97 protein-coding genes, 5 tRNA genes and 2 pseudogenes (1 of these 104 cut by a window edge) are annotated in these 93,793 nt (G+C 62.4%); 55 read left to right on the forward strand and 49 right to left on the reverse strand.

The annotated features are described in order from the left end of the window. Both AC1DVW_RS23655 and AC1DVW_RS23660 read left to right on the forward strand, forming a co-directional pair. A protein-coding gene (locus AC1DVW_RS23655; protein ID WP_477326344.1) for an alpha/beta fold hydrolase crosses the window boundary here: on the forward strand, positions 1-346 show its 3' portion. Its footprint begins 668 nt before the window's first position; only the last 346 of its 1,014 coding nucleotides appear in the window; its start codon lies off the left edge, out of view; it ends in the stop codon at positions 344-346. 53 nt (positions 347-399) lie between these two features. Then, entirely contained in the window at positions 400-675 is a 276-nt protein-coding gene (locus AC1DVW_RS23660; protein WP_477277337.1) for a hypothetical protein, read from the forward strand. 78 nt (positions 676-753) lie between these two features. On the opposite strand, the gene AC1DVW_RS23665 is transcribed toward AC1DVW_RS23660, so the two are convergent. The 4 genes from AC1DVW_RS23665 to AC1DVW_RS23680 form a co-directional block, all read right to left on the reverse strand. Further along, complete coding sequence (locus tag AC1DVW_RS23665; RefSeq protein WP_477247246.1) at positions 754-993, reverse strand: DUF2188 domain-containing protein; 240 nt, start codon at positions 991-993, stop codon at positions 754-756. A 29-nt stretch (positions 994-1,022) separates the two neighbouring features. After that, positions 1,023-1,301 (reverse strand): DUF982 domain-containing protein, encoded by a 279-nt coding sequence (locus AC1DVW_RS23670; RefSeq protein WP_477247244.1) that lies wholly within the window; start codon positions 1,299-1,301, stop codon positions 1,023-1,025. Positions 1,302-1,432: 131 nt separating this feature from the next. Beyond that, a complete protein-coding gene (locus AC1DVW_RS23675) occupies positions 1,433-1,750 on the reverse strand; it encodes an SH3 domain-containing protein (RefSeq protein WP_477326346.1) in 318 nt (105 codons plus the stop codon). Between the two features lie 132 nt (positions 1,751-1,882). Further along, a complete protein-coding gene (locus tag AC1DVW_RS23680; RefSeq protein ID WP_477326348.1) occupies positions 1,883-2,986 on the reverse strand; it encodes an NADH:flavin oxidoreductase/NADH oxidase in 1,104 nt (367 codons plus the stop codon). 154 nt (positions 2,987-3,140) lie between these two features. On the opposite strand from AC1DVW_RS23680, the gene AC1DVW_RS23685 reads away from it, so the two are divergent. Both AC1DVW_RS23685 and AC1DVW_RS23690 read left to right on the forward strand, forming a co-directional pair. After that, positions 3,141-3,728, forward strand: a complete 588-nt coding sequence (locus AC1DVW_RS23685) for an NUDIX domain-containing protein (RefSeq protein ID WP_477247239.1) — start codon at positions 3,141-3,143, stop codon at positions 3,726-3,728. Positions 3,729-3,853: 125 nt separating this feature from the next. Further along, a complete protein-coding gene (locus tag AC1DVW_RS23690) occupies positions 3,854-4,096 on the forward strand; it encodes a hypothetical protein (protein WP_477247237.1) in 243 nt (80 codons plus the stop codon). 363 nt (positions 4,097-4,459) lie between these two features. Here the strand turns inward: AC1DVW_RS23690 and AC1DVW_RS23695 are convergent, their stop codons facing one another. Beyond that, a complete protein-coding gene (locus tag AC1DVW_RS23695; RefSeq protein WP_477326350.1) occupies positions 4,460-5,965 on the reverse strand; it encodes an HAL/PAL/TAL family ammonia-lyase in 1,506 nt (501 codons plus the stop codon). Positions 5,966-6,218: 253 nt separating this feature from the next. On the opposite strand from AC1DVW_RS23695, the gene AC1DVW_RS23700 reads away from it, so the two are divergent. After that, a tRNA-Leu gene (locus tag AC1DVW_RS23700) sits at positions 6,219-6,303 on the forward strand. A gap of 498 nt (positions 6,304-6,801) precedes the next feature. Here the strand turns inward: AC1DVW_RS23700 and AC1DVW_RS23705 are convergent. Together AC1DVW_RS23705 and AC1DVW_RS23710 are read right to left on the reverse strand one after the other, a co-directional pair. Continuing rightward, positions 6,802-7,080, reverse strand: coding sequence for a hypothetical protein (locus AC1DVW_RS23705; protein ID WP_477277347.1), 279 nt, complete (start codon positions 7,078-7,080; stop codon positions 6,802-6,804). Positions 7,081-7,467: 387 nt separating this feature from the next. Further along, positions 7,468-8,133: an outer membrane protein gene (locus AC1DVW_RS23710; RefSeq protein ID WP_477326352.1), complete on the reverse strand. Its 666-nt coding sequence runs from the start codon at positions 8,131-8,133 to the stop codon at positions 7,468-7,470. Between the two features lie 191 nt (positions 8,134-8,324). On the opposite strand from AC1DVW_RS23710, the gene AC1DVW_RS23715 reads away from it, so the two are divergent. Together AC1DVW_RS23715 and ade are read left to right on the forward strand one after the other, a co-directional pair. Further along, complete coding sequence (locus tag AC1DVW_RS23715) at positions 8,325-8,702, forward strand: SecDF P1 head subdomain-containing protein (protein WP_477326354.1); 378 nt, start codon at positions 8,325-8,327, stop codon at positions 8,700-8,702. An 83-nt stretch (positions 8,703-8,785) separates the two neighbouring features. Then, positions 8,786-10,597, forward strand: a complete 1,812-nt coding sequence (ade, locus tag AC1DVW_RS23720) for an adenine deaminase (protein WP_477326356.1) — start codon at positions 8,786-8,788, stop codon at positions 10,595-10,597. A gap of 27 nt (positions 10,598-10,624) precedes the next feature. Here ade and AC1DVW_RS23725 read toward each other — a convergent pair whose 3' ends face one another. From AC1DVW_RS23725 to AC1DVW_RS23735, 3 genes are all read right to left on the reverse strand, one after another. Then, a complete protein-coding gene (locus tag AC1DVW_RS23725; RefSeq protein WP_477326358.1) occupies positions 10,625-11,782 on the reverse strand; it encodes an alpha/beta hydrolase in 1,158 nt (385 codons plus the stop codon). 128 nt (positions 11,783-11,910) lie between these two features. Further along, on the reverse strand, positions 11,911-12,978 hold the full coding sequence (locus AC1DVW_RS23730) for an alpha/beta hydrolase (RefSeq protein ID WP_477249107.1): 1,068 nt from the start codon (positions 12,976-12,978) through the stop codon (positions 11,911-11,913). 135 nt (positions 12,979-13,113) lie between these two features. Continuing rightward, on the reverse strand, positions 13,114-14,517 hold the full coding sequence (locus tag AC1DVW_RS23735) for an aminopeptidase P family N-terminal domain-containing protein (protein WP_477326360.1): 1,404 nt from the start codon (positions 14,515-14,517) through the stop codon (positions 13,114-13,116). Between the two features lie 142 nt (positions 14,518-14,659). Here AC1DVW_RS23735 and ilvA point away from each other — a divergent pair, with 142 nt between their 5' ends. Together ilvA and AC1DVW_RS23745 are read left to right on the forward strand one after the other, a co-directional pair. Then, a complete protein-coding gene (gene ilvA, locus AC1DVW_RS23740) occupies positions 14,660-15,916 on the forward strand; it encodes a threonine ammonia-lyase IlvA (protein WP_477249054.1) in 1,257 nt (418 codons plus the stop codon). Continuing rightward, positions 15,913-16,470 (forward strand): DUF1697 domain-containing protein, encoded by a 558-nt coding sequence (locus AC1DVW_RS23745; protein WP_477249052.1) that lies wholly within the window; start codon positions 15,913-15,915, stop codon positions 16,468-16,470. The genes ilvA and AC1DVW_RS23745 overlap by 4 nt, the downstream gene beginning before the upstream one ends. 7 nt (positions 16,471-16,477) lie before the next feature. On the opposite strand, the gene AC1DVW_RS23750 is transcribed toward AC1DVW_RS23745, so the two are convergent. Both AC1DVW_RS23750 and AC1DVW_RS23755 read right to left on the reverse strand, forming a co-directional pair. Next, the gene (locus AC1DVW_RS23750; protein ID WP_477326362.1) at positions 16,478-16,774 is read right to left on the reverse strand and encodes a DUF2218 domain-containing protein; all 297 of its coding nucleotides are present in this window, start codon (positions 16,772-16,774) and stop codon (positions 16,478-16,480) included. Positions 16,775-16,904: 130 nt separating this feature from the next. Then, the gene (locus tag AC1DVW_RS23755) at positions 16,905-17,345 is read right to left on the reverse strand and encodes a VOC family protein (RefSeq protein ID WP_352439918.1); all 441 of its coding nucleotides are present in this window, start codon (positions 17,343-17,345) and stop codon (positions 16,905-16,907) included. Positions 17,346-17,652: 307 nt separating this feature from the next. On the opposite strand from AC1DVW_RS23755, the gene AC1DVW_RS23760 reads away from it, so the two are divergent. The 3 genes from AC1DVW_RS23760 to AC1DVW_RS23770 are packed head-to-tail and all read left to right on the forward strand — an operon-like array spanning position 17,653 to position 19,618. Continuing rightward, positions 17,653-18,249: a cold-shock protein gene (locus tag AC1DVW_RS23760; protein WP_477249047.1), complete on the forward strand. Its 597-nt coding sequence runs from the start codon at positions 17,653-17,655 to the stop codon at positions 18,247-18,249. Positions 18,250-18,274: 25 nt separating this feature from the next. Beyond that, positions 18,275-18,835: a DUF192 domain-containing protein gene (locus tag AC1DVW_RS23765; RefSeq protein ID WP_477249045.1), complete on the forward strand. Its 561-nt coding sequence runs from the start codon at positions 18,275-18,277 to the stop codon at positions 18,833-18,835. Positions 18,836-18,850: 15 nt separating this feature from the next. Next, positions 18,851-19,618, forward strand: coding sequence for an alpha/beta fold hydrolase (locus AC1DVW_RS23770; protein WP_477326364.1), 768 nt, complete (start codon positions 18,851-18,853; stop codon positions 19,616-19,618). A 241-nt stretch (positions 19,619-19,859) separates the two neighbouring features. Here the strand turns inward: AC1DVW_RS23770 and AC1DVW_RS23775 are convergent, their stop codons facing one another. Next, entirely contained in the window at positions 19,860-20,459 is a 600-nt protein-coding gene (locus AC1DVW_RS23775; RefSeq protein WP_477326366.1) for an HD domain-containing protein, read from the reverse strand. Between the two features lie 133 nt (positions 20,460-20,592). On the opposite strand from AC1DVW_RS23775, the gene cysE reads away from it, so the two are divergent. Further along, entirely contained in the window at positions 20,593-21,441 is an 849-nt protein-coding gene (gene cysE, locus AC1DVW_RS23780; protein WP_477249039.1) for a serine O-acetyltransferase, read from the forward strand. Between the two features lie 151 nt (positions 21,442-21,592). Continuing rightward, on the forward strand, positions 21,593-21,796 hold the full coding sequence (locus tag AC1DVW_RS23785; RefSeq protein WP_013531334.1) for a DUF3126 family protein: 204 nt from the start codon (positions 21,593-21,595) through the stop codon (positions 21,794-21,796). A gap of 248 nt (positions 21,797-22,044) precedes the next feature. Here AC1DVW_RS23785 and AC1DVW_RS23790 read toward each other — a convergent pair whose 3' ends face one another. Continuing rightward, a complete protein-coding gene (locus tag AC1DVW_RS23790) occupies positions 22,045-22,776 on the reverse strand; it encodes a hypothetical protein (RefSeq protein WP_477249034.1) in 732 nt (243 codons plus the stop codon). A gap of 140 nt (positions 22,777-22,916) precedes the next feature. Here AC1DVW_RS23790 and AC1DVW_RS23795 point away from each other — a divergent pair, with 140 nt between their 5' ends. Together AC1DVW_RS23795 and AC1DVW_RS23800 are read left to right on the forward strand one after the other, a co-directional pair. Further along, positions 22,917-23,261 carry a DUF6949 family protein gene (locus AC1DVW_RS23795; protein WP_477326368.1) on the forward strand — a complete coding sequence of 115 codons (345 nt, stop codon included), beginning with the start codon at positions 22,917-22,919 and terminating at the stop codon, positions 23,259-23,261. 19 nt (positions 23,262-23,280) lie between these two features. After that, a complete protein-coding gene (locus tag AC1DVW_RS23800) occupies positions 23,281-23,808 on the forward strand; it encodes a gamma carbonic anhydrase family protein (RefSeq protein WP_477326370.1) in 528 nt (175 codons plus the stop codon). A gap of 43 nt (positions 23,809-23,851) precedes the next feature. On the opposite strand, the gene AC1DVW_RS23805 is transcribed toward AC1DVW_RS23800, so the two are convergent. The 9 genes and pseudogenes from AC1DVW_RS23805 to AC1DVW_RS23845 form a co-directional block, all read right to left on the reverse strand. Beyond that, on the reverse strand, positions 23,852-24,412 hold the full coding sequence (locus tag AC1DVW_RS23805; protein ID WP_477326372.1) for an ankyrin repeat domain-containing protein: 561 nt from the start codon (positions 24,410-24,412) through the stop codon (positions 23,852-23,854). A 63-nt stretch (positions 24,413-24,475) separates the two neighbouring features. Beyond that, a complete protein-coding gene (locus tag AC1DVW_RS23810) occupies positions 24,476-24,841 on the reverse strand; it encodes an HNH endonuclease (RefSeq protein ID WP_477326374.1) in 366 nt (121 codons plus the stop codon). 452 nt (positions 24,842-25,293) lie between these two features. Then, positions 25,294-25,902, reverse strand: a complete 609-nt coding sequence (locus tag AC1DVW_RS23815) for a transglutaminase-like cysteine peptidase (protein WP_477249026.1) — start codon at positions 25,900-25,902, stop codon at positions 25,294-25,296. A gap of 283 nt (positions 25,903-26,185) precedes the next feature. Then, positions 26,186-26,803, reverse strand: coding sequence for a PilZ domain-containing protein (locus AC1DVW_RS23820; protein WP_477249105.1), 618 nt, complete (start codon positions 26,801-26,803; stop codon positions 26,186-26,188). A gap of 117 nt (positions 26,804-26,920) precedes the next feature. Next, positions 26,921-27,559 (reverse strand): PAS domain-containing protein, encoded by a 639-nt coding sequence (locus AC1DVW_RS23825; protein ID WP_477249024.1) that lies wholly within the window; start codon positions 27,557-27,559, stop codon positions 26,921-26,923. Between the two features lie 524 nt (positions 27,560-28,083). After that, complete coding sequence (locus AC1DVW_RS23830) at positions 28,084-28,377, reverse strand: MoaD/ThiS family protein (RefSeq protein ID WP_477326376.1); 294 nt, start codon at positions 28,375-28,377, stop codon at positions 28,084-28,086. 5 nt (positions 28,378-28,382) lie between these two features. Continuing rightward, positions 28,383-29,465: a WD40/YVTN/BNR-like repeat-containing protein gene (locus AC1DVW_RS23835; protein ID WP_477326378.1), complete on the reverse strand. Its 1,083-nt coding sequence runs from the start codon at positions 29,463-29,465 to the stop codon at positions 28,383-28,385. Between the two features lie 203 nt (positions 29,466-29,668). Further along, a complete protein-coding gene (locus AC1DVW_RS23840) occupies positions 29,669-30,682 on the reverse strand; it encodes an ABC transporter permease (RefSeq protein WP_477326380.1) in 1,014 nt (337 codons plus the stop codon). Then, positions 30,679-32,186: pseudogene (locus tag AC1DVW_RS23845) on the reverse strand (sugar ABC transporter ATP-binding protein). The gene AC1DVW_RS23840 and the pseudogene AC1DVW_RS23845 overlap by 4 nt, the downstream one beginning before the upstream one ends. A gap of 403 nt (positions 32,187-32,589) precedes the next feature. Between AC1DVW_RS23845 and AC1DVW_RS23850 the strand changes: the two are divergent. From AC1DVW_RS23850 to AC1DVW_RS23870, 5 genes are all read left to right on the forward strand, one after another. Further along, positions 32,590-33,333 carry a rhomboid family intramembrane serine protease gene (locus tag AC1DVW_RS23850; protein ID WP_477326382.1) on the forward strand — a complete coding sequence of 248 codons (744 nt, stop codon included), beginning with the start codon at positions 32,590-32,592 and terminating at the stop codon, positions 33,331-33,333. Positions 33,334-33,435: 102 nt separating this feature from the next. Then, positions 33,436-33,867 (forward strand): CBS domain-containing protein, encoded by a 432-nt coding sequence (locus AC1DVW_RS23855; RefSeq protein WP_477249016.1) that lies wholly within the window; start codon positions 33,436-33,438, stop codon positions 33,865-33,867. A 159-nt stretch (positions 33,868-34,026) separates the two neighbouring features. Beyond that, positions 34,027-35,526 (forward strand): Asp-tRNA(Asn)/Glu-tRNA(Gln) amidotransferase subunit GatB, encoded by a 1,500-nt coding sequence (gene gatB / locus AC1DVW_RS23860; protein WP_477326384.1) that lies wholly within the window; start codon positions 34,027-34,029, stop codon positions 35,524-35,526. Positions 35,527-35,530: 4 nt separating this feature from the next. Further along, on the forward strand, positions 35,531-36,019 hold the full coding sequence (locus AC1DVW_RS23865) for an N-acetyltransferase family protein (RefSeq protein WP_477326386.1): 489 nt from the start codon (positions 35,531-35,533) through the stop codon (positions 36,017-36,019). Between the two features lie 124 nt (positions 36,020-36,143). Beyond that, positions 36,144-36,842 (forward strand): AIM24 family protein, encoded by a 699-nt coding sequence (locus AC1DVW_RS23870; protein ID WP_477326388.1) that lies wholly within the window; start codon positions 36,144-36,146, stop codon positions 36,840-36,842. 90 nt (positions 36,843-36,932) lie between these two features. Here the strand turns inward: AC1DVW_RS23870 and AC1DVW_RS23875 are convergent, their stop codons facing one another. The 3 genes from AC1DVW_RS23875 to panB all read right to left on the reverse strand — a co-directional run bounded on the left by AC1DVW_RS23875 (position 36,933) and on the right by panB (position 39,993). Further along, positions 36,933-38,093: a helix-turn-helix transcriptional regulator gene (locus AC1DVW_RS23875; protein WP_477326390.1), complete on the reverse strand. Its 1,161-nt coding sequence runs from the start codon at positions 38,091-38,093 to the stop codon at positions 36,933-36,935. 215 nt (positions 38,094-38,308) lie between these two features. Further along, complete coding sequence (gene panC, locus AC1DVW_RS23880; RefSeq protein WP_477326392.1) at positions 38,309-39,160, reverse strand: pantoate--beta-alanine ligase; 852 nt, start codon at positions 39,158-39,160, stop codon at positions 38,309-38,311. Further along, positions 39,157-39,993, reverse strand: coding sequence for a 3-methyl-2-oxobutanoate hydroxymethyltransferase (gene panB, locus AC1DVW_RS23885; RefSeq protein ID WP_477326394.1), 837 nt, complete (start codon positions 39,991-39,993; stop codon positions 39,157-39,159). The genes panC and panB overlap by 4 nt, the downstream gene beginning before the upstream one ends. A gap of 205 nt (positions 39,994-40,198) precedes the next feature. Here panB and AC1DVW_RS23890 point away from each other — a divergent pair, with 205 nt between their 5' ends. The 3 genes from AC1DVW_RS23890 (at position 40,199) to AC1DVW_RS23900 (ending at position 41,721) form a co-directional block, all read left to right on the forward strand. Beyond that, complete coding sequence (locus AC1DVW_RS23890) at positions 40,199-40,597, forward strand: NADH:ubiquinone oxidoreductase subunit NDUFA12 (protein ID WP_477326396.1); 399 nt, start codon at positions 40,199-40,201, stop codon at positions 40,595-40,597. 113 nt (positions 40,598-40,710) lie between these two features. Next, complete coding sequence (locus tag AC1DVW_RS23895) at positions 40,711-41,247, forward strand: DUF2155 domain-containing protein (RefSeq protein ID WP_477277393.1); 537 nt, start codon at positions 40,711-40,713, stop codon at positions 41,245-41,247. A gap of 87 nt (positions 41,248-41,334) precedes the next feature. Continuing rightward, entirely contained in the window at positions 41,335-41,721 is a 387-nt protein-coding gene (locus AC1DVW_RS23900; protein WP_477326398.1) for a hypothetical protein, read from the forward strand. A gap of 12 nt (positions 41,722-41,733) precedes the next feature. Here the strand turns inward: AC1DVW_RS23900 and aat are convergent, their stop codons facing one another. From aat to AC1DVW_RS23930, 6 genes are all read right to left on the reverse strand, one after another. Continuing rightward, positions 41,734-42,351 (reverse strand): leucyl/phenylalanyl-tRNA--protein transferase, encoded by a 618-nt coding sequence (gene aat / locus AC1DVW_RS23905; RefSeq protein ID WP_477248997.1) that lies wholly within the window; start codon positions 42,349-42,351, stop codon positions 41,734-41,736. 26 nt (positions 42,352-42,377) lie between these two features. Next, on the reverse strand, positions 42,378-43,721 hold the full coding sequence (gene accC / locus AC1DVW_RS23910; protein ID WP_112392211.1) for an acetyl-CoA carboxylase biotin carboxylase subunit: 1,344 nt from the start codon (positions 43,719-43,721) through the stop codon (positions 42,378-42,380). Between the two features lie 7 nt (positions 43,722-43,728). Then, positions 43,729-44,187: an acetyl-CoA carboxylase biotin carboxyl carrier protein gene (accB, locus tag AC1DVW_RS23915; RefSeq protein ID WP_477277397.1), complete on the reverse strand. Its 459-nt coding sequence runs from the start codon at positions 44,185-44,187 to the stop codon at positions 43,729-43,731. A 26-nt stretch (positions 44,188-44,213) separates the two neighbouring features. After that, complete coding sequence (gene aroQ / locus AC1DVW_RS23920; protein ID WP_477248994.1) at positions 44,214-44,648, reverse strand: type II 3-dehydroquinate dehydratase; 435 nt, start codon at positions 44,646-44,648, stop codon at positions 44,214-44,216. Positions 44,649-44,793: 145 nt separating this feature from the next. Further along, the gene (locus AC1DVW_RS23925; protein WP_477326400.1) at positions 44,794-45,600 is read right to left on the reverse strand and encodes a DsbA family protein; all 807 of its coding nucleotides are present in this window, start codon (positions 45,598-45,600) and stop codon (positions 44,794-44,796) included. A gap of 58 nt (positions 45,601-45,658) precedes the next feature. Beyond that, positions 45,659-47,056: a M48 family metalloprotease gene (locus AC1DVW_RS23930; protein WP_477326402.1), complete on the reverse strand. Its 1,398-nt coding sequence runs from the start codon at positions 47,054-47,056 to the stop codon at positions 45,659-45,661. A 169-nt stretch (positions 47,057-47,225) separates the two neighbouring features. Here AC1DVW_RS23930 and AC1DVW_RS23935 point away from each other — a divergent pair, with 169 nt between their 5' ends. Both AC1DVW_RS23935 and AC1DVW_RS23940 read left to right on the forward strand, forming a co-directional pair. Continuing rightward, entirely contained in the window at positions 47,226-48,374 is a 1,149-nt protein-coding gene (locus tag AC1DVW_RS23935) for a pyridoxal phosphate-dependent aminotransferase (RefSeq protein WP_477326404.1), read from the forward strand. Between the two features lie 11 nt (positions 48,375-48,385). Then, positions 48,386-49,315: a glutaminase gene (locus AC1DVW_RS23940; RefSeq protein ID WP_477277404.1), complete on the forward strand. Its 930-nt coding sequence runs from the start codon at positions 48,386-48,388 to the stop codon at positions 49,313-49,315. 183 nt (positions 49,316-49,498) lie between these two features. Here AC1DVW_RS23940 and AC1DVW_RS23945 read toward each other — a convergent pair whose 3' ends face one another. After that, positions 49,499-52,405 carry an Rne/Rng family ribonuclease gene (locus AC1DVW_RS23945; RefSeq protein WP_477326406.1) on the reverse strand — a complete coding sequence of 969 codons (2,907 nt, stop codon included), beginning with the start codon at positions 52,403-52,405 and terminating at the stop codon, positions 49,499-49,501. 654 nt (positions 52,406-53,059) lie between these two features. Between AC1DVW_RS23945 and AC1DVW_RS23950 the strand changes: the two genes are divergently transcribed. The 8 genes from AC1DVW_RS23950 to AC1DVW_RS23985 all read left to right on the forward strand — a co-directional run bounded on the left by AC1DVW_RS23950 (position 53,060) and on the right by AC1DVW_RS23985 (position 61,446). Further along, positions 53,060-54,322, forward strand: coding sequence for an N-acetylmuramoyl-L-alanine amidase (locus AC1DVW_RS23950; RefSeq protein WP_477326408.1), 1,263 nt, complete (start codon positions 53,060-53,062; stop codon positions 54,320-54,322). A 213-nt stretch (positions 54,323-54,535) separates the two neighbouring features. Beyond that, complete coding sequence (locus AC1DVW_RS23955) at positions 54,536-56,992, forward strand: penicillin-binding protein 1A (protein ID WP_477277410.1); 2,457 nt, start codon at positions 54,536-54,538, stop codon at positions 56,990-56,992. 125 nt (positions 56,993-57,117) lie between these two features. Next, positions 57,118-58,249, forward strand: a protein-coding gene (prfB, locus tag AC1DVW_RS23960; RefSeq protein WP_477248981.1) for a peptide chain release factor 2 whose coding sequence is annotated in 2 segments (ribosomal slippage) — positions 57,118-57,183 and positions 57,185-58,249 — 1,131 coding nt in all. Because the reading frame shifts where the segments join, the coding sequence is not laid out codon by codon here. 251 nt (positions 58,250-58,500) lie between these two features. Continuing rightward, a complete protein-coding gene (locus AC1DVW_RS23965; RefSeq protein WP_477248979.1) occupies positions 58,501-58,878 on the forward strand; it encodes a hypothetical protein in 378 nt (125 codons plus the stop codon). A gap of 106 nt (positions 58,879-58,984) precedes the next feature. Then, positions 58,985-59,353, forward strand: coding sequence for a GFA family protein (locus tag AC1DVW_RS23970; RefSeq protein WP_477326410.1), 369 nt, complete (start codon positions 58,985-58,987; stop codon positions 59,351-59,353). A 192-nt stretch (positions 59,354-59,545) separates the two neighbouring features. Next, on the forward strand, positions 59,546-59,830 hold the full coding sequence (locus tag AC1DVW_RS23975; RefSeq protein WP_477326412.1) for a hypothetical protein: 285 nt from the start codon (positions 59,546-59,548) through the stop codon (positions 59,828-59,830). Positions 59,831-59,945: 115 nt separating this feature from the next. After that, positions 59,946-60,596 (forward strand): YiaD family glycine zipper/OmpA-like lipoprotein, encoded by a 651-nt coding sequence (locus AC1DVW_RS23980; protein ID WP_477248974.1) that lies wholly within the window; start codon positions 59,946-59,948, stop codon positions 60,594-60,596. Between the two features lie 244 nt (positions 60,597-60,840). After that, complete coding sequence (locus AC1DVW_RS23985; RefSeq protein WP_477326414.1) at positions 60,841-61,446, forward strand: hypothetical protein; 606 nt, start codon at positions 60,841-60,843, stop codon at positions 61,444-61,446. Between the two features lie 75 nt (positions 61,447-61,521). Here the strand turns inward: AC1DVW_RS23985 and AC1DVW_RS23990 are convergent, their stop codons facing one another. Together AC1DVW_RS23990 and AC1DVW_RS23995 are read right to left on the reverse strand one after the other, a co-directional pair. After that, a complete protein-coding gene (locus AC1DVW_RS23990) occupies positions 61,522-63,108 on the reverse strand; it encodes a DEAD/DEAH box helicase (protein ID WP_477326416.1) in 1,587 nt (528 codons plus the stop codon). A 192-nt stretch (positions 63,109-63,300) separates the two neighbouring features. After that, positions 63,301-64,074 (reverse strand): NAD kinase, encoded by a 774-nt coding sequence (locus AC1DVW_RS23995; RefSeq protein WP_477248968.1) that lies wholly within the window; start codon positions 64,072-64,074, stop codon positions 63,301-63,303. 257 nt (positions 64,075-64,331) lie between these two features. On the opposite strand from AC1DVW_RS23995, the gene AC1DVW_RS24000 reads away from it, so the two are divergent. Beyond that, complete coding sequence (locus AC1DVW_RS24000; protein ID WP_477249108.1) at positions 64,332-64,496, forward strand: hypothetical protein; 165 nt, start codon at positions 64,332-64,334, stop codon at positions 64,494-64,496. A 27-nt stretch (positions 64,497-64,523) separates the two neighbouring features. On the opposite strand, the gene AC1DVW_RS24005 is transcribed toward AC1DVW_RS24000, so the two are convergent. Next, on the reverse strand, positions 64,524-65,795 hold the full coding sequence (locus AC1DVW_RS24005; protein ID WP_477326418.1) for a CHAT domain-containing protein: 1,272 nt from the start codon (positions 65,793-65,795) through the stop codon (positions 64,524-64,526). Then, complete coding sequence (locus tag AC1DVW_RS24010; RefSeq protein ID WP_477326420.1) at positions 65,792-67,687, reverse strand: caspase family protein; 1,896 nt, start codon at positions 67,685-67,687, stop codon at positions 65,792-65,794. The genes AC1DVW_RS24005 and AC1DVW_RS24010 overlap by 4 nt, the downstream gene beginning before the upstream one ends. A gap of 235 nt (positions 67,688-67,922) precedes the next feature. Here AC1DVW_RS24010 and AC1DVW_RS24015 point away from each other — a divergent pair, with 235 nt between their 5' ends. From AC1DVW_RS24015 to AC1DVW_RS24040, 6 genes are all read left to right on the forward strand, one after another. Then, positions 67,923-69,014, forward strand: coding sequence for an ABC transporter ATP-binding protein (locus tag AC1DVW_RS24015; protein ID WP_477326422.1), 1,092 nt, complete (start codon positions 67,923-67,925; stop codon positions 69,012-69,014). A gap of 5 nt (positions 69,015-69,019) precedes the next feature. Then, positions 69,020-69,940, forward strand: a complete 921-nt coding sequence (locus AC1DVW_RS24020; RefSeq protein WP_477248962.1) for an ABC transporter permease — start codon at positions 69,020-69,022, stop codon at positions 69,938-69,940. After that, the gene (locus AC1DVW_RS24025) at positions 69,933-70,733 is read left to right on the forward strand and encodes an ABC transporter permease (protein WP_477248961.1); all 801 of its coding nucleotides are present in this window, start codon (positions 69,933-69,935) and stop codon (positions 70,731-70,733) included. Before AC1DVW_RS24020 ends, AC1DVW_RS24025 begins: the two co-directional genes overlap by 8 nt. Before the next feature lie 39 nt (positions 70,734-70,772). Beyond that, positions 70,773-71,807, forward strand: a complete 1,035-nt coding sequence (locus AC1DVW_RS24030; protein WP_477248960.1) for an extracellular solute-binding protein — start codon at positions 70,773-70,775, stop codon at positions 71,805-71,807. 93 nt (positions 71,808-71,900) lie between these two features. Next, the gene (locus AC1DVW_RS24035; protein WP_477248958.1) at positions 71,901-73,328 is read left to right on the forward strand and encodes an amidase; all 1,428 of its coding nucleotides are present in this window, start codon (positions 71,901-71,903) and stop codon (positions 73,326-73,328) included. Between the two features lie 40 nt (positions 73,329-73,368). Continuing rightward, entirely contained in the window at positions 73,369-74,058 is a 690-nt protein-coding gene (locus tag AC1DVW_RS24040) for a TetR/AcrR family transcriptional regulator (RefSeq protein ID WP_477326424.1), read from the forward strand. Between the two features lie 6 nt (positions 74,059-74,064). Here AC1DVW_RS24040 and AC1DVW_RS24045 read toward each other — a convergent pair. Continuing rightward, a pseudogene (locus AC1DVW_RS24045) lies at positions 74,065-74,226 on the reverse strand (MBL fold metallo-hydrolase); the annotation flags it as partial. A gap of 113 nt (positions 74,227-74,339) precedes the next feature. Here AC1DVW_RS24045 and AC1DVW_RS24050 point away from each other — a divergent pair. Continuing rightward, on the forward strand, positions 74,340-74,909 hold the full coding sequence (locus AC1DVW_RS24050; protein ID WP_477326426.1) for a DUF2569 family protein: 570 nt from the start codon (positions 74,340-74,342) through the stop codon (positions 74,907-74,909). 144 nt (positions 74,910-75,053) lie between these two features. On the opposite strand, the gene AC1DVW_RS24055 is transcribed toward AC1DVW_RS24050, so the two are convergent. From AC1DVW_RS24055 to AC1DVW_RS24075, 5 genes are read right to left on the reverse strand one after another with little or no spacing between them, the layout of a single operon-like run. Then, complete coding sequence (locus AC1DVW_RS24055) at positions 75,054-75,815, reverse strand: MBL fold metallo-hydrolase (protein WP_477248954.1); 762 nt, start codon at positions 75,813-75,815, stop codon at positions 75,054-75,056. Positions 75,816-75,818: 3 nt separating this feature from the next. Beyond that, the gene (locus AC1DVW_RS24060) at positions 75,819-76,883 is read right to left on the reverse strand and encodes an ABC transporter ATP-binding protein (protein WP_477248953.1); all 1,065 of its coding nucleotides are present in this window, start codon (positions 76,881-76,883) and stop codon (positions 75,819-75,821) included. Then, a complete protein-coding gene (locus tag AC1DVW_RS24065; protein WP_477248952.1) occupies positions 76,880-77,662 on the reverse strand; it encodes an ABC transporter permease in 783 nt (260 codons plus the stop codon). Before AC1DVW_RS24065 ends, AC1DVW_RS24060 begins: the two co-directional genes overlap by 4 nt. A 1-nt stretch (position 77,663) precedes the next feature. Then, positions 77,664-78,530 (reverse strand): ABC transporter permease, encoded by an 867-nt coding sequence (locus tag AC1DVW_RS24070; RefSeq protein WP_477326428.1) that lies wholly within the window; start codon positions 78,528-78,530, stop codon positions 77,664-77,666. Positions 78,531-78,542: 12 nt separating this feature from the next. Beyond that, positions 78,543-79,613, reverse strand: a complete 1,071-nt coding sequence (locus tag AC1DVW_RS24075) for a polyamine ABC transporter substrate-binding protein (protein WP_477326430.1) — start codon at positions 79,611-79,613, stop codon at positions 78,543-78,545. Between the two features lie 91 nt (positions 79,614-79,704). On the opposite strand from AC1DVW_RS24075, the gene AC1DVW_RS24080 reads away from it, so the two are divergent. Continuing rightward, on the forward strand, positions 79,705-80,319 hold the full coding sequence (locus AC1DVW_RS24080) for a TetR/AcrR family transcriptional regulator (protein ID WP_477248949.1): 615 nt from the start codon (positions 79,705-79,707) through the stop codon (positions 80,317-80,319). An 88-nt stretch (positions 80,320-80,407) separates the two neighbouring features. Continuing rightward, positions 80,408-81,442, forward strand: a complete 1,035-nt coding sequence (locus AC1DVW_RS24085; protein WP_477326432.1) for a COG3904 family protein — start codon at positions 80,408-80,410, stop codon at positions 81,440-81,442. Between the two features lie 58 nt (positions 81,443-81,500). On the opposite strand, the gene AC1DVW_RS24090 is transcribed toward AC1DVW_RS24085, so the two are convergent. Then, positions 81,501-81,576 (reverse strand) — tRNA-Thr (locus AC1DVW_RS24090). 190 nt (positions 81,577-81,766) lie between these two features. On the opposite strand from AC1DVW_RS24090, the gene AC1DVW_RS24095 reads away from it, so the two are divergent. Both AC1DVW_RS24095 and AC1DVW_RS24100 read left to right on the forward strand, forming a co-directional pair. Then, positions 81,767-82,456, forward strand: coding sequence for an outer membrane protein (locus AC1DVW_RS24095; protein ID WP_477326448.1), 690 nt, complete (start codon positions 81,767-81,769; stop codon positions 82,454-82,456). Positions 82,457-83,344: 888 nt separating this feature from the next. Next, the gene (locus AC1DVW_RS24100) at positions 83,345-83,842 is read left to right on the forward strand and encodes a hypothetical protein (RefSeq protein WP_477326434.1); all 498 of its coding nucleotides are present in this window, start codon (positions 83,345-83,347) and stop codon (positions 83,840-83,842) included. Between the two features lie 245 nt (positions 83,843-84,087). Here AC1DVW_RS24100 and AC1DVW_RS24105 read toward each other — a convergent pair whose 3' ends face one another. Together AC1DVW_RS24105 and AC1DVW_RS24110 are read right to left on the reverse strand one after the other, a co-directional pair. Beyond that, positions 84,088-84,288 (reverse strand): hypothetical protein, encoded by a 201-nt coding sequence (locus AC1DVW_RS24105; RefSeq protein ID WP_477326436.1) that lies wholly within the window; start codon positions 84,286-84,288, stop codon positions 84,088-84,090. Positions 84,289-84,542: 254 nt separating this feature from the next. Further along, positions 84,543-84,618 (reverse strand) — tRNA-Thr (locus AC1DVW_RS24110). Positions 84,619-84,775: 157 nt separating this feature from the next. Between AC1DVW_RS24110 and AC1DVW_RS24115 the strand changes: the two genes are divergently transcribed. The 3 genes from AC1DVW_RS24115 (at position 84,776) to AC1DVW_RS24125 (ending at position 86,300) form a co-directional block, all read left to right on the forward strand. Continuing rightward, positions 84,776-84,943, forward strand: a complete 168-nt coding sequence (locus tag AC1DVW_RS24115; RefSeq protein ID WP_477248944.1) for a hypothetical protein — start codon at positions 84,776-84,778, stop codon at positions 84,941-84,943. A gap of 336 nt (positions 84,944-85,279) precedes the next feature. Beyond that, positions 85,280-85,579, forward strand: coding sequence for a BA14K family protein (locus tag AC1DVW_RS24120; RefSeq protein ID WP_477277455.1), 300 nt, complete (start codon positions 85,280-85,282; stop codon positions 85,577-85,579). Positions 85,580-85,943: 364 nt separating this feature from the next. Beyond that, entirely contained in the window at positions 85,944-86,300 is a 357-nt protein-coding gene (locus AC1DVW_RS24125) for a hypothetical protein (protein ID WP_477326438.1), read from the forward strand. On the opposite strand, the gene bhcR is transcribed toward AC1DVW_RS24125, so the two are convergent. Next, positions 86,301-87,122, reverse strand: a complete 822-nt coding sequence (bhcR, locus tag AC1DVW_RS24130; RefSeq protein WP_477326440.1) for an HTH-type transcriptional regulator BhcR — start codon at positions 87,120-87,122, stop codon at positions 86,301-86,303. Between the two features lie 211 nt (positions 87,123-87,333). On the opposite strand from bhcR, the gene gcl reads away from it, so the two are divergent. The 3 genes from gcl to AC1DVW_RS24145 are packed head-to-tail and all read left to right on the forward strand — an operon-like array spanning position 87,334 to position 90,850. Beyond that, the gene (gcl, locus tag AC1DVW_RS24135; protein WP_477326442.1) at positions 87,334-89,115 is read left to right on the forward strand and encodes a glyoxylate carboligase; all 1,782 of its coding nucleotides are present in this window, start codon (positions 87,334-87,336) and stop codon (positions 89,113-89,115) included. Positions 89,116-89,139: 24 nt separating this feature from the next. Beyond that, positions 89,140-89,937, forward strand: coding sequence for a 2-oxo-tetronate isomerase (gene otnI / locus AC1DVW_RS24140; RefSeq protein WP_477248939.1), 798 nt, complete (start codon positions 89,140-89,142; stop codon positions 89,935-89,937). Positions 89,938-89,965: 28 nt separating this feature from the next. Continuing rightward, positions 89,966-90,850 carry a 2-hydroxy-3-oxopropionate reductase gene (locus tag AC1DVW_RS24145; protein WP_477248938.1) on the forward strand — a complete coding sequence of 295 codons (885 nt, stop codon included), beginning with the start codon at positions 89,966-89,968 and terminating at the stop codon, positions 90,848-90,850. 99 nt (positions 90,851-90,949) lie between these two features. Here AC1DVW_RS24145 and AC1DVW_RS24150 read toward each other — a convergent pair whose 3' ends face one another. Beyond that, on the reverse strand, positions 90,950-91,801 hold the full coding sequence (locus AC1DVW_RS24150; protein ID WP_477248937.1) for a TrmH family RNA methyltransferase: 852 nt from the start codon (positions 91,799-91,801) through the stop codon (positions 90,950-90,952). Between the two features lie 202 nt (positions 91,802-92,003). Here AC1DVW_RS24150 and AC1DVW_RS24155 point away from each other — a divergent pair. Together AC1DVW_RS24155 and AC1DVW_RS24160 are read left to right on the forward strand one after the other, a co-directional pair. Beyond that, a tRNA-Tyr gene (locus tag AC1DVW_RS24155) sits at positions 92,004-92,088 on the forward strand. A gap of 144 nt (positions 92,089-92,232) precedes the next feature. Beyond that, positions 92,233-92,306 (forward strand) — tRNA-Gly (locus AC1DVW_RS24160). 109 nt (positions 92,307-92,415) lie between these two features. On the opposite strand, the gene AC1DVW_RS24165 is transcribed toward AC1DVW_RS24160, so the two are convergent. Continuing rightward, positions 92,416-93,303, reverse strand: a complete 888-nt coding sequence (locus tag AC1DVW_RS24165; protein WP_477248936.1) for a DMT family transporter — start codon at positions 93,301-93,303, stop codon at positions 92,416-92,418. 295 nt (positions 93,304-93,598) lie between these two features. Between AC1DVW_RS24165 and AC1DVW_RS24170 the strand changes: the two genes are divergently transcribed. Beyond that, positions 93,599-93,793: GTP-binding protein (locus tag AC1DVW_RS24170; RefSeq protein WP_477326444.1), on the forward strand; the 195-nt coding region annotated here is incomplete at its 3' end.

Consider the following 93,793-nt stretch of genomic DNA (forward strand, 5'->3'; position numbering starts at 1 on the left):
CGGCTGGTGCGGATTGCGGCCGAGCCATTTCTACGCGACATCAACCGATGTCGTCGCGATCGAGCGCGACCTCGGCGGCCTCGAGCCGCGTTATGGCGAAATCGCCATGCCGGCCGGCATTCTGTTCGGCACGCGCGATCGTGTGCTGGGCATCCATGTCCATGGCGCGCCGATGACGGAGAAGATCAGGGGGCTCGATTTCGAGCCCGTCGAGGGGCTCGGGCACATGCCGCAATTCATCGAGCCGGAACGGGTCACCGCCTTCATCAAGCGCATCGCCGAGCGGGCGTTTGCCAGCCCGATATCACCGCGCGCTCACGGCAATTTCACTGAACCTTTGGGGTGATTGCCGGGTTGACCCGTGTCGCAGCATCGCGACGCAGACACGGAGTAACTTCAATGATCACCAGAATTCTTGCAGCATCGGTTTTGACGCTCGGCCTCGCCACTTCGGCGATGGCGCAATCGTCAGGCGTCTATACCTCGCATACCCGGCATCGCCCGGTTGAACAGACGACCGTCGATCCGAACACCACCGGCAGCATTACGACGAACCATGATGCGTCCGGTCTGAACACGATGGGCTCCGGGGCGATGGGACCTTGCGCTTCGAACACGCCAGGACCGGACGCCAACGCCGATTCCGGTGTAAACGATCACTATTGCGGCAAGTAATCGGCTGCAGACCTCGACTGACCGGCAGGATGCCTCCAACGGGCATCCACGGCCGGCAGAGACAAACAAAATCGAAAACTAGTCGGAAACTTCGGTCTGTGGCCGGTCGCGGCCGTCGGCCAGTTCATCATGCCATTTGCCATCGGCGTCCTCGTACTGGATGCCGTCGGTCGAGCCGGCAACCTGCTGCTCCGCCGAAGCGATCTCGGCGGCGCGCAGCGCGTCCTGATGATTGGGGAACGTCTCCGAGAATGTCGAGCCGACCTTGTAGGCCCAGCCCCCGTCGTGCTCGACGATCTTGTAAGTCAGCTTCGCCATGAAGTCCTCCTGATGAAAAGCCCGTTCGCTCAATGCAGCTTGCTGTCGAGCAGCCGGTCGTCGGGAACCAGCACTTCCGATTCCTTGGCCGCTTCGATCAAGGCGCGGCGTGCATCCGCCGTCGAACGATAACCTTCCAGCACTTTGAGGCAAGTGTCGAGGGCATCACGATGCCGAGGACCGCGATTGAGCGGCCAAACGGTCATCAGGCACTCCGCCGCCTCCTGGGTGCTGCGGATATGGCGATATTTGCCGACATGACCGAGTTCGACCACGACCGGCGTTTCAAAAGGTTTGTTGTCCATCATGGGCGCAACGCAAAACAGCCAATTTGGTTGCAAAAGTGGCCGTCAGCCTGCGCCCAAACGTCTCAGAGCCTGTTTGGAAACTCTGCTTCGGCGGCCATATGACTCGCCGGAGCGACTTTCGAAACAGCGTCTCAGTAGCCGCAATCGTTGCGCAGCCAGCGCGCGTTCGCCCAACCGGTGCCGCCACCGATTTCGACCTGGTACCAGTTTCCGCGGCGGTCGAAGATCTCGGTATGATCGCCGTTGAACAATTGCCCGATCATGCGCGACGACGAATTCGGCCGTGCGCGCACGGCGAGAAAGCCGCTCCCCGTCGCCAGATTGTAGTGGCGGGAAAGGCCGTGCACGGTGCCTTCGCAGTACTGTGCGCCGGCCGGTGTTGATGCGCCAATCCAAGGTCCGGCCACGGCTGTCAGGGCTGCAACCGGCAAGAATGCCTTGAATGACATGATTTCCTCCCTAGCCTTGGCCGCGCCCGCCGCAGCCTCACCCAGCGTAACAGTTTGCGGACAAAATTGAAGCGAGAGCAAACCGTCCAGAACTATGAGCGGCGCCGTGCCGGCACCAGGAGAACGGGCCGCTCAGCCCGCCGCCTTCATCCAATGCTGCATTGTCGTCACCGAGCGGGCCAATTGCGGAGCCGGGTGAATTTTTTCATCGAAAGTGGCGGCGGCGCGCCACCCCCAGCGCGGATCAGCGAGGAAGGCGCGGGCGAGCGCCACCATGTCGGCGCGGCCATCGGCGACGATCGCCTCGGCCTGCCTGGGATCGTCGATCAGTCCGACGGCGCGTGTCGGAATTCCGGCGCCCTTGCGCACCGCTTCCGCCAGATGCACCTGGTAGCCGGGGCCGGTCGGCAGCTTCTGCAAGGGCGAATTGCCGCCGCTCGAACAGCAGATATAGGCGATGCCAAGATCCTTCAGCGCCTTGGCCACTTCGATCGCGTCCTCGACATCAAAACCGCCATCGACCCAGTCTTTCACCGACAGGCGGGCGCCGAGCATCAGGTCGGGGACGGCCTTGCGCACCGCCTTGGCGATCTCGGTGACAAAGCGCATGCGGTTTTCCAGCGAGCCGCCCCAGCGGTCGGTGCGCTGGTTGGAGAGCGGCGACAGGAACTGGAAGACCAGATAGCCGTGGGCGGCGTGCAGCTCGAGGAAGTCGAAGCCCGCGCGTTCAGCCCGCCTTGCGGCTTGAGCAAAGCGCTCGATGAGCTGCAGGATTTCTTCCTCTTCCAGCGCGTGCGGCACGTTCCAGCCGGTGTCGTAGGCAATGGCCGAGGCCGAGACGGTCTGCCAGGGGTCTTCGCTTGGTTGCAGCGGTCCGCCGCCTTCCCAGGGCTTTCGGTTGGAGGCCTTGCGACCGGCATGGGCAAGCTGGATGCCGAATTTCGTGGCTGGAGCGGCGACCCGCCTGGCTGCATCCAGCGTGCGCCGGGCCGCCGCCTCGTTGTCGTCGGAATAAAGACCGAGGCAACCATGGGTGATGCGGCCGCGCCGTTCGACGTCGGTCATCTCGACGGTGACCATGCCGGCGCCTGACATTGCCAGGTTCATCCAGTGATAGAGGTGCCAGTCGCTGGCCGAGCCGTCGTCGGCGGAATACTGGCACATCGGCGCCACCGCGATGCGGTTTTGAAAGGTCAGGCCATCAAGCGTGATCGGCTGGAAAAGCGATGTGGTCATCAGAAAACTCCGGGAAGGATGTTGTTATCTAGGCAATGGCGGCTGCCGGCACCAGACACGAGGCGGCGAAACGCGCTTCTGGACCAATCGCTGGCCGGATTGCGGAAACAGCGGTTCGCGGCTACGCCTTGCCGCCGACGCCAAGGAGTTCATCATGGAAGATCGCATTCGCATCCGTTCGGAGGAAGTCCTTTCCGATGACTGGGCGGTTCTGAAAAAGACCGTCCTCGACTATCGCCGGCGTGACGGGCAGTGGGAGACGCAAATCCGCCAGACATACGATCGCGGCGACGGCGCGGTGATCCTGCCTTACGATCCGGCGCGCTCGACGGTGCTTTTGGTCCGGCAGTTCCGCTACCCCGCCTATGTCACCGGCCATCGCGAACCGCTGATCGAGGCCTGCGCCGGCCTGCTCGACGAAAACGATCCGGAGACCGCCATCCGCAAGGAGGCGGAGGAAGAACTCGGCTACCGACTGAAGAGCATCGAACGGCTGTTCGCGCCCTATATGAGCCCAGGCAGCGTGACCGAGCGGCTTTGGTTCTTCATCGCCCGCTACACGCCTGCCGACCGCATCTCGGCCGGTGGCGGCGCGGCCGACGAGGGCGAGGACATCGAGGTTCTGGAAATGTCGCTCGACGACGCGCTGGCCGGCATCTCAGACGGCCGCATCATCGACGCCAAGACGATCATCTTGATCCAGCATTTGAAGCTGAACCCGATTCCTGCGCCGGAGGACTGATTGCTGCAAAGACTTGCGAGACAGGACGCCAATGCACCTGCTCCCGCTTGAGAGCATGCGGCGAGCCGCCGCAGCACCAACGTAAAAAGGGAACGAACCGCTCCGCCATGTGTTAGCAACCCATGATGAACAGATTGGACCCCCACGGTCGCGGGATGGCGGCCGATATTCTGGCGCTGGAACTCGCTAGAGCAAGACAGCGCATTAGCCGAGCCAAACTCGCCCTCGAAAGCGCGGAAGAAATGCTGGACGAGAATTGTGGTGTAGCCGTCAACCTCGCGCTCTGCAGCACGATAAGGTCCGCGCAACGGCGCGTCTTGGAGGCCAGAAAGCGCCTCACGAAGATTGATCCCGCCAGCATGAATTGACCCGGATTGTAAGCCAACGATGCTCCCGACGTTCAATCTCAAGATCCAGCGAAACGGCGACATGCATCGCGCTGCAAGGCTTGCGATGCTGAGGCACCAAGTGGTCCACCACATCGAGCGCACTGACGCCTCGGCGCAGAAGGTCGAACAAGCGCTGGCCAGGTTCGCTGAGGCAAACGCGCTCGGTTACCGTCTCGCGCCATGGCGTAGGCACTGACAAACTCGCCGGGGTCGGTTAAGTCGAAAACCGACGTCAAAGCTAAATGCGGCCGGTTCGTCGACGCCAAGACGATTATTCTGATCCAGCACCTGGAGCTATGCCCGATGAAGGCCTAGCCGCTCGAAGCTCGGCGGGTAGGTGCCTCACTCGGTAGGCTGCGGACAGATTGGCACGTCCACTTCGCGGATGAAGTTGCGCAATTCTTCCATATCCCCCGACAAAGGCCGATCGTCGGAATAGTGAGCGATATTTTCCCGGACCAGTCGGTAGATGGCGTCGGTACCAGGTGCACGTGCACCGCGTTCAGCCAAAAAATCATGGGCCTGCGCGGCCGCCATGAGTTCGATTGCCAAAATGTATTCAGCGTTGTCGATAACCGCCAGCAGCTTGTTGGCCGCGACGGTTGGGTGGGCCAGAAAGTCCTCTTGCAGGCCGGATGTGACGCCCCCGTCGGTCGCCGCCGGGGCGGCCAGGCGCCGATTGACGTTGCTCAGCGACGTGGCGGTGTATTGGGCAATCATGAAGCCGGAATTGCTGCCGTCCTCATCGGCAAGGAAGGGCGGCAGATTGCTGACAAGTGGATTGACGAGACGGTCGATCCGCCGCTCGCTCATTCCAGCCACCTGCGCCAAGGCAATCGTCAAGCCGTCTGCGGCCTGCCCGAGCGCGGGCGCCACCGCATGCGCCTCTGAAACAACCTGCGGATCCTCCAACGATCCGAATACCGCTGGATTGTCGGTGACGGCTGCCAATTCACGGTCGACCAACTCGGCGGATCGATCCAGCACCTCCCGAGCAGCGCCGTGAACATGCGGCACGGCGCGAAGACTGAGGGCGTCCTGCGTGCGGCTGCCATGGGCAAGCGCGATAAGTTCGCTGCCGTGGAGCCAGCCACGCAACGATCTGCCGACATCCTGAATGCCGGGCGAGGGCCGCATCGCCAGGATTTGCTCGCCAAAGGCCGGCATTTGTGCGCCGGCGGCTTCAAGCGTCAAAGCGGCCGCGGCGTCAGCCCAACCCAGCAAACGCTCCGCGCGTTGCACGGCGATGCTTGTCAGGCCGGTCGCGCATGCCGTGCCATTGACGAGACTGAGGCCCTCTTTCGCGCCAAGCTCCAGGGGCTCCAGACCCATTTCAGCCAGGGCCTCGAGCCCGCTCATGGAGCGGCCTGCCACGGTTGCACTGCCTTCACCGATCAAGACCAGCGCCACATGCGCATTGTGCGTCAAATAGCCGGCCGACCCCCTCGATGGCACGTCGGGAACGCAGTCGCGCTCGATAAAGGTCAGCAGATTGCGAACGATGGTGGGGCTTACGCCCGAATGGCCATGCGCGAAATTCGCCACTTGCGCGGCAATGATGGCGCGCACGCCGCGTCTTGGCACCAGGTCCCCGACGCCGCAAGCGTGACTGCGAATGATGTTGCGCGACAGTTTCTTTTGCAGGGCAGGCGCCACAATCTTGCTTGCCAATGCGCCGACCCCGGTATTGACGCCATAGGCGCGGATGCCTTTTTCGACGATGGAAGCAACGATCTGGTTTGCAAAGGCGATCCTCTCCCACGCTGCTGGACTGAGTGCCAGGGATTCGCCTTCGCTCACTTGCGCGATGTCGCGCCAGCTGGCGTTTCTATCGATCGTTATTGTCATTGGTCGTTCCGAAGTGGCGGACGCGCAGGCACCGTTGGCTCGCGCGAAGGCGGAGTGAGAACCTTGCATTGGCTCCGTACCCTACAACTTCGCCGCGATGCATAGTGGCGACGGAATTGCCGGCTGATGCGACTGTAGCGACGTCGGGGGCATAAAGCCGGGTCAAGGATGGCAAAATTGTCGAGCAGCGGGAGGCGGCCGCCGCCAGAGCGGGCTTGCAATCCTGTCTGGCTCTATTACCAGTGGCGGCCACGCGGACGTGGCGGAATTGGTAGACGCAAGGGACTTAAAATCCCTCAGCTACGGCTATCCGGGTTCGATTCCCGGCGTCCGCACCATGCTGAATTTGAGAGATAACCGCCTGCCGCATCGCTCTTGTGGCTAGCCTCTCGCATCACGAGCATGAAAATGCTTGATGGCGCGTCAGGCTTGGCCGGCGCCTTTCCTCCGACAGTTACGCCAAGAGTTGTAAGGGCAATGGGCAGTTTATTGCTCTCCTAGGCCTATTGGAGATGCTGACTGGCCGTCAGTCCAGGCGCATGTAGGTTCAGCCGGTGTGCTAACCGCCGGTGAGGTCCGGCGGCCTGAGGCGGTCCCTCCCCAAAGGCTGCCGGACCCAACAGCTCATCGTTTAGGACCATCGGTCCGGCGCTGCCGCCGCCCCAGTCCCGTTGCTTCGGATGAACGACGCACACTTGCCGGGGATGTGCTTAACCGTCGAAGCAAGGCCTCGTGCGTCGTCCGGGGCGCAGGGAAGTGATCGCAGCCAGGCGATAAACAGCGGTTGGATTTAGCCTGCTGGCTATTGCCGGGTACTGGGGCAGGCTCGATTCGACTTAAGTCAGCCCTTTTTTGCGACCGTCTCTATGCAGCGGTCGATTCGGAACGACAGCTTGTTTGGTTGTGTCCGCAGTGGTCTCTTCCACCGCCTGCTTGGTGTCTCGCCGCCCATAGACAAGCCTGAACACGAGCAAGAAGTACCCGACCTGCAACAAAACCGCGGCGATGATGCCCCACGCGACAGCCTTCCAGATTGATCCTGTGGCCGCATAGGCCCAAGCTCCGACGACGCCCGTCGTCGTCAGCATTCCCACTAGAAACTGCGGAAAATACATTGCCCCAATCCGCTTCCCGTTCCCCAACGGGCCCCAAGCTAAAGCTTTCATTATTTTAGCGATTGCGCAAGTATCAAAGCTGCCCAGCCATTAGCGGGGGAAAACGTCCGAACAGGGTTTTGTTGCATGGTTGCTAATATTACGTTCGGTTTTAGCCGGCTTGCCCCCCAACGAGAGCCCCAAGCCGGTCAGGCCCGACGGTCAGTCGAACATACCCCAACAGACTGTCGGGCCGCAGCCAGGGTTGTCCGATGCGTCCGCGTAAAATGTCGACGATGCTTTTCCCTGATCGTACGGGTTCGATTCCCGCCGTCCGCACCAGTGATTGCCCGGGCGTTTTCGCGTTTTAAAACAAAAGCCTGTTGCGATGGCTGAACCCAGAGAGGCTCAGAACTTATAGCTCAGGTTGATGCCGACCGTGTTCAGCTTCACGTTCTGATCGCGATCGTTGAAGGGGGCCGCCACGTCAAAATGCTCGGAGCCGAAATCATAGTAGCGATATTTCGCGCCGACGATGAACTTGTCGGTCAGCGCGTAGTCGACGCCGGCACCCACGGTCCAGCCGACATTCGTTCGTGTGCTGGCGAATGCCGCGCCCGCGACTTGCGACGTTTCGATGCCGGCGAAAGCGATGCCGCCAATGCCGTAAACCAGCAGGCGGTTCATGGCGAAGCCGGCCTTGGCGTTGACCGACCCGAACCACTTGATGTCGGTGCCAAAGGTGCTTCCCAGGCCCGACACCGCCGTGCCGTCGATCGTGGAATAGTTGAGGTCGGCCACGGCGCCGAGCACCGCCTGGTCGAACTGCCAGAGGCCGGCGACATGGCCGCCGACGAAACCGCCGTCAATGCTGGGCGCGATGGAAAACGGCGCGCCTTCCGTCACCGATATGTCGGATTGGCCCCAGCCATAGCCGGCCTGCAGGCCGGCGTAGTAGCCGGTCCAGTCGAAGCCGGGTGCTGTCATCGGCAGGTCGGTCATTGGATCGGCGGCGAAAGCCGGCGCGGCCAAAGCGGTTAGAAAACCGGCACTTGCGAGCGTCAGGCGATGCATCGAGTTTCCCGAACGTCGGTTCCAGAATGACACTTCTGGTTGAAGGTAACCCGATTTGCCGCAAAACGGAATCCTATTTCGACCGGGGCCGATATCTTGGGTTGCCATGGTTTACGCCCTGTCGCGGCAATGGCGGCATTGTCGCGGGAGCGCCGCCGTGCAAGATCGGCGGCTTGCAAGGTAAAAACCGGATGCCCGCCCTGTTTCGCCTGATCGCCGGCCTCGCCATCGTGCTGCTTGCCTGCGGGCTGGCGATGGCCAAGCCGCTGACGCTTGCCATCGCCAAGGCGAATGTCGTGCGCGACCCAGCGCCGGGACAGGTGGCGCTCAACCTCAAATTGACGCCGGACAGTAAGCGGACATTTGCTGCCTTCACCAGGGCGAATGTCGGAAACATCATCGATCTCAGCATCGACGGCGCCGTGGTGATGTCGCCGCGGCTGGTCGAGCCGATCCTTGGCGGTGAGATCATGGTCAGCGGCACATTCGCCAAGGGCGAACTCAGGCGCCTGGCCGAACGGATCTCGTCCGGCGGCGCAAAAGTCACGGTCGATGTGACGGCTGACTAGCCTTCGTCAAGCCGATTGGCGTTACGCAATCGCTGGTCAAAACCGCATCGGCTTGGCACAGTCGGGCAAACAGGAGTCTTTTCATGGCCAAGACCGCGCAGGTGACGAAACCCAAACCGTGGACCGAGATGGCGACGCATCTGGTCGATGTCGCGATGGGCCGCAAGCCTGCCGACCTGGTCATCCGCAACGGGCGCTGGGTCAACGTCCATTCGGGCGAGATCATCGCCGGCACCGACATTGCCATTGCCGGCGGCCGCTTTGCCTATTGCGGGCCGAATGCCGGCCACGCCATCGGCCAGGGCACCAAGGTGGTCGATGCCGGCGGCCGCTATCTGGTGCCGGGCCTGTGCGATGCGCACATGCATGTCGAGAGCGGTATGGTGACGGTGACCGAGTTCTGCCGCGCCGTCATCCCGCACGGCACCACTTCGATGTTCATCGATCCGCACGAGATCGCCAATGTGCTGGGCCTGCCCGGTGTTCGTCTGATGCATGACGAGGCTGTCGCCATGCCGGTCAACGTGCATGTGCAGATGCCGTCCTGCGTGCCCTCGGCGCCGGGGCTGGAGCATGCCGGCGCCGAACTGACTGTTGCCGATGTCGCCGAGGCGATGACCTGGGAAAACATCATCGGCCTCGGCGAGGTGATGAATTTCCCCGGCGTCGTCGCCAACGATCCGATCATGTCGGGCGAGATCGCCGCAACGGTGAGAGCCGGCAAGACGGTCGGCGGGCACTATGCCTCGCGCGATCTCGGCCTGCCGTTCCACGGCTATGTCGCCGGCGGGCCGGAAGACGACCATGAGGGCACACGAGCCGAAGACGCGATTGCCCGCGTGCGCCAGGGCATGAAGGCGATGCTGCGGCTGGGCTCGGCCTGGTACGATGTGGCCTCGCAGATCAAGGCGGTGACCGAGAGCGGGCTCGATCCGCGCAACTTCATCCTGTGCACCGACGACAGCCATTCCGGCACGCTGGTCCATGAAGGCCATATGGACCGGGTGGTGCGGCACGCCATTCAACAGGGGCTGAAACCGGTGACGGCGATCCAGATGGCGACGCTCAACACCGCCCAGCATTTCAACCTGGAGCGCGAGATCGGTTCGATCGCGCCGGGCCGGCTCGCCGATCTGCTGATCGTTTCCGATCTGGCCGAGATGACCATCGACGAAGTCTATGCGCGCGGCGTCAGGCTGGCCAAGGGCGGCAAGCTCGACATCGACATTCCGGCTTACAACTATCCGAAGACAGCCAAGAACACCGTCAAGCTCGGCAAGAAGCTCAAGTCCGGTGACTTCGACATCGCGGCGCCCAAGGGCGCCAATGAGGTGCGGGTGCGGGTCATCGGCGTGATCGAGAACCAGGCGCCGACGCGGGCGCTCGAGGCCGATCTTGCGGTTGAAGACGGGCTGGTCGCCATGGATCGCCGCAACGACGTCTGCCAGATCGCGCTGGTCGAGCGCCACAAAGGCACGGGCGGTGTCACCAACGCCTTCGTCTCCGGTTTCGGCTATATGGGCGACTGCGCCATGGCGTCGAGCGTGGCGCATGACAGCCACCACATCATCGTCGTCGGCACCAACAAGCAGGACATGGCATTGGCCGTGAACCGGCTGGGCGAGGTCGGCGGCGGCGTGGTGCTGTTTTCCAAGGGCAAGGAACTGGCGCTGGTCGAAATGCCGATCGCCGGGCTGATGTCGGACGAGCGGGCGGAAATCGTCGCGGCCAAGGCGGAGAAACTCACCGAGGCGATGCGCAAGATGGGCTGTTCGCTCAACAACGCCTACATGCAGCACTCGCTGCTGGCGCTGGTCGTCATCCCGGAGCTGAGGATTTCCGATGTCGGCCTGATCGACGTGACGACTTTCCAGAAGGTCGACCTGTTCGTTTGACGTCCGGTTTGTCTGAGGTCTCTTTGGCTATCCGCCGGTGGCGATGGTCAGCACCTTGAACGGCGTGGTGATGACGATCTCGGCGACGGAGCCGACAGCCTTGCCGATGCCTTGGCCGATATTGTTGAGCTGTGCCGGGTCGGGTTCGTCCGACGCCAGGCCGGCCGGCGTGCGCAGCCGGTCGCCGAGCAATTGCACGAGAATCGGATTGTCGGCGAACTTGGCGTGGTTCAGCCGGTCGCCGCCCTTGGTCTGGCTGAGGTCGACCACCGATACACCGTAGCTGGCGAGGTCGGCCGCATTGCCGTAGTCGCCGACGCGCGGCTTGTCGCCTGAGATCAGGGACGAGAGCTTGAGCGCCCGATCGTCGGCGGAAAGCAGGACGGCGAAGGGCTTATTGGGCTTGCCGTAGCGGATCATCTGCTTCTTGAACACGTCGACGTCGATATCCGGCGACGCCAGGATGACATAGCCGAGCTTGCCGCCAAGATCGCGGTCGCCGGTGATGGCGAGCTGGCGCAGTGCTTCCATCGTCACCCAGGTTCCCATCGAATGGGCGATGATGTCGATGCTCTTGACCCGGGTCTTGGCGAGCATCCTGAGCGTCGCTTCGAGGTCGTCGCGCGCGGCGTTGGCGCTTTCCTTGTCGTAGATATAACCGCTGGCCTTGCCGCTTGACGCCCAGGAGAACAGCACCGGCGTACCGGGATATTTGGTGTCGTGCGCGATCTGCGTCAGCCGGTAGATGCCGTCGTCGAAACCGTTGTTGAAGCCATGAACGAAAACCAGCGCGCGGTCGCCACGCATGGCGATGTCGGCACCGACTGCCTTGGCGAATTGCGGGGCGTCTTCGTAGTGGGTGACGCCGGTCGCGGTGAAGTCCTTGGCCGGATTGCTGTTGGCGGACCCCTTGGCCCGCTCGATGGCGCCGACCTGATGGACCTTGGGGACGGTCACGTCGACGCGGGCATAGCTGGTGGTCAGCGAGCGATCGCCGTCGAACACCTGGCGAGGGTCTTTGGTCGCCTGCTGGCGGGTGGTGGCGACGAAGATCTCATGCGTCGCCGCAATGTCCGAGGCGGGTGCGGTGATCGTCGTCTTGTTGAGAAGGTCGTGCGTGTTCTGGTTGGCGCAGCCGGTGACGGCGAGCGCGAAGGCAAGGACGAGGACAGTCTTCGAACGCACGGTTACGCGAGCTCCCGCTGGCGCATGACGCCTTTTCTATGTCGATAGAGCCAGAGGCCGGCCCGGTCCAGTTCAAACTGATCAGATGGCGCGGCAATCGTTGATAGGCGCGGCCGCTGCGGCCGCACCTATTGGCCGAGCTGGACGATACGCTCTGTCACCGTCTGGTCGCTGGCAAAACCGTCATCCTCGCGCAGCCGCTGGCCAATCATCTTCACCAGTTCGGGATTGTCGGCGAACTTGGTGTGATTGAAGCTGTCGGTTCCCTTGACCTTGGAGAGGTCGACGACCGTGACGCCATAGGCGGCGAGGTCGGCGGCGTCCTTGTAGTCGCCGACGCGCGGCCGCGAGCCGGCGATCAGGCCGGAGAGCCTGAGCGCCCGATCGTCGTCGGAGAGCAGCAGGATGAATGGTTTATCCGGCTTGCCGTAGCGCCGCATCTGGCTCTTGAACACGTCGACATCGATGTCGGGCGATGCCAGCACCACGTCACCGAGCTTGCCGCCGAGATCGCGGTCGCCCGTGATGGCGAGCTGGCGCAGCGTTTCCATGGTGACCCAGGTCCCAAGCGAATGGGCGACGATGTCGATGCGCCGCGCGCCCGACTGCTGCAGCATGCGCAGCGTCACTTCCAGCTGATCGCGGGCGACGCTGGCGCTTTCCTTGTCATAGACATAGTCGGTGGTCCGGGCGCCCGATGCCCAGGAAAACAGCACCGGCGTGCCGGGGTAGCCGGAATCGTGGACGATCTGGGTGACGCGATAGACGGCGTCATCGAAGCCGGTGTTGTAACCGTGGACAAAAACCATGACGCGGCCGCCGCGCGCCGCGATGTCGGCGCTGAGCGCGCTGGAGAATTTCGGCTGGGCGTCGTAGCCGACGACCTCGGAAGCCATGAAGTATTTCGCCGGGTCGTCCGACTTGCCGCGGGAACGCCGCTCGATCTGGCCGGTCTGGTGGATGCCCGGAACGGTGACGGTGACGCGAGCATAATTGAGCGTCGCCGAGCGCTCGCCGTCGAAAACCTTGTTGGGATCGTCGGAATGCTTGCGCGTCGTGGCGATGAAGATCGAGTGATTGCCGGCGATTTCCGTCACCGGCGCGGACACCATGGTGCTGCCGAGGAGTTCCTGGGTCTGATTGCTGGCACAGCCGGCAACGAGCAAGGCAAGGACAACGGTAAGGATCTTCTTCATAGGCACTTAGACATTCCAATCGAAAGATGAATTCATTTAGAATTCACTTTGAGGCCAAAAGGCCCATCCACCCCCGCGACACCTCCCGGACAGGTAGAGTGCGGCGGAAGTAAGTCGTGTCCAGCCGAAATGGGGTCAGCGTCTGGCGACAGCCATCGCACTGTGGCGCGAAAGCCAAAATGGCGGCAGGAACGCCGGTATGTTGGAGAAGGGCAGCACCTCTGGCTTGAGCCGGATGCCGAGCACGTCGCTCATAAAGGCGCGACGCGCCTCGATGCGGCGCCAAGCCTCGGGATAGCGTACCGCGATCTCCTCGCGCAACGCCTGATCGGCGAGCGCGATGCCGTCTTCGATGTTGGTGGTGAAATAGTCTGTGCCGGTCGCCGGAATGATGTCGACCTGGAGTGCCATGCCCGATTTCAGCGGGATGTCGGAGCCGGCGAAAATCGGCGAATGCATCCATTCGTCGATATGGACGAGATGGCCGGGGTTGAGCGAAACGCCGAAGAACGGATCGCCGATGCGGTCGTGCACCGCTTGCCACAGCGCGCCGCCGGCAACGCCGATGCCGACAGTTTCATACCAGTCGACAACGGCACTGAAATAGGGCGCGACCAGTTTTTCGACATAGTCACGTATGCCTTGCGGAAGGTCGGCAGCGCTCTCGGCCAGAAAACCGGCGCGGGCGTTGAGCGAGCCCTGGATGCCATAGGCCATGGTGATCGGATCGCCGCGCTTGATGATGTCGAGGCGCGGGCTGGGCAAGCCATAAGCGGCACGTTTGCCGGCCGACAGCATCGGATGACAGCATTGCGGCAGGCCGTTGATGCCCATCAGCTTCGTGGCCTGCAATTCGGTCATGCCGGGTTCGATGCCGCCAAGCACGTTGCGCAGGCCTTGCGAGGAAAAGGTCGCGGCGAATTCGAACGCAGCCAACTGGTCGGCCTCGTTGATGGCGCGCAGGCCGTCGGCGGGGTTCATCAACAGGTTGGCAGCGTTCAGCACAGCGCCCTTGTCGCCTGCAAGCGTGCGCAGCGTGTCGGCGATGAAGGACGGCAGGTCGAGCGCCGTTTCGCCAAAGCCGGCATCGCCCGGGCCGAACGGCTTCCAGTCGATGGCGCCGATGCGCTGGCCTGCTTTCAGGCCGCAAGCGGTGAGGATGTCGGGAAGCGCCGCCGAGCGGTCGCGCGGCTGCGCCGGCAGCGAAAACGTCTGGTAGAGGATGCGCTCGTAAGGGCCGTCGCAGATCTCGGCATAGCTCCAGCCCTCATTGCCGACCAGAAGTTTCGGCTGCTTGCCCGGAATGATGACCAGCAGCGTCTCCTCGAAACGGGGATCGTAGCCGCAGAGATAGGCGACATTGGCCGCGTGCTCGCGGTCGCCATAGATGGCGAAGGCCTCGAAGCCCGACGCGGTGCCGCGTGCCACCAGCGCGTCGATGCGCGCCTCGTAGGTGGTGCGCGCAACGAGCGGCATCAGCGTCGGTTCGCCAAATTCCGGCAACGACATGGTTTTCAGGGCAACCGATGCGACAGGCATGAACAAACGCCTTCAAGTGCTTGCAAGGTTTCTGGGAATGCCCCGCGGCAGGGGCGGGTAGTCCGCGGGACAATGGCTTTGCGGGGCCGGATATGCAATAGGCGGGGATCAAACTCGCGCACAGGCGATCCGGGATCTTGCCATGAACAGTTTCTCTTCTCGTGTCGCTGTCGCCACTGCTGCAATCCGGCAGATCTTTCCCGAAACACCGCTGCAGGAAAACGACTATCTGTCGAAGAAGACCGGCGCGCGGGTGCTGTTGAAGCGCGAGGACCTGACGCCGGTGCGCTCCTACAAGATCCGCGGCGCCTTCACCTTCTTTCGCAAGGCGCTTGCCGCCGGCAACGACGCCGAGCTGTTCGTCTGCGCCTCGGCCGGTAATCATGCCCAGGGTTTTGCCTTCGTTTGCCGGCATTTCGGCAAAAAGGGCGTGGTGTTCATGCCGGTGACGACGCCGCAGCAGAAGATCGACAAGACGCGGCTGTTCGGCGGTGAATTCATCGAGGTCAGGCTGGTCGGCGACTTTTTCGACGACTGCTACCGCGCCGCCTTCGAATTCACCGAAACGACGGGCGCGCATATGGTGCCGCCTTTCGATCACAAGGACATCATCGAGGGGCAGGCGACCGTCGCCTTTGAAATCGCCGACCAGATGCCGGGCGCGCGCATGCCAGACATCATCATGCTGCCGGTCGGCGGCGGCGGTCTGGCCGCCGGTGTGACCCATTATTTCGCCGACCAGGGCCGTGACGCGCGCTTCGTCTTCTGCGAACCGGCCGGCGCGCCGAGCCTGCGCGAGAGCCTGTCGGCGGGAAAGCGGATCAAGCTCGCCAAGGTCGACAATTTCGTCGATGGCGCGGCGGTGGCCGAGATCGGCCGCGAGCCGTTGCGGCACCTCAAGGAGTTTGCCGCGGACGCTGTGCGGCTGATCCCGGAAAACCGGCTCTGCGCGACGATGATCGAGATGTTGAATGTCGAAGGCGTGGTGCTCGAACCGGCCGGCGCGCTGACGATCGATGCGCTCAAGGATTTCTCGAAGAAGGAGATCAGGGGCAAGACCATCGTCGCCGTGGTTTCGGGCGGCAATTTCGATTTCGAGCGGCTGCCGGACGTCAAGGAAAGGGCGCTGCGCTTCGAGGGCTTGAAGAAGTACTTCATCATCCGCTTTCCGCAGCGGCCGGGCGCGCTGCGCGACTTCCTCGACATGCTGGGGCCTGACGACGACATTGCCCGCTTCGAATATCTGAAGAAATCGGCGCGCAATTTCGGTTCGGTGCTGATCGGCATCGAGACCAAGGACCGTCGCAATTTCGATCTGCTCAAGGCGAATTTCGAGGCCGAGGGCGTCCAGTATCAGGACATCACCGACAATGAGACCTTGGCCGGGTTCATCATATGAGCGGGAAGGGAAAAATCTTCGTCGCGCTGTTTTCCGGCATCAATGTCGGCGGCAACCGCATCGTCAAGATGGCGGAGCTGCGGGCGCTTTTCGAGAAACTCGGCTTTTCCGACGTCGCCACCTATGTGCAGAGCGGCAACGCCGTTTTCCGGTCATCGAAGGGCGATGCAGCCACTCTGACGAAGCAGATCGAAGCAGCCTTCGAGAAGCAATGGGGATTTCACTCGCGCATCATGGTGCGCGATCTCTCATGGTTCGAGCGGCTGGTGAGCGAAAACCCCTATCCCGAAGTGGCCGCGGAACACACCAAACTCCACGCCTACGTGCTGGAACGCGAGCCGACTGCCGACGAGATCGCACGGCTGGCGGAAAAGTGCATCGGTCCTGAACGCTTCGAGATCAAGGGCGATGTGCTGTACCTGCATGCACCGGACGGGCTCGGCAAATCCGTGTTCGCCGGGCTGATCCCGCGCACGCTGAAAGTGCCCGGCACCGCGCGCAACTGGCGTTCGGTGCTGGCGCTGCTGGGGCTGGCCGGCAAGGCCGGCGGCTGACCGCCGCTCAAGCCGCCTGGGTGCGTTTCCAGTCGAAGGTCAGTTCCTCGCGGAAGGCGAAGCGCTTGATGTGATCGGCAACGACACTTTCCAGGCGCTCCAGCGATCCGCCTTCATCCGTCGACACCGTGATGTGCAACGCACTTGCATCGGCATCCATGACGGTGCGTCCCAGCGACGTCAGGTCGATGGTGCCGTGGGTCGGGTTGAACTCGACGGGAAATTTGTGCGCCCAATGCTTGCACAACTGCTGCAGGTAGCGGCTGGCGTGCTCGGTGGCGACATCGACATGGCTGGACGGCATGGATGAACTCTCTCGTTCTGTGCGCTGGCTGTCGGCTTGGCGCGATGACCGCGTAGATAGGTGTCGCCACTCGAAACGCAAAGGCGGCCGGCTTGTCGCTCGGCCGCCTGCGTTCAAAATGGCGTGATCGCTACCAGGTGCCGGTGTTCGGCATCGAGGCCCAGGGTTCGGCCTTCGGCTTGGCCGGTCCCTTCTGCAACAGCTCGAACGAGATGCCGTCCGGCGACTTGACGAAGGCCATGTTGCCGTCGCGTGGCGGCCGGTTGATGACGACGCCATTGTCCATCAGGTGTTGGCAGGTAGCGTAGATGTCGTCGACCTCATAGGCGAGGTGGCCGAAATTGCGGCCGCCCTTGTAGTCCTCCGGATCCCAATTGTAGGTCAGTTCGATCAGCGGCGCCTTGTCGGCAATGCCGCTTTGCTCATCTTCGGAGGCGGCGAGGAAGATCAGCGTGAAGCGGCCCTGCTCGTTTTCGTAGCGGCGCACTTCCTTGAGACCAAGCTTGTTGCAGTAGAAATCGAGCGAAGCATCGACATCGGCGACACGGACCATGGTGTGGAGATAGCGCATGTGGTTTCCTCGGATGTTGCGTCGCGGCGGAACATAGGGGCCACCCGGCCAAAGGGCAATCGCGGACCGAAAAGCGGCGGCCGGTTTCGGGAAAAATCCGGTGCTCAAGCAAAAGGCAGAACGCCAGCGTGGTCCGGTTTGGGAGGCCGCCGTTCTGGCCGCCAGTGGCGCCGGCAAACAACAAATCAGGTATTCCTGTATTGAACCGTGAAAAAAGGCACGGCAGGTCTTGCACAGACCGGAAGCCGCGGTGTTAATCTAATGTCAAGAATCAGTTGCGGTGTTCTTGAAAAAAGGGGGCATTCTTATGGGGGAAAAGGCCTCTTTCATGGGGCGGGACGAGAGCCTTGACGACGCCTTGAATCGAGACGCTAGCGGCGACGCTGCCGACCTCGTTGAAATCGCCGGCGCCATCAAATGGTTCGACGTGGCCAAGGGCTACGGTTTCATTCTTCCGGATGACGGCTCTTCGGGCGACATCCTCCTCCATGTGACATGTCTTCGAAAGGACGGCTTCCAGACTGCATTGGAAGGCGCGCGGGTCGTTTGTCTCGTCAAGCAGGGCGACCGCGGCTTGCAGGCGTTCCGCGTGCTGTCGATGGATGTCACCACGGCGATCCATCCGGCCGAGATGCAGGAGCCGCGCACCCATATTTCGGTGACGCCGGAAAGCGGGCTCGAACGGGCGCTGGTCAAGTGGTTCAACCGCACCAAAGGGTTCGGCTTCCTGACCAGGGGCGAGGGCACCGAGGATATTTTCGTCCATATGGAGACGCTGCGCCGCTACGGCATCACCGAGCTCAGACCGGGTCAGGTCGTGCTGGTTCGCTTCGGACGCGGCGACAAAGGCCTTATGGCTGCCGAAATTCATCCCGATATGGGAACCTTGCCGGTCTCGCATTAGGGCGATGCCCGGCAGAGGACTTTGAATGGCTAACAGGATCTGGCTGACTGCGGGTGCGATCTGCGCCGTGATTGCCGTTGCCGCCGCCACCGGCGCCTATTTCTATTCGCAGGAACCAAGTGCCGCCGACAGCCGGGCGATGATCCTGCCGGTCGATCCGACGCCGTTGGTCGCGGTGACGAAAGGCGGCGAACGCTCCTTCTCCATCGAAGTCGCCGATACCGGCGCCGAGCGCGAGGCCGGTCTGATGTTCCGAGAGGACATGGCCGACGATCATGGCATGCTGTTCGTGTTCGAGACTGTCGGGCAAGTGAACTTCTGGATGAAGAACACGCCGATGCCGCTCGACCTGATCTTCGTCGGCCAGGACGGCAGGATCCGGGCGATCAAGAAAGGCGAACCGCAATCCGAGGCGATCGTCTCGTCCGGCCTGCCGGTACGCTTCGTGCTCGAACTCAAGGCGGGCACCGCCGCAAGGGACGGCATCGAGTACAACGACCTGCTGCGTCATCCAGCAATCGGCACCGCGTCCGGGCCTGGCAAGCCGCCGGCGGACAAGGGCGATGCGCCGAGCGTCGGCGGCTGAACGGGCTGGCCACGGATGCAGTTTTTCTCCCATGATGGTTTCGACCTTGCCTTCCTCGATCGTCAGCCGGCCTCGGGCCGGGGCGACCCGGTGCTGATGATCCACGGCTTTGCCTCGAGCCACTACGTCAACTGGGTGTCGCCCGGCTGGTTCAAGACGCTGAACGATGCCGGTTACCGCGCCATCGCTTTCGACAATCGCGGCCATGGCGCCTCGTCGAAAAGCTATGACGAGGCTGACTACACGCCGGCCAAAATGGCGTCGGACGGAGCGGCTCTGCTCAACCATCTCGGCATCGAGCGGGCTCATGTCATGGGCTATTCGATGGGCGCGCGCATTTCGGCGTTTCTGGCGCTGTCCGATCTGGACAAGGTGGCGACACTGGTCTTCGGTGGGCTCGGCATCGGCATGGTCGATGGCGTCGGCGACTGGGATCCGATTGCCGCAGCCCTTCTTGCCGACGATCCCGATGCCACCAGCCATCCGCGCGGCCGCTCGTTTCGCGCCTTCGCCGACCAGACACGCAGCGACCGCCTGGCGCTGGCCGCCTGTATCGCCAAGTCGCGGGAGTTGTTGAGCGAGGACGACATCGCGCGCATCGCCCAGCCGACGCTGATTGCTGTCGGCACCAGGGACGACATTGGCGGCTCGCCGGAAGAACTGGCGGCGCTGATGCCCAACGCCAGAGCCTTTCACATCGAGGGCCGCGACCACATGCTGGCTGTCGGGGACAAGGCCTTCAAGCAGCGGGTGCTTGAGTTTTATGCCGAAAATCCGCTCTGAACCGCTGCGCAGTTTTGGGTGACGGGGATTGGGCGACCGGCGAGGGGTGGGAAACAGTGGCACAATGGGGAAGACGTACGGAGGCTCTGCCGGGCGTCGTCGCGACAGGCAGGCTCGGCAAACGCTCCGTCATGCTGGCGCCTGCCTGTGGGCGAGTTCGAGCGCCTTCTCGCTAACCCGTCAACGCATACCGTTACGCCGGGTTCAGGAAGTATGCCCAGCGCATGGAGACGTTTCCGGACTAGGACTTGAGCGCTTCGAGCGACCGCGCCATGTTTTGCCTGGCCTGGGGCTCGAACCGCTGTTGGAACTCCTCGGTGTGGAAGATGTGCGGGCGAGCGAGGAAAGTCTTCAGAACCGCGCCACGGCCGGCGCGCCACATCGGCTCCTCCACCCAGCCATATTCGCGGCGGACCGCCTGTTCGTAGGCGTCGAAGGCTTCCGGTGAGGCTCCCAGGATCGACAGGTCCATATCGAGGAAGAGAGCAGCTTCGCGGTAGGCTTCCTTGTCGGCAAGGGCGGGCAATTCATGCGTTGCGGTGGCCACGATCATCGCCACGATGCGATCCAATCGCTCCGTATTGGTGCGACCGGCGAGTTTTTCCGCCGCCAGTGCGGCACTCCTGGCCTCATTGTCCTTGGCCCGGCTGTCATAGATGGCGTCGTGGAACCAGATCGCGGCCTCGACCGCCCCGGGGTCGTGCAGCAATGCGCGATAGTCGGCGGCCAGCGCCAGCATCGCCTCGATATGGGCGAGGTTGTGATAGTGGCGGCCCTCGGCCTGATAGAGCGCGGAAAGCTCGTGCTTCAGCGGCGCGTCGATCAAGGGTTCGTTTTCCATGGCGGCTTGAATTTCCGTGAACCAAATCCATTTGACCAAGCACTAAGGAAAATTGAGTTCAATCGTGCTATGATCTGGCTTATATGTGCGGCCGGACAATAGGCAAGCCGGCAGGACGCAGGACGAGACGTCGATGAACAGCATCAGCATTTCCCGACACAGCGCGTTGCAGCCGGTCGATCCGATCTGGCGTTCGATCCGCGATGAGGCGATGGAAGCGGTCAACCGCGATCCGCTGCTGGCGGCGTTCCTCTATGCGACGATCCTGAACCAGGAGAGCCTCGAGGAAGCGGTCATCCACCGGCTGGCCGAGCGTCTCGACCATCAGGACATCGGTTCGGATCTCATCCGCCAGACCTTCAAGTCGATGCTGGCCGACGACAAGGAATGGTCGTCGACCGTGCGCGTCGACATCCAGGCCTATTACGACCGTGATCCGGCCTGCGACCGCTTCATCATGCCGGTGCTGTACTTCAAGGGGTTTCACGCCATCCAGACGCACCGGCTGGCGCATTGGCTTTGGAACCAGGGCCGCAAGGATTTCGCGCTCTATCTGCAGAGCCGCTCATCCTCGGTGTTCCAGACCGACATCAACCCTGCCGCCCGCATCGGCAAGGGTATCTTCATCGACCACGCCACCGGCCTTGTCGTCGGCGAGACCGCGGTGATCGAGGATGACGTGTCGATCCTGCATGGTGTGACGCTGGGCGGTACCGGCAAGGCCGGCGGCGACCGCCATCCCAAGATCCGTTACGGCGTGCTGATCGGCGCCGGCGCCAAGATCCTCGGCAACATCGAGATCGGCCATTGCTCGAAGATCGCGGCGGGGTCGGTGGTGCTGTCACCGGTGCCGCACAACAAGACGGTTGCCGGCGTGCCGGCCCGCGTCGTCGGCGAGACCGGCTGCGACCAGCCTTCGCGGCAGATGGACCAGCTTTTGCCGTCGCAGTCGATGGACCACGTCGTCAGCTTCGACATCTGATTTTCCGGCTCCCCGGGCGCCGGCGCCGAAATCCGGCTGCACGCGCCTGGGCCTGGTTCCCGTGCGATATGGCCTGCTTGCCTTTACATCGCCATTGTCGACGTGTCAGAAGCGCGTTCAAATCAGCAAGCCCGACGATCGGAGAAGACTGTTGAAGCCGGACGAAATCAGAAAGCTGGACGCCTATTTCAAGCGCGTCTTCCAGAATCCCAAACTCGAAGTGAAGGCGCGGCCGCGCAAGGACGATTCGGCCGAGGTCTATGTCGGCGACGAGTTTCTCGGCATCGTCTTCAAGGACGAGGATGACGGCGACTATAATTTCTCGATGGCGATTCTCGACATCGATCTGGCCTGAGCCAGGACGGCACTTCGGCGATTGGCGGCAGTCCGTCGCGCCTTCGTCATCCCAGGGCGAAGCAGCCGCGCAGCGGCGTCGCGAAGACCCTGGGATCCATGCCGCGACATCGGCGCAGGAGTACAGCGGCCCGAAACGACCTCTGCCGCTCTCCAACAACAAAATTCTGCATCGCTTCGCCGCCCGCACGGGATACTCGGGTCCGCGCGGCTTTGCGCCCGCTCCGTCCGTGGATGACGAAGGAGCCGCTAATGCGCGGTCTTCAGGACTTGCGCAGCCCTGGTGGCGATCGCCGCGTCGAGCGCCTGCCAGTTGTCCAGAAACTCCTTGGGGAAGCGGTAGGTGAGGGCGAGGCTGTCGCCCACCTGGATGTCGCGCTCGCATGGCGCCAACGATTCTTCCGCGCTTGGGCCGCTCAGGCAACGGGCCACGAAGGGAGTCTTGCCGGGCCGGCTGGCGACCGCGAGCACCTCGTTGAGATAGCCTGATTTTTCGGTGAAGGCGTAAATCGTCGTGCCGCCGGGACCGGGCGTGCCGGGCGGGACGATCATTGCACTGTAGATCGGCGCGAAGCGGCCGCTCATGTCGCGCGACATCATCTGCGGCTCCAAGGACAGGAAGATAATGTCCTTGCTCTGACCGGTGTGGTTGAAGTCGTCGCGGGCGGCTTCGCTGTAGCCGTCCATCTCGGGATAGCGCAGATAGAGATCGAGGCGCGAGGCGACGCCGTCGCGCCGCGCCTGATCGAAGCGGATGACATTGGCCGGCACGGCGATGACGTTGTTGCCGATGACGATCCTGTGGATGGTCGCGTCGTCGGTATAGCCGGCCATGGCGATCGAACGGCCGAACCATTTGCCGCCCAGGCTGATCGCCACCGAAAGCAGTGCCAGCGTCGCGAAGGCATAGAACACCCGCTTCATCAGCCTGGAATCGACGATGTCGAACTCCGGACTATCGGCGGTGGCAGCCTGCTTCATCGCAATCCCCAATATCGGCCGCCTGTCCCTCCCTGGATGTCCTTGGAGGTGTCCTCGGGCGGCACACATAGCGCGGCATGGCTCTTGCAGCGCGCGTATCGGATGCGACTGTGCGATTTCATGGTAAACGGAAGGTAAAGATGAGCCCGGTGGAACTCACTCTCTTCGCTTTTGCGGTCGGCGTGACCGCATGCGGCCTGGTCGGATCGGCGATGGAGCTGATCTCGGGCCGCCGGCTTGCCTTTGTTGAGCCCTACGTGTCGCCGTCGCATATTGTGCGCTCGTTGGCTGCAACCGCATGCGCGGGGCCGTTCATGCTCGTCAATGATGCGCTTGACGCCCGTCGGCAGGGGCGCATTTCGACACTGGCGCTGATTTCCTGCGGCTGCACCGCTGTCGCCTGGGCGCTGGCCTTGGGTGTCGTGCTGATCGCCATTGCGTCGTGGGCAGGCACGCTCCTAGGCTCCATCGAGCTCCCGGTGTGAGACGATTCGGAGACAGACGATGCCGACCTATGCGATCGACGGAAAGGCGCCCAGCTTCGAGGACGCCGACAGCAACTGGATCGCGCCCGACGCGACGCTGATCGGCGACATAAGGGTCGGCGGCAACGCCGGCTTCTGGTTTGGCGCCGTCATCCGCGGCGACAATGAGCCGATCGTCATCGGCGCCGACAGCAATGTCCAGGAACACACCGTGATGCACACCGATCCCGGTTTTCCCCTGACCATCGGACAGGGCTGCACGATCGGCCACCGCGCACTGCTGCATGGCTGCACGATCGGCGACAACAGCCTGATCGGCATGGGCGCCATCGTGCTGAACGGCGCCAGGATCGGCAAGAATTCGCTGGTCGGCGCCGGCGCGCTGGTCACCGAAGGCAAGGAATTTCCCGACAATTCGCTGATCGTCGGCTCGCCCGCGCGGGTGATCCGGACGCTGGACGATGCGGCCGTCGCAAGGTTGCGCGCGTCGGCTGCGCATTACGTCGCCAACGGCAAGCGGTTCAAGGCCGGGCTGAGAGAGGTCTGACGCCGGCCCAGCCAATCCTCGCCGGCGGTCCATTGCGCCCAACTCACCTTCTGTCGGGGCCGCGCCCGGCCAATGCATCGCGCAGCAATGAAGCGCCGGCTTCAAAGCCGGCATTGTCGGCTTCTTCGAGGGCCGTCGTATAGTGATCGATGCGGGTTTCGAGCGCCGGGTCGGCGCCCGCCGCCAAAAGCAGGCCGATCGCATCGACGCTGCGGATGGCCACCGCATAGTGAAGCGGCGTCCAGTCGTTCACGCCCCGCATGTTGGGGTCGGCGCCGCCATCGATCAACACTTTGACGATTTCCAGCCTGTCCGCCCGGTCGGTGGACAGCGCCGCGATGATCGCCGGAAACCCGCCCTGATCCTGATAATTCGGATCCGAGCCCGCACCCAGCAAGGTCGAAATGAAGCCGACGGGGCTCCAGTAGATCGCATATTCCAGCGGATGGCCAAGGCCAAGTTCGAACGGCATGTGCTCGTCGAACCAGCGGGGCGAGTCGCCCAAGGCCGCGCCGAGGCCATCGAAATCGCCGGCCTTGAACGCATCGTCGATCGCCTTGAACAGACGGTGGCGCTCGCAGCGATCTTCCGGGATTTCCAACATCGCCGTGATCCAGAGGTGGCGTTTGATCGCTGATACTGCAGCGATCAAACGCCATTTGAAATATCATTTCGACAAGGGGTGACACTCGACCGGATGCCATTTCCTGGCCGCTACCCGCCTTCGGACGCGCTGTTGGTAAGCAACAGGCGACAACACATCTCGCATCTTATGGCGAGTTTTGTTGCAAAATACGCATGCTGCAACAATGTTATCGAGGCTCTCTCGTCCGCCGTTCATTCGTGGCTTCAAATGTTCCGCGGTGCAACGGAAACGGTTGAGCAGTCCGACAGGCAGATGGTTACGCTCCGCCATGAGCCTCGGGTTTCCATCCCACATCGGAAAATTGCAGTAGAAGCATCGCCAATTCTGCCGCTCTGCCTGCGCTGTTCTAAGTTTTATCAGTCTGTTTGATTTGCACATTTCGCACATCCTTTTGCTTCATCAACATGAAGCGGATGTGCAGCAACCGGTTAGCGATTGCCCCTTATTCGGAAGGGATATCCCTCGCACAAGACGACACTGTAGAGTGTCACTCCGCAGTATTTAGTGGTAAATGCTGAGCATAAGAACAGCACCTATAAGGTCACCCACAACGGCTCCCAGACGAACTCTAGAACGTCTCCACATACGTCTAATACTTCAAAATTTGGCGACGATCAAGTTGATCTCTGCTGCCGAGAATTTCTATGGGTTATCGCAGAAATGGTGGAGCCGGCCCGGGGACGGGGCCGGCTCCTTAAAGCCCGGTCGTTGGGGACGGGGAGGGTGGGGACTCGACCGGGCTTCCTCGTTAGGCACATCGCACTATGCGGCGTGCTTGACCTCTGGTTTGTGCATGTCCCAAAACCGCGGCGCAGTTTTGGGCGATATGCACCGGCGTGCTAGCGGACGCTGGCGACCGCGTCGGCGCGGCCGTCGTTGATCGTCACCCAAACGCCCGAATTCTGGTCCGATTGGCGCTTCAGGTAGGTGTAGTCGGTGTCGGTCCAGGACAGCACCCTGGGCTCCAGATTGTCGAGGATGAACTCGCCGAGGCTGGTGCGCACGGTGAGCACCGCATGGCCGTCGCCATTCGGCTGGCGCGCCACCGTCATCAGCAGATTGCCGGCGGGGACCCCGGCGCTCATCAACTCGCGGCGCTTCTCCAGCGCATAGTCCTCGCAGTCGCCGAAGCCATTGTCGGGATAGGACCAGACCTCTTCCTTGCCCCACTGCTCCATGTCGGTGCGCGGGATGATCCGGGTGTTGACCGAATTGTTGATGTTGACGATCGTCGCCCACAGCTTGCGGGTCAGTTCGACCGGCGCCTGCTTCGGCGTCCGCTCGGTGCATTCCTGCGGAAGCTTCTGGCAGAACTCATAATGGCCGACCGGCTGCGTGGTGCGGCCGCCAGTGTGCATGAAGGCTGGTTGCGCCGCTTCCGCTGTTCCCCAAGCGGAAAGCTGCATCGCTATTGCCATAAGCAACAGCTTGCCCCTCGTCTTGTTCATTGTTCAGTCTCCCCGTTTGAGAAGACCATGACAGGGGTGGATTTATTTGACGCAAAAACCCGAAGTAGATTTTGAGTAAAACCTCAGTAGAATAAACGTAAAATTTGAGCTATTTGAGTATAAAATTCTTCAGGTATTTCTAACCAAGCCGGGTGCCCGCGCCGCCGCCGATACGGCGCTGGTGAGTGTGGATTGCTGGAGCCGACGGCAGGCTTTGGCGGGATGTCCGGTCAACAAAAAACCGGCCGCAATGGCCGGTCCCCTGGATCGCTATGTCGCTGCCTCAGGAGCGCGGGGCGTTGAATTCGGAATCGAGTGTTTCGGGTCGCTGGATGACGGCGAATTCGATGGCGACGCCATCCTCGAAATGGCGCACCACCTGGCCGCGCATGGTTCCCAGCATGACCTGGATGCCGATCGCCGGCTTGACGTCGATCTCAATGGCAGCGCCCGACAGCGACAGGTCGATGATGCGGCACTGATACTGGCGTCCGTCGGTGAGCTGAAGCACGCTGGTCGGGTTACGCGGCGCCACGCGTTCGTGACGGCGATCTTCTGGAAGATCGAGTTCATGCTTGTTGGCAAGCCAGGTCAGCTGCGCGGCAAGCTTGTCCTTCTTGCGGTCCGAGGCAATGACGGTCATCGCAAAGCCGTCCTGCGAGGTGCGCGTCACCACGCCCTCGATGCGGCCGATATGATCGATATAGGCAATGACTTTTTCGCCCGGCATGCCGACGCGATCGGTGCGAAGCGCGACATTGCCCGGCGACATGTCAATCACCTGGCACGGATGCTCGGTGCGGTCCTCCAGCATGAAGCGCCCGTAGATCTTCACACGGACGCGCTGAAAGTTACGCCTTTCGGCTCGGGACGGCGCGGACTCGACCGCCGCTGACCTCATCATGCCTACACCCCGTTGGCATTCCTGCGCGCCGATGCGAGGAACTTCACCCGCAAAACTACAGGAAAGCAGGTTAACAAAGGGGAAAAGCCGGCCGCACTGCTTTAAGATTTGGGGTTATTCTTCGCGCCCGCCGTCGAACACGACCAGGTGGCGGATGCGGCGCGCCCGGCCAAGTGCCGAAATCGTTTCCGGCGGGTCGAATTCGGACGGCACAAGCGAGGGAACGGCGATCTCCGGCCGGTTTTTGAGGAACATCGGGTCCTTGTCCGGATCGATGACGCGGATCGCGTCGATCAATGCGTCGGTGATCGGGTCCGCCCCCAGCCAGAAAGGCTTTTCGACGGCGCTGATCACGCCCAGGCAGCGCGGATTTTCGATCCCGCCGTCGAGCGGCAAGGCAAGCAGTTCGAAGCGGTTGGAACGGCCGTTTTGGCTGAGGCCCTCATAGGTGATGAGCACCACGGATTTCTGCTCGAGAACGCCATGGAACAACTTGGAGACAAGCCGCTGGTCCTTCTGGCGCCAAAGCGAGGGAAAGGAAAAGCCCTTGAGTTCGCGCCCGTAGACGGCGCAAAGCCGGGTGCCGGCAAGCCGAAACACGGCTTCACCTCGGGTATCCCTTTCCAGGATAAAGGTGTCGGCCAACAGCGATTTAATATCAGCGGGCTCTACTTCCGAACGCTTCGGGGCAGAGCGCCCATCACGCAGCCTGTTCCAATATTGGAACAGTGTGATCGACCCGTTCTGTTTCATGCTAGCAGCTCCGCGCATTCTGTCTTCTGGTGTCCCATCGGGGAACAGAAAGGGCGCTCTCCGATGACCTACATGCGGTGCGTCGCAGGATGCGTGCCAGCAGCGTTAACACTTGTTCACGGGTCGGGGTCGTTAAGGTTAACAAGTGGTTTACGTTGCCCGCAGGCAGGGTCTGTGGCACATAAAAACCACTCCAGAAGCGGTCGTTTCGCGACGATCGGCAGCACTTCAGTTGAGAGTTTTAGGGGAGCAGGGGGCTCGACCAGCCGTTCAAGGGAAACCTTGGACGGCTTCTTTTTGATTCGCGCTCGATGATTCGCGATCGAGGCGCGCTGCGGCCAGCTAACAGCGACCTTTGCCAATGGCGCGCTTCAAGACGATCGAGGATCTCGACGCCAAGCTTCCGGCTTTCGGCCAGAGCGACGCAGCGACGGCAAGCTGGATCCCGTCCAACTGACTTTTTTCTCCCCTCCCTCGCTTACGGCGAGGGGGGCGGGAGGCTCGGGCTACTTTTCTTCCCTGGCCTAGCCGCCGCTGATCGCCGTCAGGATAAAAACCTCGGTGCCGGGCGCGAGCCTGGTTTTCAGGGTTGCCTTCTCGCCATCGACGAAGACGTTCATATGGCGGCGGATCGCCGGGCGGGAATCGCACATGCGGTCCCGCATGCCGGGCCAGAGCGCGTCCAGCCCGTCGATCATTTCCTTCACGGTCGAGGCCGGCAACTCGACCCGGCGCGGTGCGCCGGGAAACAGGTCCATGAGCACGCCCGGGAGCCGGGCGACGACGAGGGATACGCTGCTGACGGTGTCGTTCGGCATTTGCCCTACCCGCTCACCACCATCGCCTCGACGGACAGGATCGTGGGCAGATGCTGAGCGATCTCCGACCAGTTTTCGCCTTCGTTGGCACTGGCGAAGAGCGAGCCGCCACTGGTGCCGAAATAGACGCCGGCCGGCTCGAGGCTATCGGTCGCCATGGCCTGCCGCAACACACCCGCATAGCAGTTCTCCTGCGGCAGGCCCTTGCGCTCGTCCAACCAGGTGGCGCCCGCATCCTGCGTCTTCCAGACAGCCGCCTTCGCGTTCGGCACGTAGCGGCCGGCACTGTCGCCGTTGAGCGGCAGGAGGAAGAGGGTGTCGGCGTCGCGCGGATGCGTGGCCGCAGGAAAACCGAAGGTCGAGGGAAGGCCCTTCTCGATGCTCTGCCAGTTCTTGCCGCCGTCGTCGGAGCGGTACATGCCGCAATGGTTCTGCTGGTAGAGCCGATCGGGCTTGCCGGGCGCCATCACCAGGCAGTGCACGCACTGGCCGAACTCCGGATAGTTTTGTCCTTCGGGCAGGAAGTCGGCACGGGTGCCGCGGTTGCGCGGCTCCCACGTCTTGCCGCCGTCCCAGGTGTAGAACACGCCTGCGGACGAGATGCCCACCCAGATCTGCTCCTCGTCTCTAGGGTGCGTGACGATCGAATGGAGGATGAGACCGGCGCCACCCGGGTTCCAGTCCTTGCGGCTGGGGTGATGCTGCAGGCCCTCGATATGGCTCCAGGTGGCGCCGTCGTCGTCGGAGCGAAACAGGCCGGCCGGCTGCACGCCGGCATAGAGGCTGCCGTTGCGCCTGGCGAGGCTCCACACCGCCTTGATCGGCTCCTCGCCAGCCTCATAGGCCAAGCCATCGCTGGAATGTGTCCAGGTTTCGCCAAGGTCGGTCGACTTCCAGACCGCCGGACCGAACCATTCGTTGCCGCCGGCGCCGTAGATCGCGCCGGTCGCGGCGTCGCCGACCACATGGTTCATAGGCCAGTGCTCGCAGAACGGACCGCGCAGCTTCCATGACCCGCGCTTGCCATCGCTCTCGGCGATGAAGGCGCCTTTTTTCGTGCCGATGAGGACCAGGACTTTTTCCGGCATTTTCTCCTCCCGATTGCATGCCTTTCATCAAGGACGGCGGAGCGTGGGCCTGGCCGACAAGGGTCAGGAATTTTTTTGCAGTCTAAACCCGTCGAGGCCAAGATGAGAAGATATGCCGCCGCCCTGTGCTGTCATCGCCTGACGCCGCGCTGGAGTGCGATCCGGGCGGAATACCGCCACGCACTTTTCCGGAATTGCTCGAGTTACCGCTTCTTGCCCAGGCCGAAGGTCAGCGCCAGCGCGCCAACCAGCACGACGCCTTTGACGAAGTCCTGCGTGTAGTAGGGCGCGTTCAGCATGGTGAGGCCGTTGAGCAGCACGCCGACGAAAATCGCGCCGACCACCGTGCCGATCACATGCGGGCGGCGCTTGTCGAGAACGGCAAAGCCGATCAGCGACGCGGCGACCGCGTCGAGCAGCAACGAATTGCCCGCCGACACGTCGCCGCGGCCGACACGCGAGGCGACAATCAGCCCTCCCAGAGAAGCCAGCGTGCCTGACAGGACATAGGCCCAGAGCCGGTATGCCTTGGTCGGCGCGCCGGAAAGATGGGCGGCCGTTTCGTTGCCGCCGATGGCGTAGAAGACGCGGCCCCAGCGCGTGCGTTCCATCAGGAACCAGGCGAAAACGGCGACAACGGCCATGACCACGACAGACAGGGGAATCGTGTCGAAAAGCCTGGAGCGGCCGAGGACCAGGAAAGCCGGATCGTACGCACCAGGAGCCGATGAGCCGTCGGGAAGCACCATGCCGGCGGTAATCGAGCGGCCGCCGGTCGGGATCAGTTGCACGCCGGCGAGCAGGAACATTGTCGCCAGCGTGGCGAGAAGATCGGGGACGCCGACGCGCACGATCAACAGTCCGTTGGCGAGGCCGATGAAGGCGCCCATCAACAAGACCAGCACCATGGTCTCGGTCGCGTTCAATTGCCAGACGACCATGGCATAACTTGCCGCCATCACCGACGATGCGGCCATGCTGCCAACCGAGAGATCGAAGCCGTCGGCCGCCATGGTGATCGAAACCCCGACGCCCAGGATCGCCACCACAGAAACCGCCTGCAGGATCGAGAACAGATTGGCCGAGCGGATGAAGGCGGGCTGCACATGCCAGAAGCCGACGACCAGCAGGGCCAGCAGCACGAAGAGGGCATAGCGGCGTATCTCGCGGAAAAGCGATGCGCGCGGCGCGGCCTGCGCTGTCGTCTGGTCGGTCATCGATGGTCTCCGGCTTCTTCGCTCTCGACCTTGCCGATCTGGTCGGTCAGCGAGCCATGGCCGTCTGCGGCCTCATGAAGTGAATGGTTGCGCATGACGAGGATGCGGTCGGCAACTTCCAGCGCCTCTTCGGTGTCGCTGGTGGCGATCAGCGTGGCCGAACCGCTCTGGCTGCTGCGTATCGCGGCGATCAGATCGGCGCGCGCGCCGACATCGACGCCCTGGAACGGCTCGTCGAGCAGCAGCAGCCGGCACGGTGCCGCCTCCCAGCGGGCGAGCACGACCTTCTGCTGGTTGCCGCCGGAAAGCTCGTCGAGCGTGTCGTCGGGGCCGCGCGCCTTGATGCCGAGTCGGGCGATTGCCTCGGCCGCAACCTTGCGCTCCCGCTTCTCTCGCAGCAGGCCAGCTGGAAACCAGCGCTTCAGATGCGGCAGGGCGATGGTGCCGGCAATCGAGGCGCCGGGAATTTCAGGTGGCAGCAGCGACGATTGCCAGCGATCCTCGGCGACCATGAACACGCCGCTTTCGATCGATTGCGCCGGCCCGCTCGAAAGCCACGGCTTGCCGTCGAGCACGACGCTGCCTTGCGCCAATGTTTCGAGGCCGAACAGCGCCGCAGCAGCCGGCTCTTGCCCGAACCGAGGGTGCCGGTGATGGCGACGACTTCGCCGGAGCTGAGCTCGAGGTCAAAGGGTCGCGCACCGGCAATCAGTTGTGCGCCCTTGATGGACGCGATGACCGGCGCGGTCGAGCTCTTCCCGTCATGGACAACGGCTTCCAGTGTTCGGCCGATCATGGCGGCAACAGCCGCCGGGAAATCGATCGGCCTGGCAAAGGCACCGACGATGCGGCCGCCGCGCATGACGACGGCGCGGTCGGCGATCGCGGCAAGGTCGCCAAGCCGATGCGAGATGTAGAGGATTGCCATGCCGGTCGAGCGCAGCCGGCGGATGATGGCGAACAGCCGGTCGGCTTCCGTGGTCGACAGGCTCGATGTCGGCTCGTCGAGGATCAGGACGGAGGCCTTGGCCGCGACACCGCGTGCGATGGCGATCAATTGGCGTTCGGCCGGGCGCAAATCGGCAAAGTCGCGGTCGAGCGGCAGGTCGAGATCGATCAGCGCTGCGATCTCTCTCGCGCGCTTGCGGATCGACCTGTTTGAGACGAGGAAGCGCCCGCTACTGCCGCACAGTTCATCGAGCAGCAGGTTCTCGGCAACCGTCAGGCCGGCAGCACCCGCCTGGTCGGTCGCCTGATGCACGGTGGCGATGCCGGCTGCCTTGGCGGCGCTCGGCGAGGCGAAGGTGACGGTCCTGCCGTTCAGCGTGATCGTCCCGGCATCGGGCGTATGCGAACCGGAAAGGATTTTCACCAATGTCGATTTGCCGGCGCCGTTGGCGCCCATCAGCGCCACGACTTCGCCAGCCGCGACGGCAAGGTCGGCGCCAGCGAGCGCGCGCGTCGGCCCAAAGGATTTTTCGATCCCGGCAATCGAGATGGCGATGGAGGAGGTGGGGAGGAACAAGTGGCTTCAGCCGGTTACAGGTTGGGAAAGGGTTCGGCCAGGGTTTCCCTGGCCAAGCGGCGCAAGGGAGTGGACGGGAATCGCTTCTCTCATACTCCATGATCGCCAGCCCGGCATCGTAATCCGGCGAGTAGACGATGCCATTGGCATCGACGAACACATCGGCCGGCTGCATTCTAGGGACCGGCCTCATCGCTTCCGAGAACTCTGGTTGCGAGTTTTTCAACTCCGGGAGCATTTCCGCCTTGTTGCCTGCCTGGTTTTTAGCAAATGACCGGCGACCCCTGCCGGGCATTGGCTCTCGGGAAACTGAATTGTTCCAAGTTGAGCCTCCTTGCTCTAAAGCTCGCGACGTCCAATCCCCGAACTGAGTGCAAGGCGTATGAGCGAACCTGTAAGCCCATCGGAAACCGAGCTGGCGGAGCCTGCTCCGGAGCCGCGCCGCGAGCCGGTGTTCAACCTGCCGCCCGTGGTGCTGGCGGTGATCGGCATCTGCGTCGTCGTCCACCTGATCCGCTACTATGGGCTCACCGACGAGCAGGACTATGCGCTGCTTGTGCGGGCGGCCTTTATTCCGATCCGCTATTCCGGCCAGTTCGACCTTGATTTCTATGCGTTTTCGAGCCCATTCACCTATGCTTTCCTGCATGGCGGTTTTGCGCATCTGGGCATCAACATGGTGTGGCTGGCGGCTTTCGGCTCACCGCTGGCGAATCGTTTTGGCACGCTTTGGTTTTCGCTGTTCTTCGCCGCCACCGGATTGGCGGCGGTGCTGCTGTTCTGGGCTGTGCATCCGCTTGGCCAGGCGCCGCTGGTCGGCGCCTCGGGCGCGATTTCAGGCATGATGGGTGCTGCCGCGCGCTTTGGCTTCAGCATCGACCGTTCATCCGGCAAAGCCGCCTTTGCCGGTGCGCCGCTGTCGATATCAGCGGTGCTGCGCTCGCGCAGCGTCATGACCTTCCTCGCCATGTGGATGATCATCAATCTCGCCACCGGCCTGTTCGGCGCCCCCGGCGTCGACAGCCAGATCGCCTGGGAAGCGCATATTGGCGGCTTTGTCGCCGGCTTCTTCGGTCTGCGTCTTTTCGATCGGCGACAGCAGGAGGTTCACGAGCACGAGCAGTGACCATCGCACTTGAAATGCGACCGATCACGGCGCACGATGTTCACCAGAACGTGAAAGCCGGTCAGGGCAGGAACCGGCGAGCAAAAAATTGAGGAGGACGCCATGACCGTTAAGGCAATTCTCGAGAAAAAAGGCCACGACGTGTTGACGCTCGGGCCAAACGAAAAGCTGAGCGAGGCCATTCGTATGCTCGCCGACCACAAGATCGGTGCGCTGGTCATCACCAATGGCGATCACAAGATCGTCGGCATTCTTTCCGAGCGCGACATCGTGCGGGTCGTCGCCAAGGAAGGTGCTGCCGCCCTCGATATCGCCGTGCGCTCGGCAATGACGCCGAAGGTGAAGATCTGCAACGAGAACCACACCGTCAATGAGGTCATGGAGATCATGACCAAGGGCCGTTTCCGCCATCTGCCGGTTGAAAAGAACGGGTTGCTCGACGGCATCATCTCCATCGGCGACGTGGTCAAGCGTCGCATCGAGGATGTCGAGCGCGAGGCCGACGAGATCCGAGCCTATATCGCCACGGCTTGAGCGAGAGAAACCAGAATTCGAGGCAAGCGGCTGAAAAGGCCGGCCTGCGGCCTTGCGTCTATGTTTTGGGCGCTTGTCTCTTTTGGCGGTTTGCACTAGCGAAGTTGCACACCAAATATGCGCTCGCGCATATGCCGTAGTTCCAATTCGCAGGCCGCCATGACCCTCATCGATACCCGCACGCCCGACGCCAAACGCCTGATCCCGGGCGCCACAGGCGACTGGGAGATCATCATCGGCCTCGAAGTGCACGCGCAGGTCACTTCCGAGGCTAAGCTGTTTTCGGGCGCCTCGACGGCCTTCGGTGCCGCGCCCAACGCCAATGTCAGCCTGGTCGACGCGGCAATGCCGGGCATGCTGCCCGTCATCAATGAGGAATGCGTCAAGCAGGCGATCCGCACCGGCCTTGGGCTGAAGGCGCAGATCAACCACAAGTCGGTGTTCGACCGGAAAAACTACTTCTATCCCGATCTGCCGCAGGGCTATCAGATCTCGCAGTTCAAGCAGCCGATCGTCGGCGAGGGCACGGTCATCGTCTCCGTCGGGCCGGACCGGCAGGGCGAGTTCGAGGACATCGAGGTCGGTATCGAGCGCCTGCATCTGGAGCAGGATGCCGGCAAGTCGATGCACGACCAGCATCCGACCATGTCCTATGTCGATCTCAACCGCTCCGGCGTGGCGCTGATGGAGATCGTGTCGAAGCCCGACATGCGCTCGGCCGATGAGGCCAAGGCCTATGTGACCAAGCTGCGCACCATCGTGCGCTATCTCGGCACCTGTGACGGCAATATGGACGAAGGCTCGATGCGCGCCGACGTCAATGTCTCGGTGCGCAAGCCCGGCGGCGAATTCGGCACGCGCTGCGAGATCAAGAACGTCAACTCGATCCGCTTCATCGGCCAGGCGATCGAATACGAGGCGCGCCGGCAGATCGCCATTCTCGAGGATGGCGGCAAGATCGACCAGGAAACGCGGCTCTTCGATGCCGTCAAGGGCGAGACGCGGTCGATGCGCTCCAAGGAAGAGGCGCATGACTACCGCTATTTCCCCGACCCCGACCTTTTGCCGCTGGAATTCGACCAGGCTTATGTCGATGCGCTGGCGAAAAACCTGCCCGAACTTCCCGACGACAAGAAGGCACGGCTGATCTCGTCGCTCGGCCTTTCGGTCTACGATGCCTCGATCCTGGTGTCGGAAAAGCCGATCGCCGATTATTTCGAGAAAGTCGCTGCGGGTCGCGACGGCAAGCTGGCCGCCAACTGGGTCATCAACGATCTGCTCGGCCAGCTGAACAAGGCCGGCAAGGACATTGAAAATGCACCTGTCACACCCGATCAGCTCGGTGCCGTCATCGACATGATCAGGGAAGGCACCATTTCCGGCAAGATCGCCAAGGACCTGTTCGAGATCGTCTGGAACGAGGGCGGCGACCCACGCCAGCTGGTCGAAAGTCGGGGGATGAAGCAGGTCACCGACACCGGCGCCATCGAGAAGGCTGTCGATGAGGTCATCGCCGCCAATCCCGACAAGGTCGAACAGGCGCGCGCCAAGCCGACCATGGCCGGCTGGTTCGTCGGCCAGGTGATGAAGGCGACCGGCGGCAAGGCCAATCCGCAGGCCGTCAACGATCTGGTCAAGGCCAAGCTCGGCATCGAGTAGGGCGATGTTCGTCCGCACCGCCGGGGAACGCGATCTTGCTGCCATCCGCACGCTGCTGGTCGAGACCTGGCACGCCACCTACGATGCGATCTACGGTGACGGCAGGGTCACCGAAATCACCGATGAATGGCATTCTATCGCCGCGCTCAAGGCGCGGCTGGTCCGGCCGAATTCCGAATTCCTGGTGGCCGACGATGGCAAACGCATCGGCGGTATGGCTTATGCCGCTGCCACCACGGATACGAAAATCGTCCTGTTGAACCAGCTCTATGTCCATCCCGACTGCCAAAGACAAGGCATTGGGCAGGCATTGCTGGAAGAGGTCGAGGCGAGCTTTCCGGAGGCGCAAATGCTGCGCCTTGAAGTGGAAGAAGCCAACGCCGCGGCCATTGCCTTCTACCGTTCGCAAGGATTTCTGCCCTCCGGCAAGACTGCCGATTGCGGCGGCAGTTCCGGGCTGCCGGCGCTGATCCTCGAGAAGGCCATCGGATAGGCTTCCGGATCGCTCGGGCCATCGCGTGTTTTTGATTTGATTGCGTCCCCTGGGCGATGAAGGCTGCCTTCGCCGATCCGTACCCGCATGACGAGACGGGACGCGACGGCGCGAGGGGGATTTCATGCCGAGCTTACCGGAACTGATGCCGACAGAAGTGTCGGACGAAACCTTTGGTGGTGTCACCTATCATATTGCTGGCGAACTGGTGCCGGTGCTTTCGGTCGATGTGACGCGAATGCCGGTCTATTTCGAGCATCACATCCTGCTGTGGAAGAACTCCACCATCACCATCGGCCTGAAGTCGCTCAAGGGCGCGCTGAAGCGGATGATGGCCGGCATGCAGATTTTTGTCACCGAGGCGTCGGGAGCCGGCATCATCGCCTTCAGCCGCGACGGGCCTGGCCATATCGTGCCGATTCATCTGCGGCACGGCGAGGAAATCCAGGTGCGCGAGCACCAGTTCCTCGCGGCGACCGGCAATGTCGACTACACGTTCGAACGCGTGCGTGGCCTGGCGACGATGCTGTTTGGCCAGAGCGGCTTCTTCATCGACCGTTTTCGCGGCGATTCCGGCGACGGCATCGTCTGGCTGCACGGCTATGGCAACGTCTTCGAGAAAACGCTCGGCGCCGGCGAAACCATCGACATCGAGCCGGGCGGCTGGCTGTTCAAGGATGTGTCGGTGAAGATGGAAACCAAGATCGACCGGCTCTCCAGCGGGTTTTTCGGCGCCAACATGAATTTCATCGTCAATCGCTTCACCGGACCAGGCCGGGTCGGCATCCAGTCGATGTATCTGCATATGCCAACCGAGGAATAGAGCATGATCCCGAAAAGCGGAATCCGGTTTTCGGAAAAGATCATGCTCAAACAAAGAGATAGAGCCGGCTCACAATGCCCTGCCGCAGTGTCAGCTCGAGCGCAGGGGCGGTGACAATTCGCGCATCAAGAGTTCCAGTCCGCGCTGGTCACTGGCGCCGGTCTTGTCGAAGATCGTCGCCAGTTGCGACTTGACGGTGCCGTCCGAGACGCCGCTCGTGGCGGCAATCTCACGGCGCGTCAGGCCGGCGGCGACATGGCCGGCGACGCGTTTTTCGGCTGCGGTCAGCCCGAACAGCGCCGCGATCGCATCCAGCGCCGGCATTGGAGTTGAGCCGGCAGCAGCGATGAAGATGGCGGCTGCGGCGCGCTGCGACACGCGTGCCGAAATTTCACGCCGCGCCAGCGGCATGACATGCGCCACCGCTGGCACGGCGGCCCTGACCAGTGGGATGTTGATGCCGGAGGGTCCGAGCGCGAATTCGTCGCGCGTGCCGAGCTCGACGGCAAGGCCGATCGCGGCATTGGCGTCGGCATAGGTGAACGACAGTTGACCGCGCGCCGAAGACACCGAAATGTTCTCGGCCAGCAGCGTTTCTGCCGCCGGATTGGCGAAGAGGATCTGCATGTCGTCGGCAACGATCAGCACCGGATGGTCGAGGCCCTCGATGATCGAGCTGAAAATCTCGGCCTTGCGTCGTTCGGCCTCGAACAGGTCGCCGATGGTTACGGCGCGGCGGACATGGGGTGCGAGCTGGGAAATCAGCTCGAGATCCTCGCTCGAAATCTGGCGCCTGTCCTTGTCCGTCACCACCATCAGCGTGCCGACGCGGGTTGGCCGCTTGATCAGCGCCACCCAGAAGAAATCGTCGAGCCGGTTGGGCTCCACCCATTCGCGCACGATGCGACTTTCGAGCCAGTTCTGCCGCGCGCCCGGACCTTGCAGCGCATAGATGGAATCGACCGTGAAGGGCGTGTCGATGTCCATCTTCGGCAAGGCCGTGGAGAAGGGCACGGCGGCACCGTACTCCCGCTGCAGCGGTTCGAGTATGGCCGGATCGCCGCAGGAAACCGAAAATCGGGCCGCGTTGCTGACCGTGTCGACGACACCGAGTATGGCCAGCTGGCCGATTGCCAATTTGCAGATGGCGTCGAGTGTCGCCTGCCAGCGGTCGACGTCGGCAATCGAATCGTAAATTGCCTCGACGACCTGCGGCAGTGTGCGACCGATCGTATTTGTGAGGGGAGACATGGGTTCTCGTTTGCCGCGACAGCAATGACTCAGTGCCAAGTTCCACAATAGTTTTGCGGAAGGTCGCACACAACCTCTTCGACCTCTCGATGTATGTGAATTGGTTCATATCGGCTTATGGTTGTGTCCAGGCTGCATCACCTGTGCCCAGTGGAGCCGCATCTAGTGGTCTGCACGACATTGCTTGAGTGGCGCTGGCGGCCGTGGCCTGCGCGCTATGCTGAGGGAACTTCCACATTGTCGATCAGCCTGGTCTTGCCGAGCCAGGCGGCGGCGAGCAGGCGCCCGTCGTGGTTTCGCCGCCACGGGCCAAGTGTCAGGCCGGCGCGCGCCGCGACATAGTCGACTCTATGGAAGCCGGCGCTGAGAAGAGCCTGGCTGGCCTCGCCGGTCACGCCGGTCTCGTCCGCGCCGGCTGCAAGTGCGGCCGCCGATCTGTAAAGGATGGCGTTGAGCTGGCGTGCAATCTCAAGCTCGGCGGCGCCGAGATAGGCATTGCGCGACGACATGGCGAGGCCCTGCGCGTCGCGCACGGTCGGTGCGCCGATGATTTCGACGGCCAGGTCGAGATCGCGGCACAGCCGCCTGACGACGCAGAGCTGCTGGTAGTCCTTTTCGCCGAAGATCGCCTGGTCAGGAGATGCTTGCAGAAAGAGTTTTGCCACGACCGTGGCGACGCCATCGAAGAAGGTCGGCCTGAAATCAGATTCCAGTCCGGAAGACGGGCCGCCAACCGAAATCTTTGTGGCAAAGCCGGCCGGGTACATCTCGGAAACAGTCGGCGTGAAGGCAAGATGTGCGCCGGCTTGCGCCAGCCGGTCGAGATCGTTGGCAAGCTGGCGCGGGTATTTGTCGAGGTCTTCGGTCGGCGCGAACTGTGTCGGATTGACGAAGATCGAGACGACGCAGCGATCGGCTCTTTCGAGCGCTATCCGGACCAGCGAGATATGGCCGTCATGCAGCGCGCCCATGGTCGGCACCATGGCAACGCTCAGGCCATCGCGCCGCCAGTCCAGAATTTGCGCGCGAAGCGCCGCGACGCTGTCGACGACGGTTGGCCGGCTCATGTCTTGTCCTTGCTGGCTGAAAAGACGTGATCCGGACCGGGAAAGCTCCGGTCTCGCACCTCGGCGGCGTAGCGCGCGGCCGCACCCGCGACGACGCTGCGCAAGTCAGCATATTGCTTGACGAATTTCGGCACGCGGTCGACGGTCAGGCCGACCATGTCGTCGATGACCAGAATCTGGCCGTCGCAGTCGCCGCTGGCGCCGATGCCGATGGTCGGGATGGCAATGCGCCGGGTAAGCTCGGCGGCGACGGTCTCGACCGTGCCTTCGATGACCACGGAAAACGCGCCGGCCTTTTCGACCGCGTCAGCGTCGCGATAAAGTGCCGCGACGTTCTCCTCGCCGCGGCCCTTGATCCTGTAGCCGCCGTCCTTTTCCACCGATTGCGGCAGCAGGCCGATATGCCCCATCACCGGGATGCCGGCAGCGACGATGGCGGCGATCTGCCCTTCCATGTCGACGCCACCTTCCAGCTTGACGGCCTGGCAGCCGGTTTCATCGACGATGCGCCTGGCCGAGGCAACTGCCTGCGCTGCAGAGGCCTCGTAGCTGCCGGCCGGCATGTCGACCACCACGCAGGCCTTTGCAGAGCCGCGCATCACCGCTTGTCCGTGGGCGATCATCATCTCCAGAGAGGCGCCGAGCGTGGTCTTGTGCCCATGCAGGACCATGGCGACGCTGTCGCCGACCAGAAGCAGGTCGACGTGGTCATCGAGCAGCCGGGCGACAGGATAGGTATAGGCGGTAAGGCAGACGATCGGCACGCCGCCCTTGCGACGGCGAATGGTCTCGGCGCCGATCCGGACATCAGGGTCGGATGCGTGTGGGGCCAATCGTCACCTCCCTCGACCGGCAATCAGGCCGGATACCCGTACCGGGCGCGCAGAGCTTTAGAAAGACGATGGGGGCTTGGCAAGCGTGACGTTGGCGGCTTCGCTAGACGACCTAGTGCCGCAACTGCGCCAAAACTCTTGCCTTCGCGATGGGCTGACGCCATAAGCAGGAACGGGCGCCGCAGCTGCCGCCGCGAGGATCTGGATGAAAACTTTCCTTTCGCAATTTTTCACCTGGTGGAACGGCCAGACGTTGGGAACGCGCTTGCATACCTGGCGCTACGGCACGAAGGTCGGTCAGGACGAGACCGGCAACATCTACTACGAGGGCGGTGTCGATTCGGAAGGCCGCACCCGCCGCTGGGTCATCTACCGAAACTATTCCGAAGCTTCGGCGATCCCGCCGGGCTGGCACGGCTGGATCCATCACCGCGTCGATGTGGCCCCGCCGAGCGACGACTACCGGCCGCGCGACTGGCAAAAGGCGCACGAACCAAACCTCACGGGAAGTGCTGCTGCCTATCGCCCGAAGGGCTCGGTGCTGACCAATCAGCACCGGCCGCAGGTGACGGGCGACTACGACGCCTGGACGCCCGGTTCTTGACCGGCTGCCGGTCTTTTGTCGCCACAATTGGCGTTTAGCTGCTTGCTGGTATGACAGCGGCGACTAGCCTTGGGTGAGAGAATCACCCGGGCGCAAACCACCGGTATTCCCAGATGAGCATTTTCAGCCGAATCGCGATGGGTGGACTGACGGCGGCGGCCGTAAGTGTTGCCGCATGCACGGCGGCTTTCGCCGCTGCGCAGACGCCGGAGGCGCCCGCGGCGTCCGATCGCATCACCAATCCCGTCGCCGAATTCGCCGGCATCGACAAGATCACCGGCCGCATCATCACCTTCGATGTCTATATCGACGAGACGGTGCAGTTCGGCGCTTTGCAGGTGACGCCGCGCATCTGCTATTCGCGGCCGGAAACCGAAGAGCCGAAGACCGATTCCTTTGTCGAGGTCGACGAGATCACGCTGGATCGCAAGATCCGCCGCATCTTCACCGGCTGGATGTTTGCCGAAAGCCCGGGCCTCAACGCGGTCGAGCACGCCGTCTATGACGTCTGGCTGAAGGGCTGCAAGCAGAAGTCGGACGTGCCGCCGCCCGATGCAGCCAAGGCCGGCACACCAAAGGTCGATACGTCCAAGCCGAAGGCCGCCGCCGCTCCGGAAGCGACCGACCCCGACAGCACCGACGCGAACTGATCCCCAATACCAGTCGGTTGGGGAACCGCCCGGCTGGCCATACGTTAGGGAAGGAGACCGCGCATCGATGCGCCGGAGGATTTCCCGATGTCAGACAGCAAGCGGATCACCGCCAGCAAGAAAGACCTGCTCGAACTCGAAAAAGGGTTCTGGACCGGCGACGCGGCCTATTATGAGGCCAATGTCGACACCGAATGCCTCGTGGCGTTTCCGAAAATGGCGCAAGCCATGGACAATGCCGATCTGGCCAAGACCGCGACCAAGCCGAACCGTTGGCGCAATCTGAAGATGGACCTCAAGGGCATCATCGAGCCGGGCAGCGACATCATCATGATGACTTACGAGGCTCGCGCCGTCAGAGAAAACGGCGAGCCATACGCGGCGCTGGTCAGCACCGGCTATGTCCATCGCGTCAATGGCTGGAAGATGATGTTCCACTCGCAGACGCCGATGGAGACCGCCGCGAAAGGGTGAAAAGTCTGACCGTCAGGGAAAAAAGACGGCTTCGCCCTTCAGCGCGTCGGCAAGCATCTTCTCGTATTTGCCACGCGGCACGTCGACCGCGCCGAAGCGCTTGAGGTGTTCGGTGGTGAACTGGGTGTCAAGCAGCGCGAAGCCGCGCGCCTTCAACCGCTCGACAAGATAAAATAAGCAGGTCTTCGAAGCGTCCGTCTCCCTGGCGAACATGCTCTCGCCGAAAAACACCCGGCCGAGCGAGACGCCGTAGAGACCGCCGACCAGCCGCTCCTCGCGCCACGCCTCTACCGAATGACAATGGCCGAGCCGATGCAGTTGCACATAGGCTTCGCGGATCGGCGCGTTGATCCAGGTGGAACGGCGCTCTTCGCGCCGTTCGGCGCAGCCATCGATCGTCGCCTCGAAATCGAAATCGAAACGGATGTCGAACGGGTTCTTGCGGATCGTCTTTCTTAGGCTCTTCGGGGCGTGAAAGCCGTCGAGCGGAATGATGCCGCGCGTCTCCGGCCGCACCCAGAACACTTCCGGGTCGGTGGCGCTTTCGGCCATCGGGAAGACGCCCGAAGCATAGGCCTTGAGCAAAAGGTCTGTCGGGATGCGATAGCCGGGCGCGTAGGGACGGGTCATCGCGTCATCATAGCGGCAAGTCGTGGCTATTCTTCCTTGGCCAGGTATTTTTCCAGCCAGTGGATGTCGTAGTCGCCATTGGCGATGTCGGCATTGCCGACGAGATCGCGGAACAGCGGCAGTGTCGTCTTGATGCCGTCGACGACGAATTCGTCGAGCGCGCGGCGCAGCCGCATCATGCATTCGACTCGGTTGCGGCCATGCACGATCAGCTTGCCGATCAGGCTGTCGTAGTAGGGCGGGATCTTGTAGCCGGAATAGACGCCGGAATCGACGCGAATGCCGAGGCCGCCTGGCGTGTGGAAATGGGTGATGGTGCCGGGCGAGGGCGTGAAGGTGCGCGGATCCTCGGCGTTGATGCGGCATTCGATGGCGTGGCCGTTGAACTTGATGTCCTCCTGGCGCACCGAAAGCCCGCCACCGGAGGCGACACGGATCTGCTCGTGCACGAGATCGATGCCGGTGATCGCTTCCGTCACCGGATGCTCGACCTGCAGGCGGGTGTTCATTTCGATGAAGTAGAACTCGCCGTTCTCGTAGAGGAATTCGATGGTGCCGGCGCCGGAATAGCCGAGGTCGGCGATGGCCTTGGCACAGATACCGCCGATGCGGGCGCGCTCCTCGGCGTTGAGGGCCGGCGAGGGCGCCTCTTCCCAGACCTTCTGGTGACGGCGTTGCAGCGAACAGTCGCGCTCGCCGAAATGGACGCCGCGACCGGCGCCGTCGCCGAACACCTGCACCTCGATATGGCGGGGCTTTTCCAGGTATTTCTCGATGTAGACGGCATCGTCGCCGAAGGCCGCACCGGCTTCCGTGCTCGCCGTCTGCAAGGCGATCTCAAGGTCAGCCTCGGTAAGCGCGACCTTCATGCCGCGCCCGCCACCGCCGGCCGATGCCTTGATGATCACGGGATAGCCGATCTCAGCGGCAATGCGCCTGGCTTCCTTTTGATCGGTGACCGCGCCGTCCGAACCGGGCACCACCGGGATGCCGAGGCGCTTTGCGGTGCGCTTGGCCTCGATCTTGTCGCCCATGATGCGGATATGGTCGCCGGACGGACCGATGAAGGTGATGTTGTGGGCGGCCAGGATGTCGGCGAACTTGGCGTTTTCCGACAGGAAGCCGTAGCCCGGATGCACCGCATCGGCGCCGGTGATCTCGCAGGCGGCGACGATCTGGTGGATGTTGAGATAGCTGTCACGCGATGGCGGCGGGCCGATGCAGACACTCTCGTCGGCAAGCCGCACATGCATGGCGTCGGCGTCGGCGGTCGAATGCACCACCACGGTCTGGATGCCGAGCTCCTTGCAGGCGCGCAGCACTCTCAGAGCAATTTCGCCGCGATTGGCGATGAGGATTTTCTGAAACATTCCTGTTTTACTCGATCACGACGAGCGGCATGCCGTACTCGACCGGCTGACCGTCCTCGAACAGGATCGCCGTCACCGTGCCGGCGCGCGGCGAGGGGATCTGGTTCATGGTCTTCATCGCCTCGATGATCAGCAGCGTCTGGCCTTCCTTGACCTTCGTGCCGATCTCGATGAATGCCTTGGCGTCGGGCGACGGCGCCAGATAAGCGGTGCCGACCATGGGTGACGGCACCGCGTTCTTGGACACGTCGACGGCTGCCGGCGCGGCAGCCGTGGCAGGCAGCGCTGCCGCCGGCGCATAGCTCGGCTGCGGTGCTGCAATCGCATGAACGGCCGGTGCCTGGCGCGATACGCGCACCTTGAGGTCGCCCAGTTCGACCTCGATCTCGGTGAGGTTGGTGTCGTTCAGTATGCCCGCCAGATCGCGGATGAGCTGCTGGTCAACACCGGTCTTCTTTATCGACATTTTCGAGCCTTCTGTTTGTTGGCCGGTCATAGGCGTGCCGCCAGCGCCTGCAGCGCCAGAGTGTAGCCGAGCGGCCCGAACCCGCAGATCATGCCGACAGCGACCGGCGCGACCATGGAGACGTGGCGGAACGATTCCCGCGCGTGGATGTTGGAAAGATGAACTTCGGCGACGGGCAGCGGCGCAATGGCGCGGATGGCGTCGTGAATGGCGATCGAGGTGTGGCTGTAGGCACCCGGATTGATGACGATGCCGGCGGCCTTGTCGCCAGCTTCCTGGATCCAGTCGACGAGGTCGCCCTCATGGTTCGACTGGCGGAAATCGATCTCGAGCCCAAGGGCCGCACCTGCCTGCTTGCAATCGTCGGCGATGGCGGCAAGCGTCTTGCCGCCATAGATCCCAGGTTCGCGCTTGCCAAGCGCGTTAAGGTTGGGGCCGTTCAGGACGAAAACAGTTTTCAAAAATGCCGACCTTTCCCGGTGCCGGCGGCAAGCCGGCGCACTGGGCCTCTATAATGGGCATAGACGCCTGCGAAAAGAGCGCAAGCGCGTTCTTTTGCTGTCCACAACAGCCGAAAATCCGCCGGCCCGCCAAATCACCGGCCGATCAGAGCGCGGCCTTCGCCGCTTCGATCTTTTCCGCCAGCACTTGCTGGCCAAGCGCACCGAACACCACCTCGTTGCCGACCACATAGGACGGCGTTCCGGTGATGGCCAGCTTGTTGGCAAGGTCATAGGTCTTGGAGAAGGTCTCGGTGATGCTCGGGTCCTTCATTTTTTCGCGCAGCTTTGCCTCGTCGGCGCCGAGCGACAGTGCCACCTTGATGGCCGCGGCCTCGGTGGCGCGGCCCTGGCCGCCAAGCAGCGCGTTGTGGAACTCGCCGTATTTCTCCGGCATCATCAGATGGAAAGCCATCGAGACGACGCTGGCCTTTTGCGAATCCGGGCCGAGGATCGGGAATTCCTTGAGCACGAAACGCAGATCCGGATCGGCTTTCGTCAATGCCCGCATGTCCTCGATGGCGCGTTTGCAGAAGCCGCAATTGTAGTCGTAGAACTCGACAATGGTGACCTTGCCGTTCGGATTGCCGACAACGCCGTCGAAGCTGGAATTGAAGATCTCGCTCTTGGCCTTGGTGATGACGCCGAGGGCGGCGATGCGCTGCTCTTCCTTCTGCTTGGCCTCGAGCGCATCCTGCACCTCGAGCAGAACCTCAGGGTTCTTCAACAGATAGTCGCGGATGATGCCTTCGATTTCGGTGCGGTCGACCTTGGTGTCCGAGGGCGCTACCTGCACGACTTGCGCCGTCGTCCCGGCCTTTGCAGCCTGCGGACTTCCAGCGACGAACCCGAAAGCCAGCATGGCAAGAGCGGCCGCCACTCCAGTCGTGCCAAGCAGAATTGCCTTGTTCATCATCCCTTATCCTCTAGCCTGTTCCGTCCGCTTTTGTCGCCGCATGCCGCCGGAAGGTTCATTTTTTGATTTTGCCTGATGGCGCGTAGTTTATTATATCCTGGGCGCGAAGCCAGCCCGGCTCGCCGCGCTTCATAGTCTGCTGTGCGCGCATGGCGAAGATTTTCGCATTTTTGTAGTCGCCAGAATAGAAATGACCTTCGGCTGTCGCCAGTTCGGCCGCTGCAATGTTGCCAAGCTCGCCATATGCCTGCGCCAGATAACGGTAGCCTTCGGCGTTTTCCTTGTCGCGCCCGATGCCATTGTTGATCTGCACCACCGCCTTCTTCAGAGAATCAGGAGTGCCGACGGCCATCAGCGCCTGGCCGAGCGAGACCGGCAGCAGTCCCGACCGTGCCGGATCGAGGCTGACCGCCTTGGCATAGGCTTCCGCCGCGTCCTTCGGCTTGTTCGCCTTCATCAGGATGTCGCCGCGCAATTCCTGGAAATAAGCGTTTTTTGGCTGTGTCTTGATCAGCGCATTGGTCCTGGCGAGCGCGGTGGCCAGATTGCCATAGAGATAGGCCGTCTGCGCTTCGCCATATTGCGAAGCGAGGCTTCCCGGGTTCTTGCGGATCAGCCGCGCCGCGGTGGCCTGGCCACCCATATAGGCGGCGATCTTGATGCGCATCATGTCGTGCCGCTGCTGAAGCGCCGGCGGGTCGACCTTGTCGACATAGGGGCTCTGCTTGACCAGCACTTCGAGATTGGCGATGCGCTCCTGCGGCATCGGATGGCTGATCCGGTAGGGATCGACCTGCGCGCCGGATAGCGACAGGGCGCTCTGGAAGCGGGCGAAGGTCTTCAGCATGCCCATGCCGGACTGGCCGGTGGCGTTGAGATAGGTGATAGCCGAGCTGTCGGCGGTGGTCTCTTCGGTGCGCTGATAGGCCAGGATGCTGCGCTGCGCCATCTCGCCGCCGCCGGCCGCAACGCCCATGCCGGCGCCGGCAAGGCCGCGGCTGCCGGTGGAGGCGCCGGCAACGATTGCGCCGGCGCCAAGCAGTGTGGCAATGATCGCCATCGTCTTGGCGCGCTCGAGCTGCTCGCGCAATTTCTGCTGGTGACCGCCGGCGATGTGGCCGGCTTCGTGGGCGATGACGCCGATGATCTCGTTGGGCGTTCCCGCCATCATCAGCGCGCCGGTGTTGATGAACAGACGCCGCCCGGCAACGAAGGCGTTGAAGCTCTGGTCGTTGACCAGCACGATGTCGATGCCGTCACCCGCCAGGCCTGCCGCCTTGAAGATCGGCCGCGCATAGTCGCGCACCAGCGCCTCGATCTCGGCATCGCGCACCACCGGCACGTTCTGGGCAAAGGCATTGATCGAGCCGGACAGGGCGACCGCGGCGGCAAGCGCAAGCGTCGCGAAGATGCGCGCGGCCTTGGCAATGGTCGATTTGGGTCGGCTCAGCATGAGGTCCACTGGTAAACGAGCGGCCGAACGATGAAAAGAGTCGGCACCGGAAACTTCCTGAACTTGTGATCCTCACATCAATCGGGCATTTGTGCGGCGCGGTCGTCAAAGCCGGCTGCCTGCGGCGGCTGGATCGGGCGGCAAAATGGGGCGGCAGCAGTGAGGTCAAATGGTTGTTTCGCTTTCGCGCCGCGGTGAGGTCGAGCCGTTCCATGCCATGGACATTCTGGCCGAGGCCAACCGGCTGAAAGCCACTGGCGTGCCGGTCGTTTCCATGGCTGTCGGCCAGCCGTCGGACCCGGCGCCGATCGGCGTAAGAGAGGCTGCGGCCAACGCGCTGAAGATCGGCCGCATCGGCTACACCGACACGTTGGGGCTTGCAGGTCTGCGCAAGGCGATCGCCGAGCATTATGGCGAGCATTACGGGATCGATGTCGCGCCCGGCCGCATCGCCGTGACCACCGGATCGTCCGCCGCCTTCAACCTGGCCTTTCTGGCGATGTTCGATCCGGGCGACCGCGTCGCCATCGCCGCGCCCGGCTATCCGGCCTATCGCAACATCATGGCGGCGCTCGGCATCGAGGTCGTCGAGATCGAACTCGACGGTGACGCCTATCTCCATGCCGAGCATATGAAGACCGCGCACCGGGAAAAACCGTTGAAGGGCGTGCTGTTTGCCAGCCCGGCCAATCCGACCGGCGCCGTCATTCCCGCCGATGAACTGTCGGCGCTGGTGAAAACGGCCGAGGAGCTCGGCATCGCCGTAATCTCCGATGAAATCTACCACCGGCTGGCCTACGCCGCGCCGGACACCACGGCGCTCGCCTATGGCGCGAGCGTGACGGTGATCAATTCGTTTTCGAAATACTATTGCATGACCGGCTGGCGCATCGGCTGGATGGTGCTGCCGCACGAGCTGGTGCGGCCGGTCGAGCGCATTGCCCAGAGCCTCTACATCTCACCGCCGGAACTCTCCCAGATCGCCGCGATCGAGGCGTTCAAGGCGACGCAGGAGCTGGAAGCGGTGAAGGCGCGCTACGCCTGGAACCGCGAGCTTCTGATGCAACGCCTGCCGGAACTCGGCTTCGCCCTGGCCGCCCCCATGGACGGTGCCTTCTATGCCTTTTGCGATGTCACCAGGCACACCAATGACAGCATGGCCTTTGCGCGAAAAATGCTGGCCGAAGCGCATGTGGCGGCGACGCCCGGCCGCGACTTCGATCCGCTGCAGGGGCACCGCACCATGCGCTTTTCCTATGCCGGCAGCCATGACGACATGGTCGAGGCAATGGCGCGCATCGAGCGCTGGCTGAAATAGCGGGGACGAGAATGCCGGAACTCGAACAGGCCCTGGCCGAAGTTGCTGCTGAAATGGCTGGGCGTAGCGATCGCGGCGATGTCGCGACTTACATTCCGCAGCTCGGCAAGGTCGATCCGAAAAAATTCGGTATCGCCGCCGTCACCAATGACGGCCGTGTGCTGATGGCGGGTGACGCTGACGAGGCATTTTCGATCCAGAGCATCTCGAAAGTGTTCACGCTGACCCTGGCGCTCGGCAATGTCGGTGACGCGCTGTGGCAACGCGTCGGGCGCGAGCCCTCTGGCAACCCGTTCAACTCGATCGTTCAGCTAGAACATGAGAACGGCATTCCGCGCAATCCGTTCATCAATGCCGGCGCTATCGTCATTTCCGACATCCTGCTCGCCGGCCACCAGCCGCGCGAGGCGATCGGCGAGATCCTGCGCTTCATCCAGTTCCTGGCCGATGACGAGACGATCATCATTGATCGCGAGGTCGCCGCTTCCGAACGCGCCACCGGCTATCGCAATTTTGCACTTGCCAACTACATGAAATCCTTCGGCAATCTCCACCACGCGCCGGAGCTGGCGCTGGGTGTCTATTTCCACCACTGCGCCATCGCCATGAGCTGCCGGCAGCTGGCGCTGGCCGGTCGCTTCCTTGCCAATGGCGGCAAGAACCCGGCGACCGGACACTCCGTGGTGTCGGCCGAGCGCGCACGCCGCATTGGCGCGATGATGCTGACCTGCGGCCACTATGACGGGTCCGGCGACTTTGCCTTCCGCGTCGGCATTCCCGGCAAGAGCGGCGTCGGCGGCGGCATTTTGGGCATCGTGCCGGGCGTGGCGTCGCTTGCGGTGTGGTCGCCCGGCCTCAACGCCAACGGCAATTCCAAGCTGGGGTCGATCGCGCTGGAAAAGCTGGCGAGGATGATGAACTGGTCGATCTTCGCGCCCTAGGACTTACCGATATTCAGGTGAGGCCGGCCTGCAAATGACTGATCGCTGCGCTTCCGGTGCTTGCATACACTTCGCGCCCTAACGGTTTTCGCCATCCCAAGATGCGAAAATCCCGCGCCGTTGTTTGGATGGCGCGGGATTTTTTTTTATTAGTCAGATAACCAGTCCAAGTGACTGAAAAGCTTAGAAGAAGCCTTTCCTCTGCCACCAGCCGGCGCGCTTCGGCTTTTCCTCGGCTTTGGCCTCGTCGGCGACCGTCGAGGAGACCACCGGCACGACCGGAGCATCCACTGCAACGGGCTTGCGCCGCGACGGGCGGGCCTTCGCCGTTTCCTCTTCGGCCACGGCCGGTTCGGCCGCGACAGGAGCATCGGCCACGGGCTCGTCGGCAGCTTCAGGTGCAGCCTCGGCTACCGTCTCGGCGGCGACTTCAGCTGTGGCCTTCTTCGCCCTCGATGCGCGCTTCTTCTTTGGCTTTTCGGCAGCCGGTTCGTCGTCGTTCGCCGGTACAGGAGCCGCAGCCTCTTCAACCGCTACCGGCTCGCTGGCAATCGCTTCGGCTTCTGAAGCATCCACCACCGAAACGTCAGCGGATTCGCCGGCCTCGGTTTCAGTGCCTTCGCCGTCCTCACGGCGATTGCGCTTGCCGCCGCGCTTGCCGCGCCGGCGTTTCTTGCCCTGGGCGTCGTCCGACGCTTCCACCGTTTCGACGACGCCGACCACCGGTGCCTCGTCGTCAGTGTCCGCGCCGTCATGGCTTGCCGCCTGAGTGATGCCATCGGTTGGCGTCGAGGCAGAAGCGCCTTCAGAAGGCGCGCCATGCTCGCGATCGCGATCCTTGCCACCACGCCGTCTGCGGCGCTTGCGGCGCTTGCGATCGCGGCCTTCGCCGTTTTCTTCACCGCCGGCAGGCCGCGGCTGCTGTTGCTGCGGCTGCTGGCGTGGCTGTTCGGCCTGCACAGGTGCCTCGTCTTCTTCCACCTCGACGACGATCTCGTCCTCGGGCTCTTCCGGTTCGACATAGGCCGGGAAGCTGCGCGCTTCGACAAAGCCCTCCGGCTTTTCAGCCAGCGCGCCGCGGAAGATCGCATAGTGCTGCACACCGACCGTATCGTCGGCCTCGATGGTGATGGTCAGGCCGAAACGGCTTTCGAGTTCCACCAGCGTGCCGCGCTTATGGTTGAGCACGTAGAGCGCGGTCGCCGCCGGCGTCCGCACGGTGATGTGGCTGCGCGAATCCTTGAGCAGGAATTCCTCGATCGCCCGCACCACCATCAGGGCGACCGACGAATCGGAGCGCACATGGCCGGTGCCGCCGCAATGCGGGCAAGGCTTCATCGTCGATTCCAGCACGCTGGCGCGGATGCGCTGGCGCGACATCTCCATCAGGCCGAAATGCGAGATGCGGCCGACCTGGATGCGGGCGCGATCGTTCTTGAGGTGATCCTTCAGCCGCTTTTCGACGGAGCGGTTGTTGCGGTTCTCCTCCATATCGATGAAGTCGATGACGATCAGGCCGGCGAGATCGCGCAACCTAAGCTGACGCGCGACTTCCTCGGCCGCTTCCAGATTGGTGTGAAGGGCGGTGTCCTCGATCGAGTGCTCCTTGGTGGAGCGGCCCGAATTGACGTCGATGGCGACCAGCGCTTCGGTCTGGTTGATGATGATGTAGCCGCCGCTTTTCAGCGTCACCTGCGGCTGCAGCATGCGGTCGAGCTGCGCCTCGATGCCATTGCGCACGAAGATCGGCGTCGTGTCGCGGAACGGCTGAACCACCTTGGCGTGGCTCGGCATCAGCATGCGCATGAAGTCCTTGGCCTCGCGATAGCCTTCCTCGCCGGAGACAAGAATCTCGTCGATGTCCTTGTTGTAGAGGTCGCGCACCGAGCGCTTGATCAGGCTGCCTTCCTCGTAGACGAGGGCAGGGGCGGTGGATTGCAGCGTCAGATTGCGGACATTTTCCCAAAGCCGCATCAGATATTCGTAATCGCGCTTGATTTCGGCCTTGGTGCGGCTTTCGCCGGCGGTGCGCAGGATGACGCCCATGCCCTGCGGCACTTCGAGATCGGCGACGACCTCCTTGAGGCGCTTGCGGTCGACGGCGCTGGTGATCTTGCGCGAAATGCCGCCGCCACGCGCGGTGTTCGGCATCAGCACCGAATAGCGGCCTGCAAGCGATAGATAGGTGGTGAGTGCAGCACCCTTGTTGCCGCGCTCTTCCTTGACGACCTGGACCAGCAGGATCTGGCGGCGCTTGATGACTTCCTGGATCTTGTACTGGCGGCGCACCGGCTTGCGGCGGTTGCGCACTTCTTCCAGCGCGTCCTCGGCGCCGACCGATTCGACCTCGTGGTCGTCAGGATGCGAGGACTGCACCTCTTCCAGCATGCCGCGGTCATTGTCGCTGGACGTGGCTTCGCCACTTGCGTCACTGGAGGTGGCTTCGCCACTCGGCTCTGCCTGCGTCACGGCTTCGGAAATCACATCCGCTTCGACGCTTGCCGCGATGGAAGTGGGGCCGCCCTCGGAAGGTTCTGTCTCGCCATGATCTGCGGCCTCGTCGTGCCCGGCTTCGTGCCCGGCCGTATCCGGCGAGGTGTCGGCATGTTCGGGAGCGGCGCCTTCGGCGACGGCGTCACCGCCGGTGTCGCCATTTTCGCCGCTGTCGTCGGAATCGGCACCGGCATCGCGCTTGTTTTCACCGCGCTCGCGACCTTTACCGCCGCGACGACGTCCGCGCCGCCCGCGATCGCGGTTCTGGCGGTCGTCGCCATCGCCGTCCTCATCCTCTTCGTCCTGGGCTTCCTGCGCTTCCGCGCGCAGCAGCGCCTGACGATCGGCGACCGGGATCTGGTAGTAGTCGGGGTGTATTTCACTGAAGGCGAGAAAACCGTGACGGTTGCCGCCATATTCGACAAAGGCTGCCTGAAGGGAAGGTTCGACGCGCGTTACGCGGGCGAGGTAGATGTTACCTTTGAGCTGCTTCTTGTCCTGGGATTCAAAGTCGAATTCTTCAATACGGTTACCGCGAACGACGACAACGCGTGTTTCCTCCGGGTGGGAGGCGTCTATCAGCATCTTGTTGGGCATTATTTCGTTTCCCCCCGGCAGCCGCCAGCTGCAGCTTGCGAGGCAAAGCCCGCCGCTGTGTGGCTGGAAGATTATGGGTGCCGGACAATTGAACGTCCGCCGGCCGCCGGCTGAGCGCCATGGCGGTGCCGCCCGCAGCCATAATGGCGCGGTTTGATGCGGACCTTTCCATGATTGCGCTTGAAGCCATCGTCACCAGCAGAACCTTTTGAACCAAAGCCCGGAAAAAACCGGACCAGCTTGTTTGCTCTTACAGAGCCGGCACGGGACGAACCCGGCCGTTTTCCTCACGCAGGCGATTCCCCCGCCACGGGCGCACACCTGCGAAATTCGTCGCGATCACCTGAACCCTTTTCGCTGGAAGCGAAAGGAGCCGCCTTTCATCTGACCTGTAGCAGGAAGCTGCGGGAGAAGCGGTTCCAGGATTGCAGTGATCCACCATCGCTTTTATGATTTGGCGGGGTGGAAGGCAACCCCGATTTAGGATGCCGGCAAAAAGCAGTGCCCTTAGGGAAGCTCAGGCCTCTATCCCTGGATGAAAAGGCTTGGTTAACCTTCTCTATATACCAATCGTTAATCGAGTTCGCGGCCTAACCGGCACTTCGACAAAACGACCCGGCGCCAGGCGCCAAACCCGGGAGCGACTGGAGAAAGATGGGACTGGCAGGCAGCACAGACAAGGGGCGTTGCGGCTGGGGGGATTTGGCCCGCGCCGGCTGTGTTCTTTTGCTGATGGCGGCTTGCCTGGTTTTTTCGCCGCTTTGCCGCGCCGCCGACGCGCCGCTCGGCGCGACCAGCTACAAAATGGCGGGCGATGCCACCAAGATGCGCATCGTCATGACTTTCGACCGCGAGCCGGAGATCAAATGGTTTCTGCTGCGCGGTCCCAACCGTCTGGTCATCGACCTGCCACGCACCGCGTTCGCCATCAATGCCAAGGATGTGAAAGCGCGCGGCCTGGTCAAGGGCGTGCGCTACGGCGACCTTGGCGAGGGGGCTTCGCGGCTGATCCTCACCGGCAAGGGGCCGTTTTCGGTCGACAAGCTCGACGTGCTCAAGAACGAGGATGGCAATGGCTATCGCATCGCCATCGACATGTCGGCGGCCTCCGAACGCGAATTCGACGCTGCACTCGCCGATCAGGCGCTGACCACCGGCTCGACGGTCTCGAGCGACAAGGGCGGCAGGGTCGGCACCGGGCCGATCTCCAATCCAGGTCATCGCTTCACGGTGGTCATCGATCCCGGCCACGGCGGCATTGACGGCGGCGCCGAGGGCCTCAACKGCACGATCGAAAAGAACGTTACGCTCGCTTTTGCCACGGAGCTGCGCGACAAGCTCGCGGCAATCGGCAAATACGATGTGTTCATGACGCGCGAGACCGACGAGTTCCTGCGGCTGGACGACCGCGTGCGCATTGCCCGCCAGCACGAGGCCGACCTGCTGATTTCGATCCACGCCGACACGATCAGCGTCAAGGGCATTCGCGGCGCCACCGTCTACACTGTATCCGACAAGGCGTCTGACCCCGAAGCGCAGGCGCTGGCCGACCGTGAAAACCTATCCGACCAGTTCGCCGGCATGGTGATCAAGGACGACAACAAGGAAGTCACCGACATCCTGATCGACCTGATCCGGCGCGAGACCCACAATTTCTCGATGAGTTTTGCGCACACTTTGGTCGGCCAGCTTTCCACCAGCGTTGGCCTGATCAACAATCCACAGCGTTCGGCCGGCTTCAAGGTGCTGAAGGCGCCGGACGTTCCGTCAGTGCTGGTCGAGCTCGGCTATCTCTCGAATGCGAAGGACGAGGCGCAACTGCTCGATGCCGATTGGCGCGGCAAGGCAGCGCAGAGCATAACCAACGCCGTGGCGCTGTTTGCCTCTGCCAGGAGCGGAACCGGAACCGGGGGTTGACATGGTTGCCGCCGCCTACAACCAGAGGCAGCGTTGCCCGACGACAACACCAGGCACATTTATTTCCAGCACTGGTGGCCGAAATCCCGCGCTGCCCCATTTTGTCCACATGGTGGCGACATGGGTTTTCGATTACGGATTGGGACCGTTTCGAAAGCTTGCGCGAAAGGCGGCTTCGTCTAGGGAATTCCCGAACCAAGGACTGGAGCGGGCATGATTCGTCTTATTGGCTATTTCTTCGGCATTGGCACGACGCTGGCCCTTTTGGTCGCGGCGGGCGTGGCGATCTATATCGGCCATTTGGCGAAGGATCTGCCCGACTACGAAGTGCTGGCCAAGTACGAACCGCCGGTGACCACCCGTATCCATGCCTCCGACGGCGCGCTGATGGCCGAATATGCGCGCGAGCGGCGCCTTTACTTGCCGATCCAGGCCATTCCGGATCGCGTCAAGGCGGCCTTCCTGTCGGCAGAGGACAAAAATTTCTACAACCATCCCGGCATCGACGTGACCGGTCTTGGCCGCGCGGTCATCGTCAATCTGCAGAATCTCGGCTCCGGCAAGCGCCAGGTCGGCGCCTCGACGATCACCCAGCAGGTGGCGAAGAACTTCCTGTTGTCCTCGGACCAGACCTATGAGCGCAAAATCAAGGAGATGATCCTCGCCTTCCGCATCGAGCAGGCCTATTCGAAGGACCGCATTCTCGAGCTCTATCTGAACGAGATCTTCTTCGGCTTCGGCGCCTATGGCGTCGCCGGTGCAGCGCTCACCTATTTCGACAAGTCGGTGAACGAGCTCACCGTGGCGGAAGCGGCCTATCTGGCTTCGCTGCCGAAAGGGCCGAACAACTATCATCCCTTCAAGCATGCCGACCGCGCGCTCGAGCGCCGCAACTGGGTCATCGACCAGATGGTCGAGAACGGCTACGTGACACGCGAAGAAGGCGACAAGGCCAAGGCCGAGCCGCTTGGCGTCACGCCGCGCCGCACTGGCAACTATCTGTTCGCGGGCGAATATTTCACCGAGGAAGTGCGCCGCCAGATCATCGCCCGCTACGGCGAGAATGCGCTCTACGAGGGCGGCCTGTCCGTGCGCACCACGCTCGATCCGAAAATGCAGCTCATCGCCCGCACGGCGATGCAGAACGGCCTGATGAAGTTCGACACGCTGCGCGGCTATCGCGGCCCGGTGACGAACATCGACGTCTCCGGCGACTGGGGCGTGCCGCTGGGCGCCGTCAAGGGGCTGGAGGACGTGCCCGAATGGTCGCTCGCCGTCGTGCTGGACAGCTCTGACGAAGGCCTGTCGATCGGCCTGCAGCCGACGCGGCAGATCTCGGGTGAGATCGTCAAGGAGCGTGTCGAAGGCACCGTCAGCAAGGACGACATGGGCTTTGCCATGCGCCATGTGGTCGACGGCAAGACCGTCAAGGCCAAGTCGCCGGCAGACGTGCTGAAGCCGGGCGACGTCATTTTCGTGCAGAAGAACGACGGCACCGAGGGCGCCTACAGCCTGCGCCAGATTCCGGAAGTGGAAGGCGGCATGATCGCCATGGATCCGCATACCGGCCGTGTTCTGGCCATGGTGGGCGGCTTCTCCTACGCGCAGTCGGAATTCAACCGCGCCACGCAGGCCATGCGTCAGCCGGGCTCGTCGTTCAAGCCGATCGTCTACTCGGCTGCGCTCGACAACGGCTATACGCCGGCCTCGGTGATCATGGACGGACCGATCACCATCCAGAGCGGCAACACGACCTGGACGCCGAAGAATTATGACGGCGGGGCGGCGGGTCCGGCGACATTGCGCTCCGGCATCGAAAAGTCGCGCAACCTGATGACGGTGCGGCTGGCCAACGACATGGGCATGAAGCTGGTCGTGGAATATGCCGAGCGCTTCGGCGTCTATGACCATCTGGCGCCGTATCTGCCGATGGCGCTGGGCTCCGGCGAAACGACGGTGATGCGCATGGTGTCGGCCTATTCGATCATGGCCAATGGCGGCAAGGCGATCAAACCCTCGCTGATCGATCGCATTCAGGACCGCTACGGCAAAACCGTGTTCAAGCAGGACGAGCGCGGCTGCGAAGGCTGCAACGCGCCCGAATGGCAGAACCAGCCGGAGCCGGAACTGGTCGACAATGCCGAGCAGGTGCTCGATCCGATGACCGCCTACCAGATCACCTCGATGATGGAAGGCGTTGTCCAGCGCGGTACCGGCGCCACCATCGCCGAACTTGGCCGGCATATCGCCGGCAAGACGGGTACGACAAACGACGAGAAGGATGCCTGGTTCATTGGCTACACGCCGAACCTCGTCGTCGGGCTCTACATGGGCTACGACACGCCGCGTGGCCTTGGCCACGGCGCAACCGGCGGCGGCCTCGCGGCGCCGATCTTCAAGAATTTCATGCGCGTGGCGTTGGACGGCACGCCCAATGTCGACTTCAAGGTGCCGGAAGGCATGAACCTCATCGCCATCAATCGCAAGACCGGCATGCGGGCAGGCGAGGGCGAGGCGGGCACCATCATCGAAGCCTTCAAGCCGGGCACCGGCCCCGCCGACAGCTATTGGGTGATCGGCATGGGCGCAGACGGCTCCAACGGCGCCGGCGGACCGCTGTCGCCGCAAGCCACGCAAGCCATCCAGTCGACCGGCGGCGGGCTGTTCTGACACGCTGACACTCGAAACGGGGCTGGCTTTCGCGCCAGCCCATTTCGCTTTACAGGCGGCGGTGCCGTGCCTATGTATCGCGCCGACCAAAGCGCCATTCCAGCAACAGGACAGAACAGCCAGCCATGCGCGCGGAAACGCAGAATATTGTCGATGAAATCAGGCAGGCGATAACCCTGCTGAGGAGGCATCTTTGACTGGGATCAGGCCATAAAGCGGCTTGAGTACCTCAATGTGCGCGCCGAGGATTCGAGCCTCTGGAACGACCCGCTGGAAGCACAGAAGCTTATGCGTGAGCGCCAGGGCCTCGAGGACGGCATCGCCGGCGTCAAGAGCCTGACCCAGGCGCTGGAAGACAATATCGGCCTGATCGGGCTTGGCGAGGAAGAGGGCGACGAGAGCGTCATCGCCGAGGCGGAGGCGTCGCTGCGCTCGATGCAGGGCGAGGCGAAGGCTCGCCAGGTCGAGACGCTGCTGTCGGGCGAGGCGGACGCCAACGACACCTATCTCGAAGTCCACGCCGGCGCCGGCGGCACGGAGAGCCAGGACTGGGCCTCGATGCTGCTGCGCATGTACACACGCTGGGCCGAGCGCCGCCGCTTCAAGGTCGAAGTGCTGGAAGTGCATGACGGTGAAGAGGCCGGCATCAAGTCCGCCACCTTGCTGATCAAGGGCCACAATGCCTATGGCTGGCTGAAGACGGAGTCGGGCGTTCATCGCCTGGTGCGCATCTCGCCCTATGACAGCAATGCGCGCCGCCATACGTCCTTCTCCAGCATCTGGGTCTATCCAGTCGTCGATGACAGGATCGAGATCGACGTCTCTGAATCCGACGTGCGCATCGACACCTACCGCTCGTCCGGTTCGGGCGGCCAGCACGTCAACACGACGGATTCGGCGGTTCGCATCACCCATATCGCCACCGGTATTGCGGTCGCCTGTCAGGCCGAGCGCTCGCAGCACAAGAACAAGGCCAAGGCCTGGGAAATGCTGCGCTCGCGGCTTTATGAGGAAGAGCTCAAGAAGCGTGAAGCGGTGGCCAACGCCACCGAGGCGTCCAAGAGCGATATCGGCTGGGGCCACCAGATCCGCTCCTACGTGCTGCAGCCCTACCAGCTGGTGAAGGACCTGCGCACCGGGGTCGAGAGCACCAGCCCGTCGAGCGTGCTCGACGGCGACCTCGACGATTTCATGGAGGCGTCGCTGTCGCAGCGCATTGAGGGCGGCGCCGGCGAAGTGGTGGCGGATATCGACTGACGGCGTGCGCCGCGGTCGAACAGCACCCCTTCGGCTCAATCGCGGCAAGCGCCAATCGGCGTTTGGGCTGCGGCATTGTGGACGCAGCATTTTCTTGCGCCGACTCATAAATCGGCTCACCATCCCCGTGGTTTAAAAGCATTTATGGCCGGACGCGGCATATCTGCGAGCCGACGATCGGCCACTGGGAAGAACACGTTCCGGGAACGGGCAAGCGAAACGCTTGATGCTCGTTTGAAAGGAACGTTTCCATGTCTGCTGCCACATCCAGATCGGCCAGCGCCGTTCGACCGGCTGGCCGACTTCTGTTTTCCCTGTTCGCAATCGGCGCGACCGCAATGCTGACGGCATCTGCCTTCGCCCATGACGCCACGCCTACCAAGTCGATGCCGCAAGGCTGGTCTTATCCATTCGCGTGCTGTGCCAACTATGATTGCCGTACGACCCATACGGGCGAGGTGCTGGAAAAGCCCGAGGGTTATGTGATTGCCGGCACGGGTGAGGTTGTTCCGATGAGCGACAAGCGCGTCAAGGATAGCCCGGACGGCGAGTTCCACTGGTGCGCTCATCAAGCTGGTCTCGACGCCGGCAAGACGATCTGCCTGTTCGTGCCGCCGCGCTCTTATTAGCACTGCTCGGCTCGTTCGAGCAAAGCCTGCTGACAGACAGTTGTCAGGAGCACTTCTCTATGCTGCCTTGTCGCACAGGCGGCGGGCAAAGGAGAGGAATGCGCTTATGACCATAAAGGCAAGCTGTCACTGCAAGGCGACGACATTCGAGGTTTCGGAGGCGCCGCAAACGGTGACGCGCTGCACCTGTTCCTTCTGCTCGAAGCGCGGGTCGCTGTGGGCCTACTACACGCCCTCGCAGTTCAAGCTCACCAGCCCGATCGAAAATGTCTCTTTCTATCTTTGGGGGTCGAAAACCGTGAAACACGGTTTTTGCGCCACCTGCGGCTGCGGCACTTTCACCGAGACGCCGGACTGGTCGACCGGCGAGCCGGATTTCGACAATCCGAAGGTCAGCGTTAATTCACGTCTGTTCGACGATTTCGACCTCGACAAAGTCGAAGTGGTCGTCATCGACGGCAAGAATCTCTGGTAGCCGATCAATCTCGCAGGCGGCGCGGAATTGCACCGGGAAAAGCCGTGATCAGAGCTTGGGTAGTGGCGTTCCAAAATGCTCTGGTCAATGGACAATCTTTGCGAGAAGATGATGCGGTTGCACCGAAAGGCGGGCCGTACAAAACGAAAGACGTAGTCTGATGCCGATAAAAGATAGTACCTGGCGGGTCGCGTGAAACGCGCGTTTCTATTCGGGCTCACGGCCCAGCTAATCCTCACTGGCGCGCTCTTTCTTGTTTTTGATGATCTGATGCTTCCAATGACGCGGTCTCCGGTCATTGGCATTGTCGCATTGGGTTTGGGCGTCGCGAGCGCATTTTTCGCCTGGAAGGCGATCCCTCATCCGTCCTGGCTGGTCAAAATCGGGATGGGGATTGCCGGCTTTCTTGCCATATTCGTGGCAATCCCCATCATTGAAGTCGTCGTCGTGCTGATCATTCCGCTTATTTCAAACTGAGACACCGCCGGCGCTTTTGCCGTTCCGTTTTTTGCCGCATTTCATGTTACAAGTCGCCGGAAGGGCTGAAACGGCGCGCCTGTGGCGCGACCGCCGATTGGAGAGGGACCATCCTATGAAAAAGACTTTGCTCGTCGTCGTGGCGACGGCCGTGCTCGTGAGCGCCTGCACCACCACCGATCCGTATACCGGGGAGCAGAAGGTTTCCAACACCGCGGCCGGCGCCGGTCTTGGCGCCCTCGCGGGGGCGGGTCTCGGCCTGCTTGCCGGCGGCAATGACCGCCGCAATGCGTTGATCGGCGCCGGCATCGGCGCGCTGGCTGGCGGCGCGATCGGCGCCACGATGGACCAGAACGAGGCCGAACTGCGCCGGCAGCTTCAGGGCACCGGCGTCAGCGTCACCCGTACCGGTGACCAGATCATTCTCAACATGCCGTCCGATATCACCTTCAACGTCGACCAGGACGCGGTGAAGCCCGGCTTCTACCAGGTGCTGAATTCGGTCGCCCTGGTGTTGAACAAGTTCCGCCAGACCACAGTCGACGTTTTCGGCCACACCGATTCGACCGGTGGCGACGAGCACAATTTCGACCTGTCGCAGCGCCGCGCGCTGGCGGTCGCCAACTACCTCTCGGGCCAGGGCGTCGATTCGCGCCGTTTCGCCGTCACCGGCTTCGGCAAGACCCGCCCGGTCGCATCCAACGCGACGGCCCAGGGCCGCGCACAGAACCGGCGCGTCGAGATCCAGCTGTCGCCACTCACCTGAGCTGTTCGGCAAGCGAATGCGAAACGGCCCCCACGTCGGGGCCGTTTTTGTTTGGGCAGAGTTGCCGCTTCAGATTGGTGCGCCATTAAATTAGCTACCTCTAAAGAGCTGCTTTCCCGCAGCCAGGGAAAGGAATAGCATCGTCGCTGTTCCGGAGGGGATGAGGCGGTACAAACTGGCCGCGCAATCAGCATTTTTCCGCCTCGGTCTTGCACGGCCAGATCAGAAAATCTGGGAGGAATGCATGACAAGAACAACAAGCCTTGGGCGCTGCGCCGTCCTCGCTATGACAAGTCTCGTAGGCTCATGGTTGGGCGTCGCTATGGCTCAAGCCGAGGATGCCAACAAGGCCGACATCGATGCCTTGAAAAAATCGCTCGCCAAATATGAAGACTACACCGCCGCCGTCCGCGACCTTTATCTGTCGACAGTCGGCTGCGTCTACTACAGCGGAGAAAAGATAGCGGGCGCGATGGATTACCCGAAGGGCGCCATGGGTATCCATTTCGTCAACGTGCCGAGCATCGGCCAGAAACTCGATCCGATGCACCCCAATGTGCTGATCTACGAGCCGACGAAAAAGGGCCTGCACCTGGTCGGGGTGGAATGGCTGGTGCCGCTGACGCCGGACATCAAAGCGCCGCCGAAGCTGTTTGGCCAAACGTTCATGGGCCCGATGGAGGGACACTATCCGCTCATCCCGAGGGAGTTCGTCCACTACGACCTTCACGCCTGGCTCAAGGACAATCCGAACGGCATGTTCAGCCCGACCAACCCGAACGTGAAATGCAACAAGGCCGAGTTTCCGATGCTCGAGAAACCGACCAAGATGATGCCTGGGCCGATGTGACGGGCGAACCAGGCCAGGAGGTTTTGCCGAGAAGGCAAGCCGGATGGCCGGCTTGCCTTCGAAGGCGGTCGGGGATCAGACCTTGGCGACGATCCGCATGAAGGCCGGCATGTCGTCGCCGAAGCCGACGGTCGAGTCGTTGTCTTCCTGGCGGTGGCGGGCAGGGCGGCTGGTGTTATCGCGCTGCGGCCTGGTGTCGCCGCGTTCCGGTGCGCGCTGCTCGTTGCGATCGGAAGCCTTGCGTTCGGTGTTCTCGGAACGGATCGATTCCTTGCGCGCCCGCCGCTCGCCAATATCGGCGACCGCGGCCTCGGCCACGACCGGCACGTCCTCGAGTGCTGCTTGCGGTGCCGATTCTTCGGCAGGCTTGGCGTGGCGCTCGCGTGGTTTGCGCTCGCCGCGCTGCTTGCGGTCATCGTCCTTGCGGCCGGCGCGGCGCGGCGCGCCGCGGCCACGGCGGGGAGCATCGTCCTCACCGCCCTCGCTGGCGACGACCGTCGACAGGTCGCCATCATGCCATTCGATCTTGTTGCCGATCAGCCGTTCGATGGCGTCGATGTATTTGGTGTCCGACTTGGTGGCGATGGTGAAGGACTTGCCCGAGCGGCCGGCGCGGCCGGTACGGCCGATGCGGTGGACATAGTCCTCGGCATGGATCGGCACATCGTAGTTGAAGACATGGCTGACATCGGGGATGTCGAGACCGCGCGCCGCGACGTCCGAAGCGACGAGGTAGCGCAGCTTGCCGTCACGGAAATTGGCCAGCATCTGCATGCGGGCGCGCTGGTCCATGTCGCCATGCAAGGCGCCGGCATCGAAATCATACTTCAACAGCGAGCGGAACAGCTCCGAGACCTCGACCTTGCGGTTGCAGAAGATGATGGCGTTCTTCAGCCCTTCGTCCTCGGCCTTCATCAAATTGCGCAGCGTCTCGCGCTTGTCCCACGGCTTCGAGCCCGACTTGACCAGCCGCTGGATGATGTTGGTGGCGGCGGATGCGGCCTTAGAAACCTCGACGCGGATCGGCGCGTGCAGGAACTTTTCGGTGAGCTTGGTGATTTCGGGCGGCATCGTCGCCGAGAAGAACAGCGTCTGCCTGGTGAACGGGATCATCTCGCAGATACGTTCGATGTCGGGGATGAAGCCCATGTCGAGCATGCGGTCGGCCTCGTCGATGACGAGGATCTCGACGCCGTTGAGCAACAGCTTGCCGCGCTCGCGATGGTCGAGCAGGCGGCCGGGTGTCGCGATCAGCACGTCGGCGCCACGCTCCAGCTTCTTGTCCTGCTCGTCGAACGACACGCCGCCGATCAGCAGGGCGATGTTGAGCTTGTGGTTCTTGCCGTATCTGATGAAATTTTCTTCGACCTGCGCGGCAAGCTCGCGCGTCGGCTCCAGAATCAGCGTGCGCGGCATGCGAGCGCGGGCCCGGCCTTTTTCAAGGCGGGTCAGCATCGGCAGCACGAAGGAAGCCGTCTTGCCGGTGCCGGTCTGGGCGATGCCCAGAATGTCCTTGCCGAGCAAGGCATGCGGGATGGCGCCAGCCTGAATCGGCGTCGGCTCGGTGTAGCCGGCATCGGTGACTGCGGAAAGGACCTTCGGCGACAGGCCGAGGTCTGCGAAGGTCAACGCTTCTTGAGCGGTCGTTGTGTCTGAGGACAAGTGTTGTTGTCTTTGGCTGGTTCGGGGAAGCGCAACGGCATCCGTCGCGGCAAGCGCCACGCGCCTGCAAGATTGGTATTGCGATTAGGCGCAAGCCCGCGATTTGTCAACAGAAACGGGCGGGAAAGGCACGATTGTGAAGTTGTAACCTTAATCGCGATGCTTAATCCTGCTGCCGGTCGTTGCGCCGGCTCAGTAGCGAAACTGCTCGGCGAGAATGCGCTCGTTCCACGAATGGTTGGGATCAAACAGCAGCGTTGCCGTCGCCGTCGGCGATTCCCGGACCGTGACCGAGGCCACCGCCTTGACCTCGGTGTGGTCGGCGGCGGCGTTCACCGGCCGTTTTTCCGGCTCCAGTATGTCGAAGCGCACGGTCGCCTTGTTGGAGAGCAGCGCACCGCGCCAGCGGCGTGGGCGGAACGGGCTGACCGGGGTCAGCGCCAGCAGCGGCGCGTCGAGCGGCAGGATTGGCCCGTGCGCGGATAGATTGTAGGCGGTAGAGCCCGCCGGCGTCGCAATCATCACGCCGTCGCAGTTCAATTCCGCCAGCCGCTCCTGCTCGTCCACGGTGATGCGGATCTTTGCCGTCTGGTAGGACTGGCGCCACAGTGCCACCTCGTTGATGGCCAGCGCTGAAACCGTTTCGCCCTCATGCGTCACCGCCAGCATCTCCAGCGGACGGATCGTTTCGGCGACCGCAGCGGCGATGCGCTCGGCCAGGCCGCCGACGCGGTATTCGTTCATGAGGAAGCCGATGGTGCCACGGTTCATGCCGTAGACCTTCTTGCCCGTGCCCATCGTATCGCGCAGCGTTTGCAGCAGAAAACCGTCGCCGCCGAGCGCCACGATGACGTCGGCATCCCCGTTGGATGTGTGGCCATAACGCGCCGACAGGCTTTCCAGCGCTGCCTTGGCGTCGGCTGTATCGGACGAGACGAAGGCGAAACGGCTGGCGGCTTTGCTCATGGCTCCCGGATGGCGACCGGTTGCTTGGGCCGCGCCAGCGCGGGGTAGCATGGGCGGGCATTTCTGCAAAGGGAGGTGTTGTCCCGCACGGCAACGCAGCACCGGGGCGAAAATGCCAGCCAGCGGCTCGCGGTTCGTGTCGCGGGTAAGGCGAATGTGATGGTTAAGACCGAGCTTAAACACTCGTAAAGCCCGAGCGGTCATGTTAGCCGGCAGAGGATGGGTGGCTGGGGGGCTAGCCAGTCGAGACCTGTCTATTGCCGGTGACACGCCTGATCATTGTCGTCCTGATGCTGGGAAGTTTTGCCCTTGTCTTTGCCGAACTGGTGCGCCAGTCGGAGGGCATGAGCCTCAGATCGCACCCCATGGCCTCGCGCTGCGATGACACCATCGGAACGCCGTGCCCGCAACGGGCGCTGTGAGGCGAGCTTTCCCGGCCATTTCCACGTCTACTGCGTGACGACCTGAAGATTGGCGTTGCCGTAGAAAGTATAGGCCAGGTAGGTCGGGTCGCCGGTTTCGTAGAACCGCTTGCGCACGCCTTGCAGCACTTCGGCCAGATAGACCGGCCCGTCCTTGAGTTGGGTGGTGATGTCGCCATAGAAGCTGGTCGAGAAGGCTGCGGCCGCACGGTCGGTCAGCGGCCACATGCCGCCGATGAAGCCGGACGCGCCGCCCCCCAGCACCGCCGGACCCCAGCCTTGCACGAAGCCGCCGAGCATTTGCGAGCGGCCGGTGTCGCAGGCGTTGAAGAAGTAGAACGGGTTGCCCTTGCCGTGTGCGGCGGTGACCAGCGCGCGCCATGTGTCCGGATCGAGAGACTGGTCGACGAGGTCGATGGCGAAAACCGGCCGGCCGCTGCTCGGCTGGTTGACCTCGCCGTGGCCGGAAAAATGGATAAACCCGGTCGAGACCTCGCCGACCAGTTTTTCGAAGGAGACGAAATCGCCGTCGAAGCGGCGATAGCCGGCGAGCTTGCTCAGCGCGTCGATCTCGACCTGCTGGAACGGCAGCGACTGCTTGTCGACATAGGAGGGAGCGACAGCCGCGACGCCGGTGAAGGCCATGCGATCGAGCGGATTGTCGACCTGCGAGGAAATGCTGCGCGGCGCCCAGCGGGCCAGCCGGTAGCTCATGCCGAGAAAGCCGTCCCGGGTTGCGCCATCTCCGCTTTGCGGGCGGATCAGTTCCCATGGCAGCGTCGGGCTGTTCGAGGTGATCTGGATCGAATGCAGTTCGCCCTTGTCGCGCAACGACCAGAACACGTCCTTGAAGGCTTTTGGCACATAGTCCCGGTAGAGTGCGTCGCCAAAGCCTTCGGCGGCCAGCGTGACAAAGCGCTTTTGTGCGTCCGGGTCGCTGCTTGCGGCGGGCTGTTGCAGCGAGACAGCACTGCGCAGGCTCAATCCCAGCTGCAGCAGCACGCGGTATTCAGAGTCCAGCCACGCCGCCATTTCCGGTGGGGTCGAGAATGTATCGGTGATCGGGCCGGCCAGATGCGGCGAATGGATGATGATCTGCCCGGCGCCCAGGCCGCTCGGATCGTCATAGAGAATGGTCACGTCGAGGTCGGGCACGTCATCCATGCTACCGCCGCCGAGTTCGAGCTTGCCGGTCACCGCCGGTTGTGGCGGGGTTGAGGCCAGCAGCATGACCGGAGGAGCTGTGTCGGCGGTGGCTTCGACTGACGGTGCCACCGGCTGCAAGCGCTTGATGATCACCGGCCGCGAGGCGGAGCCAAGAAAACGGCCGGCGCTGTAGATGCGGGCGATGAATTGTGCCGGCTTGCTATCCCTGCGATCGGCCGCGCCTTCAGGTCGAAGCGGACAAAATCGCTGTCGCCCTCGCGATAGAGCGTCGTCTGCCGGCTCCATTTGCCGCCATCGACAAGATCGAAACCGCTGGCGAAGAGATCGATATCGATCGGCCAGGAATCGGTTCCGGCCGGCATCGCCATGGCCAGGGCGCCGTCTGGCGTCGCCGACGAACCGGGCGCCGCCTTGACCTTCACCTCGGGCGTCAATTGCTCCTCGGTCAGCGCAATGGAAACCGTCACCGTTTCGCCGGCGACGACTTCGTCCGGCGCGTCGATGGAGGGATGGCGCACCACTTCGACTGCATTGTTGTCGACGGGTGGAGACACCATCCCGGGAGGTGCCTCCGGCAGCGGCGCTGAAGGCGCCTCGGCCGCCGACGGCAAATCGGGCAATGGAGAAAGCGGTACAATGACAGGCGGTGGGGCGGGCGCCGGCGACGGGGCAGGCGGCAATGCCGAAGGGTCTTCGGATGTCGCCGTGTCAGAGGCAGGTGGCTCTTCAGCCGTGGCCGATTCGGGCGGTGGCGGGGGTGGCTCGGCACTTGACTGCGCTTCCGGTGGCGGGGTGGGCTCCATGCTGCCGGCTTCGCCGTCCTCCCGATAGGCGCCGCCAAGATCGTTCTGCGCCGCGGCTGCGGCCTTGCCCGCGTCTTCCTGATATTTCTTTTGCGCTTCGTACTGTTGTCGAGCCTGCTGGCGCTGCTGCTCCTGGCGTTTGTATTCCTCGTATTGGGCAGCCTCGTCGGCGCTGTTTCCCGTCCAGGCGTCGGGATTGCCGGAGCCCGGCGCAACGTCCATCGGCGGATGGGACTCCTGGTTTCTGCCATCGAAATTGAGGAAGCCGGAGTCGCTATCGGCGGGGCCAGAACCATCACTTCCGGAAATGTCGCTGCCCCCACTGCCGCTGGACCAGCTCTGCATCGGCGGTACCGGCTCGGGCTCGGGCGCCGGCAGCGCATCGAGGGGTGCCGGCGGTGTCTCGGTCGGTGCGGCGGCGACCGACCGGTCCGGCGTCAGCACAAATTGGCCGTCGGCAGCAAGACCATAGGCCACCCACGGCCCCTGAGCTGCGAGTGTCTTGTTGGCAACCGTTTCCGTGACCGAAGCGAGCATGGCGCCGATCGTCATGTCCCGCCTGGTCAGCGCGGCCGTCAGCGCATCGGCAAACACCGTGACCGGTTTGGCTTCGTTCAGCGCGACGCTTCCCGGCTTGGCGGAAAAGGTGACGATGGCGTTGGACGGCGGATCGATCGCCGCTAGCCCTTGCATCACGCCCGGCGTCGGATTGTCTCCGTCGCCGGGATTGTCCAGAAAAACCAGCTTGAATGTCGGCGTTGCCTCGAGCGCTTGCAGAAACAGGTCGAGAGGCAATGCCGTCTGGTCGACGGTTTCCTTTGAATCGGTCCGCGCGCCGCGTGTCAGCATATAGTTGCGGCCGTTGGCCTGAGCCGTATGACCGACATAGTAGAAGATGCCGACGGAATCGGCGCTGGCCAGCGACTTGGCAAAATCATACATGGCGTGCGCCACATCGGCGCGATCGCCGTCGGACACTTGCTGGACGCTGAACCCAAGCGACCGCAGGCTCGTTGCGACGAGTTCGGCACTGAGTTCGGCGTTGGCGATGGACGGCGCGCCGTCATAGGCAGGGTTGGCGACCACCAACGCGATGCGCTCCTCGCCGCGCGCGGCGGAAAGGAGCGCCATGGTCATCAGCAGCGCAGCCGCCAGAAGGCGCATGAACCCGACCCAGACCTGCAAGCCGCGGCGATGACGCCAAGGCTTGCCCCAATTCATCAGTGGCCTCGTCCGTGACCATACCATGACGGGATCACCGGCGCATCGGCATCGAACGTCCACTCTGACGGCGGCAGGGTGCCCTCAGGCGTGGGGTCCCGGCGCAATCCAGGGGCAAGCGGCATTCCGTAAAAGGAAGTTGACTGTATAGTTAGTCATAGTTATTCCTGATGCCGAGGACGAGTTGGCCAGCCGGCGTTTGCCGGTGAATGGCCACCGAAAAAAGGGGAATATCTTGACAGCCAACCGGTCAGCCGTTGAGGCGAAGGGCGTCACCAGGATTTTTCAGGGAACCGGCCACGACGCCGTCAAGGCGCTCGACAATGTCTCCGTCTCGATCCGTGAAAATGAATTCTTCACGCTGCTTGGCCCGTCCGGCTGCGGAAAGACGACGCTGCTCAGGCTGATCGCCGGCTTCGACTATCCGACCGACGGCGAAATCCTGCTCCATGGCCAGGACATTGCGCCGCTGCCGCCGTTCAAGCGGCCGGTCAACACCGTGTTCCAGTCCTATGCGCTGTTCCCGCACATGACGGTGGCCGAAAACATCGGCTTTGGCCTGAAGATGCTGGGCAGACCGAAGGCCGAGATCGAGGCGCGCGTCGAGGCGATGCTGAAGCTCGTCCACATGCAGGAGCTGAAGAACCGGCGCACCAGCCAGATCTCCGGCGGCCAGCAGCAGCGCGTGGCGCTGGCCCGGGCGCTGGCGCCGCAGCCAAAAGTGCTGCTGCTCGACGAACCGCTCTCGGCGCTCGACTACAAACTGCGCAAGGAGATGCAGATCGAGCTGAAGCGGTTGCAGCACGAGACCGGCATCACCTTCATCTTCGTAACCCACGACCAGGAAGAGGCGCTGACCATGTCGGACCGCATCGCGGTGATGTCGTCGGGCAACATCCTGCAGGTCGGCACGCCATGGGACATCTACGACCATCCAGCCGAGCGTTTCGTCGCCGATTTCATCGGCGAGACGAACTTCTTGACCGGTACGATCGAGAGTGCAGGGAACGGCCATGCGCGGATCGTCTTGAGTTCGGGCGCGAGGATCTGCGCAACCACCGCCAGGGACTTTCAGCCGGGCAGCAAGGCAACGCTGATGGTGCGGCCCGAACATGCCAAGCTCGTCAAAGGCCCCGGCGACCTCGCCGGCACGATCGAGACCATCGTCTATTTCGGCACCGACACGCATATCCATGTCCGGCTGGATGGCGGCGAAGCCTTCATCGTGCGCCAGCAGAATTCGCGCAGCGCCAGTTGCGGCTTCGAGACTGGCGGCAAGGTCGGCATTTCAATCGGCGACGACGCCGCCCAGTTGTTGAAGGACTAGGGCCGATGGCGAGCGCGAAAGAGGTCGCCGACAAGGCCGAGCGCGACGATATCCGGTCGCGCTGGCTGCTGTCCGCCCCGGCGCTGCTGATCGTCTTCCTCGCGGCCGTCGGGCCGCTGCTGATCGTGGTCATCTATTCCTTCCTGACGCCCGGCAATTACGGCGACGTGAAGTGGCAGTTCTCGGCCGGCGCCTGGGTGAGCGTGCTGCTCGAGCGCGATGTTTTCGACGACACGCTGTCGCTTGCCGGTGCGCATCTGTCGATCTTCTGGCGCTCGGTCTCGCTGTCGCTGGCAACCACTGGGCTGACCCTGATTTTTGGCTTCCCGACCGCCTATTTCATCGCCACGCGGCCGGAACACCGGCGCGACATCTGGCTGTTCCTGATCACGATCCCGTTCTGGACCAACCTGCTGATCCGCACCTTCGCCATGCAGGAGGTGCTGCGCAATGACGGCCTCATCAACTGGGTGCTGCAGTGGCTCGGGATTACCGACCACCCGATCCAACTGATGTATACGAATTTCGCCGTGCTGCTCGGCATGGTCTATGTGTTCCTGCCGCTGATGGTGCTGCCGCTCTATGCCAGCATGGAGAAGATCGACTTTCGGCTGGTAGAGGCGGGTTACGATCTCTACGCGACGCGGTTCCAGGTGCTGCGGCGCATCATCGTGCCATTGGTCACGCCGGGCATGGTCGCCGGCTCGATCCTCGTCTTCATCCCGTCGCTTGGCGCCTATGTGACGCCGCGCGTGCTGGGCGGCGGCACCAATCTGATGATCGGCAACCTGATCGAGCTGCAATTCGGCCAGGGCCGAAACTGGCCGCTGGGCGCGGCGCTGTCGATCACTCTGATGGCGATCGTCATGGTCGCGCTGCTGTTCTACGTCCGCAACACAACCAGATCGGATGGCAGCCATGGCTGACCGCTTCGACGTCCGGCGGCAGACCGGCTTTGCCTCGATGGCGATGCTGTGCTTCTTCCTGCTCTATCTGCCGATCGCCACGCTGGTGGCCTACGCCTTCAACGACAACGAATCGCTCGCGATCTGGAAGGGCTTTTCGCTGCGCTGGTTCCACGTCGCCTGGAACAACTCGCTGGTCATCGAATCGTCGATCCGCTCGGCCCAGATCGCCGCCGTCGCCGCCGTGCTGGCGACGATCTGCGCGACGATGGCGGCGCTGGCGACGACGCGGACCAAGCCCTATCGCGGGCTGACCTTCAAATACGCCTTCATCAACCAGCCGCTGATGGTGCCGGAGATCGTCACCGCGGTGGCGCTGCTGATCGTGTTTTCACGCATCAAGATCTGGACCGGTTATTCGGGTCTCGGCTACCTCATCGCCGCGCACACCGCCTTCTGCATTCCCTTCGCCTTTCTGCCGATCCGGGCGCGGCTGGAAAGCATGGATCTGTCGCTCGAAAGGGCGGCGGCCGATCTCTACGCGACCAGATGGCAGACCTTCCGGCACGTGACCTTGCCGCTGCTGTGGCCCGGCATCCTCGCCGGGCTGATGCTCGCCTTCGTCGTCTCGCTGGACGACGTCGTCATCACCGAATTCGTCAAATCGGGCGGCCAGGACACGCTGCCGACCTACATGCTCGGCCAGCTCCGGCGCGGCGTGACGCCGGAAATCAACGCCATCTCGACGGCCTTCCTCGTGCTGTCGATCGGCATCGTCACCGCTTTCTTTTTCGTCAGCAGGAAACGGACCTGAGGCAGCATTGCCGCCGGTCCCAACAATGGGAGCAAGTGCATGAACTGGAAACTGACCGCGACCGCTCTGGGGCTGTCGCTGATGGCCATGACCGGGATGGCCCGCGCCGATGGCGAGCTCAACATCTACAATTGGGGCAACTACACCAGCCCGGACCTGATCAAGAAGTTCGAACAGACCTACAAGGTCAAGGTTACCGTCACCGACTTCGATTCCAACGACACCGCGCTCGCCAAGATCCGCCAGGGCGGCGCCGGTTTCGACATTGTCGTGCCTTCGGCCAGCGTGGTTCCGATCTGGATCAGTGAAGGTCTGCTGCTGGAGACCGATCCCAACACAATGGAAAACTTCAAGAACATGGACCCGAAATGGGTCGATGTGCCTTTTGATCCGGGCCGCAAATACACCGTTCCGTGGCAGTGGGGAACGACCGGCGTGTCGGTCAACAAGTCGGTTTATTCCGGCGACGTGAATACGTCGGCGATATTCCTCGACCCGCCGGCCGAACTCGTCGGCAAGATCAATGTCGTCCCCGAAATGGGGGACGTCATGTTCCTCGCCATCGCCTATGAGGGCGGCCAGTACTGCACCGACGACAAGGTGCTGCTGAAGAAGGTGCGCGACAAGCTGGTCGAGGCCAAGGCGAAATGGCTGTCCTTCGACTACGGTGCCGTCGACGGGCTGGGCAAGGGCGACATCGCGGCCGGCGTCAACTGGAACGGCATATCGCTGCGCCAGCGGCTGCAGAACGACAAGATCGTCTATGGCTATCCCAAGGAGGGTTATCCGATCTGGATGGACAATGTCGCGGTCCTCAAGGACGCCAAGAATGTCGAGAATGCCAAGCTGTTCCAGAACTTCATCATGGATCCCGAGAATGCCGCACTGATCTCGGCCTTCGCGCGCTATTCGAACGGCATCAAGGGCTCAGAAGCCTTCATGCCGGCCGACATGAAAGATGCGCCGGAAGTGAAGGTTCCCGCGGAATTCGCGGCCAAGGGCCAGTTCATGGCGGCCTGTCCGCCGGATGTGCAGGCGCTTTACACCAAGATCTGGACCGACCTGCAGAAATAGCCCGATCCGTTGTTTTCCGCGCCGCGACATGCGGCGCGGCCACCCTCTCGACCATCAAGCCAAAAGGCGATCTGGCGATCGCAGGAGACCTTCATGACCGATCTCGACCTCTGCTATATCCCGGCCAGCGAGGCGTTGCGGCAGTTCAAGGCGAAGACACTGTCGCCCGTCGAACTGATGCAGGCGACCATCGACCGCGCCGAGGCGACGAAGGCGACGATCAACTGCTTCACCTTCGAGCATTTCGACGAGGCGATGGATCTGGCCAAAAAGGCCGAGGCGAAATACGCCAAAGGCGCCCGGACCGGCGCGCTCGAGGGCCTGCCGATCGGCATCAAGGACGAGAGCTACATCAAGGGCAAGCCGACATCGCATGGCTCGCTGCTGACCAAGGACGCCATTGGCGGTCACACGTCGACGATGAACGAGCGCGTCATCAAGGCGGGCGGCATCGTGCATGCGCGCACGGCAACGCCCGAATTCAGCTGCGCCGGCTTTACCTGGTCGAAGCGCTGGGGCGTTACCCGCAACCCATGGAACCCGGATTTTACCCCGGGCGGTTCGTCCGGCGGTGCAGCGGCAACGCTGGCCTCCGGCACATCTTCGATCGCCACCGGCTCGGACATTGCCGGATCGATCCGCATTCCGGCGTCGGCCTGCGGTCTTGTCGGCTTCAAGCCGCCTTATGGGCGCAACCCGGACGAGCCGCCCTTCAACCTAGATTTCTACTGCCACATCGGGCCGCTGGCGCGGAACGTGAAGGACGCGATCCTGCTGCAGAACGTCATGGCCGGACCGAGCCCGCTCGACATCGCCACGCTGCGGCCGAAACTGCGGCTGCCGCTCGACTACAAGCCGATCAAGGGCTGGAAGATTGCCTTCTCGATGGACCTCGGCTCCTTTGAAGTCGATGCCGACGTGCGCAAGAACACGCTTGCCGCCTGCGATGTGTTCCGCTCGCTCGGCGCCACGGTCGAGGAGGTCGATCTTGGCTGGGGCGACGAGGTGCTGAAGGCCGGCATCGCTTACCTGGAGCATCTGTTCGGCGCCTCGCTGTCGCAATTGCTCAAGGAGCACGGCAAGGACATGACCAGCTATGCCAGGCAGTTCGCCGAGGACGGGCGAAAGTCGAAGGCCGCCGACTTCGTCGGAACGCTGGAGGTGGCGGCCAAAATGTACGAGACGCTGGGGCCGCTGTTGGAAAAGTATGACGTGCTGATCTGCCCGACGAACGCGCTTCCCGCCGTGCCGGCGGAGTTCGACCACACCAGGGAAACGCTGGCGATCAACGGAAAGCAGGTGAACCCGTCGCTTGGGTGGGTGATGACGACGCCGTTCAACATGCTGAGCCGTTGTCCCGTAGTCTCAATTCCATCGGGCAGGGCGGCAAATGGCGTGCCGACGGGCCTGCAGATCGTCGGTCGCACCTATTGCGACGCCGATGTGTTCCGGGCGGCTCTCGCCTATGAAACGGCACAGGGGCAATGGTATGAGAGTGCGGCGACACGCCCGTCGCTTTGATATTTGAGGCGGGCCGCAAGGTCGAAAAGGCTGGATGAAAATGGCGCAACGCAAGGCAATCGCGGCGGACAGGGCTGCAACTACCAAGGGGTCGGCGAACGATGCCGCCCCCAAGGACCGCCGGCGCGAGCGCGGCGAAGCGAGCGTTCAGCGCATCATCGACGCCACGATCGAACTTATCGCCGAGGAAGGCCTGGCGAGCGTCACCATGCAGCGCATCGCCGAGCATGTTGGTTCCTCCAACGCGCTGGTGGTCTTTCACTTTCGCAGCAAGGAGAACCTGTTTCGCGCCGTGCTGCAGTATCTCAGCGATCGCTACGACGAGCTGTGGGTGACGCTGGTGCGGGCGCCAGGCCTTTCGGCGGCGGAGCGGGCCCTGGGCGCGGTCGATTGCGCGCAGCGTTTCGCCCGGCAGCACCCGAACTGGGTTTCGGTCTTCGTCGTGTTCTCCAGCGACCGCAAGAGCATGCAGATCTATAATGAAATCGGCTTGCCCAGCGATCTCGCCTACACCGCCGAGGCGCGCGAGCTGCTGATCGAGATATCGCGCAGCGGCGGTTATACCGGGGTCGACATAGACACCCTGTCGGAGAGCCTGAATTACCTGGTTCACGGCGCCTGGTACTGGGACCATCTCAATCCGTCCAGCCGTGACACCAACGTGCTGCGCAAGACCATGCTCCTCCTGCTGCACCAGGCGTTTCCCAGGCACTTTGAATTGATGCCTTGATCCCGCTTAAAGGGTCTGCCGCAAATGGCAGCCCGCCTGGTGCTTCTGCGCGAGATACTCGTCGATCAGCTGGCGATAACGCACCTTGCCGAAGCTGGTGAAATGGCCGCCATGCACGACCGAGATATCGAGGTCGCGCATACGCAGCAGTGTGGCGATATAGTCAGGAGAAGGCAGTAAAGTAGCCATCTTATGCAAGCGGGAGGCTATTCGCCGTCAACAACCCCTTGAGTTGAGCGCGAAAGCTGTTACAACTTTGAGGCGTATCAGGGGAGGGGTAAATGGGGTCGTTTTCTATCTGGCATTGGGCAATATTGCTGCTGTTGATCGGCGTGCCTGTTTTCTTTGCCGTTCGGTCGGCCGCGAAGCCGTCACAGAATCCAGCGGCGCTTGTGGGCTTTGGCGGCTGGCTGATGCTGCTGGCGATCGGCCAGACGTTGTCGCCATTGCGCTCATTGGCCCAATTGAGTTCATCGATGGAAGACTATCAGAAACTCATGACGCTTCCCAACGGGACCTTGGCGGCTTATGGCGAGATCGCGCTGTTGTTAGCGTTCCTGGTGCTCCAAGTGGTTGTTCTCATTGCCATGTTTCGGCGCAGCCCCCGCTTCAAGCAGCTATTTCTCGTGCAGTGGATTGCAATCCCGGTCGTGTTCGTCCTCGACACTGTGTGGATTTCCGCCGCTCTCGGGGCTCCGATAAGCCAGATCCTTGCGGGAGATGCGCTGGTCACGCCTATTGTGTCATTTGTTTTGACCGGGATTTGGGTCGCTTACGTCTACAGGTCGGTCAGGGTGAAGAACACGTTCGGTGGCGATACGGCAGCCACTCACGCTGCGACGTTCTCCTAGAAGGTCCACCGGGACGGCGCAGCCGGCCAAATCGCGAGCGCTTCGCGGAAGGGAGACGGCCGCACGAAGGCGTTTGGCTCACATCGGATAGAAAACTGGTGCGGGCGCGATCCCTGCGGGCGCTGCCGCAGCTGCAAATCCCGCTTAGCGGGATTGCAGGAGATGGCAGCCGGCTTGGCGCTTTTGTTCCAGGTACTCATCAATCAGCTGGCGATAGCGCACCTTGCCGAAGCTCGGAAAATGGCCGCCATGCACGACCGAGACATCGAGATCACGCAGGCGCAGCAGCGTGGCGATATAGTCGTCGACGACAGAGTGGTAGACATCGTCGATCAGCGGACCGTCATAAATGATGTCGCCGGATAACAGGATGCCCGTCCTGTTTTCGTAAAGCGCGATGCCGCCGGGTGAATGGCCGGGCGTGTGGATCACCTCGAAGGTACGGTCGCCGAGGTCGACGACATCGCCTTGCGCGAGCAAGCGGCCGGCCGGCGCCGGCAGGATGCGGTAGCGCGCCGTATCCCAACCATCGGGCATGCCGTCGAACATCTCGTCGTTCGCATAGCGGTCGGCGACCGTCCATTCGTTGCGCGGATCGGCGAGGATTTTCGCCTCGGCGCGGTGCACGCAGCGATCGGGAAATTCGTGATGGCAGCCGATATGGTCGAAATGCGTGTGGCTGGCGACGCAAATGAGCTTTTGCTCGCTCACCAGCGGCACGTGACGCCTGAGGCTGAAATGGCCGAGGCCGGTGTCGAACAGCAGATCACGGTCGCGGCCGCGCACATGCCAGATATTGCAGCGGAAGAACGGTTTGATCCATGGCTCGTGGATCAGCGTCACACCATCGCCCATGCGGATGGTTTCGTACCAGTTCGGCGCGTCGATGATGGGAAGCGTGCTCATCGCTCAGTCTGTCAAAAGAATGATGTCGCCAGCGTCGCATGAAACCGCGACCGTGTCGCCGGGCTGGACGGTGGCTGCGGCCGGAAGTTTGGCGATGAACTGCAGCGAGGGGTCTTCGATGGAAACCGCGAGCACGCGCTTGAAGCTGCCCTGGAACACGACGTCGCTTACCTTGGCAGAGCCGAGCGCGACGTTGCCTGCCGCTGCACCGAGGACAAGGTGCTCCGGCCGTATGGCGAGCGCAACAGCCGAGCCCTGCGGCAACGCGCCGGGCAGTGAAACCGGCCCAACCGACGTCGCGACCGTGCTTGCCCTGTCCGTCGCCGCCGTGACTGTGCCGGAAAGGATTGTACTTTCGCCCATGAAGGTGGCGGAAAAGCGTGTCGCGGGGCGGGCATAGACGCGCTCGGGCTGGCCTTCATCCTCGATGCGCCCGTCATTCATCACCACGCAATGGTCGGCCAGCGCCATCGCTTCTTCCTGGTCGTGGGTGACATGGATGAAGGCGGTGCCGACGCGCTTCTGGATCGCTTTCAGTTCGTCCTGCATCTGCCGGCGCAGTTTGAGGTCGAGCGCGCCAAGCGGCTCGTCGAGCAAAAGCACCGCCGGCTCGATGACCAGTGCGCGCGCCAGCGCCACGCGCTGCCGCTGGCCGCCGGACAGCTGGTGCGGCTTCTTGTCGAAGGCGGAAGCCAGCCCGACCAGCGCCAGCGCCTCGCGCGCCTTCGCAGCTCGCGTCGTGCCATCGACGCCCTGCATGCGCAGGCCGAAGCCGACATTGCTGCCGACGCTCATATGCGGAAACAGCGCATAGTCCTGGAACACCGTAGTCGTCGGCCGCTTGGCCGGCGGCACCGCGGTGCAGTCCTCGCCGCGGATGAACACTTTGCCCTCGCTCGGGGTGACGAAACCGCCGAGAATGGAAAGCAGCGTCGTCTTGCCGGAGCCCGAGGGGCCGAGCAGGATGGTGTAGCTGCCGGGTTCGATCTGCAGCGAGACGTTTTTCAGCACCGTCTGCTGGCCGAAGCGGTGTGACACGGCGCGAATGTCGACCAGGGGTGCGGTCATGCCGGCTTTCTCCGCAGCAAGGTCAGTTCAAAAAACACCACCAGCACGATGGAGACGGCGAAGACCAGCGAGCCGACGGCATTGGTTTTGGGATTGAGACCGGAGCGCAACAGGTTCCAGATCTCGACCGGCAGCGTGGTGTCAAAACGGGTCAGCAGGAAGGAAATCACGAACTCGTCCCAGGAGAAGGTCATCGACAGGAAGAAGCCGGCGAAGATGGCCGGCGCCATCACCGGCACGGTGATCAGCAGCAGCACCTTCCATTCCGGTGCGCCGAGGTCGCGTGCGGCGCGCTCGATGTTGATCTGATGGTCGCCCATCTGGCTGTAGATGATGGCAAAGCAGAGTGGCAGGTTGATCACGACATGGCCGATGCCGGCCGCGAGCAGCGACTTCGGCACGCCGGCCCAGTTGAACAGCACCAGCAAGCCCATGCCGATGATGAGATAGCTGACCGTCAGCGGCAGTGTGATCAGCCCGCGCAGCAGGGCCGAGGAAGGCAGGGTGAAGCGCGCAAAGCCCCAGGCGGAGAGGAAGCCGAGCGTGACGGCGACAAAAGAGGAGACGGACGCCACCAGCAGCGAATTGACCAGCGCCGAGGTCAGCCGCGTGTCGGAAAGAACCGCGTCGTACCAGCGCAGCGACGGGCCGGTGAAGGGCGGGATCGGAAACGAGGTCGCCTGCAGCGAGAACAGCACCAGCACGACCACGGGCAGGAAGATGAAACCGTAGATGGCAAGCGCATAGAGCCACGAGGCGATGCGGACAAACTTGCGCATCTCAGGCCCGCTCGATCTTCAGCCAGCGGGCGCAGGCGAGATAGGCGATGGTGACGACCGCCATCAGGATGATCGACAGCGCCGAGGCCAGCGGAAAATCGCCACGCCGGCCGATCTGCATCATCACCAGTTGCGGCATCAAAAGCTCGTTGTTGCCGCCCAGGATCTGCGGCGTGATGTAGTCGCCGATGCACAGCACGAAAGTCAGGAAGGCGCCGACCATGATGCCGGGCAGCGTCAGTGGCAGGACGACATGCAGGAAGGTGCGCACCGGCCCGGCGCCGAGATCGGCGGCGGCCTTGCGGTAGCTCGGGCTGAGCTGCTTGAGGTTGGCGAAGATGGTCAGCGTCAAAAGCATGACGAAGAAATGCACGAAACCGGTGACGGTGGCGAAACGTGTGTTGGCCAGCTGCACCGGCTCGGCAAACAGGCCGGAGCCGGTCAGGGCGCGGTTGATGACGCCGTTCTGCGCCAGCACCAGTAGCCAGGAATAGGAGCGCACGACATAGGAGGTCCAGAACGGCAGCACGGCCAGCATCAGCGCCAGCCGCTGCCAGCGTTCTGGCACCTGTTCGGCGAGAATCCAGGCGAAGGGATAGGCGAGCAGCACAGAGATGACGGTGACGATGGCTGTCACCTCGAGCGAGTTCACCATTGCCTGCCAGTAGGAAGGGTTGGTGAAGAACTGGCTGTAGTTGGCGAGCGTAAAGCTGCCGCCCTCATGCGCTGTCAGGCTTGAAAGCCCCATGGCGACGAAGGGCAGCACGAAGAACAGCAGCGTCCAGCCGAGTGCCGGCGTGACCAGCACCCAGGGCAGGGCATTGCCCGCCCGGGGCAGGGCACGCGAATTGTTCGCGACGGTGTTCAAGGTCTCGGCCGTCTACTGCGCCTGCAGCATTTCGGTCCAAACGTCCTGCATCTTCTTGTCGAGATCGGCGTTCGGCGCCGGGTAGGACTGGGCGCGAGCGAGGAAGGCCGGCTGCTCGTCGAAACGCAAGATCTTCTTCTGGTCGTCGGTCAGCGCTGCCTTGGTGTTGGCCGGCATGCCCCAGTAGCAGGACGAGGTGGCAAGCCGCGCCTGCCCCTCCGGGCTCATAATGTACTGGATGAATTTCAGCGCCAGATCCTTGTTCTTGGAATCCTTGAACATGGCGAGCGACTGCGACCACAGCACAGCACCTTCCTTAGGGATCGAGAAGTCCAGCGCCGGGTTTTCCTTGGCCAGTCCCGCCGTCACCCATTCGCCGCCGCCGACCAGAATGTCGACCTCGCCGGTCGCCAGTGCTGTCTGGCTGGCGGTGACTTCGCCGACCAGCTTGGCATTGGCCTTCATCTTGAGCAGCTCGGCCTTGATGGCGGGCAGGTCGGCTTCGGTCAGCTCCGCCGTCTTCTTGCCGATCGCCAAAGCGGCCATGCCGATGACCGGCAGATAATAGTCGTAGATGGCGATCTTACCCTTGTATTTCTCGCCGGTCAGCGCAGCCATCGACTGCATGTCGGACGGATCGACCTTGGTCTTGTTGAAGCCGATCGTGTTGTAGCCGAACTTTTCGGTGATGCCGTAGCGCTTGCCGCCGACGACGGTGGAGCCGTCCATCTTCACCTCGGGGAACAGGTCGGCGAGGGGCAATTTGTCTTCCGGCAGCGGCTCGAACAGGCCCTTTTCGACGCCGCGCGGCACGTCGATGCTATCGATCACCATGACGTCCCAGTCGCCGGGCTGCGACTGGTCGACGATGGCGAGGCCGGCGCCGGTGCCTTCGAATTCCTTGACATTGACCTTGACGCCATTGGCCTCCTCGAAAGGCTGCAACAGTGCCGGGTCGGCGTGATCGCACCAGATCAGGGCGTTGAGATCGGCGGCATGGGCGCCGGTGGCGAGCAGCAGGGCGGTGACAGCGGTGGCAGTGCGCAGATGGGTTTTCAGGATGGACGTGAGGGTCGTGGACATCGAGTGTTCTCCCTTGCCTTTTTGGCTTCTTGCAAAAAATTGAACCAATTCTAAAATTGAGTCAATTCTGTTTTTATGGCAAGAGGCTGATATGAGCGGATTGCGGGCACGGCAAAAGGCGGATCGGCACCGCCGCATCATCGAGGCGGCGGCCGAGCTGTTCCGCGAGGCCGGCTATGAGGGCGCCAAGATCGAGGCGATTGCGGCGCAGGCCGAGGTCTCGGTCGGCACCATCTACAATTACTACCAGAACAAGGGCGACATTCTTGGCGCCATCGTCTCGCTAGAGGTCAACGAGGTGCTCAATGCCGGGCGCGGCGTCGTCGCCAACCCGCCGGCCAATGTCGGCGATGCGCTGGATACGCTGATCGGCATCTATATCGAGCACTCGCTCCACTATCTCAGCAAGGAGATGTGGCGGCAGGCAATGGCGATCTCGACGCAACTGCCCGACAGCCCGTTCGGCCAGGCCTATACCGGGCTCGACCGCTCGCTGACCGAACAGATCCGTGCGCTGGTCAAGCGCCTGCAGGAGACCGGCCTGGTGCGGCGCGACATCGATGGAGAGGCGCTCGGCGAACTGGTGTTCAACAACATGAACATGATGTTCATCGAGTTCGTGAAGCGAGACGAGGCGAGGATACCGGAATTGCGCGCGGCGATCCGGCGGCAGAACCGGATACTGGTGGCGGCTATTGGGGTGTGAGGGGCGCGAGGAGGCCCTTCACAGTTGGCGCTTGAAATAGTGCATCAACTGGCTCTTACTTGTGACGGGTAGGTTAGGGTAGCCAGTTATGCGTTCAGTTTTGAGAGTTTTGGCTGCTGCGTCAATAATCGCAACGGCAACATGTTCGGCCAAGGCTCTGGAGTACAAGCCGGTATCGTCTCCGGGCGAACTCCCGTTTCTCGTCGTTTCTGGTGAATTTGGAATCAATGAGCCTCTGAATGAATTTAGCAGCGCTGTCGCCAGCAGCGGGGCCAGGATGATCGTCTTCGATTCGCAAGGGGGGAGCATCGGGAGCGCAATGCAGCTTGGGCGTATGATCCGGGCAGCGGGGTTGGATACGCTTCAAGTTCGCCAGTTGCAGTGCGCTTCCGCCTGTTCACTGGCTTTCATGGGCGGCGTTCGTCGCGTCGCTGATCCGGGCTCTATAGGTGTTCATCGCTCATCCTTCGCTCCAGACAGCGGGATGTCCGCCGAAGAGGCTGTCGCGAACGTTCAAGCTGTCACCGCTAACATTATGTCTTACATGACCGAAATGGGAGTAGACCCCAAGCTCATGGCCGTCGCATTGAGCTATGACAAGTCTGACATGCGGTATCTGTCCGCCAGTGAAATGACAGAGCTGCGGGTAACCAACCTTATCCCCACGCAGCCACCGGTCGACACATCACAGGTGCCGTCAACGCCTAGTCCGCCCCCAGCTGAAGCCAGCGCCAAAGAACAGCAACTGGAGAGTGCGGCGGTGGCCTTCATGAAGGGGCTTATTGAGCGTCACGGCGACAACGAAGATTTGGCAATCTCTCAGGTTCTAACTTCCTATGCCGGCATCGTGGACTACTATGGCAAGCCCACGGACTTAAGCTCAATTGTCGCGGACAAGCGGAGCTATTTCCAACGATGGCCCGAACGGGGATATAATGTCCACGACGAGAGCGTCATGGTCACTTGCGCCAATGAGCGGTGCATGGTGTCGGGCACCTACGACTGGATTGTCCGCAGCCTTCCAAGGCACAAGCAGGCAAAAGGCGTGGCGCGCTTCAGCTACACGATCGCGATTGGACCGAACCCCAAAATCATTGCCGAGACGAGCAAAGTCGTGCGCTGAACACACCTTGGCACGGGGGGAATGGCTGTCCGCTCTTTGCGTAGTCTCTGGGAGACAATGGTGCCTCCGGACGGAATCGAACCACCGACCTTCGGTTTACAAAACCGCTGCTCTACCAGCTGAGCTACAAGGGCACGGCGCTCCGGTTGGCGGCAGAACCGGATATTGGTGGCGGTGATCGGGATGTGAGGCAGTGCACCAACAAACTTCACCCACAACCAAATGTTGTGCGTGTTGCATATATGAGACTTAAGGTTGATCGAAACACCGCTATAGCCGCTTGGCGCCAGAAGCAATTTGCTCAGCGGCGCGGCGGGGGTTTTCATGCGGTTCATTTCCATCACATGCGCGGCACTGTTGGCTGCCGCGACTGCAAGCCCGGCCATGGCCGCCGACCCGATGGTAGACACACCGGCAGAAAGCTCGACCTATAGCTGGTCTGGCGTCTATATCGGCGTCCAGGCAGGCGGTGGGTGGGGGAAAGCCGATCTAAGTAACGACTTCATCCCCGCGGATCGCAAGACGTTCGATCCCAGTGGTGCGTTCGGAGGTGGCCATGTCGCGGCTTTGTGGCAGTTCGGCCAGATCGTTGCCGGTGTCGAGGCGGAGGCGAACTTTGCCGGAATAAAGGATGGTGGCGATATTTCGGTACCCGTGGGCAATTTCTTTGATACCAAGATTCAATGGTTCGGCTCGCTGGATGCAAAGATCGGCGTGCCGATGGACCGCCTGCTGGTTTACGGAACCGGCGGCGTCGCATTCGGCGGCATCGAGATGGCGCAGAATTTTACCTTCCTGAGCGAAACCCACTCGGAGACAAACACCGCCGTCGGCTGGACCGCCGGCGCCGGCGTCGACTATGCCATGAGCGACCAGATCATTCTGGGCGCACAATACCGGTACTATGATTTCGGCACGGAAAGCTTCACACCGCCGCCGGCTTCCCCGCTCTTCGATCGTCATGAGGACGTCGACCTACACACTGTTTCGGTCACGGCCAGCTACAAGTTCTGAACCGTCGCGACGACGATGAATTGATCATCCGGCCAGGGTGTCGCTGGTGAGCAGCATCGGCGCGTCGGCAAAGAATGCTTCATGGCTAACTGGTGCCCCCGGACGGAATCGAACCGCCGACCTTCGGTTTACAAAACCGCTACTCATTGATCAGCGGCGCAGTCCGTCAAAGTCTAACCACTGGGAAAACGCACTGGAAAGCACGTGCGGTAACAGTTGGTTCAACCATTGCTGGTACTGGTGAACGAGTGTGGGAGCGGCTCCGACAGTGTGGGTGGGCCTAAGTTGCCGGAGCCGCCTGCGCAGGCCGGGTTGGGGTTTGACCGCGCCGTCCTATTCTGGGACAGCGCGGTCAACGATTCGTTAAAATGCTCCGGAACTAATTAAGCGTATGCTGATTGACTTGCGGGGTTGCGAGTCGATGCGTTCGTTTGAAGTTTGTCCCGCCACTAATACCGACCTTGGTTGATAAAACCGCCCGAGGGCGACGGTGATCGCCGACCTGGCGGCCCAAAAAGTGATCGCGGAAGCATTCCGTAGCCCGCGCCTCCTACCTAAAACTGATAGGGACCAAGGTCTTAGATCTCCTAGGTGCAAAGTCTGATCGAACCTGTTCGGTTCTGGCAATGTCCATTACACGTTCCGTAGTTTAGCGACTGCGCATAATGGTCATCGCCACAGGGGCTTGCAATCTACCTCATTGGACCATCTTGCATTCCGGATTCGGCTCTGCACTCCATCGGCTGCGGCCCGCTTCAAGGGAAACGCTCAAAGCCCATGGTTGTCCAGAGGAGAGGTGACCAGGATTGTTCAAGAAACAAGTGTGTTTCCGCCTTGAAGAGGCTCGCCACCGTTAGGCGGCGGGCCAAATACGAGAGGAGAACGAACTTGGACACCTTGATAGCGCTTGCCGCACTGGCCGTGTCTCTGGTTGCTCTTGGCATGTCCGTCTACTTTTGGAGGCGCCAGTTTCGCCCGATCGTAACGGCTACGGTCAAAACTCACAGCGGCGGGAACAATGGGATCTCCTACAAGCTCGTGGTGCTGAACTCTGGATCAATTCCCGCGACAAATATCCGCCTGATCGTACACGACCAGGCTGGGCTCAAAGCGGCGCTCGGAGTCGGTGCCAATGAGGATGACAAAAGGCGATGGCTGGCGTGCTTCAGTCAGTCGACGGAAATTCCGCTCCTCCAAAATGGCGATAAGACGTCATGCTCATTTGGGATGACGCACACAGACCCGCGGCAAAGCTTTTGGAAACCGCAGGCGGTGTTTCCGATCCGCATAGAGTATGAGGATTGGTTCGGCGCCAAGTACGATTCGGACCCGCTTAACATTTTGCAGATCGCCGACTCCGACCGCTTCACTGCTGCGAGCCGGTAAAAAAAGTTTCGTCACCAAAATCGCTGGCCCAGGACGGAGTTCAAAGGTGCAGATCGAAGAGAGCACGCCGAAGCCGAAAGGACGCTAGGGGAACAGCAGATAGACGCCCAGGCTGGCCCAGAAGGAGGCCAAGCGGCCATGCCGAGCATATCCCGCTGCCTGTATCGCCAGACGGCGCCGGCGAGGATCGAGGCAGTAATGGCGGCGATGTAGAGCGGTACCAAATCCAAGGACAGCTGTGAGCTTTATTGGACAGTGGGTTTGGGTATGAACTTGGGCGATTGTAAATCTTGGCCCAACTTTGTTGCCTGAGCGGGCCTAAGTATGATCGGAACAACATCACCTTCGGCCGGGAACAGGAGAAGGACGACACCGCCGACTACTTCACTCATGGCTACCTCCCACTTGTCGATGGTGATTGCCGCCTTCTCGATCTTGTGTGCCATTGATTTGCCCCTTGCCCAAGGGCAGCATCGCGCAACCTGTGCGCGAACGCAACCTTCGCTCCCGCAATGGTGCGCTCAGCCCACCAGCGCGCGATCGACCGCTGGCGAATGTTGCACCCGTGTTGCATGGACTCCGTGGGAATATCTGACAAAGCCCGGAAATGCGTGGTTCTGACCACAACGTGCAGCATGGCGTTTCATGCGGGATCGCTTTGCGCCAAACGCTACAGCTATTTAATTCGATAAGTAAAAGCTGGTGCCCCCGGACGGAATCGAACCGCCGACCTTCGGTTTACAAAACCGCTGCTCTACCAGCTGAGCTACAAGGGCACGGCGCTCCGGTTAGCATATTTGTTGCGCCAGTAAAGACAAAACTCCGTTTTCGGTTACCCGCCGCGCGTAGGGGCCGCTGGGGTGGCCATCCTGAAAACGGCCAAATCGCTTCCTATATGATTTGAAGGTGCAATCGCCTCAACGGGGGTGTCGCATGATCAGACTTGTCATCATTCTGCCGCTCGTCATCGTGGCCTGGCTTCTCCTGGTGAAGCTTATCAGGGATGTGAAGAGCGCCAATGTCGACTGGACCGGCGTGACTACCATCATCGGCTTCATCGCACTGGCGTTCTGGCTGCGCCATGTCACTGGGATGGGGTGAAAGGGAGTGAGTAGGGAATAGTGAGTAGCGAGTAGGGAGTAGCGAATAGGGGCAGCTTCAACTCCCGAAAGCGAATTTCGCTATTCGCTATTCGCTATTCGCTTAGAAACCCTCGAACCTCTCGCCGCGATGAGGTGACCGACTTCGCGAAAGGGCGGCTTCAGCCGCCCTTTTCGCGTTCAGCGCCGGACTCTGCCGATCGATCGGGGTTCCGACCGGCCGATTTCTAGCCTTCGAAAAAGAATCGAAAAATCTTTCGAACCTTTTTCTTGCTCGCTGCGACTGATGATCAAGAGGCGGATGGATCGCCTCTCTCAACGAAGCAAGGAGATCATCATGCGTACTTTCGTTTCCGGCCTCATCGCCACCTCTGTCGCCGCCACCATGCTGGTCGGCACCGTGCAGCCTTCGGCCGCCCACAACCATCACAACCGTGAAATCGGCATCGGCATCGCCGCCGGCGTTGGCGGCTTCGTACTCGGCAGCCTGCTCTCCCAGCAGCCGCGCACCGTCTACGTCGAGGAGGACTACGACTCGATCCACATCCGCCGCTGCTACGCCCGCTACGCCAGCTATGACGCGGGCTCGAACACCTACATCGGCTACGACGGCTATCCCCACTACTGCAGGCTCTGAAAGAAGGAGGATCGTTTCAGGCGAGAAGAAGGGGCTCCCACAGCCCCTTTTTCTGCTGTGTGAGGCGGTCCGCCACTCGTTTGAATCGATCGACCGTCGGCGCCGCCCCTCATCTGCCTGCCGGCATCTTCTCCCCGTATGGTGACGGGGAGAAGGACGCTCTCGTCGATCCTTTCGCCAATCACCAGCGTTGCTGAAAAGAACGCCGAGACCGCGGCCGGCTTCTTTCTCCCCGTTCACGGGGAGAAATGCCCGGCAGGGCAATGAGGGGCGGCGCCAACTTCAAGCGATTGTTCGGCGGTGTACAGAGATTTTCAAAGCCCTTAATCTCAATCATCATCCGATGCCAGCAGAGGAGGGGCCCTTGGAAGAGGACGATCCCAGGAAAGACTTGATCGAACCGGTTTTCCGCAACGGCACGGTCACCACCGTCGGCATCCTGCTGGCGTTCTCGCTGGGTTTTGTCACGCATTGGGCGGCCAACCCGATCCCATGGCAACTCCATCATCTGCTTGCCGTGGTGCCGATCCTGGTCGGCATAGCGCTGCAGATGCGGGCGCTATCGCTGCTGCTCAAGGTGGATTCGCTGCGCCGGCCGATCTACGAACGCGCCAACCGCATCTTCATGGCCGGCATCATCCTGACCGCCTGCGGCGTCGGCCTGGCGATCCTGCTCGATGTCTTCGAGGTCTCGGCGAGGGGCTCGCTGGTCGGGGCTTAGTCAGGTCAGCCTGACGCCGCCGATCATCTTGGTTACCGCAGCCGCCGCGTCGTGCACCAGTGGGCCGATCTCGGCCAGCCGCTCCGGCGTCACCCGCACGGTCGGGCCGGACACGGAAACGCCGCCGATCGGCTCGCCGAACTCGTTGAAGATGGCGGCGGCCACGCAGCGCATGCCGGGATGCCGCTCCTCGTCATCGACCGACCAGCCGCGCAGCTTGATCGCCACCAGATCGTGGGCCAGCGCCGAGATGTCGGACAGCGTGTTGCCGGTGAAGCGCTCCAGCCCGGCCTTGCGCAGAATGGCGCCGACGCGCTCCGGCTCGAGATGCGCCAGCACGGCCTTGCCGATGCCCGAGGCGTGGAACGGGCTGCGCGTGCCTGGCCGGAAGAAGGCGCGGATCGCCTGATGCGTCTCGACCTGGCTGACAAAGACGACGCAATCATCCTCGGCGACGCCGAGGTTGGCGGTCTCGCCGGTCTTTTCCATAAGTTCCTGCATGACGGTGCGGGCGCGGTCGACCAGCTTGCGGCGGCGCAGGAAGGCGGCACCCATGCGGTAGGTCTCGACGCCGATCGACCACAATTGGTCACTGGTATCGAACTCGACCATGCCGTGGTTTTGCAGCGTCGTCAGCATGCGGTAGGCGGTGGAGGCGGCGAGGCTGCTTTGTGCCGATATCTCGCTCAGCGACAGGCCGCTGCCTTCGGCGACAATGGCGAGGATGCGCAGCGCCCGGTCGAGCGACTGCACCGAACCCGCCTCGGCGGGGCCATTGAAGGAGCGCGGTCGGCCGCGCTGGCGTTTTTCGGTCGTTTCCATTGCGCTATTCTTCCAGATATTCCTGAATCAGCAATGAAAAAGTTTTTCACGGATTGGTGAACCAAAACCGTGGAAAACAAAAAATCGAATAAAAACAGTGCTCAGGCGCCGTTTTCTAGAAATGAAAAAATATTCTGAAAAAATTGAAAAATAGCACCGACGCGCGCATTATCCGGACATCCAACAATGACAATTCCGGTGGAGGCTTGAAATGGCCAGGATGCGCGCGGTCGATGCCGCGGTTCTCGTTCTCGAAAAGGAAGGCATTTCCTGCGCCTTCGGCGTGCCGGGAGCGGCGATCAATCCGTTCTACGCGGCGCTGAAGGCGAGGGGCACGGTTCGCCACATCCTCGCCCGCCATGTCGAGGCGGCCTCGCATATGGCGGAAGGCTACACCCGCGCCAAGGCAGGCAACATTGGCCTCTGCATCGGCACGTCGGGTCCGGCCGGCACCGACATGATCACCGGGCTCTACTCGGCTGCCGCCGATTCCATCCCGATCCTGTGCATCACCGGGCAGGCGCCGCGCGCACGGCTCAACAAGGAAGATTTTCAGGCTGTCGATATCGCCGCCATCGCTGCCCCCGTCGCCAAATGGGCGGTCACCGTCATGGAACCCTATCTGGTGCCGATGGCGCTGCAGAAGGCGTTTCATCTGATGCGCTCGTCGCGGCCGGGTCCCGTTCTCGTCGACCTGCCGGTCGACGTGCAACTGGCCGAGATCGAGTTCGACATCGACGCCTATGAGCCGATGGTGCCGTTCAAGCCGGCGATGTCACGCGGCCAGGCGGAGAGGGCGCTGACCATGCTCAATGCGGCTGACAAGCCGCTGATCGTCGCCGGCGGTGGCATCATCAATGCCGATGCGTCCGATCTGCTCATCGAATTCGCCGAAATCACCGGCGTGCCGGTCATTCCGACACTGATGGGTTGGGGTGCGATCCCTGACGATCATCGGCTGATGGCCGGCATGTGCGGGCTGCAGACCTCGCACCGCTACGGCAATGCGACCATGCTCGAGGCCGACTTCGTCTTCGGCATCGGCAACCGCTGGGCCAACCGCCACACCGGTTCGGTCGATGTCTACACCAAGGGCAAAAAATTCATCCATGTCGATATCGAACCGACGCAGATCGGCCGTGTTTTTGCGCCGGATCTCGGCGTCGTCTCGGATGCCGGTGCGGCGCTTAAAATCCTGCTCGACGTCGCCACCGAATGGAGAACGGCGGGACAGCTGCGCGACTGGTCGGGTTGGGCGAAGGAATGCCAGGCCCGCAAGAAGACGATGAAGCGCAAGACGCATTTCGACCAGGTGCCGCTGAAGCCGCAGCGCGTCTATGAGGAGATGAACAAGGCGTTTGGCCGCGACACCACCTATGTCACCACGATCGGCCTGTCGCAGATTGCCGGCGCGCAGTTCCTGCATGTCTACAAGCCGCGCAACTGGATCAATTGCGGCCAGGCCGGCCCGCTCGGCTGGACGCTGCCGGCGGCATTGGGTGTTCGCGCCGCCGATCCGGAGCGCACCATCGTGGCGCTTTCCGGCGACTATGATTTCCAGTTCATGATCGAGGAACTGGCGGCCGGGGCGCAGCACAAACTGCCCTATATCCACGTCGTCGTGAACAATGCCTATCTCGGCCTAATCCGCCAGGCGCAGCGCGGCTTTGCGATGGATTTCGAAGTCAGCCTCGCCTTCGAGAACGTCAACCGGGCAAACGAACCCGAAGCCGGCTACGGCGTCGACCATGTTGCCGTTGCCGAAGCCATGGGCTGCAAGGCGGTCCGGGTGCGCAAGCCCGAGGAGTTCGCCGGCGCCTTCAAGGAGGCGCAGCGGCTGATGAAGGAACACCAGGTTCCGGTCGTGCTCGAATTCATCCTCGAGCGGGTCACCAACATTTCGATGGGCACCGAGATCGACAAGATCACCGAATTCGAAGAGCTTGCCGAACATAATGAAGATGCCCCAACGGCGATCGTTCTCTTGGATTGAGCCCGGAGAAGAAGGAGAAAAAGAATGCCGCGTTTTTCAGCCAACCTTTCGATGCTCTTTGGCGAGCATGACTTTCTCGACCGCTTTGACGCAGCGGCCCGTGCCGGCTTCAAGGGCGTCGAATATATCGGGCCTTATGACCATGCATCGGATGTGGTGGCCGCGAGGCTGAAGAAGAACGGCCTGACGCAGGTACTGTTCAACCTGCCGGCCGGCGACTGGGGCAAGGGTGAGCGCGGCATTGCCGTGCTGCCCGAGCGCGTTCCCGAGTTCCGGCAAGGCGTGGCCAAGGCGATCACCTATGCGCATGCGCTGGGCTGCGAGCAGGTCAACTGCCTCGCCGGTATCGCCCCGCAAGGTGCTGACCGCACGGTGCTGGAAAACGTCTTTGCCGAAAACCTGGCTTTCGCAGCGGAGAAGCTGGAGCAGGCCGGTATCAAGCTGCTGATTGAGCCGATCAACACGCGCGATATCCCGGGCTTCTTCCTGAACACTTCGGACCAGGCGCTGGCGCTGATCGACCGGGTCGGGTCGAAGAACCTGTTCCTGCAATACGACATCTATCACATGCAGATCATGGAGGGGGATCTCGCCCGTACCATCGAGGCAAACCTCGGCCGCATCGCGCATATCCAGCTTGCGGACAATCCCGGCCGACACGAGCCGGGGACGGGCGAGATCAATTATCCCTTCCTCTACGAGCATATCGACCGCCTGGGTTATGCGGGATGGATCGGGGCGGAGTACAAGCCGAAGGCGGGGACGGAGGCTGGGCTGGGGTGGTTCAGGCAACTGGCCGGGCAGGGGAGCGCGGCGGCTTAAGCTGCTGGCGCGTTAGCGGAGAACAACGATGGAAACCATCGGCTTTATCGGCCTCGGCATCATGGGCGCGCCGATGGCGGGGCATCTGCTCGATGCAGGATACAAGGTCATCGCCAGCGACCACCGAAGCAAACCCTCGGCCGACCTCGTGGCCAAGGGCCTCAAAACCGTCACCGGCCATGACGCGGTGGCCAAGGCTGCCGACATCATCATCACCATGGTTCCGGATACACCGCAGGTGGCCGATGTTCTGTTCGGCGACAACGGCGTCGCTGCCGGCCTGACCAAGGGCAAGCTGGTCATCGACATGAGCTCGATCTCGCCGATCGAAACCAAGGTTTTCGCCAAGAAGATCAACGATCTCGGCTGCGACTATCTCGACGCGCCGGTGTCCGGCGGCGAGGTTGGCGCCAAGGCGGCGTCGCTGACCATCATGGTCGGCGGCGAGGACAAGGCGTTCGAACGCGCGAGGCCCGTGTTCGAGAAGATGGGCAAGAACATCACGCTCGTTGGTCCCAACGGCGTCGGCCAGACCACCAAGGTCGCCAACCAGATCGTCGTCGCGCTGACCATCGAAGCCGTCGCCGAAGCTCTTGTTTTTGCATCGAAAGCTGGCGCCGACCCGGCCAAGGTGCGGCAGGCGCTGATGGGCGGGCTGGCGGCCTCGCGCATCCTCGAAGTGCATGGCGAGCGCATGGTCAAACGCACCTTTGCGCCCGGCTTCCGCATCGAGTTGCACCAGAAGGATCTCAATCTGGCACTGGAGGGGGCGAAGGCGCTTGGGGTTTCCTTGCCCAACACCTCTACCACGCAGCAATTGTTCAACTCCTGTGCGGCCAATGGTGGGGCGAAGGAGGATCACTCGGCGCTGGTTCGCGCGCTGGAGCGGATGGCGGGGCATGAGGTGGGGTAGGAGCGAATAGCGAGCAGGGAATAGCGAATAGGGTTTGAAATTGCGCGCTGCGATCTAATTCTCGCTACTCGCTACTCGCTACTCGCTACTCGCTACTCGCTACTCGCTCAAAAACTTCCTCGCCGCATAAAGGCTCACCGCCGCGGCGTTCGACACGTTGAGCGAACGGATGGCGCCGGGCATGTCGAGCCGCGCCAGCGTCGTCACCGTCTCGCGTGTCTTCTGACGCAGCCCTTTGCCTTCGGCGCCGAGCACCAGCGCGATCTTTTCCCCGGCAAAACTCTTCTCAAGTTCGGCCGGCCCGTCGGAATCGAGGCCGATGGTGCGGAAACCGGCCTCATGCAACTGGCCGAGCGCATCAGCGAGGTTCTTCACTTCGATCTGGTCGATATGCTCCAGCGCACCCGATGCGGATTTCGCCAGCACGCCGGATTCCTGGGGGCTGTGGCGCGCGGTGGTGATCAGCGCGCCGGCGCCGAAGGCGACGGCCGAGCGCAGGATGGCGCCGACATTGTGCGGGTCGGTGACCTGGTCGAGCACCAGCACCAGCTTTGCGTCGCCCAGCGCATCGAGGCGCTTCGGCTTCAGCGGTTCTGCCTCGATCAGCACGCCCTGATGGACGGCGTCGGAGCCGGTGATCCTGTCGATGTCCCTGGGTTCGACCAGTTCGGTTTTGAAGGGCAAAGCGGCGAGATCGGCGATCTCCAGACGCTCGGCAGCGTTGCGGGTCACCAGCATTCTTTTGATCCGCCGGCGCGGATTGTCGAGTGCTGCACGCACTGTGTGCAGGCCATAGAGCCGCACCAGACCATCCGCGGCGTGCTCGCCGGGCGGCACCGGTTGGCGTGGCCTGAAGGCCGGCGCGCCGCCAGCCTTCTCGTCGCGGTGCGCGCGGCGCAGCTTGGCGTAGTGGGTGTCTTTTGGGGTCTTGGAACTGTTGTCGTTGCTCATGGCCGGCTTCTATAGACGTGTCGTCCGGTCATGGATACAGCGCAGAAAGCTGCCCGCTGCCCGGCTTGTGAAATTCAGCGCGTTTTGCCTGGTTGTTGCGGTTGACAGTTTTGGGCGGTGCCGCCATAAGGCGCTTCGCGGAAGGGCTGCTGAGGCGGCCTCGCCGCGTCGATGCCTCGTTGCATGGCTCCGGCGGCAGACTGGAGAGGTGCCCGAGTGGTTAAAGGGGACGGACTGTAAATCCGTTGGCTATGCCTACGTTGGTTCAAATCCAACCCTCTCCACCACTGCCGGCCCGGAAGCCCTGAAACGCAAAGCATCGGACCGAAAAGTGGATAACGGTTTTCGGGCGAATGCGATGCTAACTAACAAGCATCGAACCGAAAAGTGCATGGCGGTTTTCGGGTGAATCCGATACTTCACTGAAAGGCGCGGGTATAGCTCAGTGGTAGAGCAGCAGCCTTCCAAGCTGAATATGCGGGTTCGATTCCCGCTACCCGCTCCAGATTTCCAACCGCAAAAATCAAAGTGCTGGCACATTGCGCCCCGCGCAGACCTGCAACGCCGCATGTCTTCCGTGACCCATCGGTTCTGCGCGCTGGCCGGACCGTAGTCTAGGCGACGACGGTCAGCCGGCGCCTGCGCTCGTCGAGCGACACGATGGTCAGCCCGCTCGCCACCACCAGCAGGATGCCGCAGACGGCCAGTGCGTTCGGGAATTGCCCGAACACAACCAGCCCCGAAATGACGGCCCAGACCGTAAAGCAGTAGTAGAACGGCGCCACCAGGCTGGTCGGCCCGACGCGATAGGCCATGAAGATGAAAAAGTGGCCGAAGATCAGGAACAGTCCGGCACCGCCTATCAGCAGCAGGTGACGGGTTTCCGGCATCACCCAGTGCTCGGAAACCAGATGCGCAATTCCGGCCCCGGCCAGCACCACCACGACCGCCGAAATGGCGACGATCATGCCCGGCACCTCAGCCGCTACCCTGCGCCCGGCCAGATCGCGCGCCGCGGCAAGTGCCGCGTTGCCGAGCGCCAGCAAGGCATAGACGGAGATGCCTTGCATCGTCGGTTGTGCCACCATCAGCGCGCCGATGAAGCCGAGGCCGATCAACGCCATGCGCACGCCACCGATCCGTTCGCCAAACAGGATCGAGGAGCCGACCAGCATCAGCAAGGGGGTGATCTGGCCTAGCGCGGTGGAATCGGCGATCTGCATGTTGGCCAGCGCCACCACGTAGCAAAGGATCGCCGCCAGCTCGAGGACGTTTCTGCGCAACACGCGTTTGTCGAGGATCAGCGGAACCTGCTTGCCGTAGCCGAGCAGGAACAACAAGGGGAAGCCCCAGAGCGAGGCGGCCACCCCGCGCAGGAACAGCACTTCATAAGGCGGCAGCCCTGACGTCGCGAGCTTCATCATCGTGTCGTTGACGAGGTATGACCCCGTTGAAACGATCATGAACAGCGGGCCGCGGATGGTGATCGGGATGAAATGCATTGGGTGACCAAATCAGACTGGCACCGCGGCGGCAATGGGCCAGCCGCCGGCGGCAAGTCCGGCAGGGGCAGACAGGTCGCGACCGGCGATATGCCGACATTCACTGAGGCGAGCCTTCGCCATTTCATTTTCCGCCCCGCGTTCCTATATCCGCGTCACATCCCGAAATCGGATCATCGGTTCGGGCCGAGTGCGCGCGCTCCCGGCCACAAGGCACTTGTGTTTTTCAGCCGTAGTCGCTAATCGCCCCGCATTCGACTGAACTGAAGGTCCAGGCCGTCCAAGGAAAGAGACTATGGCAAAAGGTAAATTCGAGCGTAACAAGCCTCATGTGAACATTGGCACGATTGGCCACGTCGATCATGGCAAGACGTCGCTGACGGCGGCGATCACCAAGTATTTTGGCGAATACAAGCGCTACGACCAGATCGATGCGGCGCCGGAAGAGAAGGCCCGCGGCATCACCATCTCGACGGCGCATGTCGAATAC

The sequence above is a fragment of the Mesorhizobium sp. P3_B5 genome, from assembly GCF_056402815.1.

What these genes read in the sequence shown, in the direction of transcription:
- AC1DVW_RS24165 (WP_477248936.1), bottom strand. Translation starts at nt 93,303, where the DNA reads ATGCATTTCATCCCGATCACCATCCGCGGCCCGCTGTTCATGATCGTT.
- cysE (WP_477249039.1), top strand. Translation starts at nt 20,593, where the DNA reads ATGAACAGCATCAGCATTTCCCGACACAGCGCGTTGCAGCCGGTCGAT.
- AC1DVW_RS23670 (WP_477247244.1), bottom strand. Translation starts at nt 1,301, where the DNA reads ATGATGGACAACAAACCTTTTGAAACGCCGGTCGTGGTCGAACTCGGT.
- AC1DVW_RS23710 (WP_477326352.1), bottom strand. Translation starts at nt 8,133, where the DNA reads ATGCATCGCCTGACGCTCGCAAGTGCCGGTTTTCTAACCGCTTTGGCC.
- AC1DVW_RS24035 (WP_477248958.1), top strand. Translation starts at nt 71,901, where the DNA reads ATGACCGATCTCGACCTCTGCTATATCCCGGCCAGCGAGGCGTTGCGG.
- AC1DVW_RS23925 (WP_477326400.1), bottom strand. Translation starts at nt 45,600, where the DNA reads ATGAACAAGGCAATTCTGCTTGGCACGACTGGAGTGGCGGCCGCTCTT.
- AC1DVW_RS24075 (WP_477326430.1), bottom strand. Translation starts at nt 79,613, where the DNA reads ATGTCCACGACCCTCACGTCCATCCTGAAAACCCATCTGCGCACTGCC.
- gatB (WP_477326384.1), top strand. Translation starts at nt 34,027, where the DNA reads ATGACCCTCATCGATACCCGCACGCCCGACGCCAAACGCCTGATCCCG.
- AC1DVW_RS24085 (WP_477326432.1), top strand. Translation starts at nt 80,408, where the DNA reads ATGCGTTCAGTTTTGAGAGTTTTGGCTGCTGCGTCAATAATCGCAACG.
- AC1DVW_RS23775 (WP_477326366.1), bottom strand. Translation starts at nt 20,459, where the DNA reads ATGGAAAACGAACCCTTGATCGACGCGCCGCTGAAGCACGAGCTTTCC.
- AC1DVW_RS23790 (WP_477249034.1), bottom strand. Translation starts at nt 22,776, where the DNA reads ATGAAGCAGGCTGCCACCGCCGATAGTCCGGAGTTCGACATCGTCGAT.
- AC1DVW_RS23980 (WP_477248974.1), top strand. Translation starts at nt 59,946, where the DNA reads ATGAAAAAGACTTTGCTCGTCGTCGTGGCGACGGCCGTGCTCGTGAGC.
- AC1DVW_RS23695 (WP_477326350.1), bottom strand. Translation starts at nt 5,965, where the DNA reads ATGACAATAACGATCGATAGAAACGCCAGCTGGCGCGACATCGCGCAA.
- AC1DVW_RS23870 (WP_477326388.1), top strand. Translation starts at nt 36,144, where the DNA reads ATGCCGAGCTTACCGGAACTGATGCCGACAGAAGTGTCGGACGAAACC.
- AC1DVW_RS24095 (WP_477326448.1), top strand. Translation starts at nt 81,767, where the DNA reads ATGCGGTTCATTTCCATCACATGCGCGGCACTGTTGGCTGCCGCGACT.
- AC1DVW_RS23745 (WP_477249052.1), top strand. Translation starts at nt 15,913, where the DNA reads ATGAGCGGGAAGGGAAAAATCTTCGTCGCGCTGTTTTCCGGCATCAAT.
- AC1DVW_RS24080 (WP_477248949.1), top strand. Translation starts at nt 79,705, where the DNA reads ATGAGCGGATTGCGGGCACGGCAAAAGGCGGATCGGCACCGCCGCATC.
- AC1DVW_RS23955 (WP_477277410.1), top strand. Translation starts at nt 54,536, where the DNA reads ATGATTCGTCTTATTGGCTATTTCTTCGGCATTGGCACGACGCTGGCC.
- AC1DVW_RS23765 (WP_477249045.1), top strand. Translation starts at nt 18,275, where the DNA reads ATGGCTAACAGGATCTGGCTGACTGCGGGTGCGATCTGCGCCGTGATT.
- AC1DVW_RS24040 (WP_477326424.1), top strand. Translation starts at nt 73,369, where the DNA reads ATGGCGCAACGCAAGGCAATCGCGGCGGACAGGGCTGCAACTACCAAG.
- AC1DVW_RS23970 (WP_477326410.1), top strand. Translation starts at nt 58,985, where the DNA reads ATGACCATAAAGGCAAGCTGTCACTGCAAGGCGACGACATTCGAGGTT.
- accB (WP_477277397.1), bottom strand. Translation starts at nt 44,187, where the DNA reads ATGTCGATAAAGAAGACCGGTGTTGACCAGCAGCTCATCCGCGATCTG.
- AC1DVW_RS24115 (WP_477248944.1), top strand. Translation starts at nt 84,776, where the DNA reads ATGATCAGACTTGTCATCATTCTGCCGCTCGTCATCGTGGCCTGGCTT.
- aat (WP_477248997.1), bottom strand. Translation starts at nt 42,351, where the DNA reads ATGACCCGTCCCTACGCGCCCGGCTATCGCATCCCGACAGACCTTTTG.
- AC1DVW_RS23795 (WP_477326368.1), top strand. Translation starts at nt 22,917, where the DNA reads ATGAGCCCGGTGGAACTCACTCTCTTCGCTTTTGCGGTCGGCGTGACC.
- gcl (WP_477326442.1), top strand. Translation starts at nt 87,334, where the DNA reads ATGGCCAGGATGCGCGCGGTCGATGCCGCGGTTCTCGTTCTCGAAAAG.
- AC1DVW_RS23825 (WP_477249024.1), bottom strand. Translation starts at nt 27,559, where the DNA reads ATGAAACAGAACGGGTCGATCACACTGTTCCAATATTGGAACAGGCTG.
- AC1DVW_RS24010 (WP_477326420.1), bottom strand. Translation starts at nt 67,687, where the DNA reads ATGAATTGGGGCAAGCCTTGGCGTCATCGCCGCGGCTTGCAGGTCTGG.
- accC (WP_112392211.1), bottom strand. Translation starts at nt 43,721, where the DNA reads ATGTTTCAGAAAATCCTCATCGCCAATCGCGGCGAAATTGCTCTGAGA.
- AC1DVW_RS23820 (WP_477249105.1), bottom strand. Translation starts at nt 26,803, where the DNA reads ATGAGGTCAGCGGCGGTCGAGTCCGCGCCGTCCCGAGCCGAAAGGCGT.
- AC1DVW_RS23875 (WP_477326390.1), bottom strand. Translation starts at nt 38,093, where the DNA reads ATGTCTCCCCTCACAAATACGATCGGTCGCACACTGCCGCAGGTCGTC.
- AC1DVW_RS24065 (WP_477248952.1), bottom strand. Translation starts at nt 77,662, where the DNA reads ATGCGCAAGTTTGTCCGCATCGCCTCGTGGCTCTATGCGCTTGCCATC.
- AC1DVW_RS24020 (WP_477248962.1), top strand. Translation starts at nt 69,020, where the DNA reads ATGGCGAGCGCGAAAGAGGTCGCCGACAAGGCCGAGCGCGACGATATC.
- ade (WP_477326356.1), top strand. Translation starts at nt 8,786, where the DNA reads ATGGCCAAGACCGCGCAGGTGACGAAACCCAAACCGTGGACCGAGATG.
- AC1DVW_RS23770 (WP_477326364.1), top strand. Translation starts at nt 18,851, where the DNA reads ATGCAGTTTTTCTCCCATGATGGTTTCGACCTTGCCTTCCTCGATCGT.
- AC1DVW_RS24060 (WP_477248953.1), bottom strand. Translation starts at nt 76,883, where the DNA reads ATGACCGCACCCCTGGTCGACATTCGCGCCGTGTCACACCGCTTCGGC.
- AC1DVW_RS23805 (WP_477326372.1), bottom strand. Translation starts at nt 24,412, where the DNA reads ATGTTGGAAATCCCGGAAGATCGCTGCGAGCGCCACCGTCTGTTCAAG.
- AC1DVW_RS24030 (WP_477248960.1), top strand. Translation starts at nt 70,773, where the DNA reads ATGAACTGGAAACTGACCGCGACCGCTCTGGGGCTGTCGCTGATGGCC.
- AC1DVW_RS23660 (WP_477277337.1), top strand. Translation starts at nt 400, where the DNA reads ATGATCACCAGAATTCTTGCAGCATCGGTTTTGACGCTCGGCCTCGCC.
- ilvA (WP_477249054.1), top strand. Translation starts at nt 14,660, where the DNA reads ATGAACAGTTTCTCTTCTCGTGTCGCTGTCGCCACTGCTGCAATCCGG.
- panC (WP_477326392.1), bottom strand. Translation starts at nt 39,160, where the DNA reads ATGAGCCGGCCAACCGTCGTCGACAGCGTCGCGGCGCTTCGCGCGCAA.
- AC1DVW_RS23735 (WP_477326360.1), bottom strand. Translation starts at nt 14,517, where the DNA reads ATGCCTGTCGCATCGGTTGCCCTGAAAACCATGTCGTTGCCGGAATTT.
- AC1DVW_RS23685 (WP_477247239.1), top strand. Translation starts at nt 3,141, where the DNA reads ATGGAAGATCGCATTCGCATCCGTTCGGAGGAAGTCCTTTCCGATGAC.
- AC1DVW_RS23680 (WP_477326348.1), bottom strand. Translation starts at nt 2,986, where the DNA reads ATGACCACATCGCTTTTCCAGCCGATCACGCTTGATGGCCTGACCTTT.
- AC1DVW_RS24055 (WP_477248954.1), bottom strand. Translation starts at nt 75,815, where the DNA reads ATGAGCACGCTTCCCATCATCGACGCGCCGAACTGGTACGAAACCATC.
- AC1DVW_RS24145 (WP_477248938.1), top strand. Translation starts at nt 89,966, where the DNA reads ATGGAAACCATCGGCTTTATCGGCCTCGGCATCATGGGCGCGCCGATG.
- AC1DVW_RS23835 (WP_477326378.1), bottom strand. Translation starts at nt 29,465, where the DNA reads ATGCCGGAAAAAGTCCTGGTCCTCATCGGCACGAAAAAAGGCGCCTTC.
- AC1DVW_RS23705 (WP_477277347.1), bottom strand. Translation starts at nt 7,080, where the DNA reads ATGTATTTTCCGCAGTTTCTAGTGGGAATGCTGACGACGACGGGCGTC.
- AC1DVW_RS24105 (WP_477326436.1), bottom strand. Translation starts at nt 84,288, where the DNA reads ATGGCACACAAGATCGAGAAGGCGGCAATCACCATCGACAAGTGGGAG.
- AC1DVW_RS23855 (WP_477249016.1), top strand. Translation starts at nt 33,436, where the DNA reads ATGACCGTTAAGGCAATTCTCGAGAAAAAAGGCCACGACGTGTTGACG.
- AC1DVW_RS24050 (WP_477326426.1), top strand. Translation starts at nt 74,340, where the DNA reads ATGGGGTCGTTTTCTATCTGGCATTGGGCAATATTGCTGCTGTTGATC.
- AC1DVW_RS23895 (WP_477277393.1), top strand. Translation starts at nt 40,711, where the DNA reads ATGAGCATTTTCAGCCGAATCGCGATGGGTGGACTGACGGCGGCGGCC.
- AC1DVW_RS23675 (WP_477326346.1), bottom strand. Translation starts at nt 1,750, where the DNA reads ATGTCATTCAAGGCATTCTTGCCGGTTGCAGCCCTGACAGCCGTGGCC.
- AC1DVW_RS23940 (WP_477277404.1), top strand. Translation starts at nt 48,386, where the DNA reads ATGCCGGAACTCGAACAGGCCCTGGCCGAAGTTGCTGCTGAAATGGCT.
- AC1DVW_RS23665 (WP_477247246.1), bottom strand. Translation starts at nt 993, where the DNA reads ATGGCGAAGCTGACTTACAAGATCGTCGAGCACGACGGGGGCTGGGCC.
- AC1DVW_RS23840 (WP_477326380.1), bottom strand. Translation starts at nt 30,682, where the DNA reads ATGACCGACCAGACGACAGCGCAGGCCGCGCCGCGCGCATCGCTTTTC.
- AC1DVW_RS23850 (WP_477326382.1), top strand. Translation starts at nt 32,590, where the DNA reads ATGAGCGAACCTGTAAGCCCATCGGAAACCGAGCTGGCGGAGCCTGCT.
- AC1DVW_RS23935 (WP_477326404.1), top strand. Translation starts at nt 47,226, where the DNA reads ATGGTTGTTTCGCTTTCGCGCCGCGGTGAGGTCGAGCCGTTCCATGCC.
- AC1DVW_RS23760 (WP_477249047.1), top strand. Translation starts at nt 17,653, where the DNA reads ATGGGGGAAAAGGCCTCTTTCATGGGGCGGGACGAGAGCCTTGACGAC.
- AC1DVW_RS23900 (WP_477326398.1), top strand. Translation starts at nt 41,335, where the DNA reads ATGTCAGACAGCAAGCGGATCACCGCCAGCAAGAAAGACCTGCTCGAA.
- AC1DVW_RS24150 (WP_477248937.1), bottom strand. Translation starts at nt 91,801, where the DNA reads ATGAGCAACGACAACAGTTCCAAGACCCCAAAAGACACCCACTACGCC.
- AC1DVW_RS23800 (WP_477326370.1), top strand. Translation starts at nt 23,281, where the DNA reads ATGCCGACCTATGCGATCGACGGAAAGGCGCCCAGCTTCGAGGACGCC.
- AC1DVW_RS23930 (WP_477326402.1), bottom strand. Translation starts at nt 47,056, where the DNA reads ATGCTGAGCCGACCCAAATCGACCATTGCCAAGGCCGCGCGCATCTTC.
- AC1DVW_RS24025 (WP_477248961.1), top strand. Translation starts at nt 69,933, where the DNA reads ATGGCTGACCGCTTCGACGTCCGGCGGCAGACCGGCTTTGCCTCGATG.
- AC1DVW_RS23995 (WP_477248968.1), bottom strand. Translation starts at nt 64,074, where the DNA reads ATGAGCAAAGCCGCCAGCCGTTTCGCCTTCGTCTCGTCCGATACAGCC.
- AC1DVW_RS23815 (WP_477249026.1), bottom strand. Translation starts at nt 25,902, where the DNA reads ATGAACAAGACGAGGGGCAAGCTGTTGCTTATGGCAATAGCGATGCAG.
- AC1DVW_RS23890 (WP_477326396.1), top strand. Translation starts at nt 40,199, where the DNA reads ATGAAAACTTTCCTTTCGCAATTTTTCACCTGGTGGAACGGCCAGACG.
- AC1DVW_RS24120 (WP_477277455.1), top strand. Translation starts at nt 85,280, where the DNA reads ATGCGTACTTTCGTTTCCGGCCTCATCGCCACCTCTGTCGCCGCCACC.
- AC1DVW_RS23830 (WP_477326376.1), bottom strand. Translation starts at nt 28,377, where the DNA reads ATGCCGAACGACACCGTCAGCAGCGTATCCCTCGTCGTCGCCCGGCTC.
- AC1DVW_RS23810 (WP_477326374.1), bottom strand. Translation starts at nt 24,841, where the DNA reads ATGTGCGAAATGTGCAAATCAAACAGACTGATAAAACTTAGAACAGCG.
- AC1DVW_RS23690 (WP_477247237.1), top strand. Translation starts at nt 3,854, where the DNA reads ATGAACAGATTGGACCCCCACGGTCGCGGGATGGCGGCCGATATTCTG.
- AC1DVW_RS23945 (WP_477326406.1), bottom strand. Translation starts at nt 52,405, where the DNA reads ATGCCCAACAAGATGCTGATAGACGCCTCCCACCCGGAGGAAACACGC.
- AC1DVW_RS23965 (WP_477248979.1), top strand. Translation starts at nt 58,501, where the DNA reads ATGTCTGCTGCCACATCCAGATCGGCCAGCGCCGTTCGACCGGCTGGC.
- AC1DVW_RS23985 (WP_477326414.1), top strand. Translation starts at nt 60,841, where the DNA reads ATGACAAGAACAACAAGCCTTGGGCGCTGCGCCGTCCTCGCTATGACA.
- AC1DVW_RS23755 (WP_352439918.1), bottom strand. Translation starts at nt 17,345, where the DNA reads ATGCGCTATCTCCACACCATGGTCCGTGTCGCCGATGTCGATGCTTCG.
- bhcR (WP_477326440.1), bottom strand. Translation starts at nt 87,122, where the DNA reads ATGGAAACGACCGAAAAACGCCAGCGCGGCCGACCGCGCTCCTTCAAT.
- AC1DVW_RS23750 (WP_477326362.1), bottom strand. Translation starts at nt 16,774, where the DNA reads ATGCCGTCCAGCCATGTCGATGTCGCCACCGAGCACGCCAGCCGCTAC.
- AC1DVW_RS23865 (WP_477326386.1), top strand. Translation starts at nt 35,531, where the DNA reads ATGTTCGTCCGCACCGCCGGGGAACGCGATCTTGCTGCCATCCGCACG.
- AC1DVW_RS23730 (WP_477249107.1), bottom strand. Translation starts at nt 12,978, where the DNA reads ATGAAGAAGATCCTTACCGTTGTCCTTGCCTTGCTCGTTGCCGGCTGT.
- AC1DVW_RS23715 (WP_477326354.1), top strand. Translation starts at nt 8,325, where the DNA reads ATGCCCGCCCTGTTTCGCCTGATCGCCGGCCTCGCCATCGTGCTGCTT.
- otnI (WP_477248939.1), top strand. Translation starts at nt 89,140, where the DNA reads ATGCCGCGTTTTTCAGCCAACCTTTCGATGCTCTTTGGCGAGCATGAC.